This is a genomic window from Burkholderia sp. FW306-1C-G01B (genome assembly GCF_058781685.1).
In genome coordinates, this window is the sequence record NZ_JBYSWZ010000016.1 from 56260 (window position 1) to 170390 (window position 114131).

A 114131-nucleotide genomic window follows, 5' to 3' on the forward strand; every position below is an offset into this window, starting at 1 on the left:
CGAACGAAGCCGATGCCGACGCACGTCGGCGGGCCGGCAACGGCGCCTGGCGGCTGCAAAGTGCTGCAATCACTACTTCCGGGTGTCCAGGCAGGTCGCGGTCTTTCCTCCAGGCGACTACCATCCGCACTGTCGGCGCCGCTCACTCGGCACGACTGCCATTCGCCCCCGCGCGTCGAATTTGGCAAGCGTCGTCCGTCGTATCGAGGTCGGCACGCGATTTGCGCCTCGGCCAATACAGACAGGAGATTCGCCATGACGATTCAGAAGATCACGCCTTTTCTCTGGTACTCGACGGAAGCCGAGGAAGCAGCGGCCTTCTATGCAGGCATCTTTCCGGATTCGCGCATCGTGCGCGTCACGTCGGTGTCCGGCACCGACGGTACGCGGATGGTCGAGTTCGAGCTGTTCGGGCAGCCGTTCATCGCGATGAGCCACAAGCGCACCGAGACGTTCAATCACGCGATCTCGCTGCTGGTCAGTTGCGCCGATCAAGCGGAACTCGACCGCTACTGGAATACCCTCCTCGACAACGGCGGCACGGCCGACGGCTGCGGTTGGCTGAGAGACCGCTACGGCGTGTCGTGGCAGATCGTTCCGGAAGCGCTCATCCCGATGATGGCCGATCGCGACGCGGTCAAGGCGGCACGCGTGGCCGCGGCAATGATGCAGATGACCAAGTTCGACGACGCCGCGCTGAAGGCTGCCTATGCGGGCACGGCGGGTTGACGAAGCGCGTCGTGCCGCGGATGCGTGACGGCGTACCGGTCAAGCGCGCGCGAGTCGCCGGCGGGCGCCCGGATCGGCGGCTTGCGCGTACGGCGGCGGCGAAAGCGCTGATGATCCGCGAGGTGCCGGCCCGCAAGCCGATCGCGCGCACCGTGGCATCCGCCTCTACGCCGACAGCATCGATTCGATGGTCCGCCGCGCGTAACCGATGAACGCGGCGAGCGGTTCACCCGACAGGATCGCCGCGCCCGCTTCGCCACCGAGATAGGCGGCACGTGCAGCCGCTACAACCGGCCGGTAAGCGGCAGGCAGGCGCTCCAGCACCCATGCCGCGGCGACGTCCTTGGGCGCGATCCTGCCGGTTTCCGCGCTGTACCAGATGCGCGCGAGCGCGAGCACCACGTTGCACTCGTCGCCGCGCCAGTCCGGTTCGGCATTCCACTGCGCAACGGTAGCGAGAAGCGCGGCGACCAGGTCGCGCGCGGGCACCGGCTCGAACAGCGCGGCCGCCGGCGGACCGGCCAGCGCGACACTGTGCTGCCGCGCCTTCGTCAACAGGATCGCCAGATCGTGATCGGCGAGCGCCGGTTCGACGATGCCTGCTTCGAGATCGCGACGCAGCCACTCGCCGAACTGCAGTTCGCGTCGCGCCGGATGACGCCACGGCACCACGTCGCCGTGCGCGACGACGGTGACCTCGAGCGGGCGCATGCCGCCTGCGTGACCGGGCGGCGCCGACGCAGCGAGCAGGTCGAACATCAGCGCACGCCGCGCCGTTTCGTCGGGCCGCACGGCCACCGTCACCAGCAGGTCGATGTCGCTGCGCGGTTTCAAGCCGCCGTCTAGCGCCGAACCGAACAGGTGGATCGCATCCAGCGTCGCACCGAGATGTCGCTCGATCGCGGCGCGCGCGGTAGCGACCTGCCCGGCGATTTCAGACGGAACGCATTCAGTCACGATGCGCGGGCCTCACGATGCGCACGCAACAGGCGCAGCGGGAGCGACGAGGTAACGAGAGCGACGGGCTGCGGCGGTACGACGGCACGTGCCGATGACGATTGCCGTCCGGCGTTGCGCAAGCGCGGCACGCCATTTGCCGCGTGGCACGCATCGAACCGCACATCGCCGGCGCTTCGCGTTTTCGCTGCTGCGCGATTTGCGCGGCGCAATAAAAATCCCCGCACGCTTTCGCGTACGGGGATCGCAGGACATCGCAACGGCTGCCGACATGCATTCGGCAGCCGTTGCGCAGCATTACGCTGCCGCGTCCTTCAGCTTCTTCAGCGCACGAGCCTTCACGCGCACGCTGGCCGGCTTCGCCGGGAACCAACGCTCTTCGCCCGTGAACGGATCCTTGCCGAAGCGCTTCTTCTTCGCCGGCACGACTTGTGCCGTGATCTTCAGCAGACCCGGCAGCGTGAACTCGCCTGCGCCCTTCTTGTGGACCGAGCCCAGCACGACGTTCTCGAGTGCGGCGAGCACTGCCTTGACCGCCTTCACTTCCACGGCTGCGCGCTCGGCGATGTGCGTTGCGAGCGATGCCTTCGTGAACTTGTCCTTCAGCGGCGTCGGAGCAGCGGGCGCCTTCGCGACGGCGGCCTTCTTGGCCACTACTTTCTTCGCGGGCGCTACTTTCTTAGCAGCCACTTTCTTGGCCGGTGCGGCGGCAGCCTTCTTGGCCACCTTTTTTGCGGAAGTCGCCATGTTTCTCCTACCAGGTGTGGTCGTTGGATACATGAAGCGTGCACTGCGCACGCTTCAACGCCGGATTCTACAAGCGCCTTGACGCTTCGTGCAGTACTTTTATGCGTTTTCGCGGGGTTTCCCGCAGGTTTTGTTGCGCGCGACCGACTTCAACGAGGCTTGAGGGTCTGTTTACGCATGGAACGCACATGCGTTGCCACGAGAACGGCCGCTCGCGAGGCGCGCGACGCCGCGAATACTGACGTATTCGCAAGGAGCGCAACGCGGCGAGCGGCCGTTCTCGTGGCAACCCCAAATTTAAAAAATACATTCCACGGGAATGCCCGCAATCGCCCGCATGGCGGCGTCGCTCGTCGCTTGTTTGGCTCGGCCAAACGGCGCTCCTCACTTCTTGCCCTACGAGCGATTGCGGGCATTCGCATGCGCGTTCCATGCGTAAACAGACCCTCACATCAAAAAACGCCTTCACGTATGCGCCCGAACGTGAATTACGTTCGATATTTGCGCACCTATACTGGCCTCGCTCAATGCCCGGATGCCTCCATGCGCGAAGTCAGATACGTCAAAGGACTCGACGGCCTGCGAGCCATCGCCGTCATTCTCGTTTTCCTGTCCCACAAGGGCCACGTCCTTGCCGTCGACGTCGGCAAGCTTGGCGTGTGGACGTTTTTCCTCATCAGCGGATTCCTGATCGTCGGCGAACTGCATCGCAACCGCCGGGCGGTCGAGTGCGGCACCATGACGCGCCGCCACGCGCTCGCGCTGTTCCTCGCGAAGCGCGCGCTGCGGATCTTCCCCGTGTACTACCTGCTGCTCGCCGCGCTCGCGATCGCGCACGCGCTCTTCTACCAGCGCGGCGTCAACCTCGGGCTCGCGTGGCACGCGGCGTTCCTGTCGAATTACTGGATCGGCGTCGTCAAGGACGGCTGGCCGGGCTCCACGTCGCACTTCTGGAGCCTCGCGGTTGAACAGCAGTTCTATCTGATCGCACCGCTCGCGCTGCTCGCGGTGCCCGCCGCGCGACACGTCGCACTCGGCGTCGCGGCCGTCGCACTGTGCGCGGCCGCGCATCTCGCGCTCTACCTGTCCGACGCGTCGCCGGTGCTGATCTACGCGTTTTCCCCGTGGAATTTCGCGCTGATCGCGCTCGGCGGCGTCGGCGCGATCGCGCTCGCCGATCACGGTTCGGCCGCCGTGCGCCGCGTCCCGCCCGGCTGGCTCGGCGCGGCAGGCGTCGTGTTTTTCCTGGCACTGCCTGCGTGCACGGCACTGCCCGACGCGGTCGCGGGGCTCGCGGATCTCGGCCTGTCCGCGTCGCTCGGCGCGCTGATGCTGTGGATCGTCAGCGAACCCGAGCATCCCGTCGTGGCGCTGCTCGACTGGGCGCCGCTCGTCTATCTCGGCACGATCAGCTACGGCTTCTACCTGTTCCACAACCTGATTCCGACGCGCTTCGGCGTGATGCCCTCGCTCTTCGCGCACGTGCCGATGCCGGAAATCGTCCGCGAAGCGCTGCCCGAGATGCTGCAATTCGCGCTCGCCGTGCTGCTCGCGCACCTGTCCTGGCGCTATCTCGAAAAAAGACTGCTCGACTTCAAGAAGCCGATCGCCGCGATGCTCGCCCGGCATTTTGTCGCGCGGCCGAGCACGTCGGCGCGTTGAGCGCCACGCGGAAGCGGAAAACACCGGGCGGGAAATGCGCGGGAAGATCGCGAGGCAGGTAGCGCCGGGAAGCTGACGCGCTGCGCCGCTACGTCATGAACCGGCGCGGACGGAACCGGCGCCGGCGCGAACGTCGACAATGCATCGCGCAACGACAACAACAACGCCGCGCCGCTCGCCCCGGCAAGCGCTTCGGCACCGGTTTCAGGCGCGACGCCGGACCGCGCCGGAGCGCCCCGCTCCACACACGGCACCACGCTCCACGCGAACCCGACCACGCGACAAGCCGGCCGCTCGCACCACGATCGCGCACCGGCAAATGCAAAAAAGCCCCGGCGCCTGAGCGGCCGGGGCCAACGGAACAACCACCACCTGAAACAACGGAGCGCGCGGCTGCCTACGCGACGGCAGCCAGCGCGGGCAAGCAGGTACGCAGATACGCCTCGAATTCGCGGCTCACTTCCGGATGCTGGAGCGCGAGCTCGACGGTTGCCTTGAGATAGCCGATCTTGCTGCCGCAGTCGAAACGCGTGCCGTAGTAGCGGTACGCGAGCACCTGCTCGTTCGCGAGCAGCGTCTGGACCGCGTCGGTCAGCTGCAGTTCGCCGCCCGCGCCCGGCTTGAGCTTGCGCAGGTGATCGAAGATCGTCGGCATGAACACGTAGCGGCCGACCACGCCGAGATTCGACGGCGCATCCTCGGGCGCGGGCTTCTCGATGATGCCCGACAGCTTGATGATGTCCTCTTCCCATTCGCGGCCTTCGACGACGCCGTACGAGCGGCTGTCCTCGCGCGGGATCGTCTCGACCCCGATCACCGAGCTGTGATAATGGTCGAACACGTCGACGAGCTGCTTGAGCACCGGCTGCTCGCCGTGCAGCAGGTCGTCGGCGAGAATCACCGCGAACGGCTCGCCATGCACGAGCTTCTCCGCGCACAGCACCGCATGGCCGAGGCCAAGTGCTTCCGGCTGGCGTACGTAGAAGCAGTTGACGTGGCTCGGCTTGATGCCGCGCACGAGTTCGAGCAGCTTTTCCTTGCCGCGCGCCTCGAGTTCGGCCTCGATCTCGTACGACTTGTCGAAGTGATCCTCGATCGCGCGCTTGCTGCGCCCGGTGACGAAGATCATCTCGGTGATACCGGCGTTGATCGCTTCCTCGACCGCGTACTGAATCAGCGGCTTGTCGACGACGGGCAACATTTCCTTCGGGCTCGCCTTCGTTGCCGGGAGGAACCGCGTGCCGAGACCGGCAACGGGGAACACGGCCTTGGTGACTTTCAACATGTTCGCATCCTGATTGCGTTGACTGCGCCGCGTCGACCTGCGACCCGGCGCGATTGTGTTCCGAACGGCATATCGAGAATCGACGGCACTGCCAATTCCACTCCGCTCATTTTCGATATGGACTGAATGCCCAATGTTTCCGAAAAAAATATAATCCTTTCAATCCGGTCGATATTGCCGGGCCGAGTGCCGAAGCAGAAACAAATTACCGATTTTCCAGATACAAATTCTTACGATTCGAATTCCTCGATATAGGGCACGCCGCCCCGTTCGAGGCCCGGGCGAATCGGCTCGTTCTTCAACGCCTCGCGGTACGCCGACAGCACGGCCATGACCAGCAGTACTGCAGCGCTCGCGATCCAATGCATGTCCATCTTGCCGCTCCTTGCATCAATCAACTGGAGCTTCAAGCTATCAGAAAAAAATCGGTAAATAATTGACGCGCCTTCGGAACCGCTTTCAGAACCCGATAAAACCATCATGTGGAATCGCGTTATTTCCGGGCGAGATTTTTTTATTCATTGATCGAATTCTTGCGCATTACGATGGGAACAGACTTCCCGTTCGTCCGTCTTCCACTCCACCCGTCGCAAGGAATCGAATCGCATGCAAGCTTTCAGCGGATCGTCTCTGACCGCGCCGCCCGTCGCCGATCACAAGGAACACGTCATCGACGCGATGCGCGGCTTCGCGGCGCTGCTCGTCGCCTATTTCCACTGCCGCCAGGTCGTCTGGGTCGGGATGCAGACCTTCCATCATGCTTACGGTCGCGCGCTCGACCCGAGCGTGATCGTCGGCTACCTGACCTTCCCGTTCGCGTGGGGCTCCGCCGGCGTGCCGATCTTCTTCGTGATCAGCGGCTACTGCATCCATCGCAACGCGGCGCTCAAGCTCGCGGCCGATCCCGCGTACCGGCTCGACGCGCCCAACTTCTGGGCACGCCGGTTCGCGCGCATCTACCCGGTGCTGCTCGCCGCGCTGCTGTTCACGCTCGCACTCGACCTGGTCAGCCTGCAGATCGAGCCCGTCAGCCACAAGATCCGCGATATCGGCATCACCGCATTCCTCGTGAACCTGTTCTCGCTGCAGGGCGTCGCCGGCTACACGTACGGATCGAACGGCGCGCTGTGGACGCTGTCGCTCGAAGTGCAGTTCTACGCGATCTACCCGCTGCTGTTCGCGCTGCGCCGACGCATCGGCATGCCGTCCGTCGTGGCCGCGGTCGCGCTCGTCAATGTCGCGTCGGCGTGGCTGCTCGAACGGCACGACCTGCAGTTCTTCACGTCGTACTGGCTGTCCTGGACGATCGGCGCATGGATCGCCGACGTGCGGGCTCAGCAGGCGCGCGGCGCGGCCGCCGTGCCGTCGCGCGCGTGGTACGTCGCGGCCGCCGTGCTGCTGGCCGCCGGCTGCGGCGCGTTCCGTTTCGGCCAGTACGGCGCGTTCCAGCTGTGGTCGGCCGGCTTCGCGTGCTTCCTGTACCGCGCGCTCGCGCGCCCGCCGCGCCCGACGCCGCCGCTGCGCGTGCTCGGCTGGTTCGGCGACTTCAGCTATTCGCTGTACCTGATCCACCTGCCGCTGTTCGTCTGCCTCGGCTCGGTGCTGTTCCACTCCGAACTGCAACTGTCGATCTGGCCGTCGATCGCGTTCATGGCCACCGCGATTCCGGTCGCGTACCTGTTCTACCGGATGTTCGAGCGGCCGGCGATGACGTGGTCGGCCAGTTTCAAGCCGACGCGCGCTGCCCGCGTCGTCGCGCAGGCACCCGAGCGGGCCGTCTGATTCGGCCGGACCGGTTCCGGAGCCCCCGTGCGGCATCTCGCTGCACGGGGGTTTTTCATGACCGGAGCGCGGCTGCATGGCGGGTCGGGCGGGTATGCCACCAACCCTGTATGCCGGCGCCTGACGGCCGCCTGTCCGGCTGCGATGCCGCCGCCCTGGGCGCCCATCGAATTTTTCTCGGCGCTGCCTTGCCGCCCCGTCTCCCGCACGATCCCGATCGAACCGGCAACCGGCCGATCCCGCGCCCGGCACGCAACAATCCGCCCCTCACCAGCCCTACCCAACACGCGCCCCCTGAAAAACGAAGCCCCCACGCAGCACAACACCGCATGAGGGCTCGTTTCCCGCCGACTGGCGCCGTCTGCTACGTCCGCTTCTTCGCCTTCGCGGCCTTCGCCGTATCCGCGAGGATCTTCTCGACCCGCTCCACGTAGGTCTCGGTGCCGAACCGGCGCACCGCCGTCGCACGCCCGCTCGCGACGAGCCGTTCGCGCAGCGCGCCGTCGCGCTTGAGCATGTCCAGCGCGTTGGCCAGCGCGGTCGCATCGCCCGGCTCGCAGAGCAGCCCGTTGTCGCCGTCCTCGATGATCTCGACGACGCCGCCCGCGCGGGCCGCGACGACCGGCCGGCGCGCAAGCATCCCTTCGACGATCACGCGCCCGAACGGCTCCGGCGTGATCGACGTGTGCGCGACGACGTCGACCGCCGTCATGCACGCAGCCACGTCGCGCTGGAACCCGAGGAAATGCACGCGCGTGTCCATCCCGTGCCGCGCGACGTATTCGTGCAGTTGCGCCGCGTATTCGTCCTCGCCGAACAGCGGCGCGCCGACCAGCACCACGTGCATGCCGGGATGCCGCGCGGCGGCCTCCAGCAGCACGTGCTGCCCCTTCCAGCGCGCGAGACGGCTGAACGAGCCGACGAGCCACGCATCCTGCGGCAACCCGAGGCGCGCGCGCAGCGCAGCCTGGCTGACGCCTTCCAGTGCATCGAACGGCTCGGCCGAAATACCGTTGAACACGACGTCGACATGCTGCGGCGTGAAGCCCGTCAGCGTGCGGAACGCCTGCGCGGACGCGTCGGAGTTCGCGATCACGCGCGTGACGCCAAGCCGCGCGCAGTACTTGATCGCCAGCAGCTGCTTGCTGCCGAAATGGTCGGTGCTGACGATGTCGCGCAGATGCCAGACCACCGGCTTGCGCGCGAGCCGCCCGGCGAGCGCGGCGACCACCATCGCGCGTTGCGTGTTCGCGTAGATCACCTCGGCACGGCGCGCGCGCCGCGCGACATCGCGCACGAGCCGCACGAGCTGCTTCAATGCGCCGACCGACACGCCGCCCTGCTTGCGCACGCCCGCGAGCGCGCCCTGGTCGACCACGTCGACGCGCGCGCCGATCTCGTCGAGCGCCGCGCGGAACGGGCCGTCGTCGAACAGCAGCACGTCGGCGTTCGCGCGCATGTGCTTCATGATCTCGAGCAGCGACAGCTCGGCGCCGCCGAGCACGCCGCTCTGGTCGAGCACGAGCGTCGCCGGGCCGCGCGCGGCCGGCATCGGCGCGACGGCCGTGCCGCGCTGCGTGGTCGAGCCGGGCAGCGCGGTTTCCACATAGTCGAGAAAGCGCCGCCGGAACGTATCGGCGGAAAACCGCTCCGCGTTCGCGCGGCATGCGTTCGGCGTGAAACGCTGCGGCGCGCGCTCGAAATCGTCGACGGCCGCGACGATCGCGTGCGGCGTCTGCTCGTCGAAGAACAGCCCGGTCGGATTAGCGCCCGATTGCGGGTCGAGCACGGTTTCGAGCGCACCGCCCTTGCCGTATGCGATCACCGGCGTGCCACAGGCCTGCGCCTCGACGACCGAGATCCCGAAATCCTCCTCGGCCGCGAACACGAACGCCTTCGCGCGCCGCATCCGGTCGTGCAGCACCGCGAACGGCTGGTAGCCCATGATCTCGACGTTCGGGCCAGCCTTCGCGCGGATCTTCTGCATCTCGGGGCCGTCGCCGATCACGACCAGCTTGCGCTCGGGCGTCTTCGAGAACGCCTCGACGATCAGGTCGATCTTCTTGTACGGCACCATCCGCGACGCGGTCAGGTAGAAATCGTCCTTGACCGCGTTCAGCGAGAAACCGTCGACGTCGACCGGCGGGAAGATCACCGCCGCGTCGCGGTGGTAGACCTTCTTGATGCGCCGTGCGATGAACGCGGAGTTCGCGACGAAGCCGTCCACCGCGTTGGCGGTGCGCGTGTCCCAGTTGCGGATGTAGTGAAGAATCATCCGCGCGAGCAGCGATTTCGGCCCGTGCGTGAGGTTCGACTGCTCCAGGTACTGGTGCTGCAGGTCCCACGCATAGCGGATCGGCGAATGCACGTAGCTGATGTGCACCTGGTCCGGTCCCGTCAGCACGCCCTTCGCGACCGCGTGGCTGCTCGAGATCACGAGATCGTACTCGGACACGTCGAGCTGCTCGATCGCGAGCGGCATCAGCGGCAGGTAGCTGCGGTACTTGGTGCGCGCGAACGGCAGTTTCTGGATGAACGACGTCGTCACCGGCTTGCCGCGCACGAACGCGCGATCGTCGAGAAAATCGACGAGGCTGAACAGGTCCGCGTCGGGAAAGCACGCGACGATCTGTTCGAGCACGCGCTCGGCACCGGCATAGGTAACGAGCCAATCGTGGACGATCGCCACGCGCAGCGCGCGCGCCGGCTGGCGCGCGCTGGCCCGCCCGGCCGGCACGGACCGGCGCAGCGCGGCGGCGTCGCCCATTTCGGCCACGGCCGCATCGGCGGTGGCGAGGTTCAGGATGGCGTGTTCCGCCAGATCGCGATTCATATCGTTTTCCTCGCATTGAGACGGACAAACAGGTCGCGCACGAGCGCGCGCAGCCCCGGCGTCATCGTGAGCGACCACGCGACGTTCAGCACCAGCACGATCGCGCACATGCCGATCGATTCGCCGAGCCCCGGCCATGCCTGCGCGAGAAACAGGCTCGCGAGCAGGAAGGCCAGGTGCGCCAGCATGTCGAGCACGATCGCGCGCATCCGGATCGCCGACAGGTACAGCAGCACGCCGTAGTCGACGAACGCGCGCGCCGCGACGACCACCGCCGCGCCGATCAGCCCGAAGTGATGAATGCCGAACCACAGGCCGCCGACGAAGAACGGCATCTCGACGAGCCCGGCGAACGCCGCTCGGGCCGGGTTGACCTGCGACTGGATCAGGATGCGCGTCACGCTCGCCTGGCCGACGAGCCACACGCTGATCACCAGCACGCGGCCGACCGGCGCCGAGTGCGCGGCGAGATCGGCGCCGACCCACAGCGTGAGGAACGGCGCGAGCGCGAAGATCGCGACGATGCCGACCGGCGTGAATACGCCGTTCAGGAATTCGAGCGACTGGCGCGCGAGCGTGTCCGCGTGATCGCGGCCGACCGCCGACAGGCGCGGGAACAGCGTGCGCACGAGCGCGTTCGGCAGCATGTTCAGGCGCGTGACGAGGTTCTGCGGCACCGTGTAGTAGGTGACGAACTTCGCGCCCATGCCGGCGCCGAGCATCACGCGATCGAGCGTGTCCGCGATCATGCTCGTCGTGCTCGCGATCAGCATCCAGCCGCCGAAGTTGAACAGCCCCTTCGCGGTGCCCCACTGCGGCGGATCGATGCGCCGGATCCCGAGCACCTTGATGCTGGCGTGGCCGAGCATCGCCGCCGCGATCAGGCGCGCGACGACTGCCGCGGCGAGCACGGTCTGCAGGTTCGGCGCGATCCACCATGCGGCGCCGAGCGGCAGCAACTGGAACAGGAACGTGCCGATCGTCTGGTTCGTGTTGAACACGCCGAACCGTTCGGCGCCGTTGATCGCGCCGGCGAACACCCACGACACGTTCGCGAGCGGAATCGCGAGCGCGAGCCACGGCAGCGCGAGATACACCTCGTGCTGCATCGCGGCCGACACCTTCGTGAAATACGCGGTGTAGACGAACGCGCCGAAATAGATCAGCAGCCCGCCCACGACGCCGGTGCCGAGATTCAGCCAGAACGCGCTCCAGAACACGCGCGCGCTTTCGTCGTCGTTGCCGCTCGCGAGCGCCTTCGAGATGTGGTTCTGCGCGGCCATGCTCATCCCGAGATCGAGGATCCCGAAATAGCCGATCAGCGTCCATACGAGGCTGACGACGCCATAGCGTTCGACGCCGAGCGCGTGGATATAAGCGGGCACCGTCACCAGCGACACGAAGGTCGGCAGGATCAGCCCGATGAAATTGATCGAAACGTTCTTGAGTATGCCTTTGTCCATGCTTGTGCCTTGTGTGACGGCGACGTCGTCGTGAGCGGCGCGCCGCCCGTCACGGTTTCCAGCGATACATCAGCACCTTGCCGCGCGCGTCTTCCTCGACGAACACGAGGTATTCGCCGTTCTCGCGCCGGAACGCACTGATGCCGAACGGCACGTCGACCCAGCCGGATGCCTTGCCGACCTCGGTGCCCGGGCTCATCACGCCCACTTCCTTGCCGGTGTCCTTGTCGTACACGTGGATCTTGCCGACCGGCTCCACGGTGAAGATGTAGCGGCCCTCGACCGTGATCCCGATCAGGTCCAGGATCGGCTTCGCGTCGAGCTGCCACGGCAGCGCGACCGTATAGCGCACGACGGGCGAGCCGGTCGACCACTTGTCGAAACGCACCAGCACGCGGCCGACTTCCTTGTTGATGCCAGGCTGCGGCGGCGCGTCGGCCGTGTAGCCGGTCACGTACAGCGTGTCGGCTTGCGCGTCGTAGATCGAGCGGCGCAGTTGCGTGAACGGCTGCGGCATCGGGTAGGTCGTGACCTTGTCGTACGAGTAGATCGGGTTGCCGGCCTTGTCGACGCCGCCGTACTGGAAGCGGTGGATGCCGCGCACGTCGCTCGTGCGCCAGATGTCGCCCTTCGTGTCGACCCACCAGCCCCAGCCGCCCGCCTTGGCCTTGCCGGTCGTGTTGATCTCGAACTCGTCGGCGTCGAGCCGGCCGTTGCCGTTCGCATCGCGCCACAGCCAGTCGCCGCCGGGCGGCTTGTTCGGCACCTTGTCGACCGGCCGCGCGCGGCCCGCGATCAGGCCCGACGGAATCGCCACCTCGCCGTCGCGCTTCGCGTCGAAGCGGTAGATCTTCAGGTGATCGGCGTACATGTCGGTCAGGTACAGGAACGTACGGCCGTCGACGCGACGCGCGATCGGCATGCCCGGCCACTGGTCCGTGTGGAACACGGGGTCGTCCGGATACTTGAAGCGGTTCGACAGGAAGCCGACGTATTTCCAGTCCTGGCCCGGCGGCTTCGACAGGTCGAGCTCGAAGCGCTTGTTGCCCGTGTACACGCTGTTCGGCCGCGCGGGGTCTAGCCACGCGCCGTCGACGAACAGCAGCCCCTGCACCTGCCAGCGCGGCTTGCCGTCCGGTGTATAGCTTTCGAGCACCGCGCCGAGCCCGGCGCCGATCGTGTCGTGGCGCGGCCCGATGCCGTTCATCGACACATACACGTTGCCCGCGCGGTCGACGCCGACGCCCGTCAGCCCGTTGAAGCGCTGCGGCCCCGGCCGCCCCGGCACCGGGCCGGCGAAGATGCCGCCGCGCTCGCCGAGCGTGCCGGACTGCGCATAACCCTTGCCGCCTTTCGAGAAGATCAGGATCTGCTGGCGCGGCCCGTTGTCCGCGACGAGCACGCGCCCTTTCGCGTCGACCGCCACGTCCACCGCGTCGGTGCCTTCCGGCAGCGCGGGCGCGTCGTCGAGCTTGCGGCCGTCCGCACGCACGTGCACGAGGTGCGCGGGGCCGCTGAGCGTGTCCGTGAGCAGCCACAGCGTGCCGTCGCCCGCGAGCGCGATGCGGCCCGGTTCGTGCGCGCTCCACGTGCCCTTCTGCTGCATCGTCTCCGCGTCGTACACGTCCACCACGTCGTGCGACGGATTCGTCGCGAACAGCGTCTTGTCGTCGGCCGCGAGGCCGCCCACTTCCGCCTTCACCTCGCCCACTTCCGAGCGCGCGGGAGCCGGCACCTCGTTCATCATCATGAAGCTCGCGGCCATGCGCGCGCGGCCGGCATCGGCGCGTCCGCCCGGCGCGACCTGCGGCGCCGCGCGAAACGGCGCGGGCTGCTTCATGTCACCGATCGTGCGCCGCGAGATGCCGAACCACTGCTTGCCCTTGTCCGGCCAGATGCCGGGCGACTGCAGGTGGCCGCGTTCGTTGCCGACGCCGATCGCGACATACGCGTACTTGCTGTTCACGGCGATCGCGTTGCCGCCGAGATTGCCCCAGCCGTGCGTGCCGCCGGCGAAGCCGAGCATCTTCCCGTCCTGGTAGACGCTCGCCTCGGCGCCGCTTTCGTCCCACGGCGCATTCGTATACACCTTGCCTTCAGGCGTCACCGCGATCGCGCGGATGTCGATCTGCGTCCAGCTGCCGTCGCCATAGCCGAACGTGTTGCCGATCCACGACGTCGTCGCGGGCAACACCGTTTCGGCCGGTGCGGCGCTCGTCAGCAGCGTCGCGCATACCGTCATGCCTACCAGAATCAGACGTCGCAATGCGCTTCTCCAGACTCGATGCAACAGCGACCGGCGCCGCCCCGGACTGCCGCCGGCGCACCCTGTCGCTAAATGGGTTTCAAACGTCGCGATGCAGGTTACAAGCAAAAATAATCACAAGAAATTTGGAAATATTTGGGGATGTTTCCGCCTGAAATATCGAACCGGAACAGGCGGGAAATGGCGCCCGGAAACGGCAATAACGACCGCCTTTCACGCGTCGCGCTGTAGAAAATGCCGCTCCGCACCGCCTGTCGCGGCTGCCTGGGCATCAACCTTTCACCTCGCGACCGGAATAATCGGCATTTGAATGCTTGTCGTCAGATAAGTCGCATGCGTTTTTTTGCCGATTTCTTTTCCCTAGAATCGTTTTCGATTCGATATTTCATTTAAAGGCATGCATTACGTTCACGCATCGGATGTGCGACGCGCCGCGGCCCCCGCCGCGCGTTGCGAAGGAGCGGCGCGATGACGGGCATCTCGCGACCCGCCGACCTGGCCCCGCCGCAACACGGCCGCATCGTGCAGCTCGACGGGCTGCGCGCGATCGCGGTCGGCGCCGTGTTCCTGCAGCACGCGCTGAAGGCACCACTCTGGATGGGTGTCGACCTGTTCTTCGTGCTGAGCGGCCTGCTGATCACCGGCATCCTGCTCGAACGAAAGGCGCGCGGGCAGTCGTACTTCAGCCACTTCTACGCGCGCCGCGTGCGCCGCATCCTGCCGCCGTACGTGCTGCTGCTGGTGGTGTCGACGATCCTGTTCGGCGCGAGCTGGCTGCCGCACTGGCCGTGGTTCGCGTTCTTCTCGACCAATATCGGTCTGTCGCTCGGCAGCATCGGGCATGACAGCCTGAACGTGCTGTGGTCGCTCGCGGTCGAGGAGCAGTTCTATATCTTCTGGCCGTTCGTCGTGCTGTGGTGCTCGGAGCGTGCGCTGCTGTGGGTCGCCGCCGCGCTGATCGTCGCGGCTCCGGTGCTGCGCGCGATCGCGACGCCATGGTTCGACTCGTTCTGGCCGATCTACTACCTGACGCCGTTCCGGATGGACCTGCTCGCCGCGGGCGCGCTGCTCGCGATCGTGCTGCGCCGCGACCGGCGCGCGCTGGAGCCGTTCTACCCGCTCGCGATCGTCGGCGCGCTCGTGTCGCTCGCGATCCTCGGCTGGCTGCACCTGTCGTTCCCGCGCTTTCGCGCCGCGAACACGCCGCTGTCCAATGCGGCGCTCTACAGCATCTCGCTGCTGTTGTGCACGTCGATCGTCGTGATCGCGCTGCGCGGCCGCGGCATCGTGCAACGCGCGCTGACGAACCCGATGCTCGTCTACGTGGGCACCGTCAGCTACACCGTGTACCTGATCCACCTGAGCGTGCTGTACGCGCTGTGGCCGCTGCACTTGAACCGCTTCGTCACGGCCGCGCTCGCGCTCGCGATCACGCTCGCCTACGCGACCCTGAGCTGGTACGGCTTCGAACGGCGCCTGACGCGCGACCCCGCACGCCGCGCGCTGCCGGCCGCCGCCAGCACGACCGCCTGATTTTCCCTTTCGCTTCTACCAGGACAACGCCATGAGCCAAACTCGTAAAAAGGCCATCATTACCGGGATCTCGGGGCAAGACGGCGCCTACCTGACCAAACTGCTGCTCGACAAGGGCTACGAGGTCACGGGCACCTATCGCCGCACCAGTTCGGTGAATTTCTGGCGCATCGCCGAGCTCGGCGTCGACACGCACCCGAACCTCACGCTCGTCGAACACGATCTGACCGACGCCGGCTCGAGCCTGCGCCTGCTCGAACGCACGCAGCCCGACGAGTTGTACAACCTGGCCGCGCAGAGCTTCGTCGGCGTGTCGTTCGACCAGCCGGCGACGACCGCGGAAGTGACGGGCCTCGGCCCGTTGAACCTGCTCGAGGCGATCCGCGTCGTGAGCCCGAAGACGCGCTTCTACCAGGCGTCGACGTCCGAGATGTTCGGCAAGGTGCAGGCGATTCCGCAGACCGAAACGACCGCGTTCTATCCGCGCAGCCCGTATGGCGTCGCGAAGCTGTACGCGCACTGGATGACCGTGAACTACCGCGAGTCGTACGGCCTGTTCGGCAGCAGCGGCATCCTGTTCAACCACGAATCGCCGCTGCGCGGCCGCGAGTTCGTCACGCGCAAGATCACCGACACCGTCGCGAAGATCAAGCTCGGCAAGGCGACCCGCCTCGAGCTCGGCAACCTCGACGCGAAGCGCGACTGGGGCTTCGCGCTCGAATACGTCGAAGGGATGTGGCGCATGCTGCAGGCCGACGAGCCCGACACCTACGTGCTCGCGACCAATCGCACCGAGACCGTGCGCGACTTCGTGCAGATGGCATTCGCGGCTGCCGGCTACCAGCTCGAATGGACCGGCAAGGGCGAGCAGGAACGCGGCCTCGACGCGTCGAACGGCAACGTGCTGGTCGAAGTGAACCCGAAGTTCTATCGCCCCGCCGAGGTCGACCTGCTGATCGGCTGCGCGGACAGGGCTAAAGCCAAGCTCGGCTGGGTGCCGAAGACGACGCTCGAACAACTTTGCCAGATGATGGTCGAAGCGGATTTGATGCGGAACCAGCACCATGACACGTTCTGAAGCCGGACGCCCGTCGCGCCGTGCGTTCGTCACGGGCCTGACGGGCTTCACGGGCCGCTACATGCTCGAACGCCTGCAGGCGGCCGGCTATGACGTCTGGGGCACGGTCGCGCCCGGCGCGCCGCGGCCCGACGATCCGGCCTTCGCGCACTGCACGCTGCTGCCCGTCGACCTGCTCGACGCGGACGCGATGCGTGCGGCGGCCGCCGATGCACGGCCCGATGCGGTCGTGCATCTCGCCGCGCGCGCGCATGTCGCGCAGGACGAGCCGTCGCAGACCTACGCGGTCAATATCGTCGGCACGCGCAACCTGCTGGCCGCGCTCGCGGGTCTCGACCAACGTCCGTCGGCCGTGCTGCTCGCGAGCAGCGCGAACATCTACGGCAATTCGACGGCCGGCGTGCTCGACGAGACCGTCGCGCCCGCCCCCGCCAACGACTATGCGGTCAGCAAGCTCGCGATGGAATACGCGGCGAAGCTGTGGGCCGACCGGCTGCCGATCGTGATCGCGCGGCCGTTCAACTACACGGGCGTCGGCCAGGGCGAAGCGTATCTGCTGCCGAAGCTCGCCGCGCACTACGCGCGCAACGAACCGCGCATCTCGCTCGGCAATCTCGACGTGAGCCGCGATTTCTCCGACGTGCGCGACGTGACGGCCGCCTATCTGAAGCTGCTCGAAGCGGCGCCGGCCGGCGAGACGTTCAACGTCTGCTCGGAGCGCGCGTATTCGCTGAAGGAAGTGCTGGCGATGCTGTCGCGCATCGCCGGTTACGTGATCGACGTGACGGTCGATCCGCGTTTCGTGCGGCACAACGAAGTGAAAAGCCTGAGCGGGTCGCGCGACAAGCTGCGGCGCGCGGTGGGCGAGCTGCCCGTCACGCCGCTCGACGAAACGCTGCGGTGGATGGTGGATGCGATGCGTGCCGCGCCGCCCGGGCACGCCGGCTGAATCACGCGGCGCATGCGCGAGCGCGGTGCGCCGGACGCCATGCCTTCATGAGGGAAAAACAACGGGCCGCCTGTTTTGCAGGCGGCCCGTCGTCGTTGATGCGTCGATGCGGCGAAAGCACCGCGTCGCTCAGCCCTCCAGGCCGCGCGCGAGATCGTTACGCAGGTCGCCCGCGTTCTCGAGGCCGACCGACAAGCGGATCAAACCTTCGGTGATCCCCGCCGCCGCGCGCGCTTCCGGCGTGATGCGGCCGTGCGTCGTGGTCGCCGGATGCGTGATCGTCGTGCGCGTATCGCCGAGGTTGCCGGTGATCGAGATCAGCTTCGTGTTGTCGATCACGCGCCATGCGTTCGCGCGCTGCTGCTCGGGCGTGTCGCCCTTCAGCTCGAAGGACAGGATCGCGCCGCCCGCCTTCTGCTGACGCTTCGCGAGTTCGTACTGCGGGTGCGACTCGAGGCCCGGATGAAACACGCGTGCCACCGCCGGATGCGAATCGAGCCAGCGCGCGATTTCCAGCGCGTTCGCCGATTGCTTCTCGACACGCAGCGACAGCGTCTCCATCCCCTTCAGCAGCACCCACGCGTTGAAGGCCGACAGCGTCGGGCCCGCGCTGCGCACGAACGGGAACACCTTGCCCATGATGAATTCCTTCGAGCCGACCAGCGCGCCGCCGAGCACGCGGCCCTGCCCGTCGAGGAATTTCGTCGCCGAGTGCATCACGACGTCCGCGCCGAGCTTCAGCGGCTGCTGCAGCACCGGGCTGCAGAAACAGTTGTCGACGACGAACAGCGCGTTGGCCTGCTTCGCGATCTTGCCGATCGCCTCGATGTCGGCGAGCTCGGTCAGCGGGTTCGACGGCGTCTCGAGGAAGAACATCTTCGTTTCGGGCCGCACGGCTTCCTGCCATGCGTTCAGGTCGGTCGGATCGACGAAGGTCGTCGTGATCCCGAACTTGCTGAAGATCTGCGAGAACATCCCGAGCGTCGAGCCGAACAGGCTGCGCGAGCTGACGAGGTGGTCGCCCGCCTGCAGCGCGGACATCACGACCGACATGATCGCGGCCATCCCCGACGCGGTGGCGATGCACGCCTCGCCGCCCTCGAGCGCCGCGAGACGCTCCTGGAACATGGTGACGGTCGGGTTCGTGAAGCGCGAATAGGTGAAGTAGTCTTCCGAATTCGCGAAGCGCTCGGCCGCGTCGGCCGCGCTCTGGAAGCAGAAGCTCGACGTGAGGAACAGCGCTTCCGAGTGCTCGTTGAAGTCGCTGCGCAGCGTGCCCGCGCGCACGGCAAGCGTGTCGAAGTTGAGGGAGTCGTCCATGTTCCGTTTTCCGTATTCGATGGCCGCGCGTGTCGCGCAGGCCAAGTCAAAACCAGGCCAAAACAAAAAGCCCGCTATGCGTCGGCATCAGCGGGCTTCGGGCGGTACGACAGCGATCGACTCGGGCCGACTGCCGCCGGCCTTCGCTTTAGCTGTTTTGGGAAGTCGCCCCGCGTCCGCAAGCTGATATCAAATCGACGCAAGGCCACATCCTATCACGCTTCGGCAAAAGCGTACGCCGGTGTCACTCGACCGACAGCTGCAGGTTCATCTGCGAGCGCCCGGTGTCGCCGGCCGTGTCGCGATCGGCCTGCGACGCCGGCGTAAGGCGCGCGCGCTCGATCGCGTCGAGATACTCGGGCGTCACGTCGCCGGTGATGTAGTTGCCGTCGAAGCACGACGCCTCGAAGCGTTCGAGCTTCGGGTTGATGTCGCGCACCGCGCGGCGCAGGTCGTCGACGTCCTGGTAGATCAGGTGATCGGCGCCGATGATCTTCGCGACTTCGTCGTCGGTACGGCCGTGCGCGACGAGCTCGCCGCGCGTCGGCATGTCGATGCCGTACACGTTCGGGAACTTCACGGGCGGCGCCGCCGACGCGAAGATCACCGACTTCGCGCCCGCATCGCGCGCCATCTGCACGATCTCATGCGAGGTCGTGCCGCGCACGATCGAATCGTCGACGATCAGCACGTGCTTGTCCTTGAACTCGATGCTCATCGCGTTGAGCTTCTGGCGCACCGACTTCTTGCGCACGGCCTGCCCCGGCATGATGAACGTACGGCCGACGTAGCGGTTCTTGAAGAAGCCTTCGCGATACTCGGCGCCGAGCTTCGCGGCGACCTGCATCGCGGCCGGGCGCGACGAATCGGGAATCGGCATCACGACGTCGATCGGCACGTTCGGCAGCTCGCGCTTGATCTTCTCGGCGAGATAGTCGCCCATGCGCAGGCGCACGTTGTAGACGGGCACGCCGTCGAGGCACGAATCCGGACGCGCGAGGTACACGTATTCGAACATGCACGGATTCAGCGTCGGCTGCTCCGCGCATTGCTGGCTGTGGAAGTTGCCGGCCGGGTCGATGAAGATCGCCTCGCCCGGCTGCACGTCGCGCACGAATTCGAAACCGATGCCTTCGACCGCGACCGACTCCGACGCGACCATCCACTCGGTGCCGTGCTCGGTTTCGAGCTTGCCGATGCAGAGCGGGCGGATGCCGAACGGATCGCGGAACGCGAGCAGGCCGTAGCCGGCGATCAGCGACACGATCGCATACGAGCCCTGCAGGCGGCGATGGACGCCCGAGACCGCCTTGAACACCGAGGCCGGATCGAGCTCGAGGCCCGTGGTCGACAGTTGCAGCTCGTGTGCGAACACGTTGAGCAGCACTTCACTGTCGGAATTGGTGTTGATGTGCCGGCGGTCGATCCGGAACATCTCGTCCTTCAGTTGCTGCCAGTTCGTCAGGTTGCCGTTGTGCGCGAGGATGATCCCGAACGGCGCGTTCACGTAGAACGGCTGCGCCTCGGCCTCGCTCGACGCCGAACCGGCCGTCGGGTAGCGCACCTGGCCGATGCCGTAGGTGCCGGGCAGGCTGCGCATGTTGCGCGTGCGGAACACGTCGCGCACCATGCCGTTCGCCTTGTACATGTGGAAATTGCTGCCGTCCGCCGTCGCGATGCCCGCTGCGTCCTGACCGCGATGCTGCAGCAGCAGCAAGCTGTCATAGATCAGCTGGTTGACAGGAGATTGGGAGATAACGCCTACGATGCCGCACATGGCATGTCCTTCAGAATGACAAAATCGGTTACGTCCTGCCCGGCCGCGTCGTCACACGCGTACGTACTGGGCCATGCCGTCGGGCAGGAGCTGCTTCAGCTCGTGCACGCCCTGTTCGGCGAAAGGACGCAATAGCGCATTGCGCCAGAAATCCTGTTTGGGCAGTTCGGTCAGCCCGGCCGCCGCGACCAGCAGCACCACCAGCACACAGCCGCGGACGAGCCCGAACATCATGCCCAGCGAGCGGTCGACGCCGCCCAGGCCGCTCGCCTGCGCGATCCGCGACAGCAGCGCGTTCGCGACGCCGGCGACCAGTACCACGCCGATCACGACCAACGCGAAGGCGATCACCCACTGCGTCAGCGCGCCGCCCGGCCAGTTCGCCGGAATGTACGGCACGATCAGCCCGACGTAGCGACCGGCGATCACGATCGCCGCGATCCAGCCGATCAGCCCGAAAATCTCCGACACGAAGCCGCGCCACGCACCGCGCAGCGCCGACAACACGATCACCGCCAATACAGCGTAGTCGAAAGCGGTCAGCATCGTGCGTTACTGCGTCAGACCGGCTTCGCGCACCTTCGCGATCGCGGCGGACGCCGCCGCTCGATCCGCGAACGGGCCGGCACGCAACAGTGTAGCCGTGCCACCGTCTGCCTGCTTGCGATGCTCGACATATGCGGGCACGCCCGCCGATTTCAACTTGGTCGCCCACGAACGGGCCGTCGCGTCATCCTTGAACGAACCGAGCTGCACCGCGAAGCGCGCACCGGCCGGCGACGACGGCGACGATGCATCGCCGCTGTCCGGGCTCGCGGCGTCGGCATTCGCGACGGTCGCGGGCGCCGGCTTCGGCGCGGCCGGTTTCGCCGCGGGAGCAGCCGGCTTCGGCGCGGGCTTCGGCGGCGTCACGCTCGCCGTGGTCGTCGTATCGGGTTTCGCGGCCGGCTTGGCGGGTGCTGCCGCGACGGCCGTGTCGGAGGCATCGGAGGCCGGCGGCTCGTCGTGCGCGACGCCTGCCTGCACGTCGGGCGCGTCGTCGTCACGCGGCGCGACTGCCTGGTGCGCGGGCCGGTTCGGGATGTCGATCGCGATGTCGTCCGTCACCGGCTTCGGGTGCGAATCGAGCACCATCGGCAGCACGATCACGGCGGCCACGACGAGCGCGATCGCGCCGACGAGGCGACGGCGCGCGCGTTGCTTTTCTGGAAGGGTCGGATCGAGGAGCAGCGCGTCCGATTCCGGACGCTCGGTGCGGCGCGGGCGCCGCTCGACGCGTTCAGTGCGCTCCGTGCGCACGTTCCGGGAGGTCCCGGTGCGACCGCCGCGCCGCGTGGGTGCGTCGTCGTCTTTTTTGCCGAACGAGAAAATTCCCATGAATGGCTGAGTCCGAAACTGCCCGTCAGTCAGTGTTGCTGCGATTTACGGTAGGCCAGCACGCCGGCAACCGTATGGAAACTGCCGAAAACCACGATTCTATCATTCTCGGATGCTCTTTTTAGTGCATCGCGAAACGCTTCGGCCGGCGACGCGTAACGCGTCACGCTCGAATCGGGCCCCTCCTCCACGCCAGCCTTGCGCAGCGCGGCTTCGAGCTGCTCCGCGGAGGCGGCGCGCGGCAGCGGCAGGTCGGTCACGCACCAGTGGTCGATCTCGCCTTTCAGGTGCCGCAGCACGCCGTCGATGTCCTTGTCGTGCATCGCGCCGAACACCGCGTACGTGTACGGGAAAAAGCCCATGTTGCCGAGATTCTGCTCGAGCACGGCCGCCGCGTGCGGGTTGTGCGCGACGTCGAGCACGATCGCCGGCTTGCCGGGCAGCACCTGGAAGCGCCCCGGCAGCTCGACGTTCGCGAGCCCGAGCCGGATGTCCTGCGCGGATACCGGCAGCACCGGGCGCAGCGCCTCGAGCGCGGCGAGCGCGGCCGATGCATTGATCAGTTGATTCGCGCCGCGCAGCGCCGGATACGCGAGCGCCGGATAGCGCTTCTCGCGGCCGAGGTAGCTCCACTGCTGGCGCTCCGCACCCGCCTGTGCCTCGTAGCGGAAATCGCGGCCGACGAGCCACAGATCGGCGCCGATCGCTTCGGCATGGTCGATCAACGTTTGCGGCGCGGCCGGATCGCCGCAGATCGCCGGCTTGCCCGCGCGGAAGATCCCGGCCTTCTCGAACGCGATCTTCTCGCGCGTGTCGCCGAGGTATTCGGTGTGGTCGATGTCGATGCTCGTGACGATCGCGCAATCGGCATCGATGATGTTGACCGCATCGAGCCGGCCGCCGAGGCCGACTTCGAGGATCACCGCGTCGAGCCCGCGCGATGCGAACAGATGCAGGATCGCGAGGGTCGTGAATTCGAAATACGTGAGCGACACCGGTTCCGGCAGCGACGTGCGCGCGGCTTCGACGGCCTCGAAGTGCGGCAGTAGTTCGTCGTCGGTGACGTTCTGCCCGTTCACGCGCGCGCGCTCGTTGAATTCGAGCAGGTGCGGCGACGTGTGGCAGCCGATCTTGTAGCCCGCGCGCAGCAGGATCGTCTCGAGGAACGCGCAGGTCGAGCCCTTGCCGTTCGTGCCGCCGACGGTGATGACGGGGCACGCGAATTCGAGCTGCAGCGCCGCCTTGACCTGCCCGATGCGGGTCAGGCCCATGTCGATGCCGACCGGGTGCGCGCGTTCGAGGTGCGAAAGCCACGCGTCGAGAGTGGGAAAAGTGCTCATCGGATCAAATCTGGATCGGTACCGCCACTACGCCAAAAAACGAAGCGCGCCGCCTGACGCTGAAGCCAGGCGACGCGCAGAGTTCACCACCTCGCGCCGGTCAGGCCAGCGCGTCGGCCGGCTGTCGCTGCAGCAGCGCGAGCAGCTGCGCGATCTCGTCGCGCATCTTGCGGCGGTCGACGATCATGTCGATCGCGCCCGTCTTCAGCAGGAATTCGGCGCGCTGGAAACCTTCCGGCAGCTTCTCGCGGACCGTCTGCTCGATCACGCGCGGGCCGGCAAAGCCGATCAGCGCCTTCGGCTCGGCGATCACGACGTCGCCGAGGAACGCGAAGCTCGCCGACACGCCGCCCATCGTCGGATCGGTCAGTATCGAGATGAACGGCAGCTTCGCTTCGGCCAGCTTGGTCAGCATCGCCGTGGTTTTCGCCATCTGCATCAGCGACAGCAGGCTTTCCTGCATCCGTGCGCCACCCGACGCCGTGAAGCAGATGAACGGCACGTGCTGTTCCAGCGCGTTCTGCGCGCCGCGCGCGAAGCGCTCGCCGACGACCGAGCCCATCGAGCCGCCCATGAACGAGAACTCGAAGCAGGCCGCGACGACGGGCAGCGTGTGGATCGCACCGCCCATCACGACCATCGCGTCGGTCTCGCCCGTCTCGTCCATCGCTTCCTTCAGACGATCGGGGTACTTGCGGCTGTCCTTGAACTTCAGCGAGTCGACCGGCACGATTTCCTGGCCGATTTCATAACGGCCTTCCGGATCGAGCAGCCCGTCGAGGCGCTCGCGCGCACCGATGCGCATGTGGTGATCGCACTTCGGGCACACGTGCAGGTTCGCGTCCACGTCGTTGCGGTAAAGCACGGCCTCGCAGGACGGGCACTTGACCCACAGGCCTTCCGGAACGCCCTTGCGGCTTTTCGGGTCGGTCTGCTTGATCTTCGGCGGCAACAGTTTGTCGAGCCAGCTCATCGTATGGTTTCCTGTTCCGTGGCGGGCCGGGCCGCGTAGCCCGTTCCCGCCTTCCTATGTTGGTGTTATCGCGCCGTCTTGCCCGCGCCGTCCAGCGCGGCGCGCAGCTCGGCGATGAACGCCTTCAGCGCGGCGGCGGCGCCTTCCGGCGCAGCGCTTTCGAGCAGCTGCACGAGGCGGCTGCCGATCACGACGGCGTCCGACACCTCGGCCACCGCGCGCGCCGTTTCGGCGTCGCGGATGCCGAAGCCGACGCCCACCGGAACCGGCACGCGCGACTTGATGGCCGGGATTTTACCCGCAATGTTCGAAACATCCAGATTTCCCGCGCCGGTCACGCCCTTGAGCGACACGTAATACACGTAGCCGCTCGCGATCTTGCCGACATCGGCGATGCGTTCGTCGGTCGACGTAGGCGCGAGCAGGAAGATCGGATCGATCTGCGCGGCGCGCATCTTTTCGGCGAATACGCCCGCCTCTTCCGGCGGATAGTCGACGACGAGCACGCCGTCGACGCCGGCCGCCTGCGCTTCGGCCGCGAACGCGTCGACGCCCATCCGCTCGATCGGGTTCGCATAGCCCATCAGCACGACGGGGGTTTTCGCATCGGTTTCGCGGAAGCGCTTCACGTCGGCGAGCACGCTCTTCAGCGTGACGCCGCGCGCGAGCGCGCGTTCCGACGAGCACTGGATCACGGGGCCGTCGGCCATCGGGTCCGAGAACGGCACGCCGAGTTCGATCACGTCCGCGCCGCCTTCGGCGAGCGCGTGCATGAATTCGACGGTCTTCGCGGGATCGGGGTCGCCAGCCGTGATGAACGGGATCAGGCCCTTTCGGCCTTGTTCGGCGAGCGCGGCAAAGGTCTGCTGAATACGGGACATGGCAATTTTCCTAGGATTCGTTCGGCGATACGGCTACGCGATTCACGCGCATGCCGGCGCGGCGAGCGCGCTCACGCGCTCGTGCGCGATCGCACAATAACTTTCGTTGATCTCGTAGCCGACGAAGTCGCGCCCCTGCCGTGCGCAGGCCACCGCGGTCGTGCCGCTGCCCATGAACGGATCGAGCACGCGGCCGCCCGGCGGGCAGCTCGCGAGCACCATCCGCTCGACGATTTCCAGCGGTTTCTGGGTCGGATGATCGACGCGCTCCGCGTGCTGCCGGTGCAGGCGCGAAACCGACCAGACGTCCTTCGGGTTGTAGCCCATCTCCAGCCACTTGCTGCCTTCGAACAGCTTGCGCGAGCGGGCCTTCTTCGTGTCGGCGTCGTACGGGATGCGGACCGGATCGAGATCGAAGTAATACGCCTTCGAAACCGCGAAAAAACCGATGTTGTCGTGCACCGACGTGAAACGGCGCGTCGTGCCGCCCATGCTCGGCACGCGCCGGTCCCAGATGATCTCGTTGACCATCGTGAGCTTCGTCTTCAGGAAACTGAAGATTTCCGGCGCGTACTGCCATGTGCAGAAGATGTACATCGACCCGCTCGGCTTGAGCTTCGGAATCGCGAGCTCGAGCCACTCGCGCGTCCACGCGAGAAACACGTCGCCCGAACGCTTGTCCGAGTCGTTGCCGTAGTCCTTGCCGAGCCCGTACGGCGGATCGGCGACGATCAGGTCGATCGACGCATCCGGCAGGTTCGCGGCATCGGTCAGGAAATCGCGGTTATGCAGTTCGATACCGGACGGCAACGCGCGCGGCACGACGGCAGCAGGCTGAAGCGCCTCCGCCTCGCTCGCGGCACCGCCGCCCGGTTCTTCGATCAGGTCACGCATCGGTCGGGGTCAGAGCTCGATGCCCGATCGCTCGGCGACCGTGTGCATGTCCTTGTCGCCGCGGCCCGACAGGTTGACGAGCAGGATCTTGTCCTTCGGCAACGTCGGCGCGAGCTTCACGCCATACGCGATCGCGTGGCTCGACTCGAGCGCGGGAATGATCCCCTCGATCCGGCAGCAGTCGTGGAACGCCTTCAGCGCTTCCTCGTCGGTGATCCCGACATACTGCGCGCGGCCGCTGTCCTTCAGCCATGCGTGCTCGGGGCCGACGCCCGGATAATCGAGGCCCGCCGACACCGAGTGCGTCTCGATGATCTGGCCGTTGTCGTCCTGCAGCAGGTACGTGCGGTTGCCGTGCAGCACGCCCGGGCTGCCGGCGATCAGCGATGCCGCGTGGTGGCCCGTGTCGAGCCCGTCGCCGGCCGCTTCGACGCCGATCAGCTGCACCGACGCATCGTCGATATACGGATAGAAGATGCCCATCGCGTTCGAGCCGCCGCCGACGCAAGCGATCACCGCGTCCGGCTGCCGGCCCGCGAGCTCGGGCATCTGCACCTTGCACTCGTCGCCGATCACGCGCTGGAAGTCGCGCACCATCATCGGGTACGGGTGCGGGCCCGCGACCGTGCCGATGATGTAGAACGTGCTTTCGATGTTGGTGACCCAGTCGCGCATCGCTTCGTTCAGCGCGTCCTTCAGCGTGCGCGAACCCGACTCGACCGGCACGACCGTCGCACCGAGCAGCTTCATCCGGTAGACGTTGGCGGCCTGCCGGCGCACGTCCTCGGAACCCATGTAGACGACGCACTCCATCCCGAAGCGCGCGCAGATCGTCGCAGTCGCGACGCCGTGCTGGCCGGCGCCCGTCTCGGCGATCACGCGCTTCTTGCCCATGCGCTTCGCGAGCAGCGCCTGGCCGATCACGTTGTTGATCTTGTGCGCGCCCGTGTGGTTCAGGTCCTCGCGCTTCAGGTAGATCTGCGCGCCGCCGAGCGTCTCGCTCCAGCGCTGCGCGTGGTAGATCGGCGACGGACGGCCGACGAAATGCTTCAGCTCGCGCTCGAATTCGGCGACGAAGTCGGGATCGTGCTGGAATTTTTCATACGCCGCGCGCAGTTCGTCCAGTGCGTGAATCAGCGTCTCGGCGACGAACGTGCCGCCATACGGGCCGAAGTGGCCGCGAGCATCAGGAAGGTTGTACATGGTGTCTCTCTCGATCGGTCGATGCGCCCGCTTTCGGGGCCGCACCGGCTTGCATCACCCGGCGTCCGCTTCGCGCACCGCGCGTACGAACGCCGCCATCCGGGCGTGATCCTTCACGCCCTTCGCGCCCCCCACTTCGATGCCACTCGAGACATCGACAGCAAACGGGCGCAACTGGCGGATCGCATCACCGACGTTTTGCGCGCTCAAGCCACCACTCAAAACGGCCCGATGCGCGAGCTCTGCGGGAATAAGAGACCAATCGAAGACCTTGCCGCTACCGCCGTAGTCCGGCACCAGGGTGTCGAACAGGAGGCCGCGCGCTTTCGAATAATGAAGAGCCGATTCTACCAAATCGGACGGCTGCGTCGAGGGGCCGACGCGCACTGCGCGCAACCACGGCAGGTGTGCCGCGCGGCCGAGCGCGTCGCATTGCTCCGGCGTCTCGTCGCCATGGAACTGCAGCAGCGTGAGCGGCACGTCGCGCACGACGGCTTCGATCTCGGCTGCGGTCGGATTCACGAACAGCCCGACCACCGACACGAACGGCGGCGCGAGGCGCGCGAGCTCGGCCGCCTGCGCGATCGTCACCGCGCGCGGGCTCTTCGGGTAGAACACGAGGCCGATCGCGTCGGCGCCGAGCGCCGCCGCGTGCAGCACGTCCTCGGGACGCGACAGCCCGCACAGCTTGATGCGCGTGCGCGGCGGCAGGCCGGCGGCGGCGGAAGTCGAAGGAGACATGGCGTGATCCGTCATGATTGCGGGTCCAGATCGGCCCAGACGCTGCTCCACGGCACGCTGCCGAGCTGCGCGGGCGGGACGGCGAATTCCGCCGGGTAGCCGACGTGGGCAAGGTACAGCCCGTCGGCCATGAACGTGGGCGCCGCGAGGTTGCGGTCGCGCCCTGCCAGCACGTCGGCGACCCAGTCGGCCGGATAGCGGCCGCGCCCGACCGCGACGAGGCAGCCCATCAGGTTGCGTACCATGTGGTGCAGGAACGCGTTGGCGCGGAAGCGGAAATGGATGAAATGGCCCGCGCGCCGCACGTCGATCCGGTACAGGTGTTTGACCGGCGTCTTCGACTGGCATTCCGACGACCGGAACGACGAGAAATCGTGCTCGCCGATCAGGTGCGCGGCGGCGGCGCGCATCGCGTCGTCGTCGAGCGGCGTATGGATCCAGCCCGCGCGCCCGGCCAGCATCGGCGAGCGCACGGGGTGCACGTACAGCACGTAGTAATAGGTGCGCTCGAACGCCGAGAAACGCGCGTGGAACGTCTCCGGCATCGGCTTCGCCCATTGCACCGATACGGTCGACGGCAGGAACGCGTTGGTGCCGCGCACCCACGAGAATGCCTCGCGGTCGAGATCCGTGTCGAAGTGCACGACCTGCCCGAGCCCGTGCACGCCGGTGTCGGTCCGCCCGGCCACCGTCGTATGCAGCGGCACCCGCGCGAACTCGGCCAGCGCATGCTCGAGTGCGTTCTGCACGGTCTTGCCGTGCGGCTGCGCCTGCCAGCCGCAGAATGCCGCGCCGTCGTACTGAATGCCCAGCGCGATCCGCATCACGCCTCGTCCGCGAGTTTCGCGAGCAGCGCGCGCGCATCGTCGCGCGTCGCGGCGTCGTTTGCGTCGACCACTTCCTGCAGCAGCGTCCGCGCGCCGGACAGGTCGCCCAGTTCGACGTACTCGGCCGCGAGGTCGAGTTTGTTGCGTGCGATACGCGCGAGTTCGTCCGGCGTGAGCGCGGGCAGCGCGGCGCCCGGCGCGGACGGCAGGTCGAGGTCGAAATCGAGCTTCAGCGCGCCGAACTGCGCACCGCCGAGCGGCGGCAGCAACGACGTCGCGGACGGGCTGCCCGCCTGGCCGGCGTGCGCCGCCGCGTCCGGATCCCATTCAAACTCGTCGTCCTGGTCGGCCGGATGTTCCGGGGCCGGATCGTTCGAGCCAATTGGCGGGCGCGACGCGGATTGACCGTTAGTTGCGATTTTGTCGGCGTCGGACTGCCCTGCTCGTGCAGCCGGCTCGTCCGCTGCCAGCGACGGATCGTCCTGCGTGCGCGGCGGCAGCGGCATGTCGAGGCTGCCGAGCGCGCTGATCGCGTTCTGCATCAGCGCCGCGTGCTGCGTTTCGGTCACCGAAGGCTCGGCGGGCGTCTCGGCAGGCTTGTCGGCGGCCGCCTGTTCTACCGGTTCTGCGTCGTGCAGGGCCGTGGCCGGAGCCGGAGCCACGTCGTTCTCCGGCGGTACTGCGGCGTGGGCAGGCGCAGGCGGCAATTCAGGCTGGTCGTCATGCAGCTTCGTTACTTCGGGTGCAGGCGATGCATCCGCCTCAGGCGGCTCGACCGTCTCCGCCGCTGCGGCAGTCGCCGCGGCGAGGTTCATGTCGGCGGCCGCGTCGCGGGCGACCGGCATCTCGGGCAGGATCGGCAGTTCGCGTTCGACGGACGGCACCGCTTCCGCTTCGGCAGCCACGGCACCGCCCGCTGCAGCGGCTGCAGCGGCTGCAGCCGTCGTGCCCGCATCGTCCGTATGCCGGCCCTTCCGGCGCCTGCGCCACGCAAACCCGGCTGCGAGGACGATCACGGCCGCGCCGGCCGCTGCGACCGGACGCCAGTCCATCTGATCCGAAGCGCGCGCAGGCGCCGTCACGGGTGCGACCTGCTGCGCGGGCGCCGATGCCGGCTGCGCAGCGCTGGCGGCCACGCCGGACGCCGCTTCGGCTGCCGGCGATGCGGCAGACGGTGCGCCCGCATCGTTTGCGGCCGGACGCGGCGCGGCAGGCACCAGCGCAGGCGCGACGTTGTTCGTCGCGGCCGGCTTGCCGATGCCGTGCTTCTGCAACTCCATCAGCACGCGATTCTTCAGTGCCAGCAGTTGCTGCAGGCTCGACGGCCGCGGCTGCGATGCACCCGTGGCGGGTGCCGCACCGGCCGGTTCGTTCGCGCCCGAAACCTGGCTGCCCGGCGCAGGCTGGACAGCGGCCTCGCTCGCGGACGACGGCGCAGACTGGATCGCGCCGCTCCACACATGCGGGCCGCTGGCGCCGGCAGCAGGCGCCGCCGGCTGCATGTTTTCGACAGCCGACGCGCCGTGTGCAGCCGAAGCGCCTGCCGAAGCAGACGCCCCCGCTGCCGTCGCGACGCTCGCACCGCTCACCGGCGCCGCATGCACGGCCGGCGCCACCGGCGCGGATTGCACGGCCGACCCCGGATGCGGCGCGGACGCACCGGGCTGCGCGAGCGCCGCACCGCCCGACGCGGCAGCGGGTGCGGAGGCAGCCGCCGCACCGGATGCGCCAGACGCACTGGCCGGCGCAAGCGCCGCGCCCGTTGCGTCGAGCGCGGGCACGGTCAGCGTCGCGCCGACTTTCAGGCGGCTCGCGTCGCGCTTCATGAACGCCTGCGGATTGGCGTCGAACAGCGCGCGGCCGGCACGCGCGAGCACGCCGGGATCGTGCGATTGCGTCGCCGCTTTCGCGATGTCGTTCAACGACTGGCCCGGCTGGACCGTCACGGTAAGCGGCGCGGCGGCGCCGGCAGCAGACGCCGGCAGTTCGCCGGTGCTGGCCGCCCAGGCCGACGCGGCAGCACCGAGTGCCAGAATCGCCAGCGCGCCACGCACGGCGCGCGACAGACGGGACTGACGCGGAAACAAGGAAGTTCGGGACATCGTAGGCTCTATCTCCGCGCGCGGGCGCGGCTCGGATTCGCGGTTGGAAGCGTCAATAAAGTTGCCGCAGAAATGCAAAAGCGTCGCGCGGAACGCGACGCTTTCGGCTGGTCTGTGCGTCGTAACCGCGTAGTTTACTTCACGTGCTCGCGTTCGGGCCGAATTCATCGGCTGCGGGTGCAACCGGCCGCGCTCGCACGTCGCGGCGCACGCAGCGATCGCGTCGGGCTGCCGCACGGGTCGCGCACTGCAGCCGGCGCGCCGGATCGACCGAAAGGATAGGCATCAATGACTGAAAATCCTTTCGACAACATCTCATCCGGAACGAATGCCAAGGCTTTACGCCGCGCCGCTGCCCTTCCTCGCGCCAAACGATGCGATGCAGGAACGGCCGCGCAAGCGGGTTCGGCGCTTCCACGTTTCCGCCGGCCGGTTCCGGCGCCGAACCGCGGCCGGGGTAATCGAGCGCATTCGCTCAACAATTCGCGCCACCTGCCGTTAATTGATTAACAGCCGTCATTTTCAAATACTCCCCCGGCCGCCCCGCCAATCTCATTCAAATAAATTTCAATTTAATGATAAGAAGTCAATTATCATCTCTTATCGTCGAATTGAACATTAACTCCGCAAAATCCCCGCCCCACAAGGCTTCCAGACCTGACAGCACGGTCCATCAATCATACAAAAGCGATCATTTCGACAGCAATTCAATAACATTACACAAAATTACACAGATCAAATAATTGCCGTCGCTACGATCGACTTCAAACAGGAATCGGCGCAATCCGGCCATCGCATTCGCATATGCCGGAAAGGCGGGACTGCGATCGGCCGGGTTGACGCCGTGAGACGCCAGAGGGTCATCGCGCAGTTGCAGTTGCAAGACTGCATTCACTCACCAGCTCGTTACGGGGATCGAACATGGGCTATCAGCAGGGTTTGAGCGGGTTGGCCGGCGCGTCGAGCAATCTCGACGTGATCGGCAACAACATCGCGAACGCAAACACGACCGGCTTCAAGCAGGGCCGCGCGAACTTCTCCGACATGCATGCGAATTCGGTCGCGACGTCGGTCAATACGCAGATCGGCATCGGCACGAAGCTCGCGTCGGTGCAGCAGCAGTTCGGCCAGGGCACGATCAATTCGACCCACTCGTCGCTGGACATCGCGATCAACGGCAACGGCTTCTTCCAGATGTCGAGCAACGGCGCGACGACGTACTCGCGCGACGGCACGTTCCACCGCGACAAGACCGGCGCCATCGTCGACTCGCAAGGCCGCAACCTGATGGGCTATGCGGCAGGCGCGGGCGGCGTGATCAACACCGCGCAGACCGTGCCGCTGCAGGCGCCGACCAACAACATCGCGCCGCAGGCGACGAGCAGGATCACCGGCCAGTTCAACCTGAACTCGCAGGACAAGGTGCCGGCCAAGACGCCGTTCAACGCGAGCGACAACACGACGTACAACTACAATTCGTCGATCCAGGTCTACGACACGCTCGGCGGCTCGCAGCAGGTCACGATGTATTTCGCGAAAAGTGCGGCCGGCACCTGGCAGGCCTATGCGGGCGTACAGGGCCAGACGCCGACGAATCTCGGCACCGTCACGTTCGATGCATCGGGCCGGATCAGCTCGACGACATCGGCCGCCACCGGCCAGCCGACGCCGAGCCTCGGTCAGTTCGCGTTCTCGATCCCCAACACGACGGGCGGCGCCAACCCGCAGAACCTGACGCTCGACCTGAGCGGCACGACGCAGTACGGCGGGAAGAGCGGCGTAAACAACCTCGCGCAGGACGGCTTCGCGAGCGGCACGCTGACGACGTTCTCGATCGGCACCGACGGCAAGCTGACCGGCAACTACTCGAACGGCCAGAGCGCGGTGCTCGGCCTGATCGCGCTCGCGAACTTCAACAATCCGAACGGGCTCGTGAACATCGGCGGCAACCAGTATGCGGAGACCGCCGCGTCGGGCGTGCCGCAGATCTCCGCGCCGGGCAGTACGAACCACGGCACGCTGCAGGGCAGCGCCCTGGAAAACTCGAACGTCAACCTGACGACCGAGCTCGTGAACCTGATCACCGCGCAGCGCAATTACCAGGCCAACGCGCAGACGATCAAGACCCAGCAGACCGTCGACCAGACGCTGCTGAACCTGCGCTGATCCGCGCATGAAAAACGCGCCGCGCCAGCCTTGACATCATCAAGGCCGACGCGGCGCGTCATCTTGTGCAGCCCGGCCCGCGGGCCGGACCGGCAAGCGGGCTTACTTGTCGAGCAGGATGCGCAGCATGCGGCGCAGTGGCTCGGCCGCGCCCCACAGCAGCTGATCGCCGACCGTGAATGCCGACAGGTATTCGCCGCCCATCGCGAGCTTGCGCAGGCGGCCGACCGGCACCGTCAGCGTGCCGGTGATCTTGGCCGGCGACAGGTCGCGCATCGACGCTTCACGCTCGTTCGGCACGACCTTCACCCAGTCGTTCGCCGAGGCGAGGATGCCGTTGATCTCGTCGAGCGGCACATCCTTGTTCAGCTTGATCGTCAGCGCCTGCGAGTGGCAGCGCATTGCGCCGATCCGCACGCACAGGCCGTCGACCGGGATCGAACCCGGCTCGCCCATCGCCGGCTTGCCGAGGATCTTGTTGGTTTCCGCGCCGCCCTTCCACTCTTCCTTCGACATCCCGTTGCCGAGATCCTTGTCGATCCACGGGATCAGCGAGCCGGCGAGCGGCACGCCGAAGTTGCTGGTCGGCATCGCGTCGCTGTTCATCGCGGCCAGCACGCGGCGGTCGATGTCGAGAATCGCGGAAGCCGGATCGGCGAGCTGCTCCTGCACCGCGCCGTTCAGCGTGCCCATCTGCGACAGCAGCTCGCGCATGTTCTGCGCGCCCGCGCCCGAGGCGGCCTGGTAGGTCATCGCCGTCATCCAGTCGACGAGGTTCTCGCGGAACAGGCCGCCCAGCGCCATCAGCATCAGGCTCACCGTGCAGTTGCCGCCGACGAAGTTCTTCGTGCCCTTGACGAGCGCATCCTTGATCACGTCGAGGTTGACCGGATCGAGGATGATGACGGCGTCGTCGTTCATCCGCAGCGACGATGCCGCATCGATCCAGTAGCCGTTCCAGCCGGCCGCGCGCAGCTTCGGGAACACGTCGTTCGTGTAGTCGCCGCCCTGGCACGTGATGATCACGTCGCACTTCTTCAGCTCGTCGACGTTGGTTGCGTCCTTGAGCGTAGTCTCGTTTTTCGCGAACGACGGCGCCTTGCCGCCCGTGTTGCTGGTGCTGAAAAACACCGGTTCGATCAGGTCGAAATCGCCCTCTTCCTGCATGCGCTGCATCAGGACGCTGCCGACCATGCCGCGCCAACCTACGAGACCTACGTTCATGACTAACCCTTTGAATGGAGCTTCCCCGCCATTTCCGTCCCCGGCGTGACCGCGCGGGGAAACAGGCGGGCACGACGGACGATCAGCGTTTAATGATCGTTTTCGTGGTAATGGTTTTCGTGATGACGATGGCGCGCGCACCCGCACGGGCAGTGTTGCCGTGGAGTTTCAGGACCGGGGAGATCAGGGAAATCAGCGCCATCGTTCGAGTCTACACAAACCTATTCGGCCGCACAACGGCCAACCCGGTGCGAACGCGCCGTTTTTACCGGCCGCGTTCGCACCCTTTACTGCCTGCTTACAGCGCCGCGACCACCGCGTCGCCCATCGCCGCCGTACCGACCTGCTTGCAGCCCGGCGTCGCGATGTCGCCCGTGCGGTAGCCCTGTTCGAGCACCGATTTCACCGCACGCTCGATGCGATCGGCCTGCTCCGCGCGATTCAGCGAGTAGCGCAGCAGCATCGCGGCCGACAGGATCGTCGCGAGCGGGTTCGCGATGCCCTTGCCCGCGATGTCCGGCGCCGAACCGTGCGACGGTTCGTACAGGCCCTTGTTGTTCTTGTCGAGCGACGCCGACGGCAGCATGCCGATCGAGCCCGTCAGCATCGACGCTTCATCCGACAGGATGTCGCCGAACATGTTGCCCGTGACGATCACGTCGAACTGCTTCGGCGCCTTCGCGAGCTGCATCGCCGCGTTGTCGACGTACATGTGCGACAGCTCGACGTCCGCGTATTCCTTCGACACGTCGATCATGATGTCGCGCCAGAACTGCGACGTCTCGAGCACGTTCGACTTGTCGACCGACAGCAGCTTCTTCGCACGCTTGCGTGCCGCCTGGAACGCGACGTGCGCGATGCGGCGCACTTCCGGTTCCGAGTAGCGCATCGTGTCGAAGCCTTCGCGCTCGCCGGCGAACGGGCCGTCCGGTGCGGCGCGCACGCCGCGCGGCTGGCCGAAGTAGATGTCGCCGTTCAGTTCGCGCACGATCAGGATGTCGAGGCCCGCGACGAGCTCGGGCTTGAGCGGCGAAGCGTCGACGAGCTGCGGATAGCAGATCGCCGGGCGGAAGTTCGCGAACAGCTCGAGATGCTTGCGCAGCCCGAGGATCGCCTGCTCGGGGCGCAGCGCGCGCTCGAGCGAGTCGTACTTCCAGTCGCCGACCGCGCCGAACAGGATCGCGTCGGCTTCCTTCGCGAGCTTCAGCGTCGCGTCGGGCAGCGGATGGCCGCTCGCCTCGTAGCCCGCGCCGCCGACCGGCGCGTGCTCGAGTTCGAACTTCTCGTCGAGTGCGTTCAGCACCTTGACCGCTTCGTTGACGATTTCCGGACCGATGCCGTCGCCGGGCAGCACTGCAATCTTCATGCGTTATTCCTGACTGGGTAGGTTATGGAGCAGGCCGGCGAACGCGCGGATAGCGCGCCCGCCTCGAAGGCGATATATCAGCCGACCAGCTTGGTATTGAGCCACGGCTGCTTCACGAGCCGCTCGGCTTCGAACTGGCGGATCTTGTCCGCGTGGCGCAGCGTGAGGCCGATGTCGTCGAAGCCGTTCAGCAGGCAGTACTTGCGGAACGCGGCGATCTCGAACGGATACTCGCGGCCGTCGCCCGTGCGCACGACCTGCGCGTCGAGGTCGATCGTCAGCTGGTAGCCGTTGAACGCGTACGTGTCGTTGAACACGTGATCGACCTGCTGCTCGGTCAGCACGATCGGCAGCAGACCGTTCTTGTAGCAGTTGTTGAAGAAGATGTCCGCGAAGCTCGGCGCGATGATCGCGCGGAAGCCGTACTGCTGCAGCGCCCACGGCGCGTGCTCGCGCGAGCTGCCGCAGCCGAAGTTCTTGCGCGCGACCAGCACCGATGCGCCCTGGTAGCGCGGCTGGTTCAGCACGAAGTCGGGATTCAGCGGACGCTTCGAGTTGTCCTGGCCCGGCTCGCCGTGATCGAGGTAACGCCACTCGTCGAACGCGTTCGGACCGAAGCCCGTGCGCTTGATCGACTTCAGGAACTGCTTCGGGATGATCGCGTCGGTGTCGACGTTCTCGCGATCGAGCGGCGCCACGACGCCGGTATGTACTGTGAATTTTTCCATGATCCGTCTATCCGGTTGGAGGGCCGGCCTTCAGCCGGCGCACATCGACAAATTCTCGGCGGGAGTCGTCACTCCGCGGCGCGCTTCAGCGCGTTGCCGGCGGCGTTGACGTCCTGCCCGAAGCCCTGGACGGTATTGCAGCCCGCGAGGCCGAAGCCCAGCCCCGCCAGCGCCAGCGCGGCAACCAGCCGCGCAATGATCTTCGATGCCGTCACGCGTCACCCCAGCTTGCGAATGTCGACGAAGTGACCTTCGATCGCCGCGGCCGCCGCCATCGCGGGGCTCACCAGGTGCGTGCGACCGCCCGCGCCCTGCCGGCCTTCGAAGTTGCGGTTCGACGTCGACGCACAGCGCTCGCCCGGCTCGAGCCGGTCTGCATTCATCGCGAGGCACATCGAGCAGCCCGGCTCGCGCCATTCGAAGCCCGCATCCGTGAACACCTTGTCGAGCCCTTCGCGTTCGGCCTGCGCCTTCACGAGGCCCGAGCCCGGCACGACCATCGCGAGCCGAATGTTCGATGCGATGCGACGGTTCAGCTTCTTCACGACGTACGCGGCCGCGCGAATGTCCTCGATCCGTGCATTCGTGCACGAGCCGATGAAGATCTTGTCGACCTCGATCGATTCGATCGGCGTGTTCGGCTCGAGCGCCATGTAGGCCAGCGCGCGCTCCATCGCGTCGCGCTTGACCGGATCCTTCTCGCGCTCGGGATCGGGCACGCGGCCGTCGATCGACGTGACCATTTCCGGCGACGTGCCCCACGTGACCTGCGGGACGATCTCGGCTGCGTTCAGCTCGACGACGCGGTCGAACTGCGCGCCTTCGTCCGACTTGAACTGGCGCCAGTATTCGACGGCCTGGTCCCATTCCGCGCCGGTCGGCACGAACGGACGGCCCTTCAGGTAATCGATCGTCGTATCGTCGACGGCGACCATGCCCGCGCGCGCGCCGGCCTCGATCGCCATGTTGCAGACCGTCATGCGGCCTTCCATCGTCAGCGCGCGAATCGTCGAGCCGCCGAATTCGATCGCGTAGCCCGTGCCGCCGGCCGTGCCGATCTTGCCGATGATCGCGAGCACGATGTCCTTCGCGGTGCAGCCGCGCGGCAGTGCGCCCTCGACCTTCACGAGCATGTTCTTGCTCTTCTTCTGCAGCAGCGTCTGCGTCGCCAGCACGTGCTCGACTTCCGACGTGCCGATGCCGTGCGCGAGCGCGCCGAACGCGCCGTGCGTCGACGTATGCGAATCGCCGCACACGATCGTCATGCCCGGCAGCGTCGCGCCCTGCTCCGGCCCGATGATGTGGACGATGCCCTGGCGCACGTCGTTCATCTTGAACTGCGTGATGCCGAACGCATCGCAGTTCGCGTCGAGCGTGTCGACCTGCAGCTTCGAGACGGGATCGGCGATGCCGTGGCTGCGGTCCGTCGTCGGCACGTTGTGATCCGACACGGCCAGGTTCGCGCTGATGCGCCACACCGGACGCTGCGCGATCTTCAGCCCTTCGAACGCCTGCGGGCTCGTGACTTCATGCAGCAGCTGACGGTCGATGTACAGCAAGGTCGTGCCGTCTTCCTCGGTGTGGACCACGTGGGTATTCCACAGTTTGTCGTAGAGAGTCTGTGCCATGGGTATGCGGGGTCGTTGTGACTACAAGCCTTACGGATGCGGTCGATTATGCCACGCAGAACGCGGCGCGGCGCAGGCCGGACGCGAAAAAACCCATTAAAAACAGTGGTTTGGCTGGTAGTACCAATACCTGTATCGGCATTACCCGGCAAATGGGGCACACCCGGTCCGGATGACCGCGATCGCGGATCGCGTCGCCCGGACCGGGTGCGACGGGCCGGAACCCGGCGGCCTCAGCCGTTCGGATATTCGCGGTTGATCAGGTCGAGCCGCAGCATCGCAAGCTGCATGCCGGCGTTGCTCATCAGGTAGAGATCGCGGCGGCGCATCGCCGGCTGCTGCGCGGACGTGTCGTAGGCGACCGGCAGCACCAGCCCGGCCGGCACCGCCGCCTGCATCCCCGCCGCATTCGACACGCGCACGGCGATCGACGCCTGATCCGCGTGCGTGACGATTGCGACCTTGCCGAGCGCCGCGGCCGAACCGGCCTGCTTGACGATCGCGGCGGCGACGCCGGCGGGCGTCGGTATCGGGCTGCCTGCGCTCAGGGCCGGCGTCGCGATCGTCGTCACGCCCGCTGTCAGCCCGTATTTCGACGCGAGCACGCTCGCGACTTCCTGCTGCGCGCAGACCGGCACGGCGACCTTCTGCCGGAGCGCGAACACGGCGTCGGCAATCGCCTCGTTCACCGGGCCCGGCACCGGCGCGGCACCGGATGCCGCGGCGCGACTGCCGAAGCTGAACGCGGCGATCGTATTGATGCCGGCCGCCGCGACGGCGGGCGGCGCCCACGAGAAAAACGTGTCGAACAGGTAACCCGTCTCGTCGGCGGCGGTCGCGCGATCGTTCAGTTCGTTCGTCAGCTTGCCGAGCATCTGGCGCTGCAGTTCGGCATCGGAGGCCGGTGCGTCGCTTGCGAACACGGGCGTGGCGGCCGCGCACGATGCGGCGAGTACGGAAGTGGAAGCCAGGAAATGGCGGCGGGTCTTCATGGTCATCGGAATCGTCTGGAAAGCGGGAATCGTCAGCCTTTCGGGAAGGCCTGCGTCGTAGCGGCCATCGCGCGGCCGAGCATTTGCGCATACATGTCGTGCACGAGATACAGGCTGCGGTTGCGCGTCCACGGCTGGCCCGATTGCGGGTCGTAGAGCGTCGGGAGCGGCACCTCGGCAACCGCTGCCGCCGTCATGCCCGCCTGCTGCGAGGTCTGGATGCAGCGCTTCGCGTGATCGCGATGGCCGACCACCGCGACGGTGCCCATCGCGGCCGCGCCGCCCGCGCGCGACACGGCCACGGCGGCGACGCCTGCCGTGCTCAGGTACACGATCGAGCCGTCGCTCGCGATCACCGGTTCGATCGACGACAGCACGTCGGCGCCCATCCCGTATTTCGACACGAGAAAGCGCGCAATTTCCCACTGCGCGTAGACCTTGACGGGCTTCAACTGGCGGATGCGGTACACGGCGTCCGCGAGCGCTTCGTTGACCGGCCCCGGATCGGGCAGCGCGGACTGGTTGCCGCCCGTGCTCGACGTGTTGCCGCTCGCCGCGTTCGGACGGTTGCCGAAGCTGTATGCGACGATCGCGCCGACCTGCGCGGCCGGCACCGTCGGCAGGCCCCAGGTGAAGCCGACATCGGTCAGCGCCGGCACGATCGCATCGACCGTCGCCGCATCGCCGAGCTGCGCGTTCAGCTTCGCGGACATCTGCGCGGCAAGTGCGCTATCGGTGATGGGCGCCGACGTGACGTCGCCGCCACCGCATGAGCTCAACAGCGGTGCTGCCGCAACGGCCGGTGCGGCGGCAAGAAATTTTCTTCGTGAAGAAGCCGACGGGTTCAGATTCATAAGAGATACGAAACGATGCGAACAACGCCGGCGGCAGGTCGCGGCGCTGCAAATCGCGGGTTCACGGGAAATGACAATCGGGCACGTCGCGCGGTTGGGAGACGGGCGGCAGGATCGACGCGCGGATCGGATCGCTGCGCTTTGTCGATCGACGACGCTGGATCGTAGTGGGCGTTTATTAAATTGCGGTGAACCTGTCGATCGAATGCGGGCGATCGTCATGCCGTTTCATCGATGGACGAATGCGTTTCATCCGTGGCGAGCGAACCCAGCCGCCGTTTCACCGGTGGCGAGCATGCCATTCGCGTGCATCGTCGCGCGCTGAATCGTGATCTCCGAATTTCACGATACGATGGCGCAACGCACGTTCCCACGATCCGATCCGGAGCACACAACGATGAAGCTCGGCCTGAACGAATCGCTTGCTCGCCTCGACGAAGAAGGCACGCTGTTCACGACGTTGTTTCAGCACGGCACGCTCGACATCGAGCTGTACCGGCCGCACATCGAGGACAAGCAGAAGCCGCATGCGCGCGACGAGGTTTACGTGATCGCCACCGGCACGTCGCGCTTCATCGTCGACGGACGCGAATGCGACGTCTCGGCCGGCGACGTGCTGTTCGTCCCCGCTCACGCGGAGCATCGCTTCGTCGGTTTCTCCGGCGACTTCTCGACCTGGGTGTTCTTCTACGGCCCCGAAGGCGGCGAACGCGGCGAACGCGGCGCGTGACGCGATGCGCGCAGCACTTTTCATGCGATTGCCTAGACTGTCTATTCGCGGCGGACCGCGCACGGCCGCCCGGTTATCACGATAGCTCAGGCATCCGGTTCAACTGGACAGGAGAGCAGCATGCGATACGAACTCTATTACTGGCCCGAGATCCAGGGTCGCGGCGAATACGTGCGGCTCGCGCTCGAGGCGGCCGAAGCCGACTATGTCGACGTCGCGCGCGAATCGGGCCGCGGCATGGGCGTGTCGGCGATGATGCGCATGATGGACAGCACGAAAGCGGAATGCGTGCCGTTCGCGCCGCCGTTCCTGAAGGCCGGCGACGTGGTCGTCGGGCAGACCGCGAACATCCTGCTGTTCCTCGGCGCGCGGCTCGGACTCGCGCCCGACGACGAAGCCGGCCGGCTGTGGGTGCACCAGATTCAGCTGACCGTTGCCGATTTCGTCACCGAGATCCACGACACGCATCATCCGATTGCAAGTTGCCTGTACTACGAGGACCAGAAAGCGGAAGCGGCCGAGCGCGCGGCCGATTTCCTCGATAATCGGCTGCCGAAATTCCTCGGCTATTTCGATCGCATGCTCGAACAGAATCCGCACAAGAGCGGCCATATCGCGGGCAGCGCGCTCAGTTATGCGGACCTGTCGATGTTCCAGCTCATCGAGGGCTTGCGCTATGCGTTTCCGAAGGCGATGAAACGCGCGGAGCGGAAAGTCGCGGGGCTCGTCGGCTTGCACGACCGCGTCGCGCAACATCCGCCCGTCGCGCGTTATCTCGACTCGGAGCGCCGCATCCCGTTCAACGACATGGGGATCTTCCGGCACTATCCGGAGCTGGACAAGTAACGGCTGCCGATGCCCGTGCGTCGTCGCGCGCGGCGGTACGGTTCCCGCTCACGCAGCGACCGGCGTCTCGTGAAGGTGTCGCCACACGATCAGGCCATCCGCTTCGCGCCGGAACACGGCCGTCGAGCGCCGCACCGTGCGCCGCCCGTCTCCATCGGTCTGCGTCTCGCGATAGCCGATCGCCGATCGCAGCGCCGTCCCGCCCCACATACCTTCGAGCATCAATCCGACCAGCTCGCACACCACGCACTACACATCGCGCGCTCGCTCGCGCGGGTCCGCCGCCGCGTCGACGGCCTCGACCGAGCGGGTCAGCCACGGCCCGATGTCCATCTCCTCATAGCGCACGAGCCGGCTCTTGCGTGCACGGCGATACGCGAACCAGATCGCGACGAACAGCGGAATCCACACATAGATCGACAACACTTCCATCCAGTCGATGCGGGTCGCGAAGAACGCCTGGTAATCCTGCCCGAGCGAGATCACGATGCAGATCGCGATCGCGAACAGCGGCCCGAACGGAAACCATTTCGCGCGATACGGCAACTGATCGAGCCGGTAGCCCTGCTTCAGGAAGCCCTTGCGGAACCGGTAATGGCAGACCGCGATACCGAGCCACGCGATGAAACCCGTGATGCCCACCGTATTCAGCAGCCACAGATAGATGCGCTGGTTGTTGGTCAGCGACGTGAGGAAACACAGCCCGCCGACGGCCATCGTCGCGTACAGCGCGTTGCGCGGCACGCCGCCCGGCGACAGCGTCGCGAACATCGCCGGCGCCCGCCCTTCCGATGCGAGGTTGTACAGCATCCGCGTCGCCGCGTAGGTGCCGGAATTGCCGGCCGACAGCACGGCCGTCAGGATCACGAGATTCATCGCGCCGGCGGCGAGCGGGAAACCCGCATGGCTGAACACCAGCGTGAACGGGCTCACGCCGATGTCGGTCACGTCGCTCTTCAGCAGGTTCGGATCCGTGTACGGCACGAGCAGGCCGATCACGAAGATCGCGAGCACGTAGAACAGCATGATCCGCCAGAAGATCTGCTTCACCGCGCGCGGGATCGTCTTGCGCGGATTCTCCGATTCGCCGGCCGTGATCCCGACCAGTTCGGTGCCGAGAAACGAGAAGCCCGCGATCAGCGCGACGCTCATCATCGCGTGCACGCCGCCGACAAACGGCGCGTCGCCCGTCGTGAAGTTGCGCCAGCCGACCGGATGCCCGGCGCCGGTATGCCCGGTGCCGGTATGCCCGCTGCCGAGCACGCCGGCCGCGATCAGCAGCCCCGCCACGATGAACGCGATCACGGTGACGACCTTGATCAGCGAGAACCAGTATTCCGATTCGCCGAAGCCGCGCACCGACAGCGTATTCAGCAGGAAGATCAGCACGAGGAAGGCGGCGCCCCACCACACGCCCGGCACGGCCGGAAACCAGTAGCGCATCACGATCTGCGCGGCGACCAGCTCGATCGCGATCGTCACGGCCCAGCTATACCAGTAGGTCCAGCCGAGCGCGACGCCGAAGCCTTCGTCGACGTACTTCTCGCCGTAGATCGCGAACGAGCCCGACACGGGCATCAGCGCCGCCATCTCGCCGAGCCCCGTGACGACGAAGTAGACCATGATCCCGATCGCGAGATACGCGGCGATCGCACCGCCCGGCCCCGCCTGTGCGACCGACGCGCCCGACGCGACGAACAGCCCCGTGCCGATCGAGCCGCCGATCGCGATCATCGCGATGTGGCGGCCCTGCAGACGGCGCTTCAGCGTCGTCCCCGACGGCGCGGCCGTCTGCGCTGCCGCTTGCAAAGCATCCATAGTGTTCACCCTGATTGGATTCGGGTCGACCGATTTGATTCGGAATACAAATCGATCGGCCTGGTCATTCGCATCGAAACCGGACGTTCCCGGCGCGTCAAACGACGCTGCGCTTGATCGCCTGCAGTTCGGCCGTCGTCACGATCTTCTCGATCCGGTACCGCGGGCTTTCCAGCCACGCGTTCGCGATCCGCCGGTACTCGTCGAGATCCTCGCATGCGAGCCGCAGGAGAAAATCGAACGTGCCGCTGACGAGCCAGCAATCGAGCACGGCCGGATTCGCCCGCATTTCATCCTCGAACGGCGCCTGCGAACGCCCGTGATCGGCCAGCACGATCTGCGCGATCACGACGATCGGCTTGGTCGCGCGCGGCGCGTTGATCACAGCGCGGTAGCCTTCGATCACGCCGAGCGCCTCGAGCCGTTCCACGCGCGCCTGGCAGGGCCGCGGCGTGAGGTTCACGAGCTCGGACAGCTTCCGGTAGGAAATCCGCCCGTCGGTGCGCAGGATGTCGAGGATCCGGAGATCGATCTTGTCGAGCTGCATCTTCCTGTCGGTCATCCGCGTTCGCTCCGGTCGGGTCGTGGCTGGTGCGCGGGACGTCTCCTTGTCCGCGCGGGGGCCACATTATCCGGCCGAAGCGGCCGCGCGCCAATCGGCTAGAACCGCAGCGACAGGCAGGTCAGGCCGCCGTCCATCTTGCGGAACTCGCTGGTGTCGATCATGTGCAGCGGCAGCCCGAGCGACGCGATCGCGTCGTGCACGCGCGGATAACCGGCCGGCGTGATCAGCGTGCCGTTCACGCGCAGCGTGTTGCCCGCGTATTCGTCGGCGGCCGAGATCGCGATCCGGCGGTAGTCGGCGAACGCCGGGTGCGCGGCCAGCGCTTCGGTCACGAGCAGCGTGTCGTCGCCGAGCGCGTTGACGACCGACTTCAGGTGCAGGCCGGCGCCGACCGGCACCGCGACGACCGAATAACCGTAGCGCGACACGAGCGATTCGAACGCGGCAATGCCTTCGGCGTCGGTGCGGCCGGTCAGGCCGATATAGAAGCGCTTGCCCACCAGCATCACGTCGCCGCCGTCGAGACGGCCGTCCTGCATCGGCAGCAGGTCGCGATGCGCGGCGAGCGCCGCTTCGATGTGCGCCGTCTCGCCGCGCCGCGCGGGCGCGCCGGGACGCGTGATCACCGCGAATTCCGGCGTCACGACGGCCACGTCCTCGACGAAGTGCGAATCGGGGAATGCGTCCAACGGCGGCAGCTCGGTCAGTTCGACGCCAAGCGTGCGCAGCGCGTCGCAATACGCGTGGAACTGCGTGAGCGTCTTGTCGTAGTCGGGCGCGCCGAGTTCGGCGGTGGTCAGGCCCGCGCCACAGGACGGCGCGGGACGGCGAACGATCGCTTGCGTGAATTGCATCGACTCCTCCTTGGTCATCGCCACGCCCGTGCGGCGCACGGGGCAGCGGCGTTGTGTCCGGACCATTATCGGAAGCCAAATTGCGCAATTCGCGTCGATTTCGGCTGCACCGACAGCCGATTGCGTCGAATTGCGCACGGCGCGCAGCGGATTCGGCAGGCGGCCGTTCGCCGTGTCGCGAACGGCCGCGTTCGCATGCGGCGAGCCCGTTACGCGCCGGGCCCGAACCCCATCTGCGAGCGGCCGAGCGCCGTGAGATCGCCCTCCCCGCCGCGCCCGTCGAATTCGACCTCGAAATGATCGGCCGGGAAATCGGGCGGGCTCTCGCCGCGCAAGAACGCGGGCAACTGGCGCCGCAGGTACGCATCGTTCTTCGCGCAGCCGGGCGCGGCCGCGATGTACATCACGTTGCTGTCGCCGCTGCCGCGATGCGCATCCTCGACCGCATGCACGACGTCGCCATGCCAGAACACCGCGTCGCCCGGCTCCATGTGCGGGATCGGCACCAGCCCGTCGAGCAGCAGCGCGTGCCATTCGGGCCGGATCGACAGCGCGCGGCCGGGACGCGCGCCGCACAGGTCGTCGTCGGCGACATCGTCCTGCAGCGCGCGCAGCACGACATAGGCCATCGCGTTCGCGACCGGGATCAGTTGCAGCGTGCCGTCGCCGGGCCCCTGCGGCGTCAGCGCGGTCCAGCCCTGGAACGTGCGGAACATCGAACACACGGCCGGCGACGGAATCTCCTCGACGTCGGGACGGAATGCGGCGTCGAACGGATCGTAATCGCGCCAGCGGCCGGCCAGCACGTGGCGATAGACCTGGCGGAAGTTCGCGCCGAGCCAGCGTTCGACGGAGCCGCCGTCGACATGCGGCGACAGCCCGAGCGACGTCGAACCCGGCGGCCGGCGGCGAATCCGGTCCGCATAGACGGGCACCTGGTCCGGATCGAAATGCGTGCGCGCGCCGTCCGCATGCCGCCACAGGCGGTTCAGGAACACGCGCGCCTGCGTGAGCGCCGGCGACTGGCGCGCGGCCACCTGCGGCTTCGACCAGTAGACGCCGTAGATCTGTGGCTTGCCCGACGCGAGGTTGCCGAAATAGCGATCCTCGGCGCGCGCATTCAGTCGGTCGGCGAAACGGTTCGCATCCAGATACGCGCCGATCTCGTCATTCCAGTCGCGCGCCTGCCGTGCGTCGAACACGCCGCGAATCACGACCGCGCCATGCGCGCGGATCGCGGCAATCGCGTGCGGATCGACGGCGCCGCCCGCGATATCCGCGAACGGCACCACCGGAATCACGTCGCGGCCATGCGCATGCGCGCGGCGGATCGCGTCGACCTGCCGCGCGATGTCGCCTTCCAGCTCGCGAAACGTGGCCGTGTAACCGGGCAGGTCGGCGCGCAGCGCCTGTTTCGCCGCGCGGATCGCGGCGGGCAGATCGTCAATCGTCAGTTGCATCGTGTCTCCTCGCTGAAGCGTGTCGTGATGTGCTGCCAGCGTACGGCCGGCGTACGACCGCCATCACCGCTATCCGGTCAACTATCGATACAATCCTGACAACCGTGCGTTACTCGGGACGATGGCAGACCACGCAGAGCTTGTTGCCGTCCGGGTCGCGGAAATATGCGCCGTAGTAGTCGCGGTGGTAATGCGGCCGCAGGCCCGGCGGCCCTTCGCAGGTGCCGCCGCGCCGCAGCGCGAGCGCGTGGCAGCGATCGACGTGCGCGCGCGTCGGCGCGTCGAACGCGATCGTGTGGCCATTGCCCGGCTCGGGTGCGCGGCCGTCGAGCGGATGGCCGAAGAAGAACAGCGGCCGGTCGGCGTCGGCCGGCATCCAGCCCGACCAGCCGTCCGGCTCGCGGAACTTCAGGCGCAACCCGAGTTCCGCGAACAGCGGCGCATAGAAATCGTAGGCGCGCGTCGTATCGCCGACGCCCACGCAAACATGTGAAAACATGGCATCGCTCCGTGGTGACGATCGCTCACGATCATGCCACGGCGCGCAGCCCGCGCCACCCGGAGGCCGCGATGAAACCGCAGTACGAGCACGTGACATTCGCTCCCGGCTGTTCGATCCGCGTGTACCACCGCCAGCTCGCGCGCATTCCGTTCGAATGGCATCGCCACCCCGAATACGAGCTGACGCTGACGCTCAACAGCCGCGGCCAGCGCTTCATCGGCGATCATGTCGCGCGCTACACGGACGACGATCTGGTGCTCGTGCCGCCCAACCTGCCGCACACCTGGTCGTCGAACGCGCGCATCGATCGCGATGCGCCCGAAGTCGCGCTCGTCGTCTGGTTCGACGGCGACTGGGTGCGGCGGCTTGCCGACTGCTGCACCGAATACGCGCCGCTACGCTCGCTGCTGCGGCGCGCGGCGCCGGGCCTGCGCTTCGACACCACCACGGCCCGCGCGATGCGCGCACGGCTGCCGCAGCTGCTCGATCCCGCTCCGCGCGTACGACTCGCGGCCGCGCTCGACACGCTCGCCGATCTCGCGGAAGCCGGCGGCGAGCCGCTCGCCACCGCGCATGCGTACGGCGGGCCCGACGGCACGACACCGCACGCCGATGCGGCCGCGCCCGAAGCCGAGCGGCTCGATCGCGTGCTCGACGCGATCGACCGGCACTTCCACGAACCGCTGCGCATCGATGCACTCGCCGCTGCCGCGCACATGTCCGAGCGCACGCTGCAGCGCCTGTTCGTCCGGCATCTCGGCGAAAGCGTCGGCCGCTACGTGCAGCGGCTGCGGCTCGCGCACGCGTGCCGCCATCTCGTCGGCACCGACTGGCCGATCGCGACGGTCGCCGCGCGCTGCGGCATTCCGAATGCCGCGAACTTCAACCGCCAGTTCCTCGCCGCGCGCGGAATGACGCCCGGCGCGTACCGTCAGTTCTTCCTGCAGCACGGCCACGCGCCCGACGAAGACGCGCCGGCGCTCGATACGCGGCCGCCGTCGCTGGAGCGCCGCGCCGATCCGGCGCGCAAATGAAAACACCCCGGCGGGCTGACCCGTCGGGGTGTCGTGGCGTTGCGATTGCCCGACGCGAGCGGCCTGCCGGCCGTCGCGCCGCACACGACTTAACGTGCGTCGATCGGCTTCGCTTCGCGCGGCGTATCGCCGATGAACAGCTGGCGCGGACGGCCGATCTTCTGCTCCGGATCCGCAATCATTTCGTTCCACTGCGCGATCCAGCCGACCGTACGTGCCATCGCGAAGATACACGTGAACATCGACGTCGGGATGCCCAGCGCGCGCTGGACGATGCCCGAGTAGAAGTCGACGTTCGGGTACAGCTTGCGCGACACGAAGTATTCGTCTTCCAGCGCGATCTTCTCGAGCTGCATCGCGAGCTTGAACAGCGGGTCGTCGTGCAGGCCCAGTTCGTTCAGCACTTCGTAGCACGTCTCGCGCATCAGCTTCGCGCGCGGGTCGTAGTTCTTGTACACGCGGTGGCCGAAGCCCATCAGCTTCACGCCCGAATTCTTGTCCTTCACCTGCTTGATGAATTCGGGGATGTTGTCCGGCGAACCGATCTGCTCGAGCATGTTCAGCGCGGCTTCGTTCGCGCCGCCGTGCGCCGGGCCCCACAGACAGGCGATACCGGCCGCGATACATGCGAACGGGTTCGCACCCGACGAACCGGCCAGGCGGACCGTCGACGTCGATGCGTTCTGCTCGTGATCGGCGTGCAGGATCAGGATGCGGTCGAGTGCGCGGACGAGCACGTCGTTGACCTTGTACTCTTCGCACGGGTTCGAGAACATCATGTGCATGAAGTTCGCGCTGTACGACAGCGAGTTCTTCGGATACACGAACGGCTGGCCGATGCTGTACTTGTACGCCATCGCGACGAGCGTCGGCAGCTTCGCGATCATGCGGATCGCCGACACTTCACGATGACGCGGGTCGTTGATGTCGAGCGAGTCGTGGTAGAACGCGGACAGCGCGCCGACCGCGGCGACCAGGATCGCCATCGGGTGCGCGTCGCGGCGGAAGCCACGGAAGAAGAAGTGCATCTGCTCGTGCACCATCGTGTGCTTCGTGACGGTGTCGACGAATTCCTTCTTCTGCGCCGCGTTCGGCAGTTCGCCCTTCAGCAGCAGGTAGCAGCTTTCGAGGAAGTCCGCGTTTTGCGCGAGGTTGTCGATCGGGTAGCCGCGATACAGCAGTTCGCCCTTGTCGCCGTCGATGTACGTGATCGCCGAATTACAAGCTGCCGTCGACATGAAGCCCGGGTCGTACGTGAACTTGCCGGTCTGGCCGTACAGCTTGCGGATGTCGATTACGTCCGGGCCCATCGTGCCCTTGTAGATCGGCAGTTCGACGCTCGGCGAGTTGTCGCTGAACGATAGCGTGGCTTTAACATCAGACGGAGTCATGGCACATCCTCAATCGAAATAAAGAAACGGGATTCGATAACGGGCGTAACGCGTTACACGTTGCGCAGCATCTCCAACAGCCGGTGAATATCCGGGCTGTCTAGGTCGCCCTCTGGTTCCTTGCGCGCGAGGAGCAAGTCCATCAGGTCGTTGTCGCTCAGATCGAGCAGGCGCGACAACGCGCCTACGTCTGCATCGGTGAGGTCATGCTCGTATCTGCCGAAGAAACGTTCGAAGATGATGTCGTTTTCCAGCAGACCCCGCCGCGCGCGCCAGCGAAGGCGCGCGCGACGGTGCGGGTCGGATTGATGCGAATCGTCGCTCATTGCAACCTTAAACCGCGCGGCGAACCATCAGTTCCTTGATCTTGCCGATCGCCTTCGTCGGGTTCAGGCCCTTCGGGCAGACGTCGACGCAGTTCATGATCGTGTGGCAACGGAACAGACGGTACGGGTCTTCCAGGTTGTCGAGACGCTCGCCGGTGGCCGTGTCGCGGCTGTCCGCGATGAAGCGGTAAGCCTGCAGCAGGCCGGCCGGGCCGACGAACTTGTCCGGGTTCCACCAGAAGCTCGGGCACGACGTCGAGCAGCTCGCGCACAGAATGCACTCGTACACGCCGTCGAGCTCGTCGCGCTCTTCCGGCGACTGGAGGCGTTCCTTCTCCGGCGGCGGCGCGTCGTTGATCAGGTACGGCTTGATCGAGTGATACTGGTTGAAGAAGTGCGTCATGTCGACGATCAGGTCGCGCACGACGGGCAGGCCCGGCAGCGGACGCAGCACGATCTTCTGCGGCAGGTCGTTCAGGTTCGTCAGGCACGCGAGACCGTTCTTGCCGTTGATGTTCATCGCGTCCGAACCGCACACACCTTCGCGGCACGAACGGCGGAACGACAGCGTCTCGTCCACTGCCTTCAGCTTGACCAGTGCGTCGAGCAGCATGCGCTCATGCTGGATCTCGAGCTCGTACGTCTGCATGCGCGGCGCTGCGTCCTTGTCCGGATCGTAGCGGTAGACTTCAAAAATGCGTTTTGCCATTTCGGATTCCTTTGACTCGGCTTAGAACGTGCGCGGCTTCGGCGGCACGGATTCGACCGTCAGCGGCTTCATTTGAACCGGCTTGTAGTCGAGGCGATCGCCTTCGCTGTACCACAGCGTGTGGCGCAGCCAGTTCTCGTCGTCGCGGTGTTCGTAGTCGCTGTGTGCATGCGCGCCGCGGCTTTCCTTGCGCGCTTCCGCCGACACCATCGTCGCGCGGGCGACTTCGATCAGGTTCTCCAGCTCGAGCGCTTCGACGCGCGCGGTGTTGAACACCTTCGACTTGTCCTTCAGGTGGATGCTTTCCACGCGCGCCGCCAGGCCGGCCATCTGGTCGACGCCTTCCTTCAGCAGCGCCGACGTGCGGAACACGCCTGCATGCTTCTGCATCGTCGCGCGGATGTCGTTCGCGACGTCCTGCGTGTATTCGCCCGACGTCGACTTGTCGAGCTTGTTCAGGCGCGCCAGCGAGAATTCGCCTGCATCGGCCGGCAGCGGCTTGTGTTCCTTCTGGTTCTTCACGTGCTCGACGATGTGGTTGCCGGCCGCACGGCCGAACACCACGAGGTCCAGCAGCGAGTTCGTGCCGAGGCGGTTCGCGCCGTGCACGGACACGCACGAGCACTCGCCCACTGCGTAGAAGCCGTTGACCGGTTCCTTGTGATCGCGCGACGTGCCGACGACCTGACCGTGGATGTTGGTCGGGATGCCGCCCATCTGGTAGTGGATCGTCGGGACGACCGGGATCGGCTCCTTGATCGCATCGACGTTCGCGAACTTCAGCGCGATTTCGCGGATCGACGGCAGACGCTTCATGATCGTCTCGGCGCCGATGTGCGACAGGTCGAGCAGCACGTGATCCTTGTTCGGACCCACGCCGCGGCCTTCCTTGATTTCCTGGTCCATCGAGCGCGACACGAAGTCACGCGGCGCCAGATCCTTCAGCGTCGGTGCATAGCGCTCCATGAAGCGCTCGCCGTTCGCATTGCGCAGGATGCCGCCTTCGCCGCGCACGCCTTCGGTGATCAGCACGCCCGCGCCGGCCACGCCGGTCGGGTGGAACTGCCAGAACTCCATGTCCTGCAGCGCGATGCCCGAACGCGCGGCCATGCCGAGGCCGTCGCCGGTGTTGATGAACGCGTTGGTCGATGCCGCGAAGATCCGGCCTGCGCCGCCCGTCGCGAACAGCGTCGTCTTGCCTTCCATGATGTAGACGTCGCCCGTCTCCATCTCGAGGGCCGTCACGCCGAGCACGTCGCCGTCCGCGTCGCGGATCAGGTCGAGCGCCATCCATTCGACGAAGAACTGCGTCTTCGCCTCGACGTTCTGCTGGTACAGCGTGTGCAGCAGCGCGTGACCGGTACGGTCGGCGGCCGCGCATGCGCGCTGGACCGGCTTCTCGCCGTAGTTCGCGGTGTGGCCGCCGAACGGGCGCTGGTAGATCGTGCCGTCCGCGTTGCGGTCGAACGGCATGCCGAAGTGCTCGAGTTCGTACACGACGTTCGGCGCTTCACGGCACATGAATTCGATCGCGTCCTGGTCGCCGAGCCAGTCGGAGCCCTTGATCGTGTCGTAGAAGTGGAAGTGCCAGTTGTCTTCGCTCATGTTGCCGAGCGACGCACCGATGCCGCCCTGCGCGGCCACCGTGTGCGAACGCGTCGGGAACACCTTCGACAGCACGCCGACCGACAGGCCCGCGCGCGACAGTTGCAGCGCCGCGCGCAAGCCGGAGCCGCCCGCGCCGACGATCACGACATCGAACTTGCGACGCGGGAGGGAAGTTTTGATTGCAGCCATTCTTTACACTCTCCAGAGAATCTGCGCGGCGTAGCCCGCACATGCGAGCAGCCAGACGATGGTCAGCGATTGCAGCAGCAGGCGCACACCGACGGGCTTCACGTAATCCATCCAGATGTCGCGCACGCCGACCCATGCGTGGTAGAAGAGGGAAAGCAGCATCACGAAGGTCGCGAGCTTCATCCATTGCGCGGAGAAGATCGACGCCCAGCCTTCGTACGAGAAGTCGTGCGCGCCGAAAAACAGGACGAGCAGGATGACCGTGTAGACCGCCATGATCGCGGCGGTGATGCGCTGCGCGAGCCAGTCGCGCAGGCCGTAGTGCGCGCCGACGACGAGGCGCTTCGAGCCGATTCGGTTATTGGCTGCCATTTTCTTAGAACGCTCCGAACAGTTTGAGTGCCATGGCGATCGTCAGCGCGATCGAGACGACAAAGACGACGACTGCCGTCCGCTTGCCGCTTTCCTTCGTGACGGCGTCGTGGTTGACGTCCATCAGCAGGTGGCGAATGCCGGCGCAGAAATGGTGGAAGAAAGCCCAGGACAACGCGAGGACGATCAGCTTGACGACGATGTTGGAGAGGAAGGCCTTGAAGACTTCGAAGCTGAGCTCGGACGTCAGGCTCTGGTCGAAGAGGAACAGCAGGAACGGCAGGAACAGGAACAGCAGCGCGCCGCTGACTCGATGGAGGATCGACAAAGTCGCTGCCAGCGGCATGCGATATTTCATCGTGATATCGCCGAATCCGATGTTCCGGTATTCCGGCCTCGGTTTTCTTACTGCGTCAGTCATGCTAGACCCCTACTATGTTGTCACACTAATCCGCGATTTTAGCGCCTTTTTATATCGCGCTGCAGCGAAAGTCTGCTCTGGATAGTTGCGCGAACGAGAACAAAGGCGGCCCGAAACGTGCTTCGCGAGCGTGGGAAACGCGAATGCACTCGGCCTGAGCCGAACCGTCGTCAGCTCAAGTCATTCTGATAGTAGTACCCGGTTGTGACATACCAGCCGCGCCGCACTTCCACCGGCCGATCCCCGTACGTATAGGACACGCGCTCGACCGACAGCAACGGGAAACCCGCGGGCACATGCAGCAGGTCGGCCACCGCCGGATCCGCCGCGACCGCGCGGATCTTCTCCGTCGCGCGGATCATCCGCGTGCCGAACTCCGTCTCGAACATCGCGTAGAGCGGCCCCTTGTACTCGCTCAACCGCTCGAACGTGAGCCCGCGAAACATCGCGCCCGGCAGCCAGATCTCGTCGAGCACCGTCACCTCGCTGTCGAACTCCAGCAGGCGGCGCACCTGCACGACGGGATCGGCCGGCTTCAGGTCGAGCTGCCGCGCGATCTCGGCCGGCGCACGCAGGCGCCGGCATTCGAGCAGGCGGCTCACGTGCGGGTGCTCGGCACCGTCGTCGGCAAGCAGACGCAGGAAGCGGAATTGCGCGCGATCCTCGTTGTGCGTTGCAACAAAAGTACCCTTGCCCTGCCGCCGGACCACGAGGTTTTCGGCGGCCAGTTCGTCGATCGCCTTGCGAACAGTGCCCTGGCTGACCTTGTAACGGGCGGCGAGCTCCACTTCGCTCGGAATGATCTCGCCCGGCTTCCATTCGCCGGTTTCGAGACTTTGCGTGATCAATGACTTGATCTGCTGGTATAACGGGCTGAACGTCGGCGACGCGGATGCCGCGGGCGAAGGCGCGGAATCGCCCGCGCCCGGCTGCCCTGGGCCGCCTGCGCCGGTCTGATTCGCGGTATTCGCCTGGTTCGATGTCATGGCGCGCATTTCATCACAAACCGCACTTTTTCGTCCACTCAATTTCGGCAAAACATCTGTCTTATATAAGACATATGATACCGTTTGACTTTGCGCGTGACGGCTCCTACACTCCCGGTCGAGCAAGGGTTCGCGGGTGCAAAAGCGCGTCCCAGGCTACGTGCCACGGCCGTCTCCAGGTTCACCGCGTCTGCCATCGCGAGTCCTCCGCCCTGCTTCACTGCAACGTTACGCACAACGCGCATAGAATGGCGTTTTCGCTAGCGTCCAACGCTTCACCCGTCCTGGAGATTTTCAATGGCTAAGCCCGCAAAGCGCGTTGCCGTCACCGGCGCCGCAGGTCAAATCGCTTACTCCCTGCTGTTCCGCATCGCGAACGGCGACCTGCTCGGCAAGGACCAGCCGGTCATCCTGCAACTGCTCGACCTCCCGCAAGCCCAAGCCGCCGTCAAAGGCGTCGTGATGGAGCTCGACGATTGCGCGTTCCCGCTGCTCGCGGGCGTCGTGATCACCGACGATCCGAAGGTTGCATTCAAGGACGCCGACGTCGCGCTGCTGGTCGGTGCGCGTCCGCGCTCGAAGGGCATGGAGCGCAAGGATCTGCTGTCGGCGAACGCCGAAATCTTCACGGTTCAGGGCGCTGCGCTGAACGAAGTCGCGAGCCGCGACGTGAAGGTGCTGGTCGTCGGCAACCCGGCGAACACGAACGCGTACATCGCGATGAAGTCGGCACCGGACCTGCCGAAGAAGAACTTCACGGCCATGCTGCGCCTCGACCACAACCGCGCGCTGTCGCAGCTCGCCGCCAAGTCGGGCAAGCCGGTCGCATCGATCGAGAAGCTCGCCGTGTGGGGCAACCACTCGCCGACGATGTACCCGGACTTCCGCTTCGCGACCGCCGAAGGCGAATCGATGCTGAAGCTGATCAACGACGACGTGTGGAACCGCGACACGTTCATCCCGACCGTCGGCAAGCGCGGCGCGGCGATCATCGAAGCGCGCGGCCTGTCGTCGGCCGCATCGGCAGCCAACGCGGCGATCGACCACGTCCGTGACTGGGTGCTCGGCACGAACGGCAAGTGGGTCACGATGGGCATCCCGTCGGACGGCTCGTACGGCATCCCCGAAGACATCATCTACGGTGTGCCGGTCGTTTGCGAAAACGGCGAGTACAAGCGCGTCGAAGGCCTGGAAATCGACGCGTTCTCGCGCGAAAAGATGGACGGCACGCTGGCCGAGCTGCTCGAAGAGCGCGATGGCGTCGCCCACCTGCTGAAGAACTAATTTCAGTACCGTGACGGGCAGCCTCCGGGCGCTCGTCATCGCAGGGCCGGCAAGCCGCCGGCCCTGCCGCCCGATCCGATCCGGGCACGTTTTGCCGCCTCGTGCGCCCCGCGCATCGGCCCAGAACGCGCCCGAATCCGATTTTCTCCACGTTGACCCGCTTCCCTGACGTAGAAGAGATGGCCGCGCTCACTCCTGCACAAGTGCTGTACGACGGGGCGTCCCCGCCCGCGATCCTGCCATGCTGCGATCACTACGCGGGCAGCGAGAAGCTGATGCGCAAGTCGCTCGCGCTGCAGGTCGAAACGGGCCCCGTATTCGACATCACGCTCGACTGCGAGGACGGCGCGGCCGTCGGCCAGGAAGCCGCGCACGCGGAACTCGTCGCCGAGCTGCTCGGCAGCGCCGAGAACCGCTTCGGGCGCGTCGGCGTCCGGATCCACGACTTTTCCCACCCGCACTGGCGCGACGATGTCCGCATCGTGCTGCGCGCCGCCCGCGCCCCCGCCTACATCACGCTCCCGAAGATCGCGAACGCCGCCGACGCGGCCGAAATGGCCGCGTTCATCGAAGGCACGCGCCGCGAGCTCGGCATCGCGCAGCCGATCCCGGTCGACGTGCTGGTCGAGACGCACGGCGCGCTCGCGCAGGCGGCCGCCCTCGCCGCGCTGCCGATGGTCGGCACGTTGAGCTTCGGGCTGATGGATTTCGTCTCCGCGCACCACGGCGCGATTCCCGATGCCGCGATGCGCTCGCCCGGCCAGTTCGAACACCCGCTCGTGCGCCGCGCGAAGCTGGAAATCGCCGCGGCCTGCCACTCGCACGGCAAGACGCCGTCGCACAACGTGACGACCGAGGTGCGCGACATGGGCGTCGTCGCCGCCGATGCACGCCGCGCGCGCGACGAATTCGCGTTCACGCGGATGTGGAGCATCCACCCCGCGCAGATCCGCCCGATCGTCGACGCATTCGCGCCGCGCACCGACGAGGTCGTGCTGGCCGCCGAGATCCTGCTCGCCGCGCAGGCCGCCGACTGGGGCCCGACGCGCCACGGTGATACGCTGCACGATCGCGCGAGCTATCGCTATTACTGGTCGGTGCTGCGCCGCGCGCGGGCCACCGGCCAGCCCGTACCGACCGAGGCCGCGCCGCTGTTCGGCCCGGCCGCCGCGGGCGACGCGCAGTGAGCGCGCGCCGCCGGCCGATACACGAATTTCATGCATTCGCCGAGGCGCGAACCGGACAGAGGTTTGCGAAACGACAAAAAACGTAACGGAGCCCGAAAACCTGAAATATGCGCGGCCAAATAGGTGAAAATAGCGGCCGCTGCGCGCTTTCGGGGCGCGTGCAGTTTCAAACCGGCCGGCAGCTTCGATTGCCGGCCCTTGTCAACTGATTATCGAAAGGTTCTGACTCCATGAAGAAACTCCTGATCGCTACCGCCATCGGCGCCTTGTCCGCCACGATGCTGGTCTCGGCTCCGAGCGCGTTTGCCCAGGGTACGGCCAGCACGACCGCGAAGAAGGCCGCGGCCAAGCGCCCGGCGCCGGCCAAGCGCATCATCCCGCGCAGCAAGAAGGCGCAGGCGCGCGCCGCTGCCAAGGTCGATCCGGTACCGGACGGCGCGGTCAAGTGGGCCTGTAAGGATGGCCTGTCGTTCGACCTCGCCGGCGACATGAAGCGCGACCAGGTCGTCACGGTTCACTGGGCGAAGAAGAACTACAAGCTGCCGCGTCAAGCCACGACGACGGGCGCCGACACGTTCTACGATCCGGCAGCAGGCTTCAAGCTGGTCGTGATCCCGTCCAAGGCGATGCTGTTCTCCGACGCGAACGGCGGCGAGCGCCTCGCGGACGAGTGCGTGACGCCGGAAATGGCGCAAGGCACGCCGGCACCGACGCAGTCGAACGAGCTGAAGCCGGCAACGAACTAAGCGCGTTCCTCCCCGGCCCCTCGATGTCCGCCCCGGTCTCCAACGTCCGCCCTGCTCCGGATACGGTACTCGTCGATATCGTCGACTACGTGCTGAACACCGGCATCGACAGCGCGCTCGCGCTGGAGACGGCGCGTCATTGCCTGATCGACACGCTCGGATGCGGACTCGAGGCGCTGTCCTACCCTGCCTGCACCAAGCTGCTCGGCCCCGTCGTGCCCGGCACGATCGTGCCGAACGGCGCGAAGGTGCCCGGCACGTCCTTCCAGCTCGATCCCGTCCAGGCCGCGTTCGACATCGGCGCGATGATCCGCTGGCTGGACTTCAACGACACCTGGCTCGCCGCCGAATGGGGTCATCCGTCCGACAATCTCGGCGGGATCCTGGCGACGGCCGACTGGCTCTCCCGCACGGCCGTCGCGGCCGGCCGGAAGCCGCTGCTCATGCGCGACGTGCTGGTCGCGATGATCCAGGCCCACGAGATCCAGGGCTGCCTCGCACTCGAGAATTCGTTCAATGCGGTCGGGCTCGACCACGTGCTGCTCGTGAAAGTCGCGTCGACGGCCGTCGTCGGCCGGCTGCTCGGGCTCACGCGCGACGAGCTGATCAACGCGGTATCCAACGCGTTCGTCGACGGCCACGCGCTGCGCACCTACCGCCACGCACCGAACACGGGCTCGCGCAAGTCGTGGGCGGCCGGCGATGCCACGTCCCGCGCGGTGCGCCTCGCGCTGATCGCGAAAACGGGCGAAATGGGCTACCCGTCGGTGCTCACCGCGAAGACCTGGGGCTTCTACGACGTACTCTTCAACGGGCAGCCGTTCCGCTTCCAGCGCCCGTACGGCACGTACGTGATGGAAAACGTGCTGTTCAAGATCGCGTTCCCCGCCGAATTCCATGCGCAGACGGCCGCCGAGGCCGCGCTGCAACTGCACGCGCAGCTCGCCGCGGCGGGCCGCACGACCGACGACATCGGCCGGGTCACGATCCGCACGCATGCGGCCGCGATCCGCATCATCGACAAGCAGGGCCCGCTCGCCAATCCGGCTGACCGCGACCACTGCATCCAGTACATGGTCGCCGTGCCGCTGCTGTTCGGCCGGCTGACCGCGGCCGACTACGAGGATGCGGCCGCAGCGGACCCACGCATCGACGCGCTGCGCGCGAAAACCGTGTGCGTCGAGGATCCGCAGTTCACGAAGGATTACCACGATCCGGACAAGCGCTCGATCGCGAATGCGCTGACGATCGAATTCACGGACGGATCGAAGCTTGCCGAGGTGGTGGTCGAGTATCCGCTAGGCCACAAGCGACGCCGCGCGGACGGCATCCCGCTGCTGGTCGAGAAGTTCCGGACCAACCTCGCCCGCCGCTTCCCGGCCAAGCAGCAACAAGCGATTCTCGACGTGTCGCTGGACCAGGCAAAGCTCGAAGCGATGCCGGTCGATGAGTACGTCGACTTGTATGTGATATAGCCGTCATCTACAGGACACGTTGTTTCCTAGCCTTAAACCCAGGAAAATCACCATGGCCCACAATCTCCACAAGACCCTCAAGGAATTCGACAGCGGTTCCGGCAAAGGCAAGTTCTATTCGCTGCCGCAACTCGGCAAGGAGCTGAAGACGAAGATCGAACGCCTGCCGGTGTCGATCCGTATCGTGCTCGAGTCCGTGCTGCGCAACTACGACGGCAAGAAAATCACCGAAGAGCACATCGAGCAGCTCGCGAACTGGAAGCCGACCGCGAAGCGCGTCGACGAGATTCCGTTCGTGGTGTCGCGCGTCGTGCTGCAGGACTTCACGGGCGTGCCGCTGCTCGCCGACATCGCGGCCATGCGCGGCGTCGCCGAGCGCACCGGCAAGAACCCGAAGAAGATCGAGCCGCTGGTCCCGGTCGATCTCGTCGTCGACCACTCGGTCCAGATCGACTACTTCCGCCAGAAGGACGCGCTCGACCTGAACATGAAACTGGAATTCCAGCGCAACAACGAGCGCTACCAGTTCATGAAGTGGGGCATGCAGGCCTTCGACACGTTCAAGGTCGTGCCGCCGGGCGTCGGCATCGTCCACCAGGTGAACCTCGAATATCTCGCGCGCGGCGTCCACAAGAAGGCGGACGGCGGCGACACCGTGTACTACCCGGATACCCTCGTCGGCACGGACAGCCACACGACGATGATCAACGGCATCGGCGTGGTCGGCTGGGGCGTGGGCGGCATCGAAGCCGAAGCCGGCATGCTCGGCCAGCCGGTGTACTTCCTGACGCCGGACGTCGTCGGCGTCGAGCTGAAGGGCAAGCTGCGCGAAGGCGTGACGGCCACCGACCTCGTGCTGACGATCACCGAAATGCTGCGCAAGGAGAAGGTCGTCGGCAAGTTCGTCGAGTTCTTCGGCGAAGGCACGAAGTCGCTGTCGCTGCCGGACCGCGCAACGATCGGCAACATGGCGCCGGAATACGGCGCGACGATGGGCTTCTTCCCGGTCGACGAAAAGACGATCGACTACTTCGAAGGCACGGGCCGCACGAAGGCGGAAATCGCCGCGTTCGAAAACTACTTCAAGGCGCAGAAGCTGTTCGGCATCCCGAAGGCCGGCGACATCGACTACACGAAGACGGTCACGCTCGACCTCGCGACGGTCGCACCGTCGCTGGCCGGCCCGAAGCGCCCGCAGGACCGCATCGAGATCGGCAACGTCAAGTCGACGTTCACCGACCTGTTCTCGAAGCCGGTCGCGGAAAACGGCTTCGCGAAGAAGGCGGACGACCTGAACACGCAGTACACGACGAGCAACGGCGTCGACGTGAAGAACGGCGACGTGCTGATCGCCGCGATCACGTCGTGCACGAACACGTCGAACCCGAGCGTGCTGCTGGCTGCCGGCCTGCTCGCGAAGAAGGCCGTCGAAGCCGGCCTGACCGTCGCGCCGCACATCAAGACGTCGCTCGCGCCGGGATCGCGCATCGTCACCGAGTACCTGACGAAGACGGGCCTGCTGCCCTACCTGTCGAAGCTCGGCTTCGAAGTCGCCGCCTACGGCTGCACGACCTGTATCGGCAACGCGGGCGACCTGACGCCGGAACTGAACGAAGCGATCACGAAGAACGACCTCGTCGCGGCAGCCGTGCTGTCGGGCAACCGTAACTTCGAAGCGCGTATCCACCCGAACATCCGCGCGAACTTCCTCGCGTCGCCGCCGCTCGTCGTCGCGTACGCGATCGCCGGCAACATCACGCGCGACCTGATGACCGAGCCGGTCGGCAAGGGCAAGGGCGGCCGCGACATCTACCTCGGCGACATCTGGCCGACGAGCGACGAAATCCAGGCGCTGCTCAAGTTCGCGCTCGATCCGAAGAAGTTCGAGGACAACTACGCGAAGCTGACCAAGAAGGGCGATCTCTGGAGCAAGATCGAGGGAGAATCGGGCCAGGTCTACGACTGGCCGAAGTCGACGTACATCGCCGAGCCGCCGTTCTTCGGCAACGACTTCTCGATGGAACCGGCCGCTTCGATCCCGTCGGTCAAGGGCGCGCGCGCACTGGGCATCTTCGGCGACTCGGTCACGACCGACCACATCAGCCCGGCAGGCTCGATCAAGGAAGACTCGCCGGCAGGCAAGTGGCTGAAGGAAAACGGCGTGCAGAAGGCCGACTTCAACAGCTACGGCTCGCGCCGCGGCAACCACGACGTGATGATGCGCGGCACGTTCGCGAACGTCCGGATCAAGAACCTGATGATCCCGGTGAAGGCGGACGGCACGCGCGTCGAAGGCGGCCTGACGATCCACCAGCCGAGCGGCGAACAGCAGTCGATCTATGATGCAGCGATGCAATACATCGCCGCCGATACGCCGACCGTCGTGTTCGCGGGCGAAGAGTACGGCACGGGCTCGTCGCGCGACTGGGCCGCGAAGGGCACGCAACTGCTCGGCGTGAAGGCCGTGATCGCACGCAGCTTCGAGCGGATCCACCGTTCGAACCTGGTCGGCATGGGTGTGCTGCCGCTGCAGTTCAAGGGCTCGGACAGCGTCCAGTCGCTCGGCATCACCGGCGACGAGACGTACGACATCGAGGGCCTCGGCGACGACTTCAAGCCGCAGCAGGACGTCACGCTCGTGATCAACCGCAAGAACGGCGAAACGCAGCGCGTGCAGGTGCTGCTGCGCATCGATACGCCGATCGAAGTCGACTACTACAAGCACGGCGGTATCCTGCCGTTCGTGCTGCGCTCGCTGCTCGCAGCGTAAGCGCCCTGCTTTTGCAGGTGCCGCAGCCGCCTCGCGGGCGGTTGCGGCCGATTTGGATGCCCGACTTCGTGTCGGGCTTTTTTTGGTTCATCGCGTTACGCGATGTTGCCGGTCGTCCGGCGCGTCATGCCGCCTTGTCGCCGCGCGCCTTCGCGCCCGCTCCTCGTGCGTTCTTCTTCAGATGGGTGCGGTTGTATTCGATCGCCGCGCGCACGAGGGTCTTCAGCGCCCGCTTGTCGATCCGGTCGCCTTCGAAGAAATCGATCGCGCGCCGCGCATTGCCTTCGAGGCCATCATTGAACAGCCCGCCAGGATCGGGTAGATGCGCGCCGTGCATGAACGTCAGCTTCACCTTGCCCTTGTGCGCGTTCGCGACCGCGATCATCCCGTCGCGCGACCACACGGGGCTGCCCATCCATTTCCATTCCTCGACGATGCCGTCGTCGGCAGCGAGGATCGTCTGGCGGAGGTCGGCGAAAATCCGGCCGCGCCAGTCGGCGATGCCGGCGATCAGCGCGTCGATGCGCTCCGACGGTTGAAGGTTCGTTGTACTCATGCGCGGGCCTCCGTGCCTTCGTCGGGGCGCGCCAGCACCTGCTCGAGCGACTCGAAGAACCGTACCCAGCCGTGCTGCGCGCCGCGGTACGCCTGCTCCTGATCCGCGCGGAAGCCGACCTGCTCCATGCGCAGGCGCGTGCCGGCCGGCGTCGGGGTGAGCGTCCACGTGACGACGCTTTCGAGGCCGTAAGCGGCCCACGTATAGGACAGTGTGCGGTGCGGCTCGATCGTCTGGACCGTGCAGTCGACCGAGCCCCAGTCCGCGCGGAAGCTGAATGCACGCCCCGCGACGGGCTCGAAGTCGCTCTTCATCAGCCACGCCTCGATCAGGTGCGGTTGCGTGAGCGCGCGCCAGATCTTCTCCGGCGGATGGGACAGCTCCCGTTCGACGACGACGGAGCGCGTTTCGGTAGTGGCCTGGTTCATTACTGATCCATCCTTCTGAGCAGATCTTCGAGGGCGTCGAACCGGTTCTGCCAGAAGCCTGCCATCTGGCTCGTCCAGTCGATCAGCGGGGCCAGCGCTTGCGGCTGTGCGCTGTAGTGCGTCTGCCGGCCTTCGTGACGGTCATTCACGAGCCCGGCCAGCTTCAGTACGCCGAGATGCTTCGACACGGCCGGCTGCGAGACGCCCGCATGGGCCGTCAGCGCGGCAACCGTCAGCTCGCCTTCCTCGCACAGCCGCTCGAAAAGCGCGCGGCGCGTCGGATCGGCAAGCGTCCTGAAAAGCATGTCGTGAGCGTTCTGCATGTCCTGATTCATAACCCGTTGGTTATGGGTTGAAGGATATCTGCTGAACGGCGAGAGTCAAGGGGGAATTTCGCGGATGTCGAGGCGCGCCGCTGACGCATGCGACGCACTTCGCGTCGGGCGCAATCGCGCGGGAAGCAGGCTTGCCGAAGACTTCGCGTGCCACCGGACCACGCCTGCCTCGCCCGTCCGAATTCGAATGTTCGCTCTAATTCACGACGGCGGCCTCGCATCCGAAAGCCGCCTGCAAGACTGGGCCACGTGCTGTTCCACAGTTCGGGAAACGTTCGGGATCGGCCCGCCCTGTTTTTGTGCATGCGCGAAGCGGCTCGGCCCGCATCGCATCGTTTGACCACATAGTGCGACTCGGCATGCGCCCACGCGCGGTCGCGAAGCACGCATGCGCATGCCGGTCCGCGACGTCGTCGCGCACGTTCCGGCGCTGCGGCGAACGACTCGTGCGCGCGAACGCCGCGCATCGTCGTGCCGTCGTGTCGCGAACCGGTTCCCTCGTCGGCGCCCGCCGCTCGTCACGTTCACCGTGCTCTACGCGCGATTCCGCACGCCGATGTCAGAACTGACAGCTATGGAAACTGGCAGCTACCTGAACGGCACCGACGCCCTACGCTCGTCACCGCTCGCGGCCCCACAAGGGCCGTGGGCTCCAGCAACGTCGTCTCTCCTAAAAAGGACTCCCGATGAAAAGGAACGCCTGGTTTTCCCTGCCCCTTCCGTCGCCCCGCCGCCTTGCGTGCGCGTGGCCGCTCGTACTCGCCGCCGGCGCGGCGCACGCGACGACGGACTGGGTCGATACCCACACGAAGGCCTTTCTGACCGGCCCGCAGTTGATGGCGCGCAGCGCGGCGCCGTCGCTCGAACTCGCGGCCGGCGAGACGACGGACGTCGTCGTCAGCCTGAAGCTGCGCAACGCCGCGCAGCTCAAGCAACTGGCGCGCGACGTGAACCGGCCCGGTAGCGCGCATTACCGCCAGTACCTGACGCACGAGCAGTTCCTCGCCAGCTACGCGCCGACCGACGCGCAGGTGAAGTCGGTCGTCGACTATCTGCGCAAGAGCGGCTTCGTGAACATCGAGGTCGCGCCAAACCGGCTGCTGGTGTCCGCGCGCGGCACGGCCGGCACGGTGAAGACCGCGTTCAACACGTCGCTCGTGCACTTCGAGTACGCGGGCCGCTCGGGCTTCGCGAATGCATCGACCGCACAGGTACCGAGCGCGCTCGGCGACGTCGTCGGCTCGGTGCTCGGGCTGCAGAACGTCGCGCGCGCACGGCCGATGCTGCGCATCGGCAACGTGGCGAAGCCGCAGGCACTCGCGGCCGGCACGGCGACCGGCCACTATCCGAAGGAATTCCCGGGCCTCTACAACGCAACCGGCGTGCCGACCGCGGCCGGCGTGACCGTCGGCATCATCACGATCGGCGGCGTATCGCAGACGCTGCAGGACCTGAAGCAGTTCACGTCGAGCAACGGTTACGGCACGGTCTCGACGCAGACCGTCAAGACCAACGGCACGAGCGGCAGCTACAGCGACGACCAGGACGGCCAGGGCGAATGGGATCTCGACAGCCAGTCGATCGTCGGCTCGGCCGGCGGCCAGGTCGGCAAGCTCGTGTTCTATATGGCGGACCTCAACGCCGCCGGCAACACGGGGCTCACGCAGGCATTCAACCGCGCGGTGTCGGACAACACCGCGAAGGTGATCAACGTGTCGCTCGGCTGGTGCGAAACCGACGCGAACGCGGACGGCACGCTCGACGCCGAAGAGCAGATCTTCACGACGGCCGCGGCGCAAGGCCAGACGTTCTCGGTTTCGTCGGGCGACGAAGGCGTGTACGAGTGCAACAACCGCGGCTACCCGGACGGCTCGAACTACACGGTGTCGTGGCCGGCTTCGTCGCCGCACGTGCTCGCGATCGGCGGCACGACGCTCTACACGACGTCGGCGGGCGCATTCTCGAACGAAACGGTGTGGAACGAAGGCCTCGACGGCAACGGCAAGCTGTGGGCGACGGGCGGCGGCGTCAGCACGATCCTGCCCGCGCCGTCGTGGCAGTCGGGCAGCAGCCGCCAGTTGCCGGACGTGTCGTTCGACGCCGCGCAAAGCACGGGCGCGTACATCTACAACTACGGCCAGTTGCAGCAGATCGGCGGCACGAGTCTCGCCGCGCCGATCTTCACGGGCTTCTGGGCGCGCCTGCTCGCGGCGAACGGCACGGGCCTCGGTTTCCCGGCCGGCAACCTGTATCGCGCGATTCCGTCGAACCGGTCGCTCGTGCGCTATGACGTCGTGTCGGGTAACAACGGCTATCAGGGGTATGGCTACACCGCCGGCACCGGCTGGGATCTGACGACCGGCTTCGGCAGCCTGAACATCGCGAACCTCAACCAGCTGATCAAGTCGGGCGGGTTCTGAGCGATATGTAAAGGCCGGCGCGCGGCAGTGATTTGCCGCGCGCCGGCCTTGTCGCCTTCAGGTCGCGCGGAATTCGCGCATCACCCTACTCCGTCGCACGCTCGTTCACAGGCTCCGGCGCGGCCGGCACACCGCTCCGATGCGACGGTGCAAACAGCCGCAATCCGCTCGCGACGCTCGCAGCACCTGCGAAACCCGCGCCGAGCATCAGCGCGAGCGTCGGCCCGTGACGCCCCGCGATCCCGAACGACAGCGCGACGAGCGCCGCGCCCGTTGCCTGCCCGATCAGCCGCGCGGTCGCGATGATTCCGCTCGCGCCGCCGCTGCGCTCGGGCGGCGCGCTCGACATCAGCGCCTTCAGGTTCGGCGACTGGAAGAAGCCGAAGCCCGCGCCGCACAGCATCATCCGCCAGCCGATGTCGAATACGTTCGGCGCCGCCGGCAGTGCGGCGAGCGACACCATGCCCGCGCTCAGCAGCGCGAGCCCGATCGCACCGAGCAGGCCGGCCGGGTATCGATCCGACAGGCGGCCCGCGATCGGCGCGGCGAGCGCGACGATCGCCGACCACGGCGTCATCAGGAACCCCGTCTCGACCGCGTTGCGATGCAGGACGGTTTCGAAATAGAACGGCAGCGACACGAACGCGAGCCCCTGCGCGGCGAACGCGCACACGGCGGTCAGCGCGGACAGCGTGAACACGGGTCGGCGAAACAGATCGACCGGCAGCATCGGCGCCGGGTGCCCTGCCTGGCGGCGGATCAGCAGCCAGCCGAACGCGAGCGCAACCGCCGCCGCCGCGAACACGACGGAAAGCGGCCCGCGCTGCGCGAATTCGCCGAGCGCGAAGATCAGCGACGCGAACGTGATCACGTTGAACAGTGCGGCAACCGGATCGAACGCATGCTTGCCGCGCGCCGTCTGCGGCAGCGACGGAATCGCCACGGCGAGCGCGAACACGCCGAGCGGCACGTTCACCGCGAACAGCCACGGCCATGCGGCGACCGACAGGATCAGCGACGCGATCGTCGGCCCCACCGCGAACGACACGCCGACGACGAGCGCGTTGAAGCCGACTCCGCGCCCGAGCCGGTGCGCGGGAAACAGGCCGCGGATCAGCGCGACGTTGACGCTCATGATCGCGCTCGCGCCGAAGCCCTGCACGATCCGCGCGGCCGTCAGCATCGGCAGCGTCGACGCGAGCGAACAACCGAGCGATGCGAGCGTGAACACCGCGAGCCCGGCGATATACACGCGCTTGTGGCCGACGATGTCGCCGAGCGACGCGAACGGCAGCAGCGTCGCGACCATCGCGAGCTGGTACGCATTGATGATCCACACGGACGCGGCCGGCGACGCATGCAGGTCGGCGGCGATCGCGGGCAGTGCGGTGTTCGCGATCGCGGTGTCGAGCGTCGCGAGCGCGACGGCCAGCAGCACGGCGGACATCGCGCGCCAGTTGACGGCCGGCTCCCGGGCGCCGGCGGAGGATGCGAATTCGGACAAGATGAGGCTCGGCTGACGGGCGACGCGCGGCGTCGCGGATTGAGCGGCGCGGCGGCGTGCGTTCCGGACGGCAGGACCGGCGCGCGCGCAGCCGCGATCCGTATTGTTGCAGAGCCGCATCGAACGTGCAGGCGGCCGCCTCGTCAGTCAGCGAAACGAAAGCTTGCGCGATGCCGTGCTTGACGCGCGGCATCGTTGAGCGCACAACGATCGACGATCCGGCACGCCGGCTGGCCTTCCGGGCGCGTGCCCGTCCTCGTCGTGCCGGCGCGGGCGGCCGGCCCGGCCGCGTCTGCCGGCGGCACCGCGCATCGGAACCCGATGCGCCGATGCGCGGCGTGCGTGCGCCGCCGTCGCGCCAAATCGGATCAGGTCACCGCGCGCCGCGCATTGCGTCCGCGCAGCCATTCGAGCGCGAGCAGCAGGCTCGTCGAGAAGATGATCAGGATCGTCGCGAGCGCGGCGATCGTCGGGCTGATGTTCTCGCGGATGCCCGTGAACATCTGGCGCGGCAGCGTCGTCTGGTCCGCGCCCGCGAGAAACAGCGTGACGACCACTTCATCGAACGACGTCGCGAACGCGAACAGCGCGCCCGACATCACGCCCGGCGCGATCACCGGCAGCGTCACGCGGAAGAAGGTCGACACCGGATTCGCGCCGAGCGACAGGCTCGCGCGTACGAGATTCTGGTTGAAACCCTGCAGCGTCGCCGCGACCGTCGTCACGACGAACGGCACGCCGAGTGCCGCGTGCGCGGCGATCAGCCCCGTATAGGTATTCGCGAGCCCGAGCGGCGCGAAGAACAGGTACATGCCGACGCCGACCACGACGACCGGCACGATCATCGGCGACAGCAGCACGGCCATCAGCAGCGCCTTGCCGCGGAAGTCGGCCTTCGTGAGGCCGATCGCGGCGAGCGTGCCGAGCACGGTCGCGACGACGGTTGCCGACGGCGCGACGATGAAGCTGTTCTTCGCGGCCATCCGCCACTCGTCCGACGCGATCAGGTTCTCGTACCAGCGCATCGAGAAGCCCGGGATCGGATAGACGAGGAACGTGCTCGACGAAAACGACAGCGGCACGATCGCGAGCACCGGCAGGATCAGGTACAGCAGCGTCAGCACGACGAGCACGCGCAATGCGACGTACCACGCGCGCTCGACGAACGACATGTGCGGCGCGAACAGCGGCCTGGCGAGCAGTTTCATGGTCGAATCCCTTTCCGTTCCGTTGTTGCGCGCTTAGCCGAGGCTCACGTTCGAGCGGGTGAAGCGGCCGTAGATCGCGTACAGCACGAGCGTCGCCGCGAGCAGCAGCCCGCCAAGTGCGCACGCCATGCCCCAGTTGATCGTCACGTTCGTGAAGTACGCGACGTAGTAGCTGACCATCTGGTCGTTCGGCCCGCCGAGCAGCGCAGGCGTGATGTAGTAGCCGATCGCGAGGATGAACACGAGCAGCGCGCCCGCGCCGACGCCCGGATAGGTCTGCGGCACGTACACGCGCCAGAACGCGGCGAACGGATGGCTGCCGAGCGACACGGCCGCGCGCTGGTAGGTCGGCGGGATCGACTTCATCACGCTGTACAGCGGCAGGATCATGAACGGCAGCAGGATGTGCGTCATCGAGATATACACGCCGACGCGGTTGAACAGCAACGTCAGCGGATGCGAGATCAGCCCGCTGCCGATCAGCGCCGTGTTGATGAGCCCTTCGCTCTGCAGCAGCACGATCCACGCGGCGACGCGCACGAGCACCGACGTCCAGAACGGAATCAGCACGAGAATCATCACGAGGTTCGCACGCCGCTCCGACAGCGTCGAGATCCAGTATGCGAGCGGGTAGCCGAGCAGCAGCGCGAACAGCGTGACCGCGACGCCGATCACGAACGTGCGGCCGAAGATCGCGAGATAGATCGACTGGTCGGGATCGGCCTGCACGAGGTGGCCGAAGCCGTCCTGTCTGTGGTCGAGCGCGGCGAGCAGGTAGAACGGCGAAACCGTGCTGCCGTTCTTCGCGATGGCCTGCCAGTACGCCGTGTCCCCCCAGCGCGAATCGAGTTCGACGAGTTTCGTGCGCGTCTGCGCAGGCGTGAGCGTCGATTCATTGTCGCCCTTCAGCGGCATCGCGCGCGCCGTCTTCGCGACGAGCGAGCGATAACCGGGGATCTCGGTGTTCAGGCGCCGCGCGAGCGCGCCCATCGCCTCGCTGTCGGCCACCTTCGTCATGTCGGCCGCGAGCGCGACATACGCGGCGTCGGCCGGCGGCGCCTTGCGGTCCCAGCCCGACAGCGCGGTGACCGTGTTCGGCAGCGCGGTCGCGATCTCGGGGTTCTGCACCGCGCGCGTGAGCAGCGTGCCGATCGGTACGACGAAGATCAGCAGCAGGAAAATCGCGAGCGGCGCGACCAGCAGCAGCGCCATCGTGCGCTTGCGGGCCTCGGCAGCCTTCAGCTCGCGCTTGAGCGCGGCGCCCGACGAGGAAGGCGCGATCGTCATCGTATTCAACGGGTCTCTCCGGCCGGGCACGCTCCGGCGGAATGCCGCGCGACGCGATCGACGCGCCGCGCGGCTGGTTGCATCAGGATGCCTGAACGATTACTTCGTCGCCCATGCGGCGAAGCGCTGCTCGAGCTCGTCGCTGTGGTCGGTCCAGAAGCCGATATCTTCCAGCACCGCGTTCTTGCCGTTGGCCGGCGAGTTCGGCAGGTTCGCGAGCGTCTTCGCGTCGAGCGACTTGATCGCGGCGATGTTCGCGGGGCCGTACGCGATGTGCTGCGCATACGCCTGCTGCGGCTTCGGCGTCAGCGAATACGCGATGTACTGCTCGGCCAGCGCCTTGTTCGGCGAGCCCTTCGGAATCGCCCAGTAGTCGAGGTCGTAGATGCTGCCGTTCCACACGACCTTCAGGTTCTTGCCTTCCTTCTGTGCGGCATCGATGCGGCCGTTGTACGCGGTCGACATCACGACGTCGCCGGCGACGAGGAACTGCGGCGGCTGCGCGCCCGCTTCCCACCACTGGATGTACGGCTTCAGCTCGTCGAGCTTCTTGAACGCGCGGTCCTGGCCGGCCTTCGTGCCGAGCACCTTGTACACGTCCTTCGTCGCGACGCCGTCGGCCATCAGCGCGAATTCGAGGTTATAGCGCGCGCCCTTGCGCATCCCGCGCTTGCCGGGGAATTTTTTCACGTTCCAGAAATCGGCCCAGCCGGTCGGTGCCGACTTCAGCTTGTCCGCGTTGTACGACAGCGCCGTCGACCAAACGAAGAAGCCGACGCCGCACGCTTGCGGCGATTCCGGAATCAGGTCGGACTTCTTGGCGATCTTCGACCAGTCGAGCTTCTCGTACAGCCCTTCGTCGCAACCGCGGTTCAGGTCGCCCGATTCGACTTCGACCACGTCCCAGTTGACGTGCTTCGCCTCGACCATCGCCTTCACCTTCGCCTGCTCGCCGTTGTATTCGACGGCGGTGACCTTGTTGCCGGTTGCCTTCTCGAACGGCTGGTTGAACGCGACCTTCTGCGCGTCGCCGTTCGCGCCGCCGAAGTTGACGACCGTGAGTTCGGCGGCCGTTGCCGATGCGCCGACTACGGCGAACGCCAGTGCCAGCGCGGTGCGGCGCGCCGTGAAGCTTGCTCGTTTCATGATGGTTCCTCTCCTCTCGTGGTGGAAGTGGGCAGTTGTTGTTGACGACGTGCTGCGGTAAATCGGGGAAACCCTGCTCATGCGAACACGCGCAGGTGCTCGGGCGCGAATGCAAGCGAGACCGGCGCGCCGGGAGAGAACGCATCGAGCGCGCCGGTGCCGAGCGGCACCTTCACGAAGCATTCGTCCTGGCCCGGCAGCGCGCAGCGCATGCGCACGTGATCGCCGAAATAGATGAGGCTGCGCGCCTCGCCGGTCAGCCGGTTCGCGGCTGCGCCGCTCGCGTGCCCGTTCGCGGCGAGGCTCATGCGTTCGGGGCGGATGCACGCGACGGCCGACGCGCCCTCGGCGGCTTCGCCGATATGGCGGCCGACGAGCTTCGTGCCGTCGTCGAGCCGGAACTCGCAGAATTCGCCGTCGACGCTCGCAATGGTGCCGCGCAGCCGGTTGCTGTCGCCGATGAAGTTCGCGACGAATTCGTTGCACGGCGATTCGTACAGGCGGTCGACGGTGTCGAGCTGCTGCACGATGCCCTTGTCGAACACGGCCACACGATCGGACATCGTCAGCGCCTCGCCCTGGTCGTGCGTCACGTACACGAAGGTCACGCCGAGCTTCTCGTGCAGCGCCTTCAGTTCGTACTGCATGTGTTCGCGCAACTGCTTGTCGAGCGCGCCGAGCGGCTCGTCCATCAGCACGAGCTTCGGCTCGAACACGAGCGCACGCGCCAGCGCGATACGCTGCTGCTGGCCGCCCGACAGCTGCGCCGGATAGCGTTTCGCGAAGCGCTCCATCTGCACCATCTTCAGCGCATGCGCGACGCGCTCCGTGCGCTCGGCGGCCGGCAGCTTGCGCACGGTCAGCGGATACGCGACGTTCTGCTCGACCGTCAGGTGCGGGAACAGCGCGTAGTTCTGGAACACCATGCCGATGTTGCGCTTGTGCGGCGGCACGTTGTTCAGGAGTTCGCCGTCGAGGCGGATCTCGCCGCCGGTCGGAAACTCGAAACCGGCGAGCATCATCAGGCAGGTCGTCTTGCCCGAGCCCGACGGCCCGAGCAGCGTCAGGAATTCCCCTCGGTGGATATCGAGGTCGAGCGATTTGACGACCAGCGTTTCACCGTCATAGGTCTTCCGCACGCCGCGAAAGCTGACGATCACATCATCGGACTTCATCATGCTGTCCCCTTGCGTCGCGACAATCGTTTATGAATGCCCCCTAACCTGCCGCTTCGCGGCAGGCCCCCCGAGGGGTCAAGAAAACTTGGGGCGGCCCGGCGTTTTCTTGCGAGATGCGTTCCACTATACGGTGCGCACGGTTCTATACTAGGGAACCATTTCAATATTCCAAGTAGGACCACTTTGGATACCGTGATCCTTGCCGACTGGCTCTCCGCCCGCCTCGACCGCGGCTCGTCCGAGCCGATGTACCGGCAGTTGCTGCAACAGATGCAGCAGGCCATCCTGACCGGGGAATTGGGGCCAGGAACAAAATTGCCCAGTTCCCGGACGCTCGCGGCGGACCTGTCGATCGCGCGCAATACCGTGCTGCACGTGTACGACCAGTTGACGGCCGAAGGCTATGTGCTGACGACAACCGGCAGCGGCACCTACGTGGCCGACACGCGGCCGGACGCCGCCGCGATTCGCGCGCCGGGCGGCGCACCGCCCGAGGCCGGTACGCCGCCGTCCGACGCCGGTACGCTGCCGCCGCCGGACGCGCAGGGCAGCCTGTCGATGCGCGGCCGGCAACTGATCGAGCACGCGGGCGTGTCGCGGCGCCAGTGGGGCGCGTTCATGCCGGGCGTGCCGGACGTGTCGGAGTTTCCGAGCCGCACGTGGAGCCGCCTGCAGGCGCGGCTGTGGAAGGAGGCGAACCCCGAGCTGCTGACCTATGCGCCCGGCGGCGGCTACCGGCCGTTACGGCGCGCGCTCGCCGATTACCTGCGCGTCGCGCGCTCGGTCAAATGCTCGCCGGACCAGGTGATCATCACGACCGGCATTCATCAGTCGATCGATCTCGCGGTGCGGCTGCTGTCCGACATCGGCGATCGCGCGTGGGTCGAGGAACCGTGCTACTGGGGCGTGCGCAGCGTATTGCAGGCGGCCGGCCTCACGCTCGCGCCGGTGCCTGTCGACCAGGAAGGGCTCGCGCCGCGTGCCGGCGACATGCAGCATCCGCCGCGGCTCGTGCTCGTCACGCCGTCGCATCAGTACCCGCTCGGGATGGTGATGAGCCTCGCGCGGCGCCGGATGCTGCTCGAATACGCGCGCCAGCACCGCTGCTGGATCATCGAGGACGACTACGACAGCGAATTCCGCTACGGCAGCCGCCCGCTCGCGTCGCTGCAGGGGCTCGACGACGGCGGCCGCGTGATCTACGTCGGCAGCCTCGGCAAGATGCTGTTCCCGGGCCTGCGGATGGGCTACATGGTCGTGCCCGAGCATCTGGTCGATACCTTCCGCACCGGGCTGTCGGAGCTGTACCGCGAGGGCCAGCTGATGCAGCAGGCCGTGCTCGCCGAATTCATCATGGACGGCCACCTGACTTCGCACGTCAGGCGCATGCGCACGCTGTACGGCGAGCGCCGGCAACTGATGATCGACGCGATCCGCGCGCGCTTCGGCGACGCACTGCCCGTGATGGGCGACGAGGCCGGCCTGCACCTGGTGCTCGGCCTGCCCGACACGTGCGACGATCGCGCGGTCACGCAGAGCGCGTTCGACGCGGGCGTGATCGTACGCCCGCTCACCAGCTACTACAGCAACCTCGACACCGCTCGGCGCGGCCTGCTGCTCGGCTATGCGTGCGTCCCGCACGAAAGCATCGGGCCCGCGTTCGACACGCTCGCGGATACCATCGAGCAGCATCTGCCGCGGCACATTACGCGCGCGGCATAGGAGCGGTCACATGCGACGGCGCCCGCGTTACTGCGCGCTGCCCGCGCCGCGATCGAGCGACGCCGCGCGCACGGCTTCGCCGGGCTTCGTGAACACGCGCTGCCGCAGTGCGGCGATCTGCGCGTCGCGGTCCGGCGGCGACAGGCCGGCCGACTCGATCTGCGCACGCTGCGCCGCATAGTCCGCGTAGCGGCTCTGCCACGATGCGTCGTCCTGCTGCATCTGCGCGACGCGCGCGGCGGCCTCGGGCCCGAGCGTCTGCGTCAGTTGCGCGCGCATCGCATCGGGCGTCGCCCCACTCTTCTGCAACTGCGCGATCTGGTCGATTGCGGCCCGCTGCCGGTCGACCCGCTGCTGCGCCATGCGTTCGTCGGCCGGCATCTGCTGCTCGAGCGCCGCGAGCCGTTCGGCTTTCTGTGCATCGGTCAGCGTGCGATCCTGCGCGATCTTCAGCCGTGCGAGATCGTAGCGCTGCCGCCACTGCTCCGCGCCGAAGAACGGCTGGCTCCAGTCGCCGAGCGTGCGATACGCGATCGACGCGCGCTGGTCGAGCGCGAGCTGCAGCGCGCCCAGGTCGGACTTGTCGACCGCCCCGGCGTCGCGCAGTTTCGCGAGCGCGTCGAGATACGCGCGATACCGGCGCCACACGTCGAGCGCGTCGGCTTGCGCAGCCGTGCCATCGAGCTGCGCGGCAATCTCGCGCGCGACGAGCGCATCGAGCGCGGCCGCGCTGAGGTCGCTCTGCGCGGTCAGGCAGTAGTCGAAGAAATCGCGCACCGCGCGCACCTTCGCGAGATGGCCGCCCGCATCGAGCGGCAGCCGCGGCGCACTGGAACCGGCCAGCGACGACGGCAGGCCCGCGCGCGCCGGCACGGCGGCCTGCGGCGGTGCCGCAGCCACGCCGCCCACCGCCGCCGCATCGGGCGACTCGCCGGCGCTACCCGTACCGCGATGCCATCCCGCCCCGCTCCACATCGCGACGCCGGCGATCGCCGCCAGCCCCACGACACCGTAGACCGCAGCGCGCCGCGCCAGCGGCGCGCGCCCTTCACGTGCCATCATCGATTACACGCCCGCCAGCTTCAGCCTGTTCGCATGCGTGCGGATCACCGCGACCGGATCTTCCGCATACGCGCCGCGCACGCCGAGCAACTGGTTGATCTCGTCGATATGGTTCCACTTGTAGCTCGTGCTCAGCACCTTGCCGTACAGCGCGCTGCACTTCGACACGAGCCCGTCGTTCTGGCCCGAGCCGCGGTTGATCATCACCGTGCCCGTGCCGAACAGCGCGAGCGTCGACAGGTCGAGCGCGTTCGCCGGGTCGACGAGCGGAAGGGTGCTCGTGTCCGTCGCACCCGTGACACCGAACACGGAGAGCGTCGGCTGGATCGCCGTGCCGGCCCACGAATACAGCAGATGCGTGTTGCCGCCGACGGTTTCCGTCGGCGCGCCGGTCTGGCAACTTCCCGGTGCGCCAAGGCCCGCGCTCGGATAGTTCTGGTTGTACGTGGCGGCCTGTGCGGTCGTCAGCGTTTTCAGCGACGCGAGCGCGTCCTGGTTCGTGTTGTGGCTGCTGCTCGTCAGGATTCCGAACACATTGACGAACGCGGCGATCACCGATGACGAAAGCCCGGTCGGATCGTATGCGAGCACGCTCTGCACGAAGTCGGCGAACTCGGAGCCGCGATGCGGCGTGCCGATCGTCGTCACCGACGCGACGAGATCGGGCGCGACGGCCGCGACATAACGCGACGTGAGCCCGCCCTGGCTGTGACCGACGAGATTGACCTTGGTCGCGCCCGTCGCGGCGAGCACCGTCTTCACGTAAGCGAGCAACTGTTCGCCGCGCCCGTTCGGGCCGTCATCGCTCTGGAAACCCGACAGGTTCGCGACGTAGACGGTCGCGCCATGCTGCTGCAGGTCTTCCTGGATGCCGTACCAGTACTCGAGCACGCCCGCGTACTTGTCGGTGCCGGTGAGCCCGTGCACGAGGATGATCGGATAACGCGTCGTCGCGTAGTCGTCGGCGGGCGCGGTCGCCGCCATCGCCGCGCGCGTCGTCGCGAGCGTCATCAACGCAGTCGTCCCCGCGAACGGCGCGACGCTCATCGCGCATGCCACTGCCCCTGCCACCACCCTGGAACGCATCGATCTGGCCATGCATGTTCTCCTGATTATTGTGCTGCCGGTACGAATGAGATCGGATCGACGCACTCGGCGCCCTCGCGTGCGCAGTGATCGTCGAATGCCGGAGTGAAGCACGACTGGCCAACGTTTGCGCCCCGACTAGACACGGTTCTCTAATCGGTTGACGCGCCCCACCCGTTCGGGCGGGGCCGCGATCATGCGCGCGCATGCTGCAACGCACACGCGCAACGCGCTACAGCTTTGCGCTCACGCGTACCCATGCGGTACGGCCCGGCTCCATCACCGGCGCGTTCGCCGGATAGCCGAAGCCGGCATTGCCGGCGAGGTTCAGATGCTCGGTGTAGGCCTTGTTCAGCACGTTGTCGACGCCGACCGAGACCTGCACGGTCTTGCTGACGTTGTACTGCGTATGCAGCGACAGCACGCCGAATCCGGCGCTCGGGCCGAAGTCCTTGCCGACCACGTTGCCCTCGTTCAGCGCATAACGATGCTGCGGCGCAACGATCCGCCACAGCCCGCCGGCCGACCACGCGCCGCGCGTGTATTCGAGCCCGATGCGCGCCTCGAGCGGCGGCATCTGCGGCAGCGGATCGCCGCTCGCCACGTTGCGCCCCCACGCATACGCGAGCGACGTCTCGACGCGCAGCGGCGCAACCGGCCGCCACGACACACCTGCTTCGCCGCCCATGATCTGCGCGTTGACGTTGGTCGCCTGCGTGGTCGGGCCCATCATGCCGGCCGCGTAGTTGAACAGGATGAAGTCCTGCACGTAGCCTGCGTAGGCCGACACCCACGCATCGAACCGGTCGCTCTTGTATTGCGCGCCGATGTCGAGCTGCGTGGTCTTCTCCGGCTGCACCGCCGAGAATGCGTTGACCGAACCGGCCGGCCCGCGCTTCGCGGAGAACAGCTCCCAGTAGTCGGGATAGCGCTGCGCATGACCGATCCCCGCGTACCACGTGACGGGCAGCGACGCGAGATCGCGCTCGTAGCGCACGAAGCCGCTCGGCAGCACGCGCGTGCGATCGTCGTCGAAGGTCGGGTTGGGTTTGCTCGCCATCATCCCGCTCGTCGTCGCGCGCTTGTCGCGTGCGCTCGCGTAGTCGACGCGCACGCCGCCGATCACGCGCGACACGTCGCTCGCGTACCACGTCAGCTCGCCGAACGCACCCGCGTTCCACATCGTCGCCTGCGCATCCCACGGCTGGTCGCCGTAGTTCTGCCGCCCCATCGCCGAGCGCGAATCGAGCCGGTTCGATTGCGCGTCGACGCCCGTCACGAGCTTGAAGTCGTCGCCGAAACGGAACGTCGCGGCGGCGCGCGCGCCGACCGTGCGGCGCCGCACCTCCGACGCCATCCGCATCGGCATGCTGCTGGTCGGGTCGGGCTGCCGCAACGTGGTGTTGTCCATCACGTGGTCGGCTTCGTTGTAGTACACGCGCGCCTCGATCCGGTCGAGCACGTCGCCGAGATGCCGCTTGTCGAACGACAGGCCGAACGTCTCGCGGCGGAAATGCGCGCCGTCCATCCCGCGGCCCGCATACTTCGCGTAGCCATCGCCCGTGCCGGCTGTCAGTTCGACCCGCGTGTGGTCGTCGGGCGTCCAGCCGAGCGCCGCATCGGCGTTCCACTTGTCCCACTGCGACGGCACCGTGTTGCCGTTGCCGTCCTTGTAGTCCTGCGAATGCGCGTGGTTCGCGCTCACGCGGCCATAGACGTCCGGCGTGCCGGCCGTCAGGTCGACGTTCTGGTCGTTACGGCCGAACGAGCCGCCGACGAGGCTGCCCTCGAAACGCATGCCCGGCTTGTCGAAACGCGGCGTCACACGCTCGAACAGCACGGTGCCGGCCGACGCGCCGGGACCGTACAGCACGGTTTGCGGCCCCTTCACGACGGTGACCTTGTCATAGCTTTCCGGCGCGATGTACGACGTCGGCGCATCCATCCGGTTCGGGCAGGCACCGAGCGTCGGCATCCCGTTCGCCAGGATATTCAGTCGCGACCCGAACATCCCGCGCAGCACGGGGTCGCCGTTCGTACCGCCGCTGCGGATGGACGTGAAACCGGGGATCGTCTTCAGGTAATCCGCGCCGTCGCTGGCGGGCAGCGGCTGGCGCGGCGCCTTCGGATCCGTGACGACGACGAGCGGCGTCGTCAGCGGCGACGCGACGACCTCGACGGGCGGCAGCAGCGCGGCCGAATCGTCCGCAGGCGCGCCGGCCGCGCGCGCCGTTTCGGCCGCGGCGGCGGTCGCGGCCAGCGCGCCGACGGCGAGCGCGGGAACGGTGAGTTTCAACATGCGCGGCACGCGCCGCGCACAGGCATTGCGTGACGCCCGCGGCGCACGCAACTGGAAAATGGTCATGATCGAAAGCCCGAGTGACGCCCTCCACGCGGCCTCGACGGGCCGCACGGATATCGGCGGTGGAAAGAACGGAAGACAGCGCGTCAGGCGCGCTCGGGCGGTGCGCGTGGATACGCGCGCGGATAGCGATCGGTGCGCGCCGCGACGGCTGGCGGCGCGGCGGCGGAAACGGAAACGACGGAAACGGAAGCGAACGACGCGGCGGCAGGCGCGCCGATCGCGGGGCTGTGCGCGAAGAATCCGCAATAGCCGCACGCATCGAGATGCAGCGCATGATCGTGCATGCGGCCCGCATCGGGCGACCGATGCGCGCCATGCTCTGCACTGCAGACGATCGCGTCGGGCGCGGCCGCCTGCGCGATGCGCCACTGCGACACCAGCGGCGCCGCGATCGCGAACCAGATCGCGAGCACGCCAAGCCAGGCGGTCAGGTGACGATGTCGGTGCAGCATGCGCGGCGGCGAGTAATCGGAATGTAAAAACAGCCGAGATGTTACAGAATGTTCGCCTCGATGGCCAGCCGCGGATGACGGTAAACGAAGCGGGGGCGCATGGTTGTCAACACAACCATGCGCCCCCGCCTGCTGCGCGCGTCCGGCGTGCGGCGATCAGGGCACCATGCGCCGCAGCACGTTATCGCGCCGGATGAAATGGTGGTACAACGTGGCCAGCGCATGCAGGCCGATCACGAAGTAGAACGCGTTGCCGATCAGTTCGTGCGCTTCCTTGATCGTCGGCCGCAACGCCTTGTCGGGGCCGAACAGCGTGAACGACACGCCGAGCCAGTCGAGCGACACCGGCTTGCCGCCCAGGTTGATCATCATGATGCCGAGCAGCGGCTGCGCGATGATGAACACGTAGAGCGCAAAATGCGCGAGCTTCGAGAGCCAGCGCAGCAGCGCGGCCTGCGGAATGGCTTCCGGCACGCGGCTGACGACCCGCCACAGCACACGCAGCACCGACAGCACGAGCACGAACGTGCCCGCGGTGAGGTGCACGTTCATCCAGAACACCCGGCTGTCGCTGCCTTTCGGCCCGCGGATCTCGATGGCCAGGTACGCCAGCGCCACCAGCAGGAAGATGGCCCAGTGGAAGAAGATCGCGGGCGAGCTGTAGCGCGTCTGTTTCGCGAGGATGTTTTTCATGCGTCGTCTCGTGTTGTATGCGGGGAGGGGCGCATGCCGCAACGGGCTCCGCGCCCGGCAGAGCTGCCACGATTGTAGCCGCACGGGCGTCCGATTTCCCTCGGCGCGGTCAAATATCCGACCAATCGTCAACACACACCGCGCGGCTGCCATATGGAAAATCCGCATCGCGCACGGGAACGGCTGTGGCACGATGAAGCTTTGGTGTCGACGTTGCGCGCGCATCATGAGCAAGGCGTTCTTCGTTGCGGCCTACCGGCTGACCGCCGCGTTGCTCGCGGTGTCCACGACGTTGCACAGCATCGCCGGCTACTGGGGCATGCCCGCGGTCCATCTCGGCAACTTCCTCAGCTATTTCACGCAACTGAGCAGCCTCTATGCGTCGGCGATACTGACCGCGGGGCTCTGGCGGATCGCGCGCCCCGGCTCGGCCCGCTACGAATCGATGCGCGGCGCGGCCGTTTTGTACGTGCTGATCACCGCGATCGTCTACGAACTCCTGCTCGCGCGGCTCGATGCGCTGCGCCATGTCACGCCGGCGTTCAACAACTGGGTGCTGCACCGGATCGTGCCGCTCGTCATGCTGTGCGACTGGCTGTACGTGGAGCCGCGCTCGCCGATCGCACGGCGCAGCGCGTTCGCGTGGCTCGGTTTTCCGGTCGTCTATCTCGGCTATACGCTCGTGCGCGGCGCGCTGGAGAACTGGTATCCCTACCCTTTCGTCGATCCGCGGCCGCACGGCTACCTGCCGGTCGCGATCCAGTGCTCGCTGATCGCGCTCGGCGCGGCGGCGCTCGCATTGGGCATCCGCTGGCTCGGCAATCACGCGAGACAGTCCGACACCGCGACGCTGAAGGAAGGATGAAGGCGAAAGAAGGCGGGAGCGTGTGCGCCGCCCGGCGCACACGCGGCGATGCGGCTCGTCAGCCGCCGTTGCGCGGCAGGAAGTTCATCGGATCGACGACCTTGCCGTTCTGGCGGACTTCGAACTCGAACGTCGAACGGCCGCTCGCGTCGGTGCCCATCTCGGCGACCGGCTGGCCCTGGCGCACCGCGTCGCCTTCGTTGACGAGCAGCTTGCCGTTGTGACCGTAGGCCGTGATGAGCCCGTTGTCGTGCTTCAGGATCACGAGCGGGCCGTACGCCTTGACGCCGGACCCGGCATAGACCACCCGCCCGTTCGCCGCGGCCCGCACCGAACGGTCGGGCCCGGACGCGGCGATCACGACGCCGCGCGTCTTGCCGGCCGCAAACGGCGCCGTGACGACGCCCGTGGCCGGCCATGCGAGCGAGCCCGGCTGCGCGGCCGCCGCGGGCGGCTGCCCGAATGACGTCGCGGCAGGCGGCGCGACGCGCAGCACCTGGCCGGGCGACACCGCGTCGGTAGGCGCCATGTGGTTCCAACTCGCCACGTCCTGCACGCGCTGCCCGTAGGCGTTCGCGATGCCCGCGAGCGTGTCGCCCGGGTTCACGCGGTAATAGCCTGCGATCACGCCCGGCGTCGCGGCCGACGTTGGCGCCGACGAACGCGCCGGCTGCCAGTTGTCGGTCCACGGCGTCAGCGTACAGCCCGACAGCGCGACGGCCGCGGCGACGAGCGCCGCCTGCGGCAGCCAGTGCGCCAGCGAATCGTGGATGGGAATAGTTTTTCTCAAGGGTCCTCCCGGATTTGCGTCGTTGCGCCGCCCACCGCCCTCCGGCGCGCGACGCACGATGTCCGGCCGGACGGCCGGACCAACCAGTATCCGACCGCTCTCGCGGCCGTCAGTTTCCACAGCGGAACGTCGGCGCGAACAGGCTCACCGGCCCCTTTTCCGCGTCGCTCCGACCGGCAAAGATACCATTTGTCGCGGTCAGGACCGCGACAGGCGCAGGTTCCGGCAACAATCTTGCGGCCTCGCCGATGCGGGCCGGCGGCCCGCGAACCGCACCGCGCGGGCCGTCCGGCGGCCCAGCCGCCGGTCTTCCGCCCGCGTCGCAGCCGTCTGCCGTCTCGGCTCCGTCACATTTTCCCCTTCGATCGCCGCCTATACTCGGTGATGCGCAGCGTAATCCAACGACAACGAGGAGCATGACAATGAACAATGCGACGTTTCTTTCCGTGCAGCTCAATGCGGACGATTTCGCCGGTTCCAGCGGCCTGGTCGAATTGCTCAACCGGCACCTGCTGTTCGCGACCGACGTCGCCGAGGCGGCCGATGCACTCGTCCAGTTGGCGAGCGTCGCGCACCTGACGGGCGCCACGCGCCACAGCGTCGAGCTGCCGGTCCTCGCGATCGAGCGGCTGCGCGACGCGCTCGACACGCTGAGCGGCTACGACGAAACGTGGCTGCAGGTACTGGAGCCGGCGGAAGCGCTGTTCCGGGAGATCGGGCGCGGCACGCGCCCGCTGCATTGACCGCCGCCGCGACACGCGCCACCAATGAAAACAGCCCGTCGTTCCGCTTTGCGGAACGACGGGCTGTTTGTACTACATGGGGTCGGGTCCGGCCGCCGGGGCGGCCGCGCCATTAACGACCCTTGTAGACCGGTGCGCCGTCAGCGATACGCTTGACTTGCCAGCCGGTCTTTGCAGCGGCCGGTACGCCGGATTCCTGCGCGGCGGCCGGTTGCGCGCCATAGCCGGTCGTGTCGGCGGCGGCGACGTTCTGTTGCGGGTTCACACGAGCTTCAGCTGCCTGGATGCCTGCCGGGTAGTCCGTGCGGTCGCTGCCCAGCTTGTAGCCGGCCTGTTGCAGTTGGACCAGTTCGGCCTTCACCTGCGCACGGGTAACGGGCGCGTTCTGTTGGGCGAACGAGACGGCGGGAACGGCGAGGACAGCAGCTGCAGCGAACGTTGCGATCAGCGATTTCATGATTACCTCCGGGATTTTTTTGCTCCGCCGCACACACCATGTCTGCAGCGATGGAACAGAGTTTAGTCCCGACGTCCCCTAGGGAAAACCATGAAAGAGCGAAAACACTGTTTCCCCGGAGCCAACAATGTCGGCATCCGGGATAGAAAAACCCTATTCAAAGAATAGATTTTCGCAACAATGCGCCCCGCGGGCCGGTTACGACCAGTTCGCGTGGAAGCTGCCCGGCTTGTCGGTACGCTCGAACGTGTGCGCGCCGAAGAAGTCGCGCTGCGCCTGCACGAGGTTCGCCGGCAGCCGCTCGGAACGGTAGCTGTCGAAGTACGCGACCGCCGACGCGAACGCCGGCACCGGCACGCCGGCCTTCACCGCGGCGACCACGACGTCGCGCAGCGATGCCTGGTAGTTCGCGGCGATGTCCTGGAAGTACGGATCGAGCAGCAGGTTCGCGAGCGCCGGATCCTTCGCGTAAGCATCCGTGATCTTCTGCAGGAAGCGCGCGCGGATGATGCAGCCCGCGCGGAAGATCTTCGCGATCGTCCCGAGGTCGAGATTCCAGCCGTACTCTTCGGACGCCGTGCGCAGCTGCGCGAAGCCCTGCGCGTACGAGATCACCTTGCTCAGGTACAGCGCGCGGCGCACCGCTTCGACGAACGCGGCGCGATCGCCGTCGAACGGCGCGGCAGCCGGGCCCGACAGGATCTTGCTGGCCGCGACGCGCTCGGTCTTCAGCGACGACAGCACACGCGCGAACACCGATTCCGTGATGAGCGGCAGCGGCACGCCGAGATCCAGCGCGTTCTGGCTCGTCCACTTGCCCGTGCCCTTCTGCGCGGCGCGATCGAGGATCACGTCGACGAGGTGCTTGCCGGTCTCTTCGTCCTTCTTGCCGAAGATCTTCGACGTGATCTCGATCAGGTAGCTGTCGAGCTCGCCCTGGTTCCATTCGGTGTACACCGCGCCGAGCTCGTCGTTGGTCAGGCCCGCGACGTTCTTCAGCACCGAGTAGCTTTCGGCGATCAATTGCATGTCGCCGTATTCGATGCCGTTGTGGACCATCTTCACGTAGTGGCCCGCACCATCCGGGCCCATGTACGCGACGCACGGCTCGCCGTCCGACGGCGCCTTCGCGGCGATCTGCTTGAGGATCGGCTCGACGAGGTCGTACGCGTCGCGCTGGCCGCCGGGCATGATCGACGGGCCGCGCAGCGCGCCCTCTTCGCCGCCCGACACGCCGGTGCCGATGAAATGCAGGCCCGATTGCGCGAGTTCCTGGTTGCGGCGAATCGTGTCGGTGAAGTGCGTATTGCCGCCGTCGATCAGCACGTCGCCCTTCTCGAGCAGCGGCTTGAGCGACGCGATCGTCGCATCGGTCGCCTCACCCGCCTTCACCATCATCAGGATCCGGCGCGGCGTTTCGAGCGACGCGACGAACTCCTCGAGCGTATGGGTCGGCACCAGGTTGCGGCCGGGGAATTCGGCGATCAGTTCGTCGGTTTTCTCGCGGCTGCGGTTGTACACCGATACCGCGTAACCGCGGCTCTCGATATTGAGTGCGAGATTGCGGCCCATCACCGCGAGCCCGATCACACCGATTGCTTGTTTGCCCATTAGTCAATTCTCCGGAAAAAACAGGGCGCGACCCGACCCGGGCCGCGCGCACAGGCGAAAGGATAGTGGAAACCCGGCGGCGATGCGCGCTTGCGTGTCATTGTTCCGCGTGCGGAAGCCGCCGGAACACGACGCTCAGGTTGTTCGCCGGCATCTCGACGACCTCGATGCAGTCGAGCCCGCGATCGAGTCCGAGCGCGACGACGGCCTCGAGATCGCGCACGCCCCACGACGGGTCGCGGCTTCGCAACTGCAGGTCGAACGCTTCGTTCGACGGCGCCGTATGCCGGCCCTCGCAACGATACGGGCCGTACAGGAACAGCACGCCGCCCGGCCGCAGCAGGCGCGACGCGCCCGCGAACAGCGCGTCGGTACAGGCCCACGGCGAGATGTGAATCATGTTGATGCAGACGATCGCGTCGAGCGCGTCGACCGGCCACGACGCGTCGCGCACGTCGAACGCCAGCGGCCCGGCAACGTTCGCGACGCCCGCATGCGCGATCCACGCGGCGATCGAGCGCCGCGCGTGCGCGTCGGGATCGCTCGGCTGCCAGCGCAGGCCCGGCAACGCCTGCGCGAAATGGACGACGTGCTGCCCCGTGCCGCTCGCGATTTCGAGCACGCTGCCGGTCGCCGGCAGCACGCGGCGCAACACGTCGAGGATCGGCCCGCGATTGCGTTCGGCCGCCGGCGCGGACAGCCGCGCGGACGGATCGGGCGAAGATGTCGGGCCGCTCACGATGCGTGCTCCGGTGCGTTGCCCGCGAAGCCCAGCCGCGCGGTGAGTGCGTCGAGCGCCGGTGCGCACTGCGCCTCGACCTTCAGCGTCAGCATCGGATCGGCGCGCGTATGACCGAGATTGAGCGCGGCAACCGGCTTGTGCTGCGCCTGCGCCCACACGCAGAAGCGGTACCCGGAATACACCATCAGCGACGACCCGACGACGAGCAAGGCATCGGCCGCATCGAGCGCCTGCGCGGCCAGCGTCACGCGCTCGCGCGGCACGTTCTCGCCGAAGAACACGACCGCCGGCTTCAGCAGGCCGCCGCACGCGGGACACGCCGGGATGCGGAACGTGTCGAGCGCGGCCCATTCGAGGTGCGCGTCGCCGTCGGCGGCCGGCTCGGCCTGCGCGCCCAGCAGATCGGGATTGTCGGCTTCGAGCACGGTCTGGATCGTCGCGCGCGCATGATGCGCGCCGCATTCGAGGCACGTCACGCCGTTGATCCCGCCGTGCAGCTCGATCACGTCGTCGCTGCCCGCACGCTGATGCAGGCCGTCGACATTCTGCGTGACGAGGCGCTCGATCCGGCCTGCGCGGCCGAGCCGCGCCAGCGCGTCGTGCGACCGGTTCGGCTGCGCGCGGCCGACGACGGGCCAGCCGATCATGCTGCGCGCCCAGTAGCGTCGCCGCGCCGCGTCGGAGCCGAGGAATTCGTGGAGCTGGATCGGCGGCGAGCGCATCCATTGGCCATTGCGGTCGCGATAGCCGGGAATGCCGGAATCGGTGCTGATGCCCGCGCCGGTCAGCACGAGCAGGCGCGGATGACGCTCGACAAACGTGTGCAGCGCGTCGAGCGCGGTCGGCTCGACACAAGCGGATGAGGGGTCGTGCAAGGCTTGATCGTTCATGTTGGCAACGCGTGAGCGGGCGCGCCGGCCAGCCGTGCAACCGCACGAGCGGCCCGCGCGCCAGCACATGATACAGAACGTCGCGCGATCCGGCCGGCGGCCCGCACGACAAACCCGCGTACAAAAAAAGACGCCCATCAGCCGCTCGGCGATGGGCGCTTCAACAATTGATCCATCGGGGTAGTGGATCAACTGACAGCACAATATTGCGGTGTCCGCCGCGCCGAGAATGGCGAACGCTTCCCCTGGACTACGCGTGTTCCGCGATGCCGCACGCATCGTTGCGCCACCGGCTTTCCCATGCAATCCGGTTCTTCGGGCCCGTCACGCCGACGCAATGCGCGGCGCGCGAACGCATCCGCCGCACGACGACTCGCGTTGCGCCGCGAAATGACGATCCGGGATCCAGGCCGGGGCCATCCGCATGCATTCGCGGTTCATCCCCGACGGCCGACCGGCACCGGTCGGCCTCGTGCGTCACGCATGCACGCCGTCGTTCGGAACGAACCCGATTGCCCGGATGGAACGGAAAGCCGCGCGCTCACGTCGCCGCGATCAACGGCGAAGCGAATACCCTGGCAGGTCGGCGATTCATATTTGCAACATGACACGTTGCGGTTCGGTCCCTTTTCATTCTCTTGTCCCCGTATTCGATACGTCCGACCCACTGAAGCGATCGCCGGGCCCGACTGCGCCTGCGATCGCGCTCACGGCACGCACAGATATGCAAGGAGCGCACCATGCTTCATGCCGCAAGGCCGCGCGGGCCGATGCAAGGCCTTCGACGGGGATCGTGCACCGGCGAGAAACGCGAACGTTTCGAAACTGAAACGCCCACCGCAGCGACGACGGGCGGCCTTGCCCGCCGGCTTGCCGCACCGGCCCCAGGCTGGCATCGCGACGTTGTTCCTGCGCGCCGCCGGCAGTCGTCTTACAATCGCCCGACAGTGGCGGTGCACGCATGACAGGACGCGTGCCCTTCGCACGGCTCTCCGCCGCCTGACCGGAAACCCATACTCGACGCATGCCTGACGCAAAAGACTGGCTGGATATCGACTACCGCACGCTGTTCTACAGCACCGACAGCGACAACCGCGCATCGCAACGCGTGGCGTCACGCCTGGGCCTCGCGCTGCGCGGCATGACGCTGCGGATCGCGTAGCGCCGTGCTCGGCGCGGGCCGCCCCGCTCCTGCCTGGCGCAAACACGCTAGCATTCGGACACTGAACGCCGCGCGTTCGCCTTGCACCGCCTCCAGGGATTCGACATGACCACGCACGCCCTCGCCCGCGCCGACGTCGCACGCCGCGTCTTTTCGGCCGGGCAGTTGTCGATCGGCCTCACGCTGCCGCTGCTTCGCAGCGGCAATATCGTCGCCGACTTCAACGAACAGCTCGAACTCGCGGCGCTTGCCGATACGCTCGGCTTTCGCGCGCTGTGGATTCGCGACGTGCCGCTGAACAGCGCCGACTATCCCGACCCGGTCGGCCACCTCGACCCGTGGGTGCTGCTCGGTGCACTGACGTCGCGCACGCGCCGGATCGCGCTCGCCAGCGGCGCGATCGTGCTGCCGCTGCGTCATCCGCTGCATATCGCGAAAGCCGCGCTGTCGGTCGCGACGCTGTCGGGCGGACGCTTCATCCTCGGGCTCGGCTCCGGCGACCGGCCGCCTGAATACGCGGCGTTCGGCGTCGATACGGAAACGCGGCGCGACCGCTATCGCGCACACTGGGACGTCGTCGCGGCCGCGCTCGGTGTGCCGTCGCGCGTGCTGCCCGACGAAGCGCCGCCCGACGCGCCCGAATTCACGCTGCTGCCGCGCGGCGACGACGCGGTGCCGATGCTCGCGGTCGGCTCGGGCGGACAAAGCGTCGACTGGATCGCGCGGCACTCGATCGGCTGGATGACGTACCACCGCGATCCGGACACGCAGCGCGCCCGTTATTCGATGTGGCGCGCGGCGGTCGACCGGCTTGCATCGCCGGCCTTTCGCGCGTTCGGCGTGTCGATGCGGCTCGACCTCGCCGCGCATCCCGATGCGCCGGCCACCGCGCTGTCGCTCGGTTATGCCACCGGGCGCCGCGCATTGGTCGACATCCTGCGGGACATGCGCGCGGCAGGCACGCATCACGTCACGCTGAATCCGGGATCGGACCGGCCCGTGCGCGAGGTCATCGAAGAACTCGCCGAGCATGTGCTGCCGGTTTTTCACGACGGGCAGTCGTGATTCTTCAGGAATACGAAACCATCAAATGCGACGTGCGTGTCGCGATGATCGTCGTTTGTTCACGATCGGGCGAACGCTCGCGTAACGACGCGCCATTCGCGTTCAAAAACCGTTCCCGGTTCACATCTGCACGCCGGGGCACCAACAAGCACGCGTTACAGGACGCTTACGATTCGATAAAAAGGACGTGTCCGCATATCGGACTGTCTACAGGCACGAACAAGCCGCAAACGCCCGCGCCGCCTCGCGTATGCCCGATTCAAATATTCGTCGATGGAACTATTCGGTTCCGATCGCGATCATGTTAACTTCCGTCCATCGTTCAGCTCCGCGGGCCGCGCGCCGATGCGCGCCCGCATGCCTACCCATGCGACATTTCCTCCTCGGCTGGCTGCTTGCCGCCGTCGTCTCGGCCGCGCATGCGGCCGCTCCCGCACCGGCCGCCGCGTCGGCCGCTTCCGGCACCGCGCCCGCGCTGACGCCGCAACAGGCCCGGCAGGCACTCGACGTGCTCGAAAACCCGCGCGATCGCGCCCAGGTCGAAACGACGCTGCGTGCGATCGCGGCCGTCGGCGCATTGAGCGCGCCCGCGGTCACGGCAAGCGAAGCGGCTGCGGCCAGCGGCGCGTCGGCTGCCTCCGCGCCTGCCGCGCTCACGTCGAACGGGCTCGCGTCGATGCTCGTCCGCCAGGGCGCGCGCTGGACCACCGAAATCGGCAGCGCGCTGAAGGAATCGCTGCGCTCGCTGCTCGATGTCGGCTCGGTCGGAAGCTGGTGGCATGACAAGCTGGTGCGCGCCGACGAGCGCGCCGATCTCGCGCACGCGATCTGGCTCATCGTCGCCGTGCTCGTGCCCGCGTTCCTGTTCGAATGGTTCGCGAAGCGGCTACTGCGGCGCGCGCTGGCCGCGCTGGCCGCACGGCGCGCCGACTCGGCGCGCAGCACCGCGCCCGATGCCGTCACATCCGACGACGACAACGCGCCGCCGCCGGAATCATCTGCTCCGCCCGACGCCGCCTACGCTCCCGACACCGCACCCACATCATCGCAAGGCCGCGGCGACGCGCAGCGCCACACCACGCTGCTGCACCGGATGCCGCGCGCGCTCGTCAGCCTCGCGCTGCGCGCGGTGCCGCTGCTTGTGTTCGTCGGCGTCGCGAGCCTGACGATGTCGATGATCGGCGACGCAGGCACACCGATCGAATCCGCGCTCGAATCGCTGATCGACATCTACGTGATCGGCCGGCTCGTCACGATCGTCAGCCTGCTGTTCTTCCAGCCCGATGCGCGGCAATTGCGGCTGCTGCACATCAGCGATGCATGGGCCGACTTCGCGCAACGCTCGATCGCGCGGATCGTGATCGTGGTCGGCGTGTGCACGGCCGCGGTCGAGATCGCCGCGAACATCGGCCTCAGCGAGGCCGGTCACGTCGCGCTGCTGAAAGCGGTCGCGCTCGTCGGGCACGTGATGATCGCGGCGCTGATCCTGCGGTGCCGCCGGCCGGTCGCCGCGCGGATCCGCGCAGCCGGCGCGGACCGGCCGACCTTCGCGGTAATCGGCAACGCGCTCGCGGACGCCTGGGCGCCCGTGTCGGTATTCATCGTGATGGCGCTGTGGTTCGTGTGGGCGCTCGACGTCCACAACGGCTACCGCGTGCTGATCACGCTCGGCGGCCGTTCGATCGCCGCGATGATCGGCATGCGGATCGTGTCGATCGTCGTGTTCGGCGCGCTCGCGCGGCTGTTCCAGCGCCGCGACGAAGACCGCACGCTCGTCCGTCTGCATGCGTACCGCTACTACCCGCTACTGCGCCGGATCGTATCGGGCGCGATCGGCATCGTGACCGTCGTGCTGTTGCTGCAGATCTGGGGCGTGCCGATCTTCAGCGCGTTCGAGACCGGCACGATCGGCCACCGGCTCGCGTCGGCGCTGGTGACGATCGCGATCGCGGCCATCGTCGCGCTCGTCGTATGGGAAGCCGCGAACATCGCGATCGAGCGCCGCCTGCAGCGCTGGACCCGCGAAGGCAATCTCGTGCGCGCGGCGCGGCTGCGCACGCTGCTGCCGATGCTGCGCTCGCTGCTGTTCGTGATGATCGCGCTGGTCGTCGTGCTGACGGGCCTCAGCGAAGTCGGCGTAAACGTCGGCCCGCTGCTGGCCGGCGCCAGCATCTTCGGCGTCGCGCTCGGCTTCGGCTCGCAGAAGCTCGTGCAGGATTTCATCACCGGGATCTTCCTGCTGATGGAAAACGCAATGCAGGTCGGCGACTGGGTCACGCTCGCCGGCGTGTCGGGCACGGTCGAATACCTGTCGATCCGCACCGTGCGGCTGCGTGCAGGCGACGGGTCGCTGTACACGATTCCGTTCAGCTCGGTGACGACCGTCAACAATACGAATCGCGGGCTCGGCAACGCGGCCGTCAAGGTCAGCATCGCGTACGGCGAGGACATCGATCGCGCGATCGCGACGCTCAAGGAGATCGGCACCGCGTTGCGCGACGATCCGCAGTACCACGACGGCATCCTGTCCGACTTCAGCTACTGGGGCATCGACCAGGTCGACGGCGCGGCCGTTGCGCTCGCGGGGCAGATGCAGTGCACGGACTCGACGCGCTGGAGCGTGCAGCGTGAATTCAACCGGCGGATCGCGGAGACGTTCCGCGAACGCGGCATCCGGATCGCCAATCCGCAACGCAGCCTCGTCGCGTACGCGGATGGATCGCGGCCGGAAGGCAACGGCGAAAGCGAGGACGAAGGCGAAAGCGGCAGCAGCACCCGCAACGGCAATGCCGCCGCAACGGCGGCCCGGCCGCCGTCGGCCGGCGAACCGGAGCGCAAGCCGGGCTGACCGGCTGCGGCTAACGGCGCGCCGCGCTCAACGCGCGGCGGGCTTCTTCACGCGGCGCGTGCTTGCCGCCGCGGGCGTCGACGCACCCGGCTTCGCCGCGCGTTTCGCCGCAGCACGCTGCCCCCGCTTCGCACCGGCTTCAGCAGCGGCACACGCGTCGCGCTGCGCATGCCATTGTTCGAGCAGCACGCGCGTCTGGTCGGCGATCGTCTCGATCAGCAGCACCGCGCGCTCGCCGTCGAACGCCTCCCATTCGAGCAGTTGAAGCGCCGACCGCTGCGCGATGTGGAATACCGTGATCTGCCCGAACAGGCTCAGCGCGCGCAACCGCGTGACGGGATCGTCGGCCGGCCGCCCCGAGATGCGGCCGATCAGTTCGGCGCTCACGTCGTTGAGCGGCTTGCGCATGCGCTTCATCAGGATTTCGCTCGCGCTCGCCGGCTCCTGGCCGCCCTGCTCGCGTGCGAAGAACATCCGCTGGTTCATCGTCTTCGGCGCCGTGAACATCCGGTCCGACAGCGCGCGCAGCAGCGCGATGAACGCGTCGATCAGCACGTCGACGTCAGCGTGCGCATCGAGCATCGCCCACGCATGGCCGACCGCCGGCGCGAACACCGCCCAGCCGTGCTCGGCGATCGTCTCCACGCACGCGCGGTAAACGCCTTCCTTGTTCTCGAAATAGTACTGGAGCGCCGGCGCGTTCACGCCGGCCATCGCGGCGATCTCGCGCGTCGACGCACCCGCGAACCCGCGTTCGCCGAACAGCTCGATCGCCGCCTCGATGATCCGCTGGCGCGTCTCGTCGCCGCGCGCGTAGCCGCCCGCCGACGTGCGGCGCAGCTTCTTCGCTTCGTTCATGCCTTCCTCGTCACTCGATCGACCGACATTCTACTTGACACAATTTTAGCAACTGGAATAATTCTTCCACCTGGAATAAATTGGATGCCCGCATGTCGACGTTGCAAGATCCGCCACAGAAAGTAAATCGTCAGGAAGCCGGAACAACGCCGCGCAACGGAACCCACGGATCGAAGCGACGCATCCTGCTCGTCGTCGCTGTGCTCGCGGCCTTCGGCGCCGCCGTCTGGCTCGGCCGCTGGTGGACGGTCGGCCGCTTCATCGAAAGCACCAACGACGCGTATTTGCAGGCGGACAGCATGACTGCCGCGCCGAAGGTCGCCGGTTACGTCACCGACGTCTACGTGCGCGACAACCAGGCCGTGAAGGCCGGCGATCCGCTCGTGCGGCTCGACGTCCGCCAGTACCAGGTTGCGCTCGCGCAATCGCTCGCGACCGTCGACGCGCGCCGCGCCGATATCGCGCGTGCCGAAGCCGACATCAGCCAGCAGCACGCGAATCTCGAACAGGCCGATGCGCAGGCGAAGGTGTCGCAGATCAATGCACGTCACGCAAGCGACGAATACGCGCGCTATGCGCCGCTCGCGGCGACCGGTGCCGAAACGCACGAACGCGTCGCCGACCTGAAGAGCACGCGCGACCAGGCAGCCGCGACGCTCGCCGCGAACAACGCGTCGATCGCAGCCGCCCGCACGCAGATCGCGTCGTTCACCGCGCAGCTCCGGCAGGCGCGCGCGCAGCTCGAGGCCGCGCAGGCCAGTGCCGCGCAAGCGCAGCTCGACCTCGACAACACGATCGTGCGCAGCACGCTCGACGGCCGCGTCGGCGATCGCACGGTGCGCGTCGGCCAGTACGTGCAGCCCGGCACGCGCCTGCTGACCGTCGTGCCGGTCGACGCGATCTATCTCGTCGCGAACTTCAAGGAAACGCAGATCGGCCAGATGCGCATCGGCCAGCCCGTCGCACTGCACGTCGACGCGCTGCCGGACGGCGCGCTGTCCGGCGTCGTCGACAGCTTCGCGCCCGGCACCGGCGCGCAGTTCGCGCTGCTGCCGCCCGAGAACGCGACCGGCAACTTCACGAAGATCGTCCAGCGCGTGCCGGTGCGCATCCGCCTCGCCGCGGATGCCCGCGCGCAGCGCATGCTGCTGCCGGGACTGTCGGTGACGGTCGACGTCGATACGCGTTCGACCCGCGACGAGAAGCGCCATGGCTGACACGCCCGCGACGACACCCGCGCCGCCGCACGAAGGCCGCGCGAGCGTGACCGACTGGATCGCGGTCGCGGCCGGCGCGCTCGGCGCACTGATGGCGACGCTCGACATCTCGATCACGAACTCCGCGCTGCCGCAGATCCAGGGCGAAATCGGCGCGACCGGCACCGAAGGCACGTGGATCTCGACCGGCTACCTGATGTCGGAAATCGTGATGATCCCGCTTGCCGCGTGGCTCACGCGCGTGTTCGGGCTGCGCAATTTCCTGCTGACGAACTCCGCGCTCTTCATCGCGTTCTCGATGATGTGCGGCTGGTCGCATTCGCTGCCGATGATGATCGCGGGCCGGATCGGCCAGGGCTTCACCGGCGGCGCGCTGATCCCGACCGCGCAGACCATCATCCGCACGCGGCTGCCGCTGTCGCAGCTACCGGTCGGGATGACGTTGTTCGGCCTGATCGTGCTGCTCGGGCCGCTGTTCGGCCCCGTGCTCGGCGGCTGGCTCGCGGAGAACGTGAACTGGAGCTGGTGCTTCTTCCTGAACCTGCCCGTGTGCCTGCTGCTGATGGCGCTGCTGTGGTTCGGGCTGCCGTCGGACCGCCCGCAATGGACTACGTTCTTCAACGCGGACTGGCTCGGGATCGCCGGCCTCGCGATCGGGCTGAGCTCGCTCACCGTCGTGCTCGAGGAGGGCCAGCGCGAACGCTGGTTCGAATCGCAGATGATCGTCACGCTGAGCGCCGTGTCGCTCGCCGGAATGATCCTGATCGCGCTGTCGCAGCGCTTCGCGAAGCGGCCGATCATGCGGCTGTCGCTGATGCGCAACCCGCGCTACGCGAGCGTGATCGTGATCGTGTCCGCGGTCGGCGCCGGGCTGTACGGCGTGTCCTACCTGCTGCCGCAGTTCCTCGCGATCGTCGCCGGCTACAACGCGGAACAGGCCGGTGCGATCATGCTGCTGTCGGGGCTGCCGGCCTTTCTCGTGATGCCGATCCTGCCGCGCCTGCTCGGCAAGGTCGATTTCCGCATCCTCGTGATCTCGGGGCTGCTGCTGTTCTGCCTGAGCTGCATGCTCGACATCGGCCTGACCGCGCAGAGCGTCGGCCACGACTTCGTATGGTCGCAACTGATCCGCGGCGTCGCGCAGATGCTTGCGATGATGCCGCTCAACCAGGCGTCGATGGCTGCCGTCGCGCGCGAGGACTCGGGCGACGCGGCCGGGCTCTACAACATGGCGCGCAATCTCGGCGGCTCGATCGGGCTCGCGATCATCGGCACCGTGATCGACCGGCGCACGACCTTCCATACGGCCGCGCTCCGCGAATCGGTGAGCGCGAACTCGCTGATCGGGCAGGACCGGTTGTCGGCCTACGCGGCCAACTGGTTCGCGCACACCGGCGATCTCGCGTATTCGAACATGCGTGCGCTCGGACAGCTTGCGCAGCAGATCCAGATCCAGGCGGTCGTGATGACCTATTCCGAAACCTTTTATCTGCTGGGCCTCGCGCTGCTCGCGTGCGTGCCGCTCGCGCTGCTGCTGAGAACGCCGCGCGGCCCGCAGCCGATGTCGTCCGGCCATTGAACCGTCTTACGCGATGAAATCCTTCTCCCCGCTCCGCCGCCCTGCACTCACGCTGTGCGCGGCCGCGTGCCTGCTCGCCGGCTGCACGGTCGGCCCCGACTACCACGGCGCGCCCGCCGCGCCGGATGCGCCGACCTTCGTGCGCGCGCCGGCATCCGGCGTCGACACCGCCGCGCCCGCACCGAGCGCGTGGTGGCACGCGCTGAACGATCGCCAGCTCGACGACCTGATCACCGCCGCGCTCGTGTACAACCCCGATCTGCACGCCGCGCAGGCGCGCTTGCGCGCAGCGCGTGCGCAGCTCTCGCAACAGCGCGCGGCCCAATTGCCGAAATCGTCGGCCACCGTTGCGGCCATCCGCATGCGCGAACCGGACGTCAGCGCGCTCGGCTCGCTGCTGCCGTCGAACGGCTCGAACCAGTCAAGCGGCGCATCGCCGTCGCTTGGCGGCTCCGGGCCGCTGCAACTCTATTCGGCCGGCTTCGACGCGACCTGGGAAATCGACCTGTTCGGCGGCACGCGCCGTGCGGTCGAAGCCGCGTCCGCGCAGGCCGAGGCTGTCGACGCCGACCTCTCTGACACCCAGGTGTCGCTCGCCGCCGAAGTCGCGACCGCCTACGTCGACCTGCGCGACCAGCAGCAGCGTCTCACGCTGTCGCAGCGCACGGCCGAACTGCAGCAGAAGATGCTCGAACTCACGCAGCAGCGCCGCGCGCGCGGCGTCGCGGCCGATGTGGACATCGAACGCCTGACGACGCTGGTCGAGAACACGCGTGCATCGCTGATCCCGCTCGACGCGCAGGTGACGGAATCGCTCGACCGGCTCGCGATCCTGACGGGCCGCGCGCCGGGCACGCTCGACGCCGCGCTGTCGACACCGGACACCCCGCTGCCGACGCTGCCCGGCAGCGTCGCAATCGGCGATCCGGCCGCACTGCTGAAGCAGCGCCCCGACATTCGTGCGGCCGAGCGCCGGCTCGCGTCGAGCCACGCGCAGATCGGCGAGCATGTCGCCGACTATTTCCCGAAGGTGACGCTGCTCGGCGATCTCGGCTTCAGTGCGACGGACCCCGGCCATCTGTTGCGCAAGCAGAACTTCACGTGGGTCGGTGCGCCGTACCTGCAATGGAACATTCTCGACTTCGGACGCACACGCGGCGCGGTGCGCGCGGCCGAAGCGTCGCGCGACGAAGCGGAAGCGAATTACCGGAAGGCAGTGCTCGGCGCGTTGCAGGATGCGAACACCGCACTGCAGCGCTATGGGCACCAGCGCGAACACGTCGTTGCGCTCACCAAGGTGCAAACGTCGGCCGTGCATTCCCGATCGCTGATGGACGAACGCTATCGCGCGGGCGTCGCGTCGATGATCGACCTGCTCGACACGCAACGCGAAGCGCTGTCCGCGCAGCAGAACGTGATTGCCGGGCAAGCCGAACTGATCAAGGATTACGTGTCGCTGCAGAAGAGCCTCGGGCTCGGATGGCAGGCGGGCGCGGGTTGACCGCGCCTGCGGGATACATGCACGACTGCGGCATCATTCGAAACACAACGACTCATTGCACGCGCAACAATATTCGTTCCCTCCTTCCGCATCGACCGGGCCCGCCCCGGTCCGACGCCGCGGCTATCGAAAACATATCCAATATCAATTAGCCAATCGTCTGACGATATCTTCTAATTCAGTCGGCTTCCCCACCACCGATCGGATTCAAGGAGTTCCATCGTCATGCCCTCATCCTCCCATCGCGTGCTGAGGCACGCAGTCGCCGCGATCTGCGTTGCACTCTCCGCCTCTCCCCATGCCGCCGAACTCACCCGGGACACCGGCGCGCCTGTCGGCGACAACCAGAATTCGCAGACGGCAGGCCCTGCCGGCCCCGTGCTCCTGCAGGACTCCGCGCTCATCGAGAAACTGCAGCGCTTCGATCGCGAGCGCATTCCCGAACGTGTCGTGCATGCGCGCGGCACCGGCGCATTCGGCGAGTTCGTGCCGAGCGCCGACATCTCGGACCTGACAAAAGCGAAGGTCTTCATGCCGGGCACCCGCACGCCGGTGTTCGTGCGGTTCTCCACCGTGATGGGCTACCGCGGCTCGCCTGAACAGGCGCGCGATCCGCGCGGCTTCGCGGTGAAATTCTATACGCAACAGGGCAACTGGGACATGGTCGGCATCAACTGGCCCGTGTTCTTCATTCGCGACGGCATCAAGTTCCCCGACTTCGTGCACGCGAACAAGCCGAGCGCCGTGACCGGCGTGCAGGACCCGAACCTCGCATTCGACTTCTTCGCGAACACGCCCGAAGCGACGAACATGCTGACGATGCTGTACACGAATGCCGGCATGCCCGATTCGTATCGCCACATGGACGGCTTTGCCGTGCATGCATTCAAGTTCGTCAATGCGCACGGCGACGTGCACTACGTGAAGTTCCACTGGAAAAGCCAGCAAGGCGTGCACGGCCTGCGTCCGCAGGACATCGCCGCGTCGATTGGGCGCGACTGGAACATGATGACGAACGACCTGTACGGTGCGCTGAAGCAAGGCGACTACCCGAAGTGGGATCTGTACGTGCAGGTGCTCACGCCGAAGGACCTGAACCGTTTCGACTTCGATGCGCTGGACGACACGAAGGTCTGGACCGGTGTCCCTGAACGCAAGATCGGCACGATGACGTTGAATCGCGTGCCCGACAACTACTTCCAGTCGACCGAGGAATCGGCGTTCGCGCCATCGCGGCTCGTGCCGGGCATCGAACCGTCCGAAGACCGGATGCTGCAGGATCGCCTGTTCGCGTATGCCGACACGCAGTTGTACCGGCTCGGCTCGAACTACATGGACCTGCCGATCAACCGGCCCGTCGTGCCGGTGGTCAACAACAACCAGGACGGCAAGATGAACGCCGGCGCCCGCAAGGGCGAGGTGAACTACGAGCCGTCGACACTGCACGAGCTTGCGCAGGATCCGCAGTACAAGTCCGTCCGCACGACGCTCGCCGGAACGACGCAGCAGGAAGCGATCCGCAAGAAGCTGCTGTTCCGTCAGGCGGGCGAGTACTACCGCGGCCTGTCGCAGCAGGACAGGGATGACCTGATCACCGCGCTGTCCGGCGATCTCGGCAAGGTGACAAATGCGCACAACCAGTACGCGATGCTGTCGTACTTCTACAAGGCCGACGCCGACTACGGCACGCGTCTCGCGCAAGCCGTCCACGCGAACGTTCAGCAGGTGCAGTCGCTCGCCGCGAAGCTGAGCGAGAACTGATCCCGCGATTCCGGTCGCCGTCGACGTGCGGGGTTGCGCCGCGCACGTCGACCTTATCTCTTCATCAGGACATCCTCATGCGATCAGAACGCCTGACACGCACGATCCGTGCGACCGCAACGGCCCTGGCGCTGGCCGCGATCGCCGGCTGCGCCAATCTCCCCGATCAACCGGCGTATTCCAAAGCCGATCCCGCCGCCCTGCGCCGCTATGACGGCGACTGGTTCGACGCTGCCCGCGTCGGACGCGTCGACATCCTGCGTGCATTGCACGATGCCGGCTACCCCGTCGATGCCACCGACAGCCACGGTTATACGGCCGTGATACTTGCGTCCTACGACGGCCAGCCCGCCGCACTCGACTACCTGCTGTCAGCCGGCGCAAACGCGTGTGCCGGCGATCGCCACGGCAACACGGCGCTGATGGGCGCCCTCTTCAAGAACGAACCAGACATCGCGCGGCGCCTGATCGACACGCGTTGCCCGATCGACCAGACGAACGGCGCCGGCGAAACCGCGCTGGGGTTCGCGACGCTGTTCAATCGCTTCGATCTGATCCCGCTGCTCGTCGCGCATGGCGCGAATCCTAACCATGTCGATCGGCGCGGCCAGTCGCTGCTGCGGCTCGCGCTGACGCACGACAACACGGAAGCCGCGGATGCGCTGCGGCGCGCCGGTGCCGGACAGTAGCGCGGCCCCGATCGAACCGTTCGAACAATGCCTGCGCACCGTGCTGTCGTGCCGCCGGTTTCATCGCACGGGGACAGGAAAATGCTGAATCGTTTCGCCTATGTATGGCGAGAGCGCGACTGACGCGAAGAATTCATAGCGAACGCGATAATCCGCACCAAAACAGCAGGACCACTACGAAATCACGGTGGAGCGCGAGACAGGGAAGCAATCTCGCGTACCGTCCGTGAACACCTGCGGCTTCAGAAAAACGCGTCGAGCAGCCGATGGAAGGCGATCCGCCCCGGATCGGGTGCTCGACCCCGTACCGCACGATGCCGCAAAAGAATGGCTGGGACGTGCTCGCCGAGCGTCGGAGCGCAGCCGTACGCCCGTCGTCGTCGTCACCGCGTTCGACCGCGACCTCGACCGGCTGCAGGCATCGCGCTCCGGCGCGGACGACTGCGTGCATGGCCGATGCGAGTGCGACGGAACGCACGGTCGACAGCCACATCAGCAGGCTGCGCAAGAAGCTCGAACCGGCCGGCGCGCCGAGCATGCCCGAAGTGATGCGCGGTGTCGGCTAGCGGCTGCGTGGCACGCAGTGACCGTGCCGGCGAAGATGTCGAGCACTTCCTCGATAACGCTCGGCCCATTACAGAACGAATCGGAAATGATTGGCGAATCGCCTCTGGCATTACCTGCGAAGGCGGTCTCGAAAATTACAAAATACTGCCGATCTTTTCAAAATCATTGCGCGTTATTCGATTTAATTTTGTTTCATGTAATCAAAAAAAGTTTGACACTCCGCTTTCGTTCTTGATACCGTCCGATTCAAGCAACCGGACGAATTGTTCACCACGCAATCGATTCCGCTCTACGTTTTTTCGCTTCCGCCGCACCGAAGTGCCCGCCGCCGGCCGTGTCGTTCGCGCACCGGCGCATGCAATATCCCGATGCATCTCATTGGACGACTGCCATCCGGCAGCGGGCCGAAGGATCGAATGAAATGAGCAGGACACCGAAGCTGTTGCTCTAGCAATCCTGCCCGCGTCATGTCCGCGCGGCTGCCCTGCATCGCGGTGCAGCCCTTCCGCTACCGCGTTTTCCGTATTTCGCCCCCGGAAAGAAACCACCTTTCCGGATCGGGCGAAAGGCCCTGTCGCGTCCGCGCCAACCGTGCGAGCGCGACAGAAAGCGGCGGTGCACGACCCGCACCGCCGTCGACCGTTGTTGTTCGTGCCGTTCGATGTTCAACCGGAGGGGTAATTCAAATGAATCAGGTTGCAGACAAGAAACAAAAGCACATTCGCATCGTCAAGCTCGCATGCGCCGCCGCGGCCGCTTCGTTCGGCATGGCGACCGCCCACGCCGCGCCGGCAGCCGGCTGGACGGAAACGCGCACCAAAGGGTTCCTGCCGCTCGTGCAGCAGAGCGAAGCCGGCGCGGCCGGCGCGCCTGCAGCGAGCACGGCCGCCGCAGCAGCCGCGGCCATCGACATGGCGCCCGGCGAATCGGTGGACATCGTGCTCGGGCTGAACCTGCGCAACGAGGCGCAACTCGACAAGTACCTGCGCGACCTGCATACGCCCGGCTCGCCGCACTACCGGCAGTTCCTCACGCCCGCTCAGTTCGCCGCGCAATATGCGCCGACCGACCAGCAAGTCGCGTCCGTCGTCGCGCACCTGCGCAAGGAAGGTTTCGTGAACATCGTGGTCGCGCCGAACCGGCTGCTGGTGTCCGCGTCCGGCACCGCGGCGACCATCAAGTCCGCGTTCCGCACGACGCTCAAGCGCTTCACGCGCAACGGCCGCAGCGTCTACGCGAATACCGACGCAGCGCAAGTGCCGAACGCGATCGGCGGCATCGTGGGCGCCGTGCTCGGCCTGCAGAACGTCGAGCTGATGCATACCGGCGCGGGCAGCAAGCCGCAAGGCAACACCAGCAACCTGACGATCCCGGCCGGCGCGTCGGCGGTGCCGCACAACCCGACCGAATTCTCGTCGCTCTATGGCGGCGACGGCACGCCGACGGCCTCGCAAACCACGGTCGGCATCATCTCCGAAGGCGACCTGTCACAGACGGTGAGCGACCTCAATACGTTCGCCGCGAACAACGGCCTCGGCACGATCAGCAGCAGCATCGTGCAGACGGGCCCGGCCGGCAGTTCGTATACCGATACGTCCGGCACCGTCGAGTGGAACCTCGACAGCCAGTCGATCGTCGGCGCCGCCGGCGGCAGCGTGAAGCAGGTCGTGTTCTACGCGGCGCCGTCGATGACGCTCACGGCGATCACGGCCGCGTACAACAAGGTGGTGACGGACAACGTCGCGAAGGTGATCAACGTGTCGCTCGGCGTGTGCGAATCGTCCGCATACAGCACCGGCTCGCAGGCGACCGACGACACCATCTTCAAGCAGGCGGTCGCTCAAGGGCAAACCTTCTCCGTATCCGCGGGCGACCATGGCGCGTACGAATGCGCGAGCGGCTCGCCGTCGCGCTCGACCTACACGGTGAGCGAACCGGCGACGTCGCCGTACGTGATCGCCGTGGGCGGCACGACGCTGTTCACCAACACGTCGACCAACGCGTACAACAGCGAGATCGTCTGGAACGATCCGAGCTGGCAGCCGGGCACCGTGTGGTCGACGGGCGGCGGATACAGCAAGTACGAGGCCGCGCCGTCGTGGCAATCGTCGAGCCTCACCGGGTCGACCAAGCGCGCGCTGCCTGACGTCGGCTTCGACGCCGACCTGCGCACCGGTGCGATTCTGGTGGTGAACGGCCAGACGTCCGACACGCTGTGGGGCTCGGGCTACCTGAACAACGAAGGCGGCACGAGCCTCGCCGCGCCGATCTTCACGGGCATCTGGGCGCGGCTGCAATCGGCGAACAACAATGCGCTCGGGTTCCCCGCGTCGAGCATCTACAAGTACTTCCCGGCCAACGCGGCGCTGCTGCACGACGTCACGTCCGGCAACAACGGCAGCGGCACCTACGGCTACAAGGCGAAGGCCGGCTGGGACGCGACGACGGGCTTCGGCAGCGTGAACATCTCGAAGCTGAACGCGTTCATCCAGAGCACGTCGGATTTCGCGCGCTGATGGATCGATGACCGACGCCGTTCCGGGTGCGCGCCGTTTCGCGCGCCCGGAACCGCATGCAACTGCGTAAAAAACCCGCGAAGCCTCGCGGGTTTTCTGCGAAACATCCCGATCTTGCCGCGATACTCAATCGGCCCAGTTCCGGACGTAGTCCGGCACGGGCGCGCTGCCGCTCCCGTCGGCATGAACCGGCGTACCACGCATCGTCTTCAGGGGCAAAATTCCCGCCCACACGGCGAGCGCGAGATCTTCCTCCTTGTCGGACGGCAACGAATCGCTGACCTTCACGGCCGCTTCCGCAAGGGAAATCCGCAGCACGCTGGTTGCGTTGAGTTCCTTCGAATTGCCCGGTCGCGCTTCATGCTTGCGGCCCGCGGCGATCTTGTCCATGAAGGCATCCAGCGCCGCGAGTTTTTCCGCACTACCCTCCACCGTGTCGAACTGCCCGTAGATCACCGCCGATCGATAATTCATCGAATGACTGAAGGCCGACTTGGCCAGCACGAGCCCATCCAGCAGCGTAATCGCCACGGACGCCTGCGCGCCCGCAGACAACGCCTTGATCATCCGGCTCCCGTTGGATCCATGAATATAGAGGTCATCGCCCCTTCTCCAGTGCGCGGTCGGGATGCAGTGCGTGTCGTGTCCGTCGCCGAAAGCAATGTGACAGACGTACGCATCGTCCACGATGCGGTGGAGCATCGTGCGATCGTGATTCGCCAGTTCGGGCAGGCGGCGAATGGTGGTACGGGATGCGGGAGAGATGAGGGTATGGTCTTTCATGTCTGGTTTTCCTGTTCGTGCGCCACCTGGCGCGCATCGAGCGGTCCGCGTTTCGGCAACACGCGAAATTCGATCGAAAATATCTATGCACTGCGAAATGAATCGAATCGGAATCGTGCAGCATCCACGCCCGAACGACGGGTCGATCGACTTATCGACAGTCGCGCGCCGAATCGATCAAAATACGCGATTGCAACGATCGTCCGACGTACCGGCAATCCGCTGCGAATCGCCCGGCACGGGACTGCGCCGCGAGAACGCGAACAATACGATGTGCGTTGATTCTTAAAAAGAACCAGCCCAAGGAAAAATTCTGGAACCAGCCTATGGATCTCGCGCTGCTCATCTCGTCGCTTTCCAGACAGGACGGCACGACAAGACACAGCCAGCAGGAAGCCCTGTACCGGAGCCTGCGCAACATGCTGCTGGACGGGCAGATTCCGCCCCGCACGCGGCTCGTGTCGACGCGCGTGCTCGCGGCGGAGCTGGGCATCGCGCGCAACTCCGCGGTCTATGCGTACGAGCGTCTTGCCGAGGAAGGCTTCGTGGCGGCCACGCGCAACGGCACGATCACGCTGTGGGACGGATGCGGCCGTTCGAGCGCCGGGAATGACGACAGCCCGGCCCTGGTTCACCTGGCCGAGCGTGTGCACGGCCTGGAGAACGCCCGTCCCGAGCCCGAGCGCATGCTGCCGTTCGTCCCCGGCCTTCCTTCGCTCGACGAATTCCCGGTCGCCCAGTGGCGCCGTTGCATCGAGCGCGCATGGAAAGCCGTCAAGCCCACCCAGCTCGCGTACGGCCCGGTCGAAGGGCTGCCCGAATTACGGCGCGCCGTAGCCGCCTACATCCGGGTTTCGCGAGGCGTGCGCTGCGAAGCTGGCCAGGTATTCATCACCGACGGCACGCAGGGCAGCCTCGAGCTGTGCGCGCGCATGCTCGCGAATCCCGGCGAATTCGGCTGGCTCGAAAACCCCTGCTATAACGGCGCCAGGACGGCATTCCGCTCGACCGGCCTGAATATCGTGCCGATCGAGGTCGACCACGAAGGCATGGCGCCGACCGACGAACAGTGGCGCGCCCAACCGCCCCGGCTGATCTATACGACGCCGTCGCACCAATACCCGCTCGGCGCGCTGATGAGCCCACGGCGACGCGCGGCGCTCGTCGAGCATGCGCGTGCATGCGGTGCGTGGATCATCGAGGACGACTACGACAGCGAGTTCCGCCATGGCGGCCAGCCGCTCCCGGCGATCCAGGGCCTCGATGCCGACGCGCCGGTCTGCTATCTCGGCACGTTCAGCAAGACGATGTTTCCCGCGCTCCGGCTCGGCTTCATGGTGGTGCCGCCGGTGCTGGTCGACCGCTTCACCAGGACGCTGCGCGAACTCGTCCATCGCGGCCATTCGGCCGATCAACTGGCGATGGCCGAATTCATCGACACCGGCCTCTTTGCGCGGCACCTGCGCCGCATGCGGGCGCTGTACGCCGCGCGGCGCAGCAGCCTCGAAGCGGCACTCGCCCGCCATCTAGGCACATCGTTGAGCGTTCGGGAAAGCCCGGGCGGCATGCATCTGTCGGCGGATCTCGCGCTGCCGCTGCACGATACCGAAGTCGCGCACGCGGCGGCCGCGCATGGCCTGTTGCTTCAGCCGCTGAGCAGCTACGGCGTCGGCGACGGCCGCCGGTACAACGGCTTCGTGCTTGGATATTCCGGGCTGACCGACGCGACGATCGAGACAGCGACGATGCAGCTCGCGGACGTCATCGAAAAACTCGGCCACTCGCTGTGCTGAGCGCAGCACAGCGCATCGTCGCTCACAGTTGCGACTCGATCGGAAACAGCCCGAGAAACCAGACTTCCATCCGACGCGCGGCCGACACTTCCGGCTCGTGATCGAGCTCGACGACCTTGCCGTCCGAATCGGTCTGAACCCATTTGAGCTGCCCCTTCCCCGCCGGATCGGTCCTCGGCTCGACGCGCCACGCGATCCGGTCGAGTCGCGATTCCAGGTCGTTTGCAACCTGCGACGCAATCGCCGGGCTCTCGCAGTAAACGCCGATCTCCGTATTGAGGTTCAGCGAGCGCGGATCGAGATTCATCGACCCGATGAAAATGCTCTTGTGGTCGAACACGTAGGTCTTCGCATGCAGCGACGCTCGCGACGACCCGATGATGACCTGCTTCGAAATGCTCTTGTCGCCCGACGGCCGCCGCTCGTAAAGCCGCACGCCGGCCGCCACGAGATCGCTTCGGTAGCGCCGGTAGCCGGCATGCACGGCCGCCACGTCGGTCGACGCGAGCGAATTGGTCAGCACCGTCACGCGCACGCCGCGCGCCGAGAGCGCGCGCAGCCGATCGACGACGGCCTTGCCCGGCACGAAATACGGCGACACGATCAGCAGGTCATGTTCGGGCTGCAATGCGAGCGCGCGCAACTGCGGCATCAGATGCCCGTCGCTGTCCTTCGGCGAATGCGCGATCTTCGACGGATCGTCGTACAGCACCGTCGCGCGCCCCCACGACAGTTCCGTGCCCTGCCCATGAACGATCCGGTCGAGCCGTTGCCTCGCTTCGAGCACGTACGGATTGTCCTCCATCGCCCTCAGGTAGTCGCGCAACCGTTCGCGCTCGCGGTCCAGCCCGCCCGGCGCCGCGTCGTGCCCGACCAGCGCGTCGATCGGATACGCATACGGGGAATTCCAGAACGTATCGAATTCCGTCGAGATGTCCTTCACGACCGGACCATGGACGACGACATCGAGATCGCCGAACTCCAGCATCGACGATGCGCCGAAGTATTCGTCGCCGATATTGCGGCCGCCGACGATCGCCGCCTGGTTGTCCGCGATCATCGCCTTGTTGTGCATGCGCCGGTTGACGCGCGAGAACTCGAACACCGTGCCGATCTTCTTGAACGTACGCGTGGCAACCGGGTTGAACAGCCGGATCTCGATGTTCGGGTGCGAGCTGATCTCGAGCAGCTTGCGGTCGTCCGCGTTCGTGCCGAGATCGTCGAGCAGCGCGCGAACGCGTACGCCACGATCGGCCGCGCGAATGATCGCGTCGGCCAGTTCGTGCCCGGTCAGGTCGTCGTGCCAGATGTAGTACTGGAGGTCCAGCGACCGGTCCGCGCGGTCCGCAAGCAGCACGCGCGCATCCAGCGCATCGACCGGATCCGTCAGCAGATGAAACGCGTCCTGCCCCGGATGCATGCCGGCCTGCTGGCGGAACGCAACGCCCAGCCGCGTGTTTTCCGTGTCGGCGAACGCATGCGTCGGCGCGCGGTCGGCCTGCGGCGGCAGGCTGGCGCACGCGACGAGCGCCAGCAACGAAAGAATCGCACCCCACGAACGCAGCATGATCATGATTACCGTCGCCACTCCCGAGCGAAGCATGTTTATTCCGGCCGCCGGATGGATCGCGGGGCTCGACGGCTGCCCGGGCGCCCGACAGGCATCGCGCGCGGACCGTGCCGCGCCACAGCATACTTCGATTGCCATCGGGACGGCACACTCCCATGTTTTCCCGGTGGTGGTGTTCTGAAGATGCGCGACATGCCGCCGACGCAGTGTTCGCGATAACGCCACGCCCGCAGGCAGCGCGCTGCTCAAGTTGCCGAAGCCGGCACGTACGACGCCCCGGACGGCGCGTAATCGGATGAAGACCAAGCGTCCGGCACCGAACAGACATGCGGCGCGAATAGCCGCATTGGTGAGAAGCGAGCCGGCCCTGTCAGTCAGACCAACACTGCCGCCACACGTCTACTCCCCGCCGAATCCTCCAGGAGATCCCTCATGAAAACATCCGCGTCCTTAATGCGCGCGTTCCTTCTAAGTGCCACGTTAGTCGGAATCGCCCCGGTCGCAGCCGACGACAACCTTCCTCCGATACGGCACACCGATCAGGTTACCTATATGTCGGGCGGCATCGGACTCGATCAATCGGTCGCCATCAAAGGTGCCATGCGCGACTACGCACTCGTGCTCACCTTCGTCCGCCGGGCCCGAAGCGAGAACGAATACTTGTCCGACGTACTTGTGACTATCACGGACATGAAAGGCAATACGGTCCTGGAAACGCCGTCGGACGGCCCGTTCATGCTGGCCAATCTGAAGAATGGACGTTATGCGATCAACGCGAGCTACAACGGCCAATCGGAGCGATACATCGTGGAAGTTTCGGCATCCCGGCACGCGCGTCATACGTTCATTTGGTTCATGTAGCCATGAGCCCCCGCCCCTCTGCGCACAGGCGGCTTTCGGCGCAACGACCTCTCGATCCGGCAGGACGCCGTCAGTCCGCCCGGTACGGCGTCCGGCTGCAGTACCGGTAAAGCGACAATCCCCACTGCGATTGCGGCATCAGCAGCCAATGCGCGTTGTCGAAGCCTGCATCGTCGGCTTCACATCACGTCACGCCCCCCGGGGATGTTCCAGTCGATTCGTTATCCTGATCCGAGTCGATCCGACAGACCCATGTCCGATCCGGCGCACACTTTGTACGCTTTCGTACCGCGTCGGCAGTCCGTTTCCAGTACCGTGAAAGCATGCCGGAATCCGTCACGACGAAACATCAGACTGTGGCACCACGAGCATGAACGGGATCGGTACGAATCGCTCGGCATCCACGGGCGAGCGACTGGACGCCACCGCACGGCACGCGGTTCAGCCGGATCATCGACATGCCGCGCATCGATCTGACGAGAACATCATGCTACGAAGCATCAAGGAATTGCACGGAAGCGCGGTCCGCGCGAAGGACGGCGACATCGGACATATCATTCAAGCCTACTTCGACGACGACAACTGGTGCATCCGTTACCTCGTCGTCGAGACGGGCGACTGGCTGCACGAGAGGCGGGTGCTCATCTCGCCCTACTCCGTCAAGCACACCGACTCCCGATCCAGCACGCTGCATATCGACCTGACGCGCCATCAAGTAGGAGACAGCCCGAATCTGGACACACGCAAGCCGCTATCCCGTCAACACGAGGTCGAATACCTGCGGTACTACCATTACCCGCCCTACTGGGGTGGCCCGAACCTGTGGGGCATGAACGCATACCCTGCGTTCCATTCTGCCGCCCTGTCGCAAGATTTCGAGGCTGGAAGTCCGCTGCCCACTCGCGCAACGCCGGCCGACGCGGGGGCCGACGCGCCCGCAGACACACCGACGGATACGCATCTGCGCGGCACCGGCCGGGTCAAGGGTTATCGGCTCGAAACCACGGCCGGACGCATCGGCCGCGTGTCCGACTTCATCTACGACGATGAAGCCTGGGTGATCCGCTACCTCGCAATCAGTACGCGGAACTGGTGGTTGACCAACAAGGAAGTCCTGATCGCGACGCACTGGCTCGACCGGGTGGACTGGGCCACGGAAACGGCATCAACCGCGCTCAACCGCGAATCGATTCGCCATAGCCCCGAATACGACGATTCGCAGCCCGTCTATCGAAGCGACGAGATTGTGCTGCATCAGTTCTACGGCAAGCACGGCTACTGGTTGAATGCCGAATCGTCCACGGCCCGCGGTACGCTTTGATGCCGCGGCCTCTGGCTGCGTGAAACCCTGCGACGCTCAAGCTTGTCCGTCCTGAACGCTTTATCGGTTCGTACCAGAGAAGATCCATGTCTGCTTTCATGCCCGTGATCTCGGCCACGCAATTCATCGAACTGGTCAATCAGCGTCTGCCCTCGCATCACGTATTCAAGGCCGGAATGCACGTGTTTCTCGTGAGGCCGGCATCCGCCGACGCCGATGCGACCGAGTTCGACTATTCACCGAGGACGCGCCGGGCGAGCGGCGTGGTCATCTATGTCGTCGATCATGTGAAATCCCAATTCCTGGTCGAGCCGGACCTGAGGCTGGCAGGGCCCGGATAGCGCCGTTCGATGCGGCCGCCGGTCGAAGCCGACCCAGATTCCATCTCGTCCGTCGACCTGCCTCCGAGCGCTTCCATCAACTTCACCGCGTCGACCATCCTCTCCGCCTGCCCGCTCAATACCGACAGCGGAACCGCCGGCGCCGCTTGCGTCAGTACGGCCACAATCTGAAGCCGGAACAGACAGTGCAGTTGAAGGAGTCGCTGGCCGCCAATCAGTCGCTGTTATACGTCTACGTGCTATGCGACGAGTTCAAACGGCTCTGGTTCCACCGAAAGCCGGCCTGGGCGGGCAAGGCTTGGGGGCAATGGTTCGAACAGGCTCAGCAAAGCGGGATCGCCGCCTTGCAAAAGTTCGCCGAGCGCTTGCAGGGCTACTGGCACGGAATCGTGACCCGCTGCCGCCATCCGCTCAATACCAGCGTTGTCGAAGGCATCAACAACACCATCAAAGTCATTAAGCGTAGGGCCTACGGGTCCGCGACGAGGAGTACTTCTTCCTAAAGATCCGCGCCGCCGTCCCCGGAATTTCGCGTTGAACCAACAAAAAAACCCGCGAAGCCTTGCGGCTATCGCGGGTTTGCGGCATTCCATGGAACACCGTGGAAGCGAATCTGGTGGGCCCGGCGGGGTTCGAACCCGCGACCAATCGATTATGAGTCGACTGCTCTAACCGCTGAGCTACAAGCCCTGATGAGATTTGACGCGTGCTACACGCAGCCCCGGCAAGGAAGCCGGGCCGGCATTGTAACAACAAAGGAGACAAACGCTACCGGCATCACGCAGATGCCGGCGGCGTTCGCAGGAGAAACGCTGGAAATCAGTTCCCTTCGAGGAACGACTTCAGCTTGTCGGAACGGCTCGGGTGACGCAGCTTGCGCAGCGCCTTGGCCTCGATCTGACGGATCCGCTCGCGCGTGACGTCGAACTGCTTGCCGACTTCCTCGAGCGTGTGGTCCGTGCTCATCTCGATGCCGAAGCGCATCCGCAGCACCTTCGCCTCGCGCGGCGTCAGCGAATCGAGCACGTCCTTCACGACGTCGCGCATGCTTGCATGCAGCGCGGCATCCGCCGGCGCGACCGTGTTGGTGTCCTCGATGAAGTCGCCGAGATGGGAATCGTCGTCGTCACCGATCGGCGTTTCCATCGAGATCGGCTCCTTCGCGATCTTCATGATCTTGCGGATCTTGTCTTCCGGCATTTCCATCTTCTCGGCGAGCGTTGCCGGATCCGGCTCGAGACCGGTTTCCTGCAGGATCTGCCGCGAGATGCGGTTCATCTTGTTGATCGTCTCGATCATGTGAACCGGAATACGGATCGTGCGCGCCTGGTCCGCGATCGAACGCGTGATGGCCTGACGGATCCACCACGTCGCATAGGTCGAGAACTTGTAGCCGCGACGGTATTCGAACTTGTCCACCGCCTTCATCAGGCCGATGTTGCCTTCCTGGATCAGGTCGAGGAACTGCAGGCCGCGGTTCGTGTACTTCTTCGCGATCGAGATCACGAGACGCAGGTTGGCCTCGGTCATTTCGCGCTTCGCCTGGCGTGCCTTCAGTTCGCCGGCCGCCATCTGGCGGTTGGTTTCCTTCAGGTCCTTCAGCGGCAGCACGACGCGCGCCTGCAGGTCGAGCAGGCGCTGCTGCTGTTCGCGAATCGCCGGGATGTTGCGCGACAGGACCGCGCTGTACGAATGGCCTTCGGCCGTGATCTTCTCGGCCCAGTCGAGATCCGTCTCGCTGCCCGGGAAGCGCGCGATGAATTCCGAACGCGGCATGCCGCACTTGTCGACGACGATGTGCAGGATCTGGCGCTCGACCTGACGCACTTCGTCCACTTGCGCACGCAGCGTGTCGCACAGGCGCTCGACGGTACGCGCGGTGAAGCGGATCGTCATCAGCTCGGTCTGGATCGTTTCCTGCGCCTTCAGGTAGGACTTCGACTTGTAGCCTTCCTTCTCGAACGCGCGGCGCATCTTGTCGAACCACTCGCTGATCTGCGAGAACTTGTCGAGCGATGCGCGCTTGAGGGCTTCGAGCTGGGCGGCGTTGGCCGTCGCCTGCGCGGCGCCGTCATCGTCCTCCTCTTCCTCTTCTTCCTCTTCCTCTTCGGCTTCCTCGTCCTCGTTCTCGATGGCTTCCGCTTCCTTCGCGGAGAAGCCGTCCGTGTCGGCGCTGTCCGAAGCATTCGGATCGAGCAGGCCGTCGACGAGTTCGTCGACGCGGATCTCTTCGTTCGCGACGCGCTCGGCCATCGCGAGGATGTCGGCGATCGTCGTCGGGCACGCGGAAATCGCCATCACCATGTGGCGCAGGCCGTCCTCGATCCGCTTCGCGATCTCGATTTCGCCTTCGCGCGTGAGCAGCTCGACCGTGCCCATTTCGCGCATGTACATCCGGACCGGATCGGTCGTGCGGCCGAACTCCGAATCGACGGTGGACAGCGCGACTTCCGCTTCCTCTTCGACTTCATCGTCCGACGACGCGGCCGGCGCGTTGTCGTTCAGGAGCAGCGTTTCCGCGTCCGGCGCCTGCTCGTAGACCGCCACGCCCATGTCGTTGAACGTGCCGATGATGCCTTCGAGGGCTTCGGTCTCGGTGAAGTTGTCCGGCAGGTGATCGTTGATTTCGGCGTACGTAAGGAAGCCGCGCTCCTTGCCGAGCTTGATCAGCGCGCGCAGCTTCACGCGGCGCTCTTCGAGCTCCTCGGCCGTGCCCGGCGTGCTCGTCGCGAACGCTTCCTTCAGCAGCGCCTTTTCCTTGGCGCGACGATCGCGCACCTTGGATTTGCCCGGTGCAGCCGCGGCTGCGGGCTGCTCGTCGCTCTGATTTGCGTCGTCGTCGACGGATACTTCGTTCAGCTTTTTGGTCATGGAGTTCGCCGTACCGGCTATATCGACTCGCGGCTGCTGGACGACAGCCGGTTGAACCGTGGGTGCATGAGTAGTACGTACTGCCGTTTCGTCCGCGGCGGCAGTCGTGTCCCTTGCGCTTTTCGCACTTGCCCGCTTCGCCGCCGGCTTGGCCGGCCCGGAGTCGGGTCTGGCGGCAGCCCGTGTTCTGGCTGCCGGCGCCGGCGCAGCCTGAGCGGTGCCGGCCGCGGTTTTCTTTCCCGCAGGGGCTGACGATGCTGAAGACGTTGTCCTGGCGGAAGAAGCAGACTTGGCCGCTGTGACCTTCTTGGTCGGCTCCGTCGAGCCCTTGCCTGTTGCTTTCTTTCCGCCTGTCGTCTTTGCCATCGCGATTCTCGCCTCTGCTTGGAAAACAAACCGCTGGAAACCTTATATTATAGCACGCTGGGGAACCCTCTCTAAGCGCCCCGGCCGCCTACAGCCCGAGCCGACGCTTCATGTCGGTTCGCTGCTGGTTCAATTCCGTCAATTCGGCCAATTCCCCGGGTGTGAAGGTGGATTGCCGCGCCAGCCGATCGAGCCGGTCGCAGCAGGCGTCATAGCGCATCTTGAGCACCGCCGCCTGCAGCTCCTCCCCCGCGATCCGTTCCTGTTCACGCTGCCGCTCGGGCACCGTCTCGTCTTCCGGATTCTGTAACAGCAAATCGCGGACGTTTTCATCATAGTCCAGAATTTCGCGGAAGATTTCCTCGTAAGTCGCCCCGTTCGAGGACGTCCTCAGGACATCCGACAGCAGCCGGAACTCCGCGCCGTCGCCCAGCGCACGCGCATGGTCGACGACTTCGGCGAACAGCTCGCCGATGCGCGGCAACGCGCGCAGGGTCGCAATCTGTTCGTCGTCGAGCTGCGACGCGATACGCGGATGCATCACCAGCGTGCGCAACGCACGCTTTTCGCTGTCCGTCACGCGGCGCCGCTCGCTGCGCGCGGGCGCCTGGCGCGGCGGCGCCGCGATCCGCGCGTCGACGTCGGACAACCCCGCGACCTCTTCGAACGGAATATCGAGGCGGTCCGCGAACATGTGCATGATCTGCGCGCGCAACGCGTTCGCAGGCAGCGCCTGCAGCAGCGGCTTCGCATCGAACAGCGCCTTCGCGCGGCCTTCCGGCTGATCGAGCGCCTTGCCGGCAATTGCTTCGTTGAGCAGAAATTGCGACAGCGGCATCGCGCGCTCGACCTGCTCGGAAAACGCATCCGCGCCGAACTCGCGCACATAGCTGTCCGGATCATGCTCGGCCGGCAGAAAAAGGAACCGGATCGTGCGGTTGTCCGCCGCATGCGGCAGGCACGCCTCGAGCGCGCGCCGGGCCGCTCGGCGCCCGGCCGAGTCGCCGTCGAAACTGAAAATGACCGTGTCGGTCTGGCGCAGCAGCTTCTGCACGTGAATCGGCGTGCACGCGGTGCCGAGCGTCGCGACCGCGTTCGGGAAACCGAGCTGCGCGAGCGCGACGACGTCCATGTAGCCTTCGACGACCAGCACGTACTTGCGCTCGCGAATCGCGAGCCGCGCCTCGAACAGCCCATACAGCTCGCTGCCCTTGTTGAACAGCGGCGTTTCGGGCGAGTTCAGGTATTTCGGCTCGCCGCTGCCGAGCACGCGACCGCCGAAGCCGATCACCTGCCCCTTCACGTTGCGGATCGGGAACATGATCCGCTCGCGGAACCGGTCGTAGCGGCGCGCGACGCCCTGCGCATCGGTTTTCTCGCTGACGATCACGAGCCCCGACTCGACGAGCGACTCGTCGCGATAGTCGGGGAACGCGGTTTCGAGGTTCTGCCAGCCGTCCGGCGCATAACCGAGACCGAAGCGCGCGGCGATCTCGCCGGTCAGGCCCCGGTTCTTCAGGTACTGGATCGCGACGGTCGCGCCGCGCAACTGCTTGCGGTAGTAATCGCACGCGGCAGTCATCGCATCGGACAGCGCGGTCGCGACGGATTTCGACACCGGCGCCGGATAATCGCCGCCCCCGCCTCCACCGCCGCCGCGCATCGACGGCTCGTGCGGCACGGTCAGCCCGACGGACTGCGCGAGCTCCTGCACGGCTTCCGGGAACGTGAGCCCCGCATGCTCCATCAGGAAGCCGATCGCCGTACCGTGCGCGCCGCAGCCGAAGCAGTGATAGAACTGCTTGGTCGGGCTGACGGTAAACGACGGGCTCTTCTCGTTATGGAACGGGCACAGCCCCATGAAGTTGGCGCCGCCCTTCTTGAGCTGCACGTACCGACCCACCACGTCGACGATATCGACGCGGTTCAGCAAGTCCTGCAGGAACGAATGCGGAATCACCGTGGGATCGAGCGAAAAAAGACCATACGACGCCCGGCGCACGCAACGCCGCGCGCGCCGGGAACGGGTTTTACTTCGTGAGCGCGGCCTTGACCTGCGCGGAAACGGCTGTCATGTCGGCACGGCCGGCGAGCTTGCCCTTCAGCACACCCATTACCTTGCCCATGTCCTGCGGGCCGGCTGCGCCGGTTTGCGCGACCGCCGCCTGGACTTCGGCCGCCACTTCGGCATCCGACAGTTGTGCAGGCATGTAGCCGCCCAGCACGGTCAACTCGGCCTGCTCCTTCGCGACGAGGTCGTCGCGGCCGGCGGCCTGGAACTGGCTGATCGAATCCTTGCGCTGCTTGATCATCTTGTCGATCACGGCCGTGATGCCCGCGTCGTCGAGCGTGACCCGATCATCGACCTCGCGCTGCTTGATCGCGGCCATCAGCAGGCGAATCGTCGCCAGGCGCTCGCTTTCCTTCGCGCGCATCGCGGCCTTCATGTCTTCGCTGATCTGCTCTTTCAAACTCATCTTTCACCCGGGATGGAAACGTGAATCCGACGCCCGCGAACGGGCGTCAACACAAAAACCCGCTTGGGACAGTGTCTCAAGCGGGTTGCTCGAATCCGGCATCGGCGACTCGCCGCCTGATCGGCTGCGCGATCACCCGATCGCACGGAGTCGCCGGTGCGCCGCTCAGCGAACCGCGCGGCGCCCAATCGTTCAGTACAGCTTCTTCGGCAGCGTCTGGCTGCGGATACGCTTGTAATGACGCTTCACCGCAGCAGCCTTCTTGCGCTTGCGCTCCGCGGTCGGCTTCTCGTAAAACTCGCGCGCACGAAGTTCGGTCAACAGACCATTCTTCTCGATCGTGCGCTTGAAGCGACGCATTGCAACTTCGAACGGCTCGTTCTCTTTAACGCGAATGATCGTCATGATCCGACACGAATAAAGGTTTGCAGGGAAAGACTACCGAGTATAGCAGAGCGATTGTTCAAAGGCACGGGGCCTGGTCCCGCTAAAACGGGGCTTGCCCGGCCCGTCAGGCGCCGCGCGCATACTCCGCCGCGGCCTGCCCGGCCGCCGTGCCGGACGCCCACGCCCACTGGAAGTTGTAGCCGCCGAGCCAGCCCGTCACGTCCACCGCCTCGCCGACGAAGAACAGCCCCGGCACGCGCGCGCTCATCATCGTCGCCGACGACAGCTCCCGCGTATCGATCCCGCCCTTCGTCACCTCGGCCTTCTTGTAGCCTTCGGTACCGTTCGGCGTCAGCGTCCAGCCGGCGAGCGCGTCGCCGATCTGGCGCAGCGTCTTGTCGGGCAGGTCCGCAAGCCGTGCGTCGGCCGCGACACTGTGTGTGTCGAGCCATGCGTGCGCGAGGCGCGACGGCACCCAGTCCGCGAGCAGCGAACCGATCTGGCGCTTCGACGTGCGCTTCGCGTCGAGCAGGTCGGCCACCGTGTCGCGCTGCGGCAGCAGGTCGACGCGGATCGGGTCGCCGGGCTGCCAGTAGCTCGAGATCTGCAGGATGCCGGGCCCCGACAGGCCGCGATGGGTCAGCAGCAGGTCCTCGACGAATTCGCCACCGCGCTTCTTGTCGCCGGTCGATACGCGCACTTCGAGCGACACGCCGGAGAGCGCCGCGAACGGCTCCCAGTCGTGCTGCGCGAACGTGAGCGGCACGAGCGCGGGCCGCGTATCGATGAGCTTGTGGCCGAACTGCTTCGCGAGCCGGTAGCCGAAATCGGTCGCGCCGATCTTCGGGATCGACAGGCCGCCCGTCGCGACAATCAGTGCGCGCGCACCGATCGATCCGGCCTGCTGCGTGTCGAGCGTGAAGCCGTCGGCCGGTGCGTGGCGCACCGCGTCGACGACGACGGGCCGGCGCCACGCGATGCCGCCCGCGTCGCATTCGTGCTTCAGCACGTCGATGATCGTGTCGCTGCCGTGGTCGCAAAAGAGCTGGCCCTTGTGCTTTTCGTGCCAGGTCACATGATGGCGCCTGAGCAGCCCGAGGAAGTCGCG

At 66.5% G+C, this 114131-nt stretch carries 101 protein-coding genes, 1 tRNA gene and 2 pseudogenes (1 of these 104 running past the window's edge); 36 read left to right on the top strand and 68 right to left on the bottom strand.

Annotated features, from left to right (window positions below; genetic code table 11):
• Window positions 1–255 precede the first annotated feature (255 nt).
• The gene (locus AC3WLY_RS27790) at window positions 256–729 is read left to right on the top strand and encodes a VOC family protein (RefSeq protein ID WP_175958744.1); all 474 of its coding nucleotides are present in this window, start codon (window positions 256–258) and stop codon (window positions 727–729) included.
• Window positions 730–894: 165 nt separating this feature from the next.
• Here the strand turns inward: AC3WLY_RS27790 and AC3WLY_RS27795 are convergent, their stop codons facing one another.
• The gene (locus AC3WLY_RS27795) at window positions 895–1686 is read right to left on the bottom strand and encodes an AadA family aminoglycoside 3''-O-nucleotidyltransferase (RefSeq protein WP_492309325.1); all 792 of its coding nucleotides are present in this window, start codon (window positions 1684–1686) and stop codon (window positions 895–897) included.
• Window positions 1687–1983: 297 nt separating this feature from the next.
• Window positions 1984–2433 carry an HU family DNA-binding protein gene (locus tag AC3WLY_RS27800; protein WP_069747789.1) on the bottom strand — a complete coding sequence of 150 codons (450 nt, stop codon included), beginning with the start codon at window positions 2431–2433 and terminating at the stop codon, window positions 1984–1986.
• 543 nt (window positions 2434–2976) lie between these two features.
• On the opposite strand from AC3WLY_RS27800, the gene AC3WLY_RS27805 reads away from it, so the two are divergent.
• A complete protein-coding gene (locus AC3WLY_RS27805) occupies window positions 2977–4095 on the top strand; it encodes an acyltransferase family protein (RefSeq protein WP_310140383.1) in 1119 nt (372 codons plus the stop codon).
• Window positions 4096–4492: 397 nt separating this feature from the next.
• Here AC3WLY_RS27805 and galU read toward each other — a convergent pair whose 3' ends face one another.
• Together galU and AC3WLY_RS27815 are read right to left on the bottom strand one after the other, a co-directional pair.
• Window positions 4493–5380, bottom strand: a complete 888-nt coding sequence (galU, locus tag AC3WLY_RS27810) for a UTP--glucose-1-phosphate uridylyltransferase GalU (protein ID WP_034179975.1) — start codon at window positions 5378–5380, stop codon at window positions 4493–4495.
• A 230-nt stretch (window positions 5381–5610) separates the two neighbouring features.
• Window positions 5611–5754, bottom strand: coding sequence for a hypothetical protein (locus AC3WLY_RS27815; RefSeq protein ID WP_006479318.1), 144 nt, complete (start codon window positions 5752–5754; stop codon window positions 5611–5613).
• Window positions 5755–5986: 232 nt separating this feature from the next.
• On the opposite strand from AC3WLY_RS27815, the gene AC3WLY_RS27820 reads away from it, so the two are divergent.
• Window positions 5987–7162, top strand: coding sequence for an acyltransferase family protein (locus AC3WLY_RS27820; protein ID WP_492308520.1), 1176 nt, complete (start codon window positions 5987–5989; stop codon window positions 7160–7162).
• A gap of 364 nt (window positions 7163–7526) precedes the next feature.
• Here AC3WLY_RS27820 and AC3WLY_RS27825 read toward each other — a convergent pair whose 3' ends face one another.
• Genes AC3WLY_RS27825 through AC3WLY_RS27835 form a run of 3 tightly spaced genes read right to left on the bottom strand, consistent with a single transcriptional unit; the run spans window position 7527 to window position 13700 of the window.
• On the bottom strand, window positions 7527–9995 hold the full coding sequence (locus AC3WLY_RS27825) for a glycosyltransferase family 4 protein (RefSeq protein ID WP_492308519.1): 2469 nt from the start codon (window positions 9993–9995) through the stop codon (window positions 7527–7529).
• Entirely contained in the window at window positions 9992–11458 is a 1467-nt protein-coding gene (locus AC3WLY_RS27830) for a flippase (protein ID WP_310140397.1), read from the bottom strand. The genes AC3WLY_RS27825 and AC3WLY_RS27830 overlap by 4 nt, the downstream gene beginning before the upstream one ends.
• A 49-nt stretch (window positions 11459–11507) precedes the next feature.
• The gene (locus AC3WLY_RS27835; protein WP_492308527.1) at window positions 11508–13700 is read right to left on the bottom strand and encodes an NHL repeat-containing protein; all 2193 of its coding nucleotides are present in this window, start codon (window positions 13698–13700) and stop codon (window positions 11508–11510) included.
• Window positions 13701–14192: 492 nt separating this feature from the next.
• On the opposite strand from AC3WLY_RS27835, the gene AC3WLY_RS27840 reads away from it, so the two are divergent.
• From AC3WLY_RS27840 to AC3WLY_RS27850, 3 genes are read left to right on the top strand one after another with little or no spacing between them, the layout of a single operon-like run.
• Window positions 14193–15257, top strand: a complete 1065-nt coding sequence (locus tag AC3WLY_RS27840) for an acyltransferase family protein (protein WP_492308518.1) — start codon at window positions 14193–14195, stop codon at window positions 15255–15257.
• 31 nt (window positions 15258–15288) lie between these two features.
• Window positions 15289–16335 carry a GDP-mannose 4,6-dehydratase gene (gmd, locus tag AC3WLY_RS27845; RefSeq protein ID WP_175958738.1) on the top strand — a complete coding sequence of 349 codons (1047 nt, stop codon included), beginning with the start codon at window positions 15289–15291 and terminating at the stop codon, window positions 16333–16335.
• Window positions 16322–17284 carry an NAD-dependent epimerase/dehydratase family protein gene (locus tag AC3WLY_RS27850; RefSeq protein ID WP_492308517.1) on the top strand — a complete coding sequence of 321 codons (963 nt, stop codon included), beginning with the start codon at window positions 16322–16324 and terminating at the stop codon, window positions 17282–17284. The genes gmd and AC3WLY_RS27850 overlap by 14 nt, the downstream gene beginning before the upstream one ends.
• A 129-nt stretch (window positions 17285–17413) precedes the next feature.
• Here the strand turns inward: AC3WLY_RS27850 and AC3WLY_RS27855 are convergent, their stop codons facing one another.
• From AC3WLY_RS27855 to AC3WLY_RS27910, 12 genes are all read right to left on the bottom strand, one after another.
• The gene (locus tag AC3WLY_RS27855; RefSeq protein WP_175958736.1) at window positions 17414–18604 is read right to left on the bottom strand and encodes an O-succinylhomoserine sulfhydrylase; all 1191 of its coding nucleotides are present in this window, start codon (window positions 18602–18604) and stop codon (window positions 17414–17416) included.
• Window positions 18605–18848: 244 nt separating this feature from the next.
• Window positions 18849–20381 carry an amidophosphoribosyltransferase gene (gene purF, locus AC3WLY_RS27860; RefSeq protein ID WP_175958735.1) on the bottom strand — a complete coding sequence of 511 codons (1533 nt, stop codon included), beginning with the start codon at window positions 20379–20381 and terminating at the stop codon, window positions 18849–18851.
• Window positions 20382–20432: 51 nt separating this feature from the next.
• Window positions 20433–20927, bottom strand: a complete 495-nt coding sequence (locus tag AC3WLY_RS27865; RefSeq protein WP_492308516.1) for a CvpA family protein — start codon at window positions 20925–20927, stop codon at window positions 20433–20435.
• Window positions 20928–20933: 6 nt separating this feature from the next.
• The gene (locus tag AC3WLY_RS27870; protein ID WP_175958734.1) at window positions 20934–21758 is read right to left on the bottom strand and encodes an SPOR domain-containing protein; all 825 of its coding nucleotides are present in this window, start codon (window positions 21756–21758) and stop codon (window positions 20934–20936) included.
• A gap of 29 nt (window positions 21759–21787) precedes the next feature.
• Entirely contained in the window at window positions 21788–23098 is a 1311-nt protein-coding gene (gene folC, locus AC3WLY_RS27875; protein ID WP_310140414.1) for a bifunctional tetrahydrofolate synthase/dihydrofolate synthase, read from the bottom strand.
• 100 nt (window positions 23099–23198) lie between these two features.
• Window positions 23199–24071 (bottom strand): acetyl-CoA carboxylase, carboxyltransferase subunit beta, encoded by an 873-nt coding sequence (accD, locus tag AC3WLY_RS27880; protein ID WP_175958732.1) that lies wholly within the window; start codon window positions 24069–24071, stop codon window positions 23199–23201.
• A gap of 65 nt (window positions 24072–24136) precedes the next feature.
• Window positions 24137–24952: a tryptophan synthase subunit alpha gene (gene trpA, locus AC3WLY_RS27885; RefSeq protein ID WP_492308515.1), complete on the bottom strand. Its 816-nt coding sequence runs from the start codon at window positions 24950–24952 to the stop codon at window positions 24137–24139.
• A gap of 42 nt (window positions 24953–24994) precedes the next feature.
• Window positions 24995–25846 carry a DNA-methyltransferase gene (locus tag AC3WLY_RS27890; RefSeq protein ID WP_492308514.1) on the bottom strand — a complete coding sequence of 284 codons (852 nt, stop codon included), beginning with the start codon at window positions 25844–25846 and terminating at the stop codon, window positions 24995–24997.
• Window positions 25847–25855: 9 nt separating this feature from the next.
• Entirely contained in the window at window positions 25856–27049 is a 1194-nt protein-coding gene (trpB, locus tag AC3WLY_RS27895) for a tryptophan synthase subunit beta (RefSeq protein WP_034179990.1), read from the bottom strand.
• Window positions 27050–27103: 54 nt separating this feature from the next.
• Entirely contained in the window at window positions 27104–27805 is a 702-nt protein-coding gene (locus AC3WLY_RS27900; RefSeq protein WP_175959193.1) for a phosphoribosylanthranilate isomerase, read from the bottom strand.
• Window positions 27802–28614: a tRNA pseudouridine(38-40) synthase TruA gene (gene truA / locus AC3WLY_RS27905; protein ID WP_204422623.1), complete on the bottom strand. Its 813-nt coding sequence runs from the start codon at window positions 28612–28614 to the stop codon at window positions 27802–27804. Before truA ends, AC3WLY_RS27900 begins: the two co-directional genes overlap by 4 nt.
• Window positions 28614–30719, bottom strand: coding sequence for a FimV/HubP family polar landmark protein (locus tag AC3WLY_RS27910; RefSeq protein ID WP_492308513.1), 2106 nt, complete (start codon window positions 30717–30719; stop codon window positions 28614–28616). Before AC3WLY_RS27910 ends, truA begins: the two co-directional genes overlap by 1 nt.
• A 288-nt stretch (window positions 30720–31007) precedes the next feature.
• On the opposite strand from AC3WLY_RS27910, the gene AC3WLY_RS27915 reads away from it, so the two are divergent.
• On the top strand, window positions 31008–31229 hold the full coding sequence (locus AC3WLY_RS27915) for a hypothetical protein (protein WP_492308512.1): 222 nt from the start codon (window positions 31008–31010) through the stop codon (window positions 31227–31229).
• Window positions 31230–31410: 181 nt separating this feature from the next.
• Here the strand turns inward: AC3WLY_RS27915 and AC3WLY_RS27920 are convergent, their stop codons facing one another.
• On the bottom strand, window positions 31411–31614 hold the full coding sequence (locus AC3WLY_RS27920; protein ID WP_492308511.1) for a hypothetical protein: 204 nt from the start codon (window positions 31612–31614) through the stop codon (window positions 31411–31413).
• Between the two features lie 26 nt (window positions 31615–31640).
• Between AC3WLY_RS27920 and flgE the strand changes: the two genes are divergently transcribed.
• On the top strand, window positions 31641–32885 hold the full coding sequence (flgE, locus tag AC3WLY_RS27925) for a flagellar hook protein FlgE (RefSeq protein ID WP_492308510.1): 1245 nt from the start codon (window positions 31641–31643) through the stop codon (window positions 32883–32885).
• A gap of 102 nt (window positions 32886–32987) precedes the next feature.
• On the opposite strand, the gene asd is transcribed toward flgE, so the two are convergent.
• The 8 genes from asd to AC3WLY_RS27965 form a co-directional block, all read right to left on the bottom strand.
• Window positions 32988–34109, bottom strand: a complete 1122-nt coding sequence (gene asd, locus AC3WLY_RS27930; protein WP_034179994.1) for an aspartate-semialdehyde dehydrogenase — start codon at window positions 34107–34109, stop codon at window positions 32988–32990.
• Between the two features lie 82 nt (window positions 34110–34191).
• Complete coding sequence (locus AC3WLY_RS27935) at window positions 34192–34311, bottom strand: hypothetical protein (protein WP_006756675.1); 120 nt, start codon at window positions 34309–34311, stop codon at window positions 34192–34194.
• A gap of 96 nt (window positions 34312–34407) precedes the next feature.
• Window positions 34408–35475: a 3-isopropylmalate dehydrogenase gene (gene leuB / locus AC3WLY_RS27940; RefSeq protein WP_175958724.1), complete on the bottom strand. Its 1068-nt coding sequence runs from the start codon at window positions 35473–35475 to the stop codon at window positions 34408–34410.
• Window positions 35476–35552: 77 nt separating this feature from the next.
• A complete protein-coding gene (leuD, locus tag AC3WLY_RS27945) occupies window positions 35553–36203 on the bottom strand; it encodes a 3-isopropylmalate dehydratase small subunit (protein ID WP_034179996.1) in 651 nt (216 codons plus the stop codon).
• Between the two features lie 68 nt (window positions 36204–36271).
• Window positions 36272–36418: an entericidin A/B family lipoprotein gene (locus AC3WLY_RS27950; protein ID WP_034179997.1), complete on the bottom strand. Its 147-nt coding sequence runs from the start codon at window positions 36416–36418 to the stop codon at window positions 36272–36274.
• A 3-nt stretch (window positions 36419–36421) separates the two neighbouring features.
• Window positions 36422–37831 (bottom strand): 3-isopropylmalate dehydratase large subunit, encoded by a 1410-nt coding sequence (gene leuC / locus AC3WLY_RS27955; protein WP_492308509.1) that lies wholly within the window; start codon window positions 37829–37831, stop codon window positions 36422–36424.
• Between the two features lie 233 nt (window positions 37832–38064).
• The gene (locus AC3WLY_RS27960; protein ID WP_310140611.1) at window positions 38065–38823 is read right to left on the bottom strand and encodes a Tat pathway signal protein; all 759 of its coding nucleotides are present in this window, start codon (window positions 38821–38823) and stop codon (window positions 38065–38067) included.
• Between the two features lie 32 nt (window positions 38824–38855).
• Entirely contained in the window at window positions 38856–39677 is an 822-nt protein-coding gene (locus AC3WLY_RS27965) for a hypothetical protein (protein ID WP_492308508.1), read from the bottom strand.
• Between the two features lie 397 nt (window positions 39678–40074).
• Between AC3WLY_RS27965 and AC3WLY_RS27970 the strand changes: the two genes are divergently transcribed.
• Both AC3WLY_RS27970 and AC3WLY_RS27975 read left to right on the top strand, forming a co-directional pair.
• Window positions 40075–40407, top strand: coding sequence for a cupin domain-containing protein (locus tag AC3WLY_RS27970; RefSeq protein ID WP_492308507.1), 333 nt, complete (start codon window positions 40075–40077; stop codon window positions 40405–40407).
• 120 nt (window positions 40408–40527) lie between these two features.
• Window positions 40528–41253: a glutathione S-transferase gene (locus tag AC3WLY_RS27975; protein WP_425131045.1), complete on the top strand. Its 726-nt coding sequence runs from the start codon at window positions 40528–40530 to the stop codon at window positions 41251–41253.
• A gap of 48 nt (window positions 41254–41301) precedes the next feature.
• On the opposite strand, the gene AC3WLY_RS27980 is transcribed toward AC3WLY_RS27975, so the two are convergent.
• From AC3WLY_RS27980 to AC3WLY_RS28005, 6 genes are all read right to left on the bottom strand, one after another.
• On the bottom strand, window positions 41302–41475 hold the full coding sequence (locus tag AC3WLY_RS27980; protein WP_492332734.1) for a hypothetical protein: 174 nt from the start codon (window positions 41473–41475) through the stop codon (window positions 41302–41304).
• Between the two features lie 27 nt (window positions 41476–41502).
• Window positions 41503–43071 carry an amino acid permease gene (locus tag AC3WLY_RS27985; protein ID WP_492308506.1) on the bottom strand — a complete coding sequence of 523 codons (1569 nt, stop codon included), beginning with the start codon at window positions 43069–43071 and terminating at the stop codon, window positions 41503–41505.
• A gap of 97 nt (window positions 43072–43168) precedes the next feature.
• Entirely contained in the window at window positions 43169–43633 is a 465-nt protein-coding gene (locus AC3WLY_RS27990) for an Lrp/AsnC family transcriptional regulator (protein ID WP_492308505.1), read from the bottom strand.
• A gap of 98 nt (window positions 43634–43731) precedes the next feature.
• Window positions 43732–44490, bottom strand: coding sequence for a dimethylarginine dimethylaminohydrolase family protein (locus AC3WLY_RS27995; protein ID WP_492308504.1), 759 nt, complete (start codon window positions 44488–44490; stop codon window positions 43732–43734).
• A 209-nt stretch (window positions 44491–44699) separates the two neighbouring features.
• On the bottom strand, window positions 44700–45950 hold the full coding sequence (locus tag AC3WLY_RS28000; protein WP_492308503.1) for a DUF1479 domain-containing protein: 1251 nt from the start codon (window positions 45948–45950) through the stop codon (window positions 44700–44702).
• A gap of 109 nt (window positions 45951–46059) precedes the next feature.
• Window positions 46060–46449 (bottom strand): VOC family protein, encoded by a 390-nt coding sequence (locus AC3WLY_RS28005; protein ID WP_072444143.1) that lies wholly within the window; start codon window positions 46447–46449, stop codon window positions 46060–46062.
• Between the two features lie 71 nt (window positions 46450–46520).
• On the opposite strand from AC3WLY_RS28005, the gene AC3WLY_RS28010 reads away from it, so the two are divergent.
• On the top strand, window positions 46521–47486 hold the full coding sequence (locus AC3WLY_RS28010) for a cupin domain-containing protein (protein ID WP_425131049.1): 966 nt from the start codon (window positions 46521–46523) through the stop codon (window positions 47484–47486).
• Between the two features lie 89 nt (window positions 47487–47575).
• Here the strand turns inward: AC3WLY_RS28010 and gltA are convergent, their stop codons facing one another.
• The 7 genes from gltA to AC3WLY_RS28045 all read right to left on the bottom strand — a co-directional run bounded on the left by gltA (window position 47576) and on the right by AC3WLY_RS28045 (window position 53497).
• Window positions 47576–48877, bottom strand: a complete 1302-nt coding sequence (gltA, locus tag AC3WLY_RS28015) for a citrate synthase (protein WP_034185794.1) — start codon at window positions 48875–48877, stop codon at window positions 47576–47578.
• Window positions 48878–48930: 53 nt separating this feature from the next.
• Window positions 48931–49203 (bottom strand): FAD assembly factor SdhE, encoded by a 273-nt coding sequence (locus AC3WLY_RS28020; protein ID WP_031400668.1) that lies wholly within the window; start codon window positions 49201–49203, stop codon window positions 48931–48933.
• A gap of 7 nt (window positions 49204–49210) precedes the next feature.
• Complete coding sequence (locus tag AC3WLY_RS28025; protein WP_011658352.1) at window positions 49211–49912, bottom strand: succinate dehydrogenase iron-sulfur subunit; 702 nt, start codon at window positions 49910–49912, stop codon at window positions 49211–49213.
• A gap of 21 nt (window positions 49913–49933) precedes the next feature.
• Window positions 49934–51709, bottom strand: coding sequence for a succinate dehydrogenase flavoprotein subunit (sdhA, locus tag AC3WLY_RS28030; RefSeq protein WP_034180014.1), 1776 nt, complete (start codon window positions 51707–51709; stop codon window positions 49934–49936).
• Window positions 51710–51712: 3 nt separating this feature from the next.
• Window positions 51713–52081, bottom strand: a complete 369-nt coding sequence (gene sdhD / locus AC3WLY_RS28035; RefSeq protein WP_174378791.1) for a succinate dehydrogenase, hydrophobic membrane anchor protein — start codon at window positions 52079–52081, stop codon at window positions 51713–51715.
• A 4-nt stretch (window positions 52082–52085) separates the two neighbouring features.
• Window positions 52086–52502, bottom strand: coding sequence for a succinate dehydrogenase, cytochrome b556 subunit (gene sdhC / locus AC3WLY_RS28040; RefSeq protein ID WP_034180016.1), 417 nt, complete (start codon window positions 52500–52502; stop codon window positions 52086–52088).
• A 170-nt stretch (window positions 52503–52672) separates the two neighbouring features.
• On the bottom strand, window positions 52673–53497 hold the full coding sequence (locus AC3WLY_RS28045) for a GntR family transcriptional regulator (protein ID WP_208457401.1): 825 nt from the start codon (window positions 53495–53497) through the stop codon (window positions 52673–52675).
• A gap of 288 nt (window positions 53498–53785) precedes the next feature.
• Between AC3WLY_RS28045 and AC3WLY_RS28050 the strand changes: the two genes are divergently transcribed.
• The 5 genes from AC3WLY_RS28050 (at window position 53786) to acnA (ending at window position 60950) form a co-directional block, all read left to right on the top strand.
• A complete protein-coding gene (locus AC3WLY_RS28050; RefSeq protein ID WP_034180017.1) occupies window positions 53786–54772 on the top strand; it encodes a malate dehydrogenase in 987 nt (328 codons plus the stop codon).
• A gap of 179 nt (window positions 54773–54951) precedes the next feature.
• The gene (locus AC3WLY_RS28055; RefSeq protein ID WP_492308501.1) at window positions 54952–55959 is read left to right on the top strand and encodes an HpcH/HpaI aldolase/citrate lyase family protein; all 1008 of its coding nucleotides are present in this window, start codon (window positions 54952–54954) and stop codon (window positions 55957–55959) included.
• A 230-nt stretch (window positions 55960–56189) separates the two neighbouring features.
• On the top strand, window positions 56190–56705 hold the full coding sequence (locus AC3WLY_RS28060; protein WP_175958712.1) for a hypothetical protein: 516 nt from the start codon (window positions 56190–56192) through the stop codon (window positions 56703–56705).
• Between the two features lie 23 nt (window positions 56706–56728).
• Complete coding sequence (locus tag AC3WLY_RS28065; RefSeq protein WP_492308500.1) at window positions 56729–58180, top strand: bifunctional 2-methylcitrate dehydratase/aconitate hydratase; 1452 nt, start codon at window positions 56729–56731, stop codon at window positions 58178–58180.
• A gap of 52 nt (window positions 58181–58232) precedes the next feature.
• Entirely contained in the window at window positions 58233–60950 is a 2718-nt protein-coding gene (gene acnA, locus AC3WLY_RS28070; RefSeq protein WP_175958710.1) for an aconitate hydratase AcnA, read from the top strand.
• A gap of 124 nt (window positions 60951–61074) precedes the next feature.
• Here the strand turns inward: acnA and AC3WLY_RS28075 are convergent, their stop codons facing one another.
• The 3 genes from AC3WLY_RS28075 to AC3WLY_RS28085 are packed head-to-tail and all read right to left on the bottom strand — an operon-like array spanning window position 61075 to window position 62257.
• Entirely contained in the window at window positions 61075–61506 is a 432-nt protein-coding gene (locus AC3WLY_RS28075) for a DUF1801 domain-containing protein (RefSeq protein ID WP_492308499.1), read from the bottom strand.
• Window positions 61503–61934 (bottom strand): SRPBCC family protein, encoded by a 432-nt coding sequence (locus AC3WLY_RS28080; protein ID WP_492308498.1) that lies wholly within the window; start codon window positions 61932–61934, stop codon window positions 61503–61505. Before AC3WLY_RS28080 ends, AC3WLY_RS28075 begins: the two co-directional genes overlap by 4 nt.
• Window positions 61934–62257 (bottom strand): metalloregulator ArsR/SmtB family transcription factor, encoded by a 324-nt coding sequence (locus AC3WLY_RS28085; RefSeq protein WP_310140518.1) that lies wholly within the window; start codon window positions 62255–62257, stop codon window positions 61934–61936. Before AC3WLY_RS28085 ends, AC3WLY_RS28080 begins: the two co-directional genes overlap by 1 nt.
• Before the next feature lie 698 nt (window positions 62258–62955).
• On the opposite strand from AC3WLY_RS28085, the gene AC3WLY_RS28090 reads away from it, so the two are divergent.
• Entirely contained in the window at window positions 62956–64689 is a 1734-nt protein-coding gene (locus AC3WLY_RS28090) for a S53 family peptidase (protein WP_492308497.1), read from the top strand.
• Between the two features lie 85 nt (window positions 64690–64774).
• Here AC3WLY_RS28090 and AC3WLY_RS28095 read toward each other — a convergent pair whose 3' ends face one another.
• The 5 genes from AC3WLY_RS28095 to AC3WLY_RS28115 all read right to left on the bottom strand — a co-directional run bounded on the left by AC3WLY_RS28095 (window position 64775) and on the right by AC3WLY_RS28115 (window position 71009).
• Window positions 64775–66193 (bottom strand): MFS transporter, encoded by a 1419-nt coding sequence (locus AC3WLY_RS28095; protein WP_425131062.1) that lies wholly within the window; start codon window positions 66191–66193, stop codon window positions 64775–64777.
• Window positions 66194–66561: 368 nt separating this feature from the next.
• Entirely contained in the window at window positions 66562–67401 is an 840-nt protein-coding gene (locus AC3WLY_RS28100; protein ID WP_175958704.1) for an ABC transporter permease, read from the bottom strand.
• 33 nt (window positions 67402–67434) lie between these two features.
• A complete protein-coding gene (locus tag AC3WLY_RS28105) occupies window positions 67435–68688 on the bottom strand; it encodes an ABC transporter permease (RefSeq protein ID WP_492308526.1) in 1254 nt (417 codons plus the stop codon).
• Window positions 68689–68787: 99 nt separating this feature from the next.
• Window positions 68788–69834, bottom strand: coding sequence for an ABC transporter substrate-binding protein (locus tag AC3WLY_RS28110; protein ID WP_175958703.1), 1047 nt, complete (start codon window positions 69832–69834; stop codon window positions 68788–68790).
• A 77-nt stretch (window positions 69835–69911) separates the two neighbouring features.
• Window positions 69912–71009 (bottom strand): ABC transporter ATP-binding protein, encoded by a 1098-nt coding sequence (locus tag AC3WLY_RS28115; RefSeq protein WP_492308525.1) that lies wholly within the window; start codon window positions 71007–71009, stop codon window positions 69912–69914.
• A gap of 186 nt (window positions 71010–71195) precedes the next feature.
• Between AC3WLY_RS28115 and pdxR (AC3WLY_RS28120) the strand changes: the two genes are divergently transcribed.
• Window positions 71196–72734 (top strand): MocR-like pyridoxine biosynthesis transcription factor PdxR, encoded by a 1539-nt coding sequence (gene pdxR, locus AC3WLY_RS28120; protein ID WP_175958702.1) that lies wholly within the window; start codon window positions 71196–71198, stop codon window positions 72732–72734.
• A gap of 27 nt (window positions 72735–72761) precedes the next feature.
• Here the strand turns inward: pdxR (AC3WLY_RS28120) and AC3WLY_RS28125 are convergent, their stop codons facing one another.
• The 5 genes from AC3WLY_RS28125 to AC3WLY_RS28145 all read right to left on the bottom strand — a co-directional run bounded on the left by AC3WLY_RS28125 (window position 72762) and on the right by AC3WLY_RS28145 (window position 78392).
• Window positions 72762–73796, bottom strand: coding sequence for a lipase secretion chaperone (locus tag AC3WLY_RS28125; RefSeq protein ID WP_492308496.1), 1035 nt, complete (start codon window positions 73794–73796; stop codon window positions 72762–72764).
• Window positions 73797–73799: 3 nt separating this feature from the next.
• Window positions 73800–74894 carry a triacylglycerol lipase gene (locus AC3WLY_RS28130; protein ID WP_425131063.1) on the bottom strand — a complete coding sequence of 365 codons (1095 nt, stop codon included), beginning with the start codon at window positions 74892–74894 and terminating at the stop codon, window positions 73800–73802.
• 220 nt (window positions 74895–75114) lie between these two features.
• On the bottom strand, window positions 75115–77247 hold the full coding sequence (locus tag AC3WLY_RS28135) for a TonB-dependent copper receptor (protein ID WP_492308495.1): 2133 nt from the start codon (window positions 77245–77247) through the stop codon (window positions 75115–75117).
• An 83-nt stretch (window positions 77248–77330) separates the two neighbouring features.
• Window positions 77331–77699: a DUF2946 domain-containing protein gene (locus tag AC3WLY_RS28140; RefSeq protein WP_204422600.1), complete on the bottom strand. Its 369-nt coding sequence runs from the start codon at window positions 77697–77699 to the stop codon at window positions 77331–77333.
• Window positions 77700–77855: 156 nt separating this feature from the next.
• On the bottom strand, window positions 77856–78392 hold the full coding sequence (locus AC3WLY_RS28145) for a cytochrome b (RefSeq protein WP_175958697.1): 537 nt from the start codon (window positions 78390–78392) through the stop codon (window positions 77856–77858).
• 226 nt (window positions 78393–78618) lie between these two features.
• Between AC3WLY_RS28145 and AC3WLY_RS28150 the strand changes: the two genes are divergently transcribed.
• Window positions 78619–79257: a Pr6Pr family membrane protein gene (locus tag AC3WLY_RS28150; protein ID WP_175958696.1), complete on the top strand. Its 639-nt coding sequence runs from the start codon at window positions 78619–78621 to the stop codon at window positions 79255–79257.
• 58 nt (window positions 79258–79315) lie between these two features.
• Here AC3WLY_RS28150 and AC3WLY_RS28155 read toward each other — a convergent pair whose 3' ends face one another.
• Window positions 79316–80047, bottom strand: a complete 732-nt coding sequence (locus AC3WLY_RS28155) for a peptidoglycan DD-metalloendopeptidase family protein (RefSeq protein WP_175958695.1) — start codon at window positions 80045–80047, stop codon at window positions 79316–79318.
• A 422-nt stretch (window positions 80048–80469) separates the two neighbouring features.
• On the opposite strand from AC3WLY_RS28155, the gene AC3WLY_RS28160 reads away from it, so the two are divergent.
• Window positions 80470–80790 carry a hypothetical protein gene (locus AC3WLY_RS28160; protein WP_072439461.1) on the top strand — a complete coding sequence of 107 codons (321 nt, stop codon included), beginning with the start codon at window positions 80470–80472 and terminating at the stop codon, window positions 80788–80790.
• A gap of 112 nt (window positions 80791–80902) precedes the next feature.
• On the opposite strand, the gene AC3WLY_RS28165 is transcribed toward AC3WLY_RS28160, so the two are convergent.
• The 4 genes from AC3WLY_RS28165 to AC3WLY_RS28180 form a co-directional block, all read right to left on the bottom strand.
• A complete protein-coding gene (locus AC3WLY_RS28165; protein WP_175958694.1) occupies window positions 80903–81247 on the bottom strand; it encodes a DUF4148 domain-containing protein in 345 nt (114 codons plus the stop codon).
• Window positions 81248–81445: 198 nt separating this feature from the next.
• Entirely contained in the window at window positions 81446–82858 is a 1413-nt protein-coding gene (gnd, locus tag AC3WLY_RS28170; RefSeq protein WP_072439460.1) for an NADP-dependent phosphogluconate dehydrogenase, read from the bottom strand.
• Between the two features lie 97 nt (window positions 82859–82955).
• Complete coding sequence (locus AC3WLY_RS28175; protein WP_492308494.1) at window positions 82956–83597, bottom strand: DUF938 domain-containing protein; 642 nt, start codon at window positions 83595–83597, stop codon at window positions 82956–82958.
• The gene (locus tag AC3WLY_RS28180) at window positions 83594–84490 is read right to left on the bottom strand and encodes an NAD-dependent protein deacetylase (RefSeq protein WP_310140556.1); all 897 of its coding nucleotides are present in this window, start codon (window positions 84488–84490) and stop codon (window positions 83594–83596) included. Before AC3WLY_RS28180 ends, AC3WLY_RS28175 begins: the two co-directional genes overlap by 4 nt.
• A 1024-nt stretch (window positions 84491–85514) precedes the next feature.
• Between AC3WLY_RS28180 and AC3WLY_RS28185 the strand changes: the two genes are divergently transcribed.
• The 3 genes from AC3WLY_RS28185 (at window position 85515) to AC3WLY_RS28195 (ending at window position 89565) form a co-directional block, all read left to right on the top strand.
• Window positions 85515–85652, top strand: coding sequence for a hypothetical protein (locus AC3WLY_RS28185; RefSeq protein WP_244137168.1), 138 nt, complete (start codon window positions 85515–85517; stop codon window positions 85650–85652).
• A gap of 105 nt (window positions 85653–85757) precedes the next feature.
• Window positions 85758–86717, top strand: coding sequence for an LLM class oxidoreductase (locus AC3WLY_RS28190; protein WP_492308493.1), 960 nt, complete (start codon window positions 85758–85760; stop codon window positions 86715–86717).
• Between the two features lie 367 nt (window positions 86718–87084).
• Window positions 87085–89565 carry a mechanosensitive ion channel family protein gene (locus tag AC3WLY_RS28195; protein ID WP_492308492.1) on the top strand — a complete coding sequence of 827 codons (2481 nt, stop codon included), beginning with the start codon at window positions 87085–87087 and terminating at the stop codon, window positions 89563–89565.
• Window positions 89566–89592: 27 nt separating this feature from the next.
• Here AC3WLY_RS28195 and AC3WLY_RS28200 read toward each other — a convergent pair whose 3' ends face one another.
• Window positions 89593–90423, bottom strand: coding sequence for a CerR family C-terminal domain-containing protein (locus tag AC3WLY_RS28200; protein ID WP_492308491.1), 831 nt, complete (start codon window positions 90421–90423; stop codon window positions 89593–89595).
• A gap of 92 nt (window positions 90424–90515) precedes the next feature.
• Between AC3WLY_RS28200 and AC3WLY_RS28205 the strand changes: the two genes are divergently transcribed.
• The 7 genes and pseudogenes from AC3WLY_RS28205 to AC3WLY_RS28235 all read left to right on the top strand — a co-directional run bounded on the left by AC3WLY_RS28205 (window position 90516) and on the right by AC3WLY_RS28235 (window position 100253).
• On the top strand, window positions 90516–91640 hold the full coding sequence (locus AC3WLY_RS28205; RefSeq protein ID WP_492308490.1) for an HlyD family secretion protein: 1125 nt from the start codon (window positions 90516–90518) through the stop codon (window positions 91638–91640).
• A complete protein-coding gene (locus tag AC3WLY_RS28210; RefSeq protein WP_175958687.1) occupies window positions 91633–93219 on the top strand; it encodes an MDR family MFS transporter in 1587 nt (528 codons plus the stop codon). Before AC3WLY_RS28205 ends, AC3WLY_RS28210 begins: the two co-directional genes overlap by 8 nt.
• A gap of 13 nt (window positions 93220–93232) precedes the next feature.
• Window positions 93233–94720: an efflux transporter outer membrane subunit gene (locus AC3WLY_RS28215; protein ID WP_492308489.1), complete on the top strand. Its 1488-nt coding sequence runs from the start codon at window positions 93233–93235 to the stop codon at window positions 94718–94720.
• A gap of 225 nt (window positions 94721–94945) precedes the next feature.
• Window positions 94946–96481, top strand: coding sequence for a catalase (locus AC3WLY_RS28220; RefSeq protein WP_492308488.1), 1536 nt, complete (start codon window positions 94946–94948; stop codon window positions 96479–96481).
• A 77-nt stretch (window positions 96482–96558) separates the two neighbouring features.
• Window positions 96559–97170, top strand: coding sequence for an ankyrin repeat domain-containing protein (locus tag AC3WLY_RS28225; RefSeq protein WP_310140575.1), 612 nt, complete (start codon window positions 96559–96561; stop codon window positions 97168–97170).
• Window positions 97171–97484: 314 nt separating this feature from the next.
• A pseudogene (locus AC3WLY_RS28230) lies at window positions 97485–97736 on the top strand (winged helix-turn-helix domain-containing protein); the annotation flags it as partial.
• A gap of 687 nt (window positions 97737–98423) precedes the next feature.
• Window positions 98424–100253, top strand: coding sequence for a S53 family peptidase (locus AC3WLY_RS28235; RefSeq protein ID WP_492308487.1), 1830 nt, complete (start codon window positions 98424–98426; stop codon window positions 100251–100253).
• A 126-nt stretch (window positions 100254–100379) separates the two neighbouring features.
• Here AC3WLY_RS28235 and AC3WLY_RS28240 read toward each other — a convergent pair whose 3' ends face one another.
• A complete protein-coding gene (locus AC3WLY_RS28240) occupies window positions 100380–101036 on the bottom strand; it encodes a pyridoxamine 5'-phosphate oxidase family protein (RefSeq protein ID WP_175958682.1) in 657 nt (218 codons plus the stop codon).
• Window positions 101037–101362: 326 nt separating this feature from the next.
• Between AC3WLY_RS28240 and pdxR (AC3WLY_RS28245) the strand changes: the two genes are divergently transcribed.
• Window positions 101363–102829: a MocR-like pyridoxine biosynthesis transcription factor PdxR gene (pdxR, locus tag AC3WLY_RS28245; protein ID WP_492308486.1), complete on the top strand. Its 1467-nt coding sequence runs from the start codon at window positions 101363–101365 to the stop codon at window positions 102827–102829.
• A gap of 22 nt (window positions 102830–102851) precedes the next feature.
• Here the strand turns inward: pdxR (AC3WLY_RS28245) and AC3WLY_RS28250 are convergent, their stop codons facing one another.
• Complete coding sequence (locus tag AC3WLY_RS28250; RefSeq protein WP_425131900.1) at window positions 102852–104402, bottom strand: phospholipase D family protein; 1551 nt, start codon at window positions 104400–104402, stop codon at window positions 102852–102854.
• Here AC3WLY_RS28250 and AC3WLY_RS28255 point away from each other — a divergent pair.
• The 5 genes and pseudogenes from AC3WLY_RS28255 to AC3WLY_RS28275 form a co-directional block, all read left to right on the top strand.
• Window positions 104395–104580, top strand: coding sequence for a hypothetical protein (locus AC3WLY_RS28255; protein ID WP_175958679.1), 186 nt, complete (start codon window positions 104395–104397; stop codon window positions 104578–104580). The genes AC3WLY_RS28250 and AC3WLY_RS28255 overlap by 8 nt on opposite strands.
• Before the next feature lie 251 nt (window positions 104581–104831).
• On the top strand, window positions 104832–105260 hold the full coding sequence (locus tag AC3WLY_RS28260; protein ID WP_244137167.1) for a carboxypeptidase-like regulatory domain-containing protein: 429 nt from the start codon (window positions 104832–104834) through the stop codon (window positions 105258–105260).
• Between the two features lie 487 nt (window positions 105261–105747).
• Window positions 105748–106581: a PRC-barrel domain-containing protein gene (locus tag AC3WLY_RS28265; RefSeq protein WP_425131915.1), complete on the top strand. Its 834-nt coding sequence runs from the start codon at window positions 105748–105750 to the stop codon at window positions 106579–106581.
• Between the two features lie 86 nt (window positions 106582–106667).
• The gene (locus tag AC3WLY_RS28270) at window positions 106668–106922 is read left to right on the top strand and encodes a hypothetical protein (RefSeq protein WP_175958678.1); all 255 of its coding nucleotides are present in this window, start codon (window positions 106668–106670) and stop codon (window positions 106920–106922) included.
• A 38-nt stretch (window positions 106923–106960) separates the two neighbouring features.
• Window positions 106961–107460 (top strand): annotated as a pseudogene (locus tag AC3WLY_RS28275) (ISL3 family transposase); the annotation flags it as partial.
• A 76-nt stretch (window positions 107461–107536) separates the two neighbouring features.
• Here AC3WLY_RS28275 and AC3WLY_RS28280 read toward each other — a convergent pair.
• The 6 genes from AC3WLY_RS28280 to AC3WLY_RS28305 form a co-directional block, all read right to left on the bottom strand.
• A tRNA-Ile gene (locus AC3WLY_RS28280) sits at window positions 107537–107612 on the bottom strand.
• A gap of 129 nt (window positions 107613–107741) precedes the next feature.
• On the bottom strand, window positions 107742–110159 hold the full coding sequence (rpoD, locus tag AC3WLY_RS28285) for an RNA polymerase sigma factor RpoD (protein WP_492308485.1): 2418 nt from the start codon (window positions 110157–110159) through the stop codon (window positions 107742–107744).
• A gap of 88 nt (window positions 110160–110247) precedes the next feature.
• The gene (gene dnaG, locus AC3WLY_RS28290) at window positions 110248–112119 is read right to left on the bottom strand and encodes a DNA primase (RefSeq protein ID WP_175958677.1); all 1872 of its coding nucleotides are present in this window, start codon (window positions 112117–112119) and stop codon (window positions 110248–110250) included.
• A 70-nt stretch (window positions 112120–112189) separates the two neighbouring features.
• The gene (locus AC3WLY_RS28295; RefSeq protein ID WP_006479409.1) at window positions 112190–112636 is read right to left on the bottom strand and encodes a GatB/YqeY domain-containing protein; all 447 of its coding nucleotides are present in this window, start codon (window positions 112634–112636) and stop codon (window positions 112190–112192) included.
• 192 nt (window positions 112637–112828) lie between these two features.
• Complete coding sequence (rpsU, locus tag AC3WLY_RS28300; RefSeq protein ID WP_006479415.1) at window positions 112829–113041, bottom strand: 30S ribosomal protein S21; 213 nt, start codon at window positions 113039–113041, stop codon at window positions 112829–112831.
• 106 nt (window positions 113042–113147) lie between these two features.
• On the bottom strand, window positions 113148–114131 hold the 3' portion of the coding sequence (locus tag AC3WLY_RS28305; RefSeq protein WP_492308484.1) for a BaiN/RdsA family NAD(P)/FAD-dependent oxidoreductase. Its footprint extends 237 nt past the window's final position; only the last 984 of its 1221 coding nucleotides appear in the window; its start codon lies off the right edge, out of view — the gene reads right to left on this strand; its stop codon occupies window positions 113148–113150.

Bases quoted from the DNA above. Each gene is read 5' to 3' on its own strand.
- AC3WLY_RS28115 (WP_492308525.1), bottom strand. From the start codon at position 71,009: ATGAAGTCCGATGATGTGATCGTCAGCTTTCGCGGCGTGCGGAAGACC.
- AC3WLY_RS28165 (WP_175958694.1), bottom strand. From the start codon at position 81,247: ATGAAATCGCTGATCGCAACGTTCGCTGCAGCTGCTGTCCTCGCCGTT.
- AC3WLY_RS28220 (WP_492308488.1), top strand. From the start codon at position 94,946: ATGCCCTCATCCTCCCATCGCGTGCTGAGGCACGCAGTCGCCGCGATC.
- AC3WLY_RS27995 (WP_492308504.1), bottom strand. From the start codon at position 44,490: ATGCAATTCACGCAAGCGATCGTTCGCCGTCCCGCGCCGTCCTGTGGC.
- AC3WLY_RS27820 (WP_492308520.1), top strand. From the start codon at position 5,987: ATGCAAGCTTTCAGCGGATCGTCTCTGACCGCGCCGCCCGTCGCCGAT.
- AC3WLY_RS28105 (WP_492308526.1), bottom strand. From the start codon at position 68,688: ATGACGATCGCGCCTTCCTCGTCGGGCGCCGCGCTCAAGCGCGAGCTG.
- AC3WLY_RS27935 (WP_006756675.1), bottom strand. From the start codon at position 34,311: ATGGCGCTGATTTCCCTGATCTCCCCGGTCCTGAAACTCCACGGCAAC.
- AC3WLY_RS28005 (WP_072444143.1), bottom strand. From the start codon at position 46,449: ATGTTTTCACATGTTTGCGTGGGCGTCGGCGATACGACGCGCGCCTAC.
- AC3WLY_RS27865 (WP_492308516.1), bottom strand. From the start codon at position 20,927: ATGCTGACCGCTTTCGACTACGCTGTATTGGCGGTGATCGTGTTGTCG.
- AC3WLY_RS28265 (WP_425131915.1), top strand. From the start codon at position 105,748: ATGCTACGAAGCATCAAGGAATTGCACGGAAGCGCGGTCCGCGCGAAG.
- AC3WLY_RS27960 (WP_310140611.1), bottom strand. From the start codon at position 38,823: ATGAAGACCCGCCGCCATTTCCTGGCTTCCACTTCCGTACTCGCCGCA.
- AC3WLY_RS27910 (WP_492308513.1), bottom strand. From the start codon at position 30,719: ATGTCCCGAACTTCCTTGTTTCCGCGTCAGTCCCGTCTGTCGCGCGCC.
- gnd (WP_072439460.1), bottom strand. From the start codon at position 82,858: ATGGGCAAACAAGCAATCGGTGTGATCGGGCTCGCGGTGATGGGCCGC.
- AC3WLY_RS27970 (WP_492308507.1), top strand. From the start codon at position 40,075: ATGAAGCTCGGCCTGAACGAATCGCTTGCTCGCCTCGACGAAGAAGGC.
- AC3WLY_RS28000 (WP_492308503.1), bottom strand. From the start codon at position 45,950: ATGCAACTGACGATTGACGATCTGCCCGCCGCGATCCGCGCGGCGAAA.
- pdxR (WP_492308486.1), top strand. From the start codon at position 101,363: ATGGATCTCGCGCTGCTCATCTCGTCGCTTTCCAGACAGGACGGCACG.
- AC3WLY_RS28195 (WP_492308492.1), top strand. From the start codon at position 87,085: ATGCGACATTTCCTCCTCGGCTGGCTGCTTGCCGCCGTCGTCTCGGCC.
- AC3WLY_RS28090 (WP_492308497.1), top strand. From the start codon at position 62,956: ATGAAAAGGAACGCCTGGTTTTCCCTGCCCCTTCCGTCGCCCCGCCGC.
- AC3WLY_RS27980 (WP_492332734.1), bottom strand. From the start codon at position 41,475: ATGCTCGAAGGTATGTGGGGCGGGACGGCGCTGCGATCGGCGATCGGC.
- AC3WLY_RS28215 (WP_492308489.1), top strand. From the start codon at position 93,233: ATGAAATCCTTCTCCCCGCTCCGCCGCCCTGCACTCACGCTGTGCGCG.
- AC3WLY_RS27870 (WP_175958734.1), bottom strand. From the start codon at position 21,758: ATGGGAATTTTCTCGTTCGGCAAAAAAGACGACGACGCACCCACGCGG.
- truA (WP_204422623.1), bottom strand. From the start codon at position 28,614: ATGCGGATCGCGCTGGGCATTCAGTACGACGGCGCGGCATTCTGCGGC.
- AC3WLY_RS28110 (WP_175958703.1), bottom strand. From the start codon at position 69,834: ATGAAACGAGCAAGCTTCACGGCGCGCCGCACCGCGCTGGCACTGGCG.
- AC3WLY_RS27840 (WP_492308518.1), top strand. From the start codon at position 14,193: ATGACGGGCATCTCGCGACCCGCCGACCTGGCCCCGCCGCAACACGGC.
- AC3WLY_RS28045 (WP_208457401.1), bottom strand. From the start codon at position 53,497: ATGCGCGCCATGACATCGAACCAGGCGAATACCGCGAATCAGACCGGC.
- AC3WLY_RS28260 (WP_244137167.1), top strand. From the start codon at position 104,832: ATGAAAACATCCGCGTCCTTAATGCGCGCGTTCCTTCTAAGTGCCACG.
- AC3WLY_RS27975 (WP_425131045.1), top strand. From the start codon at position 40,528: ATGCGATACGAACTCTATTACTGGCCCGAGATCCAGGGTCGCGGCGAA.
- sdhD (WP_174378791.1), bottom strand. From the start codon at position 52,081: ATGGCAGCCAATAACCGAATCGGCTCGAAGCGCCTCGTCGTCGGCGCG.
- folC (WP_310140414.1), bottom strand. From the start codon at position 23,098: ATGAGCACTTTTCCCACTCTCGACGCGTGGCTTTCGCACCTCGAACGC.
- AC3WLY_RS27965 (WP_492308508.1), bottom strand. From the start codon at position 39,677: ATGAATCTGAACCCGTCGGCTTCTTCACGAAGAAAATTTCTTGCCGCC.
- AC3WLY_RS28205 (WP_492308490.1), top strand. From the start codon at position 90,516: ATGTCGACGTTGCAAGATCCGCCACAGAAAGTAAATCGTCAGGAAGCC.
- AC3WLY_RS28255 (WP_175958679.1), top strand. From the start codon at position 104,395: ATGATCATGATTACCGTCGCCACTCCCGAGCGAAGCATGTTTATTCCG.
- AC3WLY_RS28060 (WP_175958712.1), top strand. From the start codon at position 56,190: ATGAAGAAACTCCTGATCGCTACCGCCATCGGCGCCTTGTCCGCCACG.
- AC3WLY_RS28065 (WP_492308500.1), top strand. From the start codon at position 56,729: ATGTCCGCCCCGGTCTCCAACGTCCGCCCTGCTCCGGATACGGTACTC.
- AC3WLY_RS28240 (WP_175958682.1), bottom strand. From the start codon at position 101,036: ATGAAAGACCATACCCTCATCTCTCCCGCATCCCGTACCACCATTCGC.
- trpA (WP_492308515.1), bottom strand. From the start codon at position 24,952: ATGTCCCGTATTCAGCAGACCTTTGCCGCGCTCGCCGAACAAGGCCGA.
- AC3WLY_RS28210 (WP_175958687.1), top strand. From the start codon at position 91,633: ATGGCTGACACGCCCGCGACGACACCCGCGCCGCCGCACGAAGGCCGC.
- AC3WLY_RS27825 (WP_492308519.1), bottom strand. From the start codon at position 9,995: ATGAATCGCGATCTGGCGGAACACGCCATCCTGAACCTCGCCACCGCC.
- leuB (WP_175958724.1), bottom strand. From the start codon at position 35,475: ATGAAGATTGCAGTGCTGCCCGGCGACGGCATCGGTCCGGAAATCGTC.
- AC3WLY_RS28235 (WP_492308487.1), top strand. From the start codon at position 98,424: ATGAATCAGGTTGCAGACAAGAAACAAAAGCACATTCGCATCGTCAAG.
- acnA (WP_175958710.1), top strand. From the start codon at position 58,233: ATGGCCCACAATCTCCACAAGACCCTCAAGGAATTCGACAGCGGTTCC.
- AC3WLY_RS28225 (WP_310140575.1), top strand. From the start codon at position 96,559: ATGCGATCAGAACGCCTGACACGCACGATCCGTGCGACCGCAACGGCC.
- gltA (WP_034185794.1), bottom strand. From the start codon at position 48,877: ATGACTCCGTCTGATGTTAAAGCCACGCTATCGTTCAGCGACAACTCG.
- AC3WLY_RS27790 (WP_175958744.1), top strand. From the start codon at position 256: ATGACGATTCAGAAGATCACGCCTTTTCTCTGGTACTCGACGGAAGCC.
- AC3WLY_RS28140 (WP_204422600.1), bottom strand. From the start codon at position 77,699: ATGCTGCACCGACATCGTCACCTGACCGCCTGGCTTGGCGTGCTCGCG.
- AC3WLY_RS27855 (WP_175958736.1), bottom strand. From the start codon at position 18,604: ATGGACGACTCCCTCAACTTCGACACGCTTGCCGTGCGCGCGGGCACG.
- AC3WLY_RS28190 (WP_492308493.1), top strand. From the start codon at position 85,758: ATGACCACGCACGCCCTCGCCCGCGCCGACGTCGCACGCCGCGTCTTT.
- AC3WLY_RS28180 (WP_310140556.1), bottom strand. From the start codon at position 84,490: ATGAACGATCAAGCCTTGCACGACCCCTCATCCGCTTGTGTCGAGCCG.
- AC3WLY_RS28080 (WP_492308498.1), bottom strand. From the start codon at position 61,934: ATGAACCAGGCCACTACCGAAACGCGCTCCGTCGTCGTCGAACGGGAG.
- sdhC (WP_034180016.1), bottom strand. From the start codon at position 52,502: ATGACTGACGCAGTAAGAAAACCGAGGCCGGAATACCGGAACATCGGA.
- AC3WLY_RS28270 (WP_175958678.1), top strand. From the start codon at position 106,668: ATGTCTGCTTTCATGCCCGTGATCTCGGCCACGCAATTCATCGAACTG.
- AC3WLY_RS28125 (WP_492308496.1), bottom strand. From the start codon at position 73,796: ATGATGGCACGTGAAGGGCGCGCGCCGCTGGCGCGGCGCGCTGCGGTC.
- AC3WLY_RS27900 (WP_175959193.1), bottom strand. From the start codon at position 27,805: ATGACGGATCACGCCATGTCTCCTTCGACTTCCGCCGCCGCCGGCCTG.
- leuC (WP_492308509.1), bottom strand. From the start codon at position 37,831: ATGGCACAGACTCTCTACGACAAACTGTGGAATACCCACGTGGTCCAC.
- AC3WLY_RS28075 (WP_492308499.1), bottom strand. From the start codon at position 61,506: ATGAGTACAACGAACCTTCAACCGTCGGAGCGCATCGACGCGCTGATC.
- AC3WLY_RS28200 (WP_492308491.1), bottom strand. From the start codon at position 90,423: ATGAACGAAGCGAAGAAGCTGCGCCGCACGTCGGCGGGCGGCTACGCG.
- AC3WLY_RS28150 (WP_175958696.1), top strand. From the start codon at position 78,619: ATGAGCAAGGCGTTCTTCGTTGCGGCCTACCGGCTGACCGCCGCGTTG.
- AC3WLY_RS27835 (WP_492308527.1), bottom strand. From the start codon at position 13,700: ATGACGGTATGCGCGACGCTGCTGACGAGCGCCGCACCGGCCGAAACG.
- AC3WLY_RS27990 (WP_492308505.1), bottom strand. From the start codon at position 43,633: ATGACCGACAGGAAGATGCAGCTCGACAAGATCGATCTCCGGATCCTC.
- trpB (WP_034179990.1), bottom strand. From the start codon at position 27,049: ATGTACAACCTTCCTGATGCTCGCGGCCACTTCGGCCCGTATGGCGGC.
- AC3WLY_RS28145 (WP_175958697.1), bottom strand. From the start codon at position 78,392: ATGAAAAACATCCTCGCGAAACAGACGCGCTACAGCTCGCCCGCGATC.
- purF (WP_175958735.1), bottom strand. From the start codon at position 20,381: ATGTGCGGCATCGTAGGCGTTATCTCCCAATCTCCTGTCAACCAGCTG.
- galU (WP_034179975.1), bottom strand. From the start codon at position 5,380: ATGTTGAAAGTCACCAAGGCCGTGTTCCCCGTTGCCGGTCTCGGCACG.
- AC3WLY_RS27850 (WP_492308517.1), top strand. From the start codon at position 16,322: ATGACACGTTCTGAAGCCGGACGCCCGTCGCGCCGTGCGTTCGTCACG.
- AC3WLY_RS28055 (WP_492308501.1), top strand. From the start codon at position 54,952: ATGGCCGCGCTCACTCCTGCACAAGTGCTGTACGACGGGGCGTCCCCG.
- AC3WLY_RS27915 (WP_492308512.1), top strand. From the start codon at position 31,008: ATGACTGAAAATCCTTTCGACAACATCTCATCCGGAACGAATGCCAAG.
- accD (WP_175958732.1), bottom strand. From the start codon at position 24,071: ATGAGCTGGCTCGACAAACTGTTGCCGCCGAAGATCAAGCAGACCGAC.
- AC3WLY_RS28025 (WP_011658352.1), bottom strand. From the start codon at position 49,912: ATGGCAAAACGCATTTTTGAAGTCTACCGCTACGATCCGGACAAGGAC.
- AC3WLY_RS28050 (WP_034180017.1), top strand. From the start codon at position 53,786: ATGGCTAAGCCCGCAAAGCGCGTTGCCGTCACCGGCGCCGCAGGTCAA.
- AC3WLY_RS27890 (WP_492308514.1), bottom strand. From the start codon at position 25,846: ATGCGTGACCTGATCGAAGAACCGGGCGGCGGTGCCGCGAGCGAGGCG.
- AC3WLY_RS28100 (WP_175958704.1), bottom strand. From the start codon at position 67,401: ATGAAACTGCTCGCCAGGCCGCTGTTCGCGCCGCACATGTCGTTCGTC.
- AC3WLY_RS28085 (WP_310140518.1), bottom strand. From the start codon at position 62,257: ATGCAGAACGCTCACGACATGCTTTTCAGGACGCTTGCCGATCCGACG.
- sdhA (WP_034180014.1), bottom strand. From the start codon at position 51,709: ATGGCTGCAATCAAAACTTCCCTCCCGCGTCGCAAGTTCGATGTCGTG.
- flgE (WP_492308510.1), top strand. From the start codon at position 31,641: ATGGGCTATCAGCAGGGTTTGAGCGGGTTGGCCGGCGCGTCGAGCAAT.
- AC3WLY_RS27985 (WP_492308506.1), bottom strand. From the start codon at position 43,071: ATGGATGCTTTGCAAGCGGCAGCGCAGACGGCCGCGCCGTCGGGGACG.
- AC3WLY_RS28250 (WP_425131900.1), bottom strand. From the start codon at position 104,402: ATGATCATGCTGCGTTCGTGGGGTGCGATTCTTTCGTTGCTGGCGCTC.
- AC3WLY_RS28295 (WP_006479409.1), bottom strand. From the start codon at position 112,636: ATGAGTTTGAAAGAGCAGATCAGCGAAGACATGAAGGCCGCGATGCGC.
- gmd (WP_175958738.1), top strand. From the start codon at position 15,289: ATGAGCCAAACTCGTAAAAAGGCCATCATTACCGGGATCTCGGGGCAA.
- AC3WLY_RS28130 (WP_425131063.1), bottom strand. From the start codon at position 74,894: ATGGCCAGATCGATGCGTTCCAGGGTGGTGGCAGGGGCAGTGGCATGC.
- asd (WP_034179994.1), bottom strand. From the start codon at position 34,109: ATGAACGTAGGTCTCGTAGGTTGGCGCGGCATGGTCGGCAGCGTCCTG.
- AC3WLY_RS27800 (WP_069747789.1), bottom strand. From the start codon at position 2,433: ATGGCGACTTCCGCAAAAAAGGTGGCCAAGAAGGCTGCCGCCGCACCG.
- AC3WLY_RS28135 (WP_492308495.1), bottom strand. From the start codon at position 77,247: ATGACCATTTTCCAGTTGCGTGCGCCGCGGGCGTCACGCAATGCCTGT.
- AC3WLY_RS28010 (WP_425131049.1), top strand. From the start codon at position 46,521: ATGAAACCGCAGTACGAGCACGTGACATTCGCTCCCGGCTGTTCGATC.
- leuD (WP_034179996.1), bottom strand. From the start codon at position 36,203: ATGGAAAAATTCACAGTACATACCGGCGTCGTGGCGCCGCTCGATCGC.
- AC3WLY_RS27830 (WP_310140397.1), bottom strand. From the start codon at position 11,458: ATGGACAAAGGCATACTCAAGAACGTTTCGATCAATTTCATCGGGCTG.
- AC3WLY_RS28185 (WP_244137168.1), top strand. From the start codon at position 85,515: ATGCCTGACGCAAAAGACTGGCTGGATATCGACTACCGCACGCTGTTC.
- rpoD (WP_492308485.1), bottom strand. From the start codon at position 110,159: ATGGCAAAGACGACAGGCGGAAAGAAAGCAACAGGCAAGGGCTCGACG.
- AC3WLY_RS28160 (WP_072439461.1), top strand. From the start codon at position 80,470: ATGAACAATGCGACGTTTCTTTCCGTGCAGCTCAATGCGGACGATTTC.
- AC3WLY_RS27815 (WP_006479318.1), bottom strand. From the start codon at position 5,754: ATGGACATGCATTGGATCGCGAGCGCTGCAGTACTGCTGGTCATGGCC.
- AC3WLY_RS27805 (WP_310140383.1), top strand. From the start codon at position 2,977: ATGCGCGAAGTCAGATACGTCAAAGGACTCGACGGCCTGCGAGCCATC.
- AC3WLY_RS28020 (WP_031400668.1), bottom strand. From the start codon at position 49,203: ATGAGCGACGATTCGCATCAATCCGACCCGCACCGTCGCGCGCGCCTT.
- rpsU (WP_006479415.1), bottom strand. From the start codon at position 113,041: ATGACGATCATTCGCGTTAAAGAGAACGAGCCGTTCGAAGTTGCAATG.